Origin of the sequence: Acinetobacter portensis (assembly GCF_023158935.1) — a bacterium.
Classification (GTDB): domain Bacteria; phylum Pseudomonadota; class Gammaproteobacteria; order Pseudomonadales; family Moraxellaceae; genus Acinetobacter; species Acinetobacter faecalis.
On record NZ_CP096120.1, the window covers coordinates 1,208,615 to 1,323,957 of the forward strand.

The 115,343-nt window shown below is 35.4% G+C and carries 110 protein-coding genes and 1 riboswitch (2 of these 111 running past the window's edge); of the genes, 58 read left to right on the plus strand and 52 right to left on the minus strand.

The window, feature by feature from the left end; all coding sequences use genetic code 11:
• The 4 genes from MZO21_RS06025 to MZO21_RS06040 form a co-directional block, all read left to right on the plus strand.
• Positions 1-711, plus strand: the 3' portion of a protein-coding gene (locus MZO21_RS06025; RefSeq protein WP_248103695.1) for a phosphoglycerate kinase. The gene continues 477 nt to the left of window position 1, outside the view; only the last 711 of its 1,188 coding nucleotides appear in the window; its start codon lies off the left edge, out of view; its stop codon occupies positions 709-711.
• A 126-nt stretch (positions 712-837) separates the two neighbouring features.
• On the plus strand, positions 838-1,092 hold the full coding sequence (locus MZO21_RS06030; protein WP_248103698.1) for a hypothetical protein: 255 nt from the start codon (positions 838-840) through the stop codon (positions 1,090-1,092).
• 146 nt (positions 1,093-1,238) lie between these two features.
• Positions 1,239-2,276 carry a class II fructose-bisphosphate aldolase gene (gene fba / locus MZO21_RS06035; protein ID WP_248103700.1) on the plus strand — a complete coding sequence of 346 codons (1,038 nt, stop codon included), beginning with the start codon at positions 1,239-1,241 and terminating at the stop codon, positions 2,274-2,276.
• A 99-nt stretch (positions 2,277-2,375) separates the two neighbouring features.
• Complete coding sequence (locus tag MZO21_RS06040; RefSeq protein ID WP_248103702.1) at positions 2,376-3,227, plus strand: DMT family transporter; 852 nt, start codon at positions 2,376-2,378, stop codon at positions 3,225-3,227.
• 93 nt (positions 3,228-3,320) lie between these two features.
• Here the strand turns inward: MZO21_RS06040 and nfsB are convergent, their stop codons facing one another.
• The 3 genes from nfsB to MZO21_RS06055 form a co-directional block, all read right to left on the minus strand.
• Positions 3,321-3,974, minus strand: coding sequence for an oxygen-insensitive NAD(P)H nitroreductase (gene nfsB / locus MZO21_RS06045; RefSeq protein WP_248103704.1), 654 nt, complete (start codon positions 3,972-3,974; stop codon positions 3,321-3,323).
• A 213-nt stretch (positions 3,975-4,187) separates the two neighbouring features.
• Positions 4,188-4,904 carry a UDP-2,3-diacylglucosamine diphosphatase gene (locus MZO21_RS06050; protein WP_248103706.1) on the minus strand — a complete coding sequence of 239 codons (717 nt, stop codon included), beginning with the start codon at positions 4,902-4,904 and terminating at the stop codon, positions 4,188-4,190.
• Positions 4,905-5,018: 114 nt separating this feature from the next.
• Entirely contained in the window at positions 5,019-5,528 is a 510-nt protein-coding gene (locus MZO21_RS06055; protein WP_154773070.1) for a peptidylprolyl isomerase, read from the minus strand.
• Between the two features lie 166 nt (positions 5,529-5,694).
• On the opposite strand from MZO21_RS06055, the gene MZO21_RS06060 reads away from it, so the two are divergent.
• A complete protein-coding gene (locus MZO21_RS06060) occupies positions 5,695-7,422 on the plus strand; it encodes a glutamine--tRNA ligase/YqeY domain fusion protein (protein ID WP_248103708.1) in 1,728 nt (575 codons plus the stop codon).
• A 58-nt stretch (positions 7,423-7,480) separates the two neighbouring features.
• On the opposite strand, the gene MZO21_RS06065 is transcribed toward MZO21_RS06060, so the two are convergent.
• The 5 genes from MZO21_RS06065 to trmA all read right to left on the minus strand — a co-directional run bounded on the left by MZO21_RS06065 (position 7,481) and on the right by trmA (position 11,332).
• On the minus strand, positions 7,481-8,026 hold the full coding sequence (locus tag MZO21_RS06065; protein ID WP_154773068.1) for a lecithin retinol acyltransferase family protein: 546 nt from the start codon (positions 8,024-8,026) through the stop codon (positions 7,481-7,483).
• 683 nt (positions 8,027-8,709) lie between these two features.
• Positions 8,710-9,195: a transposase gene (locus MZO21_RS06070; RefSeq protein WP_227557093.1), complete on the minus strand. Its 486-nt coding sequence runs from the start codon at positions 9,193-9,195 to the stop codon at positions 8,710-8,712.
• A gap of 47 nt (positions 9,196-9,242) precedes the next feature.
• Positions 9,243-9,548, minus strand: coding sequence for an IS630 transposase-related protein (locus tag MZO21_RS06075; RefSeq protein WP_087547287.1), 306 nt, complete (start codon positions 9,546-9,548; stop codon positions 9,243-9,245).
• Positions 9,549-9,783: 235 nt separating this feature from the next.
• Complete coding sequence (locus tag MZO21_RS06080) at positions 9,784-10,008, minus strand: hypothetical protein (protein WP_154773066.1); 225 nt, start codon at positions 10,006-10,008, stop codon at positions 9,784-9,786.
• Between the two features lie 241 nt (positions 10,009-10,249).
• On the minus strand, positions 10,250-11,332 hold the full coding sequence (gene trmA / locus MZO21_RS06085) for a tRNA (uridine(54)-C5)-methyltransferase TrmA (RefSeq protein WP_248103495.1): 1,083 nt from the start codon (positions 11,330-11,332) through the stop codon (positions 10,250-10,252).
• Between the two features lie 220 nt (positions 11,333-11,552).
• Here trmA and MZO21_RS06090 point away from each other — a divergent pair, with 220 nt between their 5' ends.
• The 3 genes from MZO21_RS06090 to MZO21_RS15090 all read left to right on the plus strand — a co-directional run bounded on the left by MZO21_RS06090 (position 11,553) and on the right by MZO21_RS15090 (position 12,452).
• Entirely contained in the window at positions 11,553-11,798 is a 246-nt protein-coding gene (locus MZO21_RS06090; RefSeq protein WP_248103496.1) for a type II toxin-antitoxin system RelB/DinJ family antitoxin, read from the plus strand.
• Positions 11,788-12,084, plus strand: a complete 297-nt coding sequence (locus MZO21_RS06095; protein WP_248103499.1) for a type II toxin-antitoxin system RelE family toxin — start codon at positions 11,788-11,790, stop codon at positions 12,082-12,084. Before MZO21_RS06090 ends, MZO21_RS06095 begins: the two co-directional genes overlap by 11 nt.
• A gap of 233 nt (positions 12,085-12,317) precedes the next feature.
• Entirely contained in the window at positions 12,318-12,452 is a 135-nt protein-coding gene (locus MZO21_RS15090; RefSeq protein ID WP_282455579.1) for a hypothetical protein, read from the plus strand.
• A gap of 75 nt (positions 12,453-12,527) precedes the next feature.
• On the opposite strand, the gene putA is transcribed toward MZO21_RS15090, so the two are convergent.
• Positions 12,528-16,280 (minus strand): trifunctional transcriptional regulator/proline dehydrogenase/L-glutamate gamma-semialdehyde dehydrogenase, encoded by a 3,753-nt coding sequence (gene putA, locus MZO21_RS06100; RefSeq protein WP_248103502.1) that lies wholly within the window; start codon positions 16,278-16,280, stop codon positions 12,528-12,530.
• A gap of 116 nt (positions 16,281-16,396) precedes the next feature.
• Here putA and MZO21_RS06105 point away from each other — a divergent pair, with 116 nt between their 5' ends.
• Positions 16,397-16,894, plus strand: a complete 498-nt coding sequence (locus MZO21_RS06105; protein WP_154773063.1) for an Lrp/AsnC ligand binding domain-containing protein — start codon at positions 16,397-16,399, stop codon at positions 16,892-16,894.
• 76 nt (positions 16,895-16,970) lie between these two features.
• On the opposite strand, the gene putP is transcribed toward MZO21_RS06105, so the two are convergent.
• Entirely contained in the window at positions 16,971-18,488 is a 1,518-nt protein-coding gene (putP, locus tag MZO21_RS06110) for a sodium/proline symporter PutP (protein WP_248103519.1), read from the minus strand.
• 317 nt (positions 18,489-18,805) lie between these two features.
• Here putP and MZO21_RS06115 point away from each other — a divergent pair, with 317 nt between their 5' ends.
• Positions 18,806-19,336: a hypothetical protein gene (locus MZO21_RS06115; protein ID WP_248103505.1), complete on the plus strand. Its 531-nt coding sequence runs from the start codon at positions 18,806-18,808 to the stop codon at positions 19,334-19,336.
• Between the two features lie 47 nt (positions 19,337-19,383).
• On the opposite strand, the gene ilvA is transcribed toward MZO21_RS06115, so the two are convergent.
• A complete protein-coding gene (gene ilvA, locus MZO21_RS06120; protein ID WP_248103507.1) occupies positions 19,384-20,922 on the minus strand; it encodes a threonine ammonia-lyase, biosynthetic in 1,539 nt (512 codons plus the stop codon).
• Between the two features lie 106 nt (positions 20,923-21,028).
• On the opposite strand from ilvA, the gene rpiA reads away from it, so the two are divergent.
• Both rpiA and MZO21_RS06130 read left to right on the plus strand, forming a co-directional pair.
• On the plus strand, positions 21,029-21,700 hold the full coding sequence (rpiA, locus tag MZO21_RS06125; RefSeq protein WP_154773060.1) for a ribose-5-phosphate isomerase RpiA: 672 nt from the start codon (positions 21,029-21,031) through the stop codon (positions 21,698-21,700).
• Between the two features lie 109 nt (positions 21,701-21,809).
• Entirely contained in the window at positions 21,810-22,490 is a 681-nt protein-coding gene (locus tag MZO21_RS06130) for a M48 family metallopeptidase (RefSeq protein ID WP_154773059.1), read from the plus strand.
• On the opposite strand, the gene MZO21_RS06135 is transcribed toward MZO21_RS06130, so the two are convergent.
• The gene (locus MZO21_RS06135) at positions 22,452-24,281 is read right to left on the minus strand and encodes an EAL domain-containing protein (RefSeq protein WP_248103510.1); all 1,830 of its coding nucleotides are present in this window, start codon (positions 24,279-24,281) and stop codon (positions 22,452-22,454) included. The genes MZO21_RS06130 and MZO21_RS06135 overlap by 39 nt on opposite strands.
• Before the next feature lie 334 nt (positions 24,282-24,615).
• Between MZO21_RS06135 and argC the strand changes: the two genes are divergently transcribed.
• The 5 genes from argC (at position 24,616) to MZO21_RS06160 (ending at position 29,652) form a co-directional block, all read left to right on the plus strand.
• Positions 24,616-25,665 (plus strand): N-acetyl-gamma-glutamyl-phosphate reductase, encoded by a 1,050-nt coding sequence (gene argC / locus MZO21_RS06140; protein ID WP_248103513.1) that lies wholly within the window; start codon positions 24,616-24,618, stop codon positions 25,663-25,665.
• A gap of 78 nt (positions 25,666-25,743) precedes the next feature.
• On the plus strand, positions 25,744-26,490 hold the full coding sequence (locus MZO21_RS06145) for a DUF6776 family protein (protein WP_248103516.1): 747 nt from the start codon (positions 25,744-25,746) through the stop codon (positions 26,488-26,490).
• Between the two features lie 18 nt (positions 26,491-26,508).
• On the plus strand, positions 26,509-26,925 hold the full coding sequence (gene clpS, locus MZO21_RS06150; protein WP_154773056.1) for an ATP-dependent Clp protease adapter ClpS: 417 nt from the start codon (positions 26,509-26,511) through the stop codon (positions 26,923-26,925).
• 9 nt (positions 26,926-26,934) lie between these two features.
• Positions 26,935-29,211, plus strand: coding sequence for an ATP-dependent Clp protease ATP-binding subunit ClpA (gene clpA, locus MZO21_RS06155; RefSeq protein WP_154773055.1), 2,277 nt, complete (start codon positions 26,935-26,937; stop codon positions 29,209-29,211).
• A gap of 87 nt (positions 29,212-29,298) precedes the next feature.
• The gene (locus MZO21_RS06160; RefSeq protein WP_154773054.1) at positions 29,299-29,652 is read left to right on the plus strand and encodes a YnfA family protein; all 354 of its coding nucleotides are present in this window, start codon (positions 29,299-29,301) and stop codon (positions 29,650-29,652) included.
• 70 nt (positions 29,653-29,722) lie between these two features.
• Here the strand turns inward: MZO21_RS06160 and MZO21_RS06165 are convergent, their stop codons facing one another.
• Positions 29,723-30,181 (minus strand): lytic transglycosylase domain-containing protein, encoded by a 459-nt coding sequence (locus MZO21_RS06165; RefSeq protein ID WP_154773084.1) that lies wholly within the window; start codon positions 30,179-30,181, stop codon positions 29,723-29,725.
• A 303-nt stretch (positions 30,182-30,484) separates the two neighbouring features.
• Between MZO21_RS06165 and ybaK the strand changes: the two genes are divergently transcribed.
• Together ybaK and MZO21_RS06175 are read left to right on the plus strand one after the other, a co-directional pair.
• The gene (ybaK, locus tag MZO21_RS06170) at positions 30,485-30,952 is read left to right on the plus strand and encodes a Cys-tRNA(Pro) deacylase (protein ID WP_154773053.1); all 468 of its coding nucleotides are present in this window, start codon (positions 30,485-30,487) and stop codon (positions 30,950-30,952) included.
• Between the two features lie 575 nt (positions 30,953-31,527).
• Complete coding sequence (locus MZO21_RS06175) at positions 31,528-32,286, plus strand: alpha/beta fold hydrolase (protein WP_154773052.1); 759 nt, start codon at positions 31,528-31,530, stop codon at positions 32,284-32,286.
• 116 nt (positions 32,287-32,402) lie between these two features.
• On the opposite strand, the gene MZO21_RS06180 is transcribed toward MZO21_RS06175, so the two are convergent.
• Together MZO21_RS06180 and MZO21_RS06185 are read right to left on the minus strand one after the other, a co-directional pair.
• Positions 32,403-33,737: an ISNCY family transposase gene (locus MZO21_RS06180; RefSeq protein ID WP_071851543.1), complete on the minus strand. Its 1,335-nt coding sequence runs from the start codon at positions 33,735-33,737 to the stop codon at positions 32,403-32,405.
• 170 nt (positions 33,738-33,907) lie between these two features.
• Positions 33,908-35,233 carry an ISNCY family transposase gene (locus tag MZO21_RS06185; RefSeq protein WP_248129642.1) on the minus strand — a complete coding sequence of 442 codons (1,326 nt, stop codon included), beginning with the start codon at positions 35,231-35,233 and terminating at the stop codon, positions 33,908-33,910.
• Positions 35,234-35,575: 342 nt separating this feature from the next.
• Between MZO21_RS06185 and MZO21_RS06190 the strand changes: the two genes are divergently transcribed.
• A complete protein-coding gene (locus MZO21_RS06190) occupies positions 35,576-35,812 on the plus strand; it encodes a VF530 family DNA-binding protein (protein WP_248101002.1) in 237 nt (78 codons plus the stop codon).
• A 104-nt stretch (positions 35,813-35,916) separates the two neighbouring features.
• Here the strand turns inward: MZO21_RS06190 and MZO21_RS06195 are convergent, their stop codons facing one another.
• From MZO21_RS06195 to MZO21_RS06210, 4 genes are all read right to left on the minus strand, one after another.
• Entirely contained in the window at positions 35,917-36,876 is a 960-nt protein-coding gene (locus MZO21_RS06195; RefSeq protein WP_282441517.1) for a transketolase family protein, read from the minus strand.
• 59 nt (positions 36,877-36,935) lie between these two features.
• Positions 36,936-37,781: a transketolase gene (locus MZO21_RS06200; RefSeq protein WP_248101007.1), complete on the minus strand. Its 846-nt coding sequence runs from the start codon at positions 37,779-37,781 to the stop codon at positions 36,936-36,938.
• A 14-nt stretch (positions 37,782-37,795) separates the two neighbouring features.
• The gene (locus tag MZO21_RS06205; protein ID WP_248101010.1) at positions 37,796-39,094 is read right to left on the minus strand and encodes an MFS transporter; all 1,299 of its coding nucleotides are present in this window, start codon (positions 39,092-39,094) and stop codon (positions 37,796-37,798) included.
• 76 nt (positions 39,095-39,170) lie between these two features.
• On the minus strand, positions 39,171-39,920 hold the full coding sequence (locus MZO21_RS06210) for an SDR family NAD(P)-dependent oxidoreductase (protein ID WP_248101013.1): 750 nt from the start codon (positions 39,918-39,920) through the stop codon (positions 39,171-39,173).
• Positions 39,921-40,072: 152 nt separating this feature from the next.
• Between MZO21_RS06210 and MZO21_RS06215 the strand changes: the two genes are divergently transcribed.
• Entirely contained in the window at positions 40,073-40,987 is a 915-nt protein-coding gene (locus MZO21_RS06215; protein ID WP_248101016.1) for a LysR substrate-binding domain-containing protein, read from the plus strand.
• Between the two features lie 78 nt (positions 40,988-41,065).
• Here MZO21_RS06215 and exaC read toward each other — a convergent pair whose 3' ends face one another.
• Positions 41,066-42,577: an acetaldehyde dehydrogenase ExaC gene (gene exaC, locus MZO21_RS06220; protein ID WP_248101019.1), complete on the minus strand. Its 1,512-nt coding sequence runs from the start codon at positions 42,575-42,577 to the stop codon at positions 41,066-41,068.
• A 203-nt stretch (positions 42,578-42,780) separates the two neighbouring features.
• On the opposite strand from exaC, the gene MZO21_RS06225 reads away from it, so the two are divergent.
• Complete coding sequence (locus MZO21_RS06225; protein WP_248101023.1) at positions 42,781-43,959, plus strand: transcriptional regulator; 1,179 nt, start codon at positions 42,781-42,783, stop codon at positions 43,957-43,959.
• Between the two features lie 217 nt (positions 43,960-44,176).
• Here the strand turns inward: MZO21_RS06225 and mdh are convergent, their stop codons facing one another.
• Entirely contained in the window at positions 44,177-45,349 is a 1,173-nt protein-coding gene (mdh, locus tag MZO21_RS06230) for an iron-dependent methanol dehydrogenase (protein ID WP_248101026.1), read from the minus strand.
• Between the two features lie 188 nt (positions 45,350-45,537).
• On the opposite strand from mdh, the gene MZO21_RS06235 reads away from it, so the two are divergent.
• A complete protein-coding gene (locus MZO21_RS06235) occupies positions 45,538-46,236 on the plus strand; it encodes a DUF1826 domain-containing protein (protein WP_248101029.1) in 699 nt (232 codons plus the stop codon).
• A gap of 89 nt (positions 46,237-46,325) precedes the next feature.
• On the opposite strand, the gene MZO21_RS06240 is transcribed toward MZO21_RS06235, so the two are convergent.
• The 4 genes from MZO21_RS06240 to cysK form a co-directional block, all read right to left on the minus strand.
• A complete protein-coding gene (locus MZO21_RS06240) occupies positions 46,326-47,375 on the minus strand; it encodes an NAD(P)-dependent alcohol dehydrogenase (RefSeq protein ID WP_248101032.1) in 1,050 nt (349 codons plus the stop codon).
• A gap of 181 nt (positions 47,376-47,556) precedes the next feature.
• The gene (locus MZO21_RS06245) at positions 47,557-48,447 is read right to left on the minus strand and encodes a DMT family transporter (RefSeq protein ID WP_248101035.1); all 891 of its coding nucleotides are present in this window, start codon (positions 48,445-48,447) and stop codon (positions 47,557-47,559) included.
• A 79-nt stretch (positions 48,448-48,526) separates the two neighbouring features.
• Complete coding sequence (locus MZO21_RS06250) at positions 48,527-49,420, minus strand: LysR family transcriptional regulator (RefSeq protein WP_248101038.1); 894 nt, start codon at positions 49,418-49,420, stop codon at positions 48,527-48,529.
• A 172-nt stretch (positions 49,421-49,592) separates the two neighbouring features.
• A complete protein-coding gene (gene cysK, locus MZO21_RS06255; protein ID WP_248101041.1) occupies positions 49,593-50,588 on the minus strand; it encodes a cysteine synthase A in 996 nt (331 codons plus the stop codon).
• 260 nt (positions 50,589-50,848) lie between these two features.
• On the opposite strand from cysK, the gene plsB reads away from it, so the two are divergent.
• The 6 genes from plsB (at position 50,849) to MZO21_RS06285 (ending at position 58,307) form a co-directional block, all read left to right on the plus strand.
• A complete protein-coding gene (gene plsB / locus MZO21_RS06260; RefSeq protein ID WP_154771674.1) occupies positions 50,849-53,347 on the plus strand; it encodes a glycerol-3-phosphate 1-O-acyltransferase PlsB in 2,499 nt (832 codons plus the stop codon).
• A 162-nt stretch (positions 53,348-53,509) separates the two neighbouring features.
• Positions 53,510-53,815, plus strand: a complete 306-nt coding sequence (locus tag MZO21_RS06265) for an ArsR/SmtB family transcription factor (protein WP_154771673.1) — start codon at positions 53,510-53,512, stop codon at positions 53,813-53,815.
• A gap of 101 nt (positions 53,816-53,916) precedes the next feature.
• On the plus strand, positions 53,917-55,647 hold the full coding sequence (locus MZO21_RS06270; protein WP_248101044.1) for a SulP family inorganic anion transporter: 1,731 nt from the start codon (positions 53,917-53,919) through the stop codon (positions 55,645-55,647).
• A 210-nt stretch (positions 55,648-55,857) separates the two neighbouring features.
• Complete coding sequence (gene sstT, locus MZO21_RS06275; protein WP_248101047.1) at positions 55,858-57,051, plus strand: serine/threonine transporter SstT; 1,194 nt, start codon at positions 55,858-55,860, stop codon at positions 57,049-57,051.
• A 33-nt stretch (positions 57,052-57,084) separates the two neighbouring features.
• Positions 57,085-57,756: a YoaK family protein gene (locus tag MZO21_RS06280; RefSeq protein ID WP_154771670.1), complete on the plus strand. Its 672-nt coding sequence runs from the start codon at positions 57,085-57,087 to the stop codon at positions 57,754-57,756.
• Between the two features lie 14 nt (positions 57,757-57,770).
• On the plus strand, positions 57,771-58,307 hold the full coding sequence (locus MZO21_RS06285) for a DUF2058 domain-containing protein (protein ID WP_248101050.1): 537 nt from the start codon (positions 57,771-57,773) through the stop codon (positions 58,305-58,307).
• Between the two features lie 50 nt (positions 58,308-58,357).
• Here MZO21_RS06285 and MZO21_RS06290 read toward each other — a convergent pair whose 3' ends face one another.
• On the minus strand, positions 58,358-58,708 hold the full coding sequence (locus tag MZO21_RS06290) for a hypothetical protein (RefSeq protein ID WP_248101054.1): 351 nt from the start codon (positions 58,706-58,708) through the stop codon (positions 58,358-58,360).
• 375 nt (positions 58,709-59,083) lie between these two features.
• On the opposite strand from MZO21_RS06290, the gene MZO21_RS06295 reads away from it, so the two are divergent.
• From MZO21_RS06295 to gcvH, 3 genes are all read left to right on the plus strand, one after another.
• Positions 59,084-60,934 (plus strand): ABC transporter ATP-binding protein, encoded by a 1,851-nt coding sequence (locus tag MZO21_RS06295; protein WP_154771667.1) that lies wholly within the window; start codon positions 59,084-59,086, stop codon positions 60,932-60,934.
• Complete coding sequence (locus tag MZO21_RS06300) at positions 60,934-61,374, plus strand: MaoC family dehydratase (RefSeq protein WP_154771666.1); 441 nt, start codon at positions 60,934-60,936, stop codon at positions 61,372-61,374. The genes MZO21_RS06295 and MZO21_RS06300 overlap by 1 nt, the downstream gene beginning before the upstream one ends.
• Before the next feature lie 185 nt (positions 61,375-61,559).
• Positions 61,560-61,934 carry a glycine cleavage system protein GcvH gene (gene gcvH / locus MZO21_RS06305; RefSeq protein WP_154771665.1) on the plus strand — a complete coding sequence of 125 codons (375 nt, stop codon included), beginning with the start codon at positions 61,560-61,562 and terminating at the stop codon, positions 61,932-61,934.
• 76 nt (positions 61,935-62,010) lie between these two features.
• On the opposite strand, the gene MZO21_RS06310 is transcribed toward gcvH, so the two are convergent.
• From MZO21_RS06310 to MZO21_RS06320, 3 genes are all read right to left on the minus strand, one after another.
• Positions 62,011-63,174 (minus strand): PilT/PilU family type 4a pilus ATPase, encoded by a 1,164-nt coding sequence (locus tag MZO21_RS06310; RefSeq protein ID WP_154771664.1) that lies wholly within the window; start codon positions 63,172-63,174, stop codon positions 62,011-62,013.
• Positions 63,175-63,411: 237 nt separating this feature from the next.
• Positions 63,412-64,467: a 3-deoxy-7-phosphoheptulonate synthase gene (locus MZO21_RS06315; RefSeq protein WP_154771663.1), complete on the minus strand. Its 1,056-nt coding sequence runs from the start codon at positions 64,465-64,467 to the stop codon at positions 63,412-63,414.
• Between the two features lie 504 nt (positions 64,468-64,971).
• Positions 64,972-66,081: an S-(hydroxymethyl)glutathione dehydrogenase/class III alcohol dehydrogenase gene (locus MZO21_RS06320; protein WP_154771662.1), complete on the minus strand. Its 1,110-nt coding sequence runs from the start codon at positions 66,079-66,081 to the stop codon at positions 64,972-64,974.
• Between the two features lie 128 nt (positions 66,082-66,209).
• Here MZO21_RS06320 and MZO21_RS06325 point away from each other — a divergent pair, with 128 nt between their 5' ends.
• The 3 genes from MZO21_RS06325 to MZO21_RS06335 all read left to right on the plus strand — a co-directional run bounded on the left by MZO21_RS06325 (position 66,210) and on the right by MZO21_RS06335 (position 69,085).
• The gene (locus tag MZO21_RS06325) at positions 66,210-67,778 is read left to right on the plus strand and encodes a phospholipase D family protein (RefSeq protein WP_154771692.1); all 1,569 of its coding nucleotides are present in this window, start codon (positions 66,210-66,212) and stop codon (positions 67,776-67,778) included.
• Positions 67,779-67,909: 131 nt separating this feature from the next.
• Positions 67,910-68,347, plus strand: coding sequence for a hypothetical protein (locus MZO21_RS06330; protein ID WP_154771661.1), 438 nt, complete (start codon positions 67,910-67,912; stop codon positions 68,345-68,347).
• Between the two features lie 33 nt (positions 68,348-68,380).
• The gene (locus MZO21_RS06335) at positions 68,381-69,085 is read left to right on the plus strand and encodes a DMT family transporter (RefSeq protein ID WP_321104983.1); all 705 of its coding nucleotides are present in this window, start codon (positions 68,381-68,383) and stop codon (positions 69,083-69,085) included.
• Between the two features lie 19 nt (positions 69,086-69,104).
• On the opposite strand, the gene MZO21_RS06340 is transcribed toward MZO21_RS06335, so the two are convergent.
• The 3 genes from MZO21_RS06340 to MZO21_RS06350 form a co-directional block, all read right to left on the minus strand.
• Positions 69,105-69,704 (minus strand): uracil-DNA glycosylase family protein, encoded by a 600-nt coding sequence (locus MZO21_RS06340; RefSeq protein WP_248101057.1) that lies wholly within the window; start codon positions 69,702-69,704, stop codon positions 69,105-69,107.
• Positions 69,705-69,742: 38 nt separating this feature from the next.
• Complete coding sequence (locus MZO21_RS06345) at positions 69,743-70,453, minus strand: SGNH/GDSL hydrolase family protein (protein WP_248101059.1); 711 nt, start codon at positions 70,451-70,453, stop codon at positions 69,743-69,745.
• Positions 70,454-70,650: 197 nt separating this feature from the next.
• Complete coding sequence (locus tag MZO21_RS06350) at positions 70,651-71,697, minus strand: fatty acid desaturase (RefSeq protein WP_248101062.1); 1,047 nt, start codon at positions 71,695-71,697, stop codon at positions 70,651-70,653.
• Positions 71,698-71,971: 274 nt separating this feature from the next.
• On the opposite strand from MZO21_RS06350, the gene MZO21_RS06355 reads away from it, so the two are divergent.
• Positions 71,972-73,147 (plus strand): multidrug effflux MFS transporter, encoded by a 1,176-nt coding sequence (locus MZO21_RS06355; protein ID WP_248101065.1) that lies wholly within the window; start codon positions 71,972-71,974, stop codon positions 73,145-73,147.
• 54 nt (positions 73,148-73,201) lie between these two features.
• Here MZO21_RS06355 and MZO21_RS06360 read toward each other — a convergent pair whose 3' ends face one another.
• The 4 genes from MZO21_RS06360 to MZO21_RS06375 form a co-directional block, all read right to left on the minus strand.
• Positions 73,202-73,945, minus strand: coding sequence for an SDR family oxidoreductase (locus tag MZO21_RS06360; RefSeq protein ID WP_154771656.1), 744 nt, complete (start codon positions 73,943-73,945; stop codon positions 73,202-73,204).
• A gap of 26 nt (positions 73,946-73,971) precedes the next feature.
• Positions 73,972-74,667 carry a histidine phosphatase family protein gene (locus tag MZO21_RS06365; RefSeq protein WP_248101068.1) on the minus strand — a complete coding sequence of 232 codons (696 nt, stop codon included), beginning with the start codon at positions 74,665-74,667 and terminating at the stop codon, positions 73,972-73,974.
• A complete protein-coding gene (locus MZO21_RS06370; RefSeq protein WP_248101070.1) occupies positions 74,664-75,785 on the minus strand; it encodes a phosphotransferase family protein in 1,122 nt (373 codons plus the stop codon). Before MZO21_RS06370 ends, MZO21_RS06365 begins: the two co-directional genes overlap by 4 nt.
• Positions 75,786-75,893: 108 nt before the next feature.
• The gene (locus MZO21_RS06375) at positions 75,894-77,135 is read right to left on the minus strand and encodes an acyl-CoA dehydrogenase family protein (RefSeq protein ID WP_248101073.1); all 1,242 of its coding nucleotides are present in this window, start codon (positions 77,133-77,135) and stop codon (positions 75,894-75,896) included.
• A gap of 92 nt (positions 77,136-77,227) precedes the next feature.
• Here MZO21_RS06375 and MZO21_RS06380 point away from each other — a divergent pair, with 92 nt between their 5' ends.
• Positions 77,228-78,145, plus strand: a complete 918-nt coding sequence (locus MZO21_RS06380) for a LysR family transcriptional regulator (protein WP_248101076.1) — start codon at positions 77,228-77,230, stop codon at positions 78,143-78,145.
• Between the two features lie 103 nt (positions 78,146-78,248).
• Here the strand turns inward: MZO21_RS06380 and lpxB are convergent, their stop codons facing one another.
• Positions 78,249-79,418 (minus strand): lipid-A-disaccharide synthase, encoded by a 1,170-nt coding sequence (gene lpxB / locus MZO21_RS06385; RefSeq protein WP_248101079.1) that lies wholly within the window; start codon positions 79,416-79,418, stop codon positions 78,249-78,251.
• 327 nt (positions 79,419-79,745) lie between these two features.
• On the opposite strand from lpxB, the gene MZO21_RS06390 reads away from it, so the two are divergent.
• The 7 genes from MZO21_RS06390 (at position 79,746) to MZO21_RS06420 (ending at position 86,797) form a co-directional block, all read left to right on the plus strand.
• A complete protein-coding gene (locus tag MZO21_RS06390; RefSeq protein ID WP_248101082.1) occupies positions 79,746-81,749 on the plus strand; it encodes a TonB-dependent siderophore receptor in 2,004 nt (667 codons plus the stop codon).
• A 57-nt stretch (positions 81,750-81,806) separates the two neighbouring features.
• A complete protein-coding gene (locus tag MZO21_RS06395) occupies positions 81,807-82,091 on the plus strand; it encodes a hypothetical protein (RefSeq protein ID WP_154771649.1) in 285 nt (94 codons plus the stop codon).
• A gap of 3 nt (positions 82,092-82,094) precedes the next feature.
• Entirely contained in the window at positions 82,095-83,654 is a 1,560-nt protein-coding gene (locus MZO21_RS06400; protein ID WP_154771648.1) for a PepSY-associated TM helix domain-containing protein, read from the plus strand.
• A complete protein-coding gene (locus MZO21_RS06405; protein ID WP_248129626.1) occupies positions 83,651-83,965 on the plus strand; it encodes a hypothetical protein in 315 nt (104 codons plus the stop codon). The genes MZO21_RS06400 and MZO21_RS06405 overlap by 4 nt, the downstream gene beginning before the upstream one ends.
• A gap of 103 nt (positions 83,966-84,068) precedes the next feature.
• Positions 84,069-84,965, plus strand: coding sequence for a sulfite exporter TauE/SafE family protein (locus tag MZO21_RS06410; protein ID WP_248101085.1), 897 nt, complete (start codon positions 84,069-84,071; stop codon positions 84,963-84,965).
• Between the two features lie 127 nt (positions 84,966-85,092).
• Positions 85,093-86,184, plus strand: a complete 1,092-nt coding sequence (locus MZO21_RS06415) for a 3-deoxy-7-phosphoheptulonate synthase (protein ID WP_154771691.1) — start codon at positions 85,093-85,095, stop codon at positions 86,182-86,184.
• A gap of 88 nt (positions 86,185-86,272) precedes the next feature.
• Positions 86,273-86,797: a protein tyrosine phosphatase family protein gene (locus tag MZO21_RS06420; protein WP_154771646.1), complete on the plus strand. Its 525-nt coding sequence runs from the start codon at positions 86,273-86,275 to the stop codon at positions 86,795-86,797.
• Here the strand turns inward: MZO21_RS06420 and ispF are convergent.
• The gene (gene ispF / locus MZO21_RS06425; protein ID WP_171501157.1) at positions 86,785-87,273 is read right to left on the minus strand and encodes a 2-C-methyl-D-erythritol 2,4-cyclodiphosphate synthase; all 489 of its coding nucleotides are present in this window, start codon (positions 87,271-87,273) and stop codon (positions 86,785-86,787) included. The two genes, MZO21_RS06420 and ispF, sit on opposite strands and share 13 nt — an antisense overlap.
• Positions 87,274-87,368: 95 nt before the next feature.
• Here ispF and MZO21_RS06430 point away from each other — a divergent pair, with 95 nt between their 5' ends.
• A complete protein-coding gene (locus MZO21_RS06430; protein ID WP_154771644.1) occupies positions 87,369-88,019 on the plus strand; it encodes an A1S_1983 family putative colistin resistance protein in 651 nt (216 codons plus the stop codon).
• Positions 88,020-88,023: 4 nt separating this feature from the next.
• On the opposite strand, the gene MZO21_RS06435 is transcribed toward MZO21_RS06430, so the two are convergent.
• The 8 genes from MZO21_RS06435 to MZO21_RS06470 form a co-directional block, all read right to left on the minus strand.
• The gene (locus MZO21_RS06435; protein WP_248101088.1) at positions 88,024-88,932 is read right to left on the minus strand and encodes an AEC family transporter; all 909 of its coding nucleotides are present in this window, start codon (positions 88,930-88,932) and stop codon (positions 88,024-88,026) included.
• Between the two features lie 216 nt (positions 88,933-89,148).
• Positions 89,149-90,393, minus strand: coding sequence for a D-amino acid dehydrogenase (locus MZO21_RS06440; protein WP_154771642.1), 1,245 nt, complete (start codon positions 90,391-90,393; stop codon positions 89,149-89,151).
• Positions 90,394-90,531: 138 nt separating this feature from the next.
• Positions 90,532-90,621, minus strand: a riboswitch (glycine riboswitch).
• A gap of 222 nt (positions 90,622-90,843) precedes the next feature.
• Positions 90,844-91,980, minus strand: coding sequence for a rod shape-determining protein RodA (gene rodA, locus MZO21_RS06445; protein WP_154771641.1), 1,137 nt, complete (start codon positions 91,978-91,980; stop codon positions 90,844-90,846).
• A gap of 111 nt (positions 91,981-92,091) precedes the next feature.
• Complete coding sequence (gene ispD, locus MZO21_RS06450; protein ID WP_154771640.1) at positions 92,092-92,805, minus strand: 2-C-methyl-D-erythritol 4-phosphate cytidylyltransferase; 714 nt, start codon at positions 92,803-92,805, stop codon at positions 92,092-92,094.
• On the minus strand, positions 92,774-93,166 hold the full coding sequence (locus tag MZO21_RS06455; protein ID WP_154771639.1) for a septum formation initiator family protein: 393 nt from the start codon (positions 93,164-93,166) through the stop codon (positions 92,774-92,776). The genes ispD and MZO21_RS06455 overlap by 32 nt, the downstream gene beginning before the upstream one ends.
• A 7-nt stretch (positions 93,167-93,173) precedes the next feature.
• Entirely contained in the window at positions 93,174-94,463 is a 1,290-nt protein-coding gene (gene eno / locus MZO21_RS06460) for a phosphopyruvate hydratase (RefSeq protein WP_154771638.1), read from the minus strand.
• Between the two features lie 59 nt (positions 94,464-94,522).
• Positions 94,523-95,380 (minus strand): 3-deoxy-8-phosphooctulonate synthase, encoded by an 858-nt coding sequence (gene kdsA / locus MZO21_RS06465; protein ID WP_248101091.1) that lies wholly within the window; start codon positions 95,378-95,380, stop codon positions 94,523-94,525.
• A gap of 32 nt (positions 95,381-95,412) precedes the next feature.
• Positions 95,413-97,053 carry a CTP synthase gene (locus MZO21_RS06470; RefSeq protein ID WP_154771636.1) on the minus strand — a complete coding sequence of 547 codons (1,641 nt, stop codon included), beginning with the start codon at positions 97,051-97,053 and terminating at the stop codon, positions 95,413-95,415.
• 227 nt (positions 97,054-97,280) lie between these two features.
• Here MZO21_RS06470 and MZO21_RS06475 point away from each other — a divergent pair, with 227 nt between their 5' ends.
• A complete protein-coding gene (locus MZO21_RS06475) occupies positions 97,281-97,661 on the plus strand; it encodes an internalin (RefSeq protein ID WP_154771690.1) in 381 nt (126 codons plus the stop codon).
• 119 nt (positions 97,662-97,780) lie between these two features.
• Here the strand turns inward: MZO21_RS06475 and MZO21_RS06480 are convergent, their stop codons facing one another.
• Both MZO21_RS06480 and MZO21_RS06485 read right to left on the minus strand, forming a co-directional pair.
• Positions 97,781-98,182 carry a nuclear transport factor 2 family protein gene (locus MZO21_RS06480; RefSeq protein ID WP_154771635.1) on the minus strand — a complete coding sequence of 134 codons (402 nt, stop codon included), beginning with the start codon at positions 98,180-98,182 and terminating at the stop codon, positions 97,781-97,783.
• Positions 98,183-98,288: 106 nt separating this feature from the next.
• Positions 98,289-100,313 (minus strand): NADPH-dependent 2,4-dienoyl-CoA reductase, encoded by a 2,025-nt coding sequence (locus MZO21_RS06485; protein ID WP_154771634.1) that lies wholly within the window; start codon positions 100,311-100,313, stop codon positions 98,289-98,291.
• A 136-nt stretch (positions 100,314-100,449) separates the two neighbouring features.
• Between MZO21_RS06485 and MZO21_RS06490 the strand changes: the two genes are divergently transcribed.
• The 4 genes from MZO21_RS06490 to MZO21_RS06505 all read left to right on the plus strand — a co-directional run bounded on the left by MZO21_RS06490 (position 100,450) and on the right by MZO21_RS06505 (position 104,133).
• The gene (locus tag MZO21_RS06490; RefSeq protein WP_154771633.1) at positions 100,450-100,989 is read left to right on the plus strand and encodes a PadR family transcriptional regulator; all 540 of its coding nucleotides are present in this window, start codon (positions 100,450-100,452) and stop codon (positions 100,987-100,989) included.
• 57 nt (positions 100,990-101,046) lie between these two features.
• Positions 101,047-101,967, plus strand: coding sequence for an alpha/beta fold hydrolase (locus MZO21_RS06495; RefSeq protein ID WP_248101094.1), 921 nt, complete (start codon positions 101,047-101,049; stop codon positions 101,965-101,967).
• Between the two features lie 158 nt (positions 101,968-102,125).
• The gene (locus tag MZO21_RS06500; protein ID WP_248101097.1) at positions 102,126-102,782 is read left to right on the plus strand and encodes a potassium channel family protein; all 657 of its coding nucleotides are present in this window, start codon (positions 102,126-102,128) and stop codon (positions 102,780-102,782) included.
• A gap of 10 nt (positions 102,783-102,792) precedes the next feature.
• Positions 102,793-104,133: a TrkH family potassium uptake protein gene (locus tag MZO21_RS06505; RefSeq protein ID WP_248101100.1), complete on the plus strand. Its 1,341-nt coding sequence runs from the start codon at positions 102,793-102,795 to the stop codon at positions 104,131-104,133.
• Between the two features lie 76 nt (positions 104,134-104,209).
• Here the strand turns inward: MZO21_RS06505 and MZO21_RS06510 are convergent, their stop codons facing one another.
• From MZO21_RS06510 to MZO21_RS06520, 3 genes are all read right to left on the minus strand, one after another.
• Positions 104,210-105,271 (minus strand): phospholipase A, encoded by a 1,062-nt coding sequence (locus MZO21_RS06510; protein WP_407061180.1) that lies wholly within the window; start codon positions 105,269-105,271, stop codon positions 104,210-104,212.
• A gap of 91 nt (positions 105,272-105,362) precedes the next feature.
• The gene (locus MZO21_RS06515; protein ID WP_248101106.1) at positions 105,363-108,302 is read right to left on the minus strand and encodes an insulinase family protein; all 2,940 of its coding nucleotides are present in this window, start codon (positions 108,300-108,302) and stop codon (positions 105,363-105,365) included.
• Positions 108,303-108,523: 221 nt separating this feature from the next.
• Positions 108,524-108,973 carry a GNAT family N-acetyltransferase gene (locus MZO21_RS06520; protein ID WP_154771627.1) on the minus strand — a complete coding sequence of 150 codons (450 nt, stop codon included), beginning with the start codon at positions 108,971-108,973 and terminating at the stop codon, positions 108,524-108,526.
• A 133-nt stretch (positions 108,974-109,106) separates the two neighbouring features.
• Here MZO21_RS06520 and MZO21_RS06525 point away from each other — a divergent pair, with 133 nt between their 5' ends.
• From MZO21_RS06525 to MZO21_RS06560, 8 genes are all read left to right on the plus strand, one after another.
• On the plus strand, positions 109,107-110,111 hold the full coding sequence (locus tag MZO21_RS06525) for an adenosine kinase (protein ID WP_248101108.1): 1,005 nt from the start codon (positions 109,107-109,109) through the stop codon (positions 110,109-110,111).
• 15 nt (positions 110,112-110,126) lie between these two features.
• Complete coding sequence (locus MZO21_RS06530) at positions 110,127-110,438, plus strand: Rieske (2Fe-2S) protein (protein ID WP_171501162.1); 312 nt, start codon at positions 110,127-110,129, stop codon at positions 110,436-110,438.
• A 17-nt stretch (positions 110,439-110,455) separates the two neighbouring features.
• Complete coding sequence (locus MZO21_RS06535) at positions 110,456-111,058, plus strand: OB-fold-containig protein (protein ID WP_154771624.1); 603 nt, start codon at positions 110,456-110,458, stop codon at positions 111,056-111,058.
• A gap of 443 nt (positions 111,059-111,501) precedes the next feature.
• Entirely contained in the window at positions 111,502-111,693 is a 192-nt protein-coding gene (gene cydP, locus MZO21_RS06540; RefSeq protein WP_154771623.1) for a cytochrome oxidase putative small subunit CydP, read from the plus strand.
• Positions 111,693-113,279: a cytochrome ubiquinol oxidase subunit I gene (locus MZO21_RS06545; protein WP_154771622.1), complete on the plus strand. Its 1,587-nt coding sequence runs from the start codon at positions 111,693-111,695 to the stop codon at positions 113,277-113,279. The genes cydP and MZO21_RS06545 overlap by 1 nt, the downstream gene beginning before the upstream one ends.
• Entirely contained in the window at positions 113,276-114,421 is a 1,146-nt protein-coding gene (gene cydB / locus MZO21_RS06550; protein ID WP_154771621.1) for a cytochrome d ubiquinol oxidase subunit II, read from the plus strand. The genes MZO21_RS06545 and cydB overlap by 4 nt, the downstream gene beginning before the upstream one ends.
• Before the next feature lie 24 nt (positions 114,422-114,445).
• Entirely contained in the window at positions 114,446-114,547 is a 102-nt protein-coding gene (gene cydX, locus MZO21_RS06555) for a cytochrome bd-I oxidase subunit CydX (RefSeq protein ID WP_154771620.1), read from the plus strand.
• Between the two features lie 3 nt (positions 114,548-114,550).
• Complete coding sequence (locus tag MZO21_RS06560) at positions 114,551-114,853, plus strand: cyd operon YbgE family protein (protein WP_154771619.1); 303 nt, start codon at positions 114,551-114,553, stop codon at positions 114,851-114,853.
• A 170-nt stretch (positions 114,854-115,023) separates the two neighbouring features.
• On the opposite strand, the gene aroC is transcribed toward MZO21_RS06560, so the two are convergent.
• Positions 115,024-115,343, minus strand: the 3' end of a protein-coding gene (gene aroC, locus MZO21_RS06565) for a chorismate synthase (RefSeq protein ID WP_154771618.1). The gene runs 766 nt beyond the window's last position; 320 of the gene's 1,086 nt are visible here — the last part of the coding sequence; its start codon lies beyond the right edge, outside the window — the gene reads right to left on this strand; it ends in the stop codon at positions 115,024-115,026.

Genomic DNA, 115,343 nt, shown 5'->3' on the forward strand with positions numbered 1-115,343 from the left:
GTTGCAGCAGCAGGTCCTTTACTTGCAGCAGAATTAGATGCTTTAGGTCGCGCACTTAAAACACCTGAAAAGCCAATGGTTGCTATTGTTGCAGGTTCTAAAGTTTCAACTAAGTTAGATGTTTTAACTTCACTTTCAGATATTTGTGATCAAATTATTGTTGGTGGTGGTATTGCGAATACATTCTTAGCTGCTGCTGGCTTTAATGTGGGTAAATCACTTTGCGAAAATGACTTAATTGACACAGCTAAAGCAATTGCTGCAAAAGTATCTGTACCACTTCCTACAGACGTTGTTGTTGCAGATGCATCTGAAATTGATTTTGCTGATTTCTTAGGTTCATTGGCTGCGGCAAATGCAGTTGTGAAAAAAGTTGAAGATGTTGCAGATAACGACATGATTCTTGATGTTGGTCCTGAAACAGCAAAAGCTTTTGCAGAAATTATTAAAAACTCAAAAACAATTCTTTGGAATGGTCCAGTAGGCGTATTTGAAGTTGATCAATTTGGCGAAGGTACAAAAGCACTTTCTCTTGCAATTGCAGAATCAGCAGGTTTCTCTATTGCTGGTGGTGGCGATACTTTAGCTGCAATTGATAAATATGAAGTTGCAGACAAAATTGGTTATATCTCTACAGGTGGTGGTGCATTCCTTGAATTTGTAGAAGGTAAAACACTTCCTGCTGTAGCAGCACTTTTAGAACGCGCTTAATCGTTCGCTTAAAGTGAAAAAGGTTGGCTTCGGTCAACCTTTTTTGTTTATGAAATCGTCATAAAACTGAAACATCACTGTCATATTATGCCTTCAATGAATTAAATCATTCGAAAGGTACATGAAATGAAACAACAATTAGCATTGGCTGCATTATTGGCAACATCTTTAACTTTAACTGCATGTTCAAAACCAGAACAAGCACCAGCAACTGAAACTGATGCATCTGCTGTGGTAGAAGATTCGGCTCAAGTAACACCAGAACAACAAGCAGAAATTGATGCAATTGATAAACCTGTATTAGATGAAAAAAATACAGATGTACCTGCTGAAATTGCAAATGCACCTGCCGATGCTGCAACAGCTCATGAAGAAAACTAAGGTTAAATTGGGCTAAAAAGCTTAACTTAGCGTTATTTTTGTAAAAGTCCTCAAGATATGAGGACTTTTTTTTTAAAAGATACGAATTGTTGCTGAATTGAAACAGATCCCAATGTAGAATATGAGACATTACCTGGGAGGATATTATGGCTCTTATTTCATTGCGCCAGCTCTTGGATCACGCCGGCGAACATGCTTACGGCGTACCAGCATTTAACGTAAACAACTTAGAACAAATGCGTGCAATTATGTTAGCTGCTGATGCAACTAATTCACCTGTTATCGTACAAGCATCTGCGGGCGCTCGTAAGTATGCAGGCGCACCATTTTTACGTCACCTAATTTTGGCTGCAATTGAAGAATGGCCGCATATTCCAGTGGTTATGCACCAAGATCATGGTACAGACCCTGATGTATGTCAGCGTTCTATCCAATTGGGCTTCTCATCTGTAATGATGGATGGTTCTTTGGGTGCAGATGGTAAAACACCAACATCTTATGAATATAACGTAGACGTTACACGTCGTACGGTTCAAATGGCGCATGCTTGTGGTGTTTCAGTTGAAGGTGAAATTGGTTGCTTAGGTAGCCTTGAAACTGGTATGGCTGGTGAAGAAGATGGCGTAGGCGCTGAAGGCGTTCTTGATCATTCTCAACTTCTTACTTCTGTTGAAGAAGCACGTAGCTTTGTTGCAGATACAAATGTAGATGCTTTGGCGATTGCTGTTGGTACTTCACATGGTGCTTACAAGTTCACTCGTCCACCTACAGGCGATATCTTAGCAATTGACCGTATTAAAGAAATTCATGCTGCGTTACCAAATACGCATCTTGTAATGCACGGTTCAAGCTCTGTTCCTCAAGAATGGTTAGCTGTAATCAATGAATTTGGCGGCGACATCAAAGAAACTTATGGTGTTCCTGTTGAGCAATTGGTTGATGCAATCAAACACGGTGTTCGTAAAATCAACATCGATACAGATTTACGTTTAGCATCTACAGGTGCTATGCGCCGTATGATGGCTGAAAAACCAAGCGAATTTGACCCACGTAAATTCTTCTCTGCAACTGTTGATGCAATGAAAGATATTTGTATCGCACGTTATGAAGCGTTTGGTACTGCGGGCAATGCCGACAAGATTCGTCCAATTTCTTTAGAGAAAATGGTTGATCGTTATAAATAATTGCGAAAGTAATCGTTTATAAAAAATAAAAGCCCACAATTAGTGGGCTTTTATTTAACAAAAAGAATTCTATAAACAAAAACATAAGTAGATGAATATATGGAATTAATACTTGCTGCTGCCTTATGTAGCGTTTTCGTCTCAATTTTTCTAAAAATGATGAAAAATAGGGGATTTGAACCTATTCAAATGATTACTTGGAATTATGCAATTGCGAGTATTTTATGCTTTGTATGGTTTAAGCCAGATTTACAACATATTTCGATTATACATACGCCGTGGTTACTTATTATTGCTTTGGGTGTGCTTTTACCAAGTGTGTTCCTATTTTTGTCTAAGTCTTTACAAACAGCAGGTATTCTAAAAACTGAAATTGCTCAACGTTTATCTGTAGTTTTATCGCTATTAGCTGCATACGTTATATTTAATGAGCAATTTAATGACTTAAAAATTGCAGGAATAATTTTAGGAATATTCGCTGTATTACTCATTTTATTATCAAATAAATCGAAAGGTGGTGGTAGCAATCAAGGCATTGTGTATTTGGCTTTGGTTTGGGTAGGTTATGCCTTAATAGATGTATTATTAAAATATACAACGGGTTTAGGTTTGCAGTTTTCAGTTGCTTTGAACCTAATGTTTATTTGTGCATTTATTTTATCTTTAAGTTTTATTTATATTAAATATAACAATATTGGTCAGCTTAAAAATATAGGCGCGGGCGCTGTCCTTGGTTTATTAAATTTCGCCAATATTGCACTGTATGTAAAAGCTCATATATTGTTAAAAGATAGTCCAGCTGTGGTTTTCGCAGGCATGAATATATTAGTTGTTGTATTTGGTGTTTTAAGCGGTTTAGTTTTCTTTAAAGAAAGATTAAAAACAGCTTCAGTGATTGGTTTAGTTTTAGCAATTATAAGTGTTGCTTGTTTGGCTTATTCAATGCTTTAAAGTTTATGATGTTATATAGAAAAATTTAATATAAAAATCTATCAATATTTATAGAAAAAAATAGGGACGTTGAGTCCCTATTTTTGAATGTACTTAAAGTTTTGTGAAAATTTCTTCTGCGGTTAAACGTGATTTTGGTAATTTTGCATTGAAATCTTGTTCACTACGAAAGCCCAAAGTCATAATTACAGAAGGGATGAGTCCTTTTTCTGCCAATCCTAATTCTTCTGAAATAATTTGTTCATCGAATCCGCCAATAGGTGTGGCATCTAGATTTTCAATGCCTGCTGCAAGTAGCATTTGCCCAAGTGCAATAAAGGTTTGATTTTCTGCCCAGCGTTGAACGTCACCTCTTTCATTGCGGTAATAATCTACATAACCAGTACGAGCATTATTTTGAGCTTGTTTTGCAGCATCATCTTTAAAGCGACCACTTAAATCATCACGATTTAATAAGTTGCTTAGGTGTTCTTCTGTAATATCTGCTTTGGTACAGAATAAAATAGTGTGTGAAGATTCTAGTACTTTTGGTGCGTTATACGCATATTTTCCAACAAGTGCCTTTGCTATACGTTCTTTTGCAGCGATGTTGTCTGCAATAAAATAATGCCAAGGTTGAATATTAATAGAAGATGGGGCTAAACGTAAAATTTCAAGTAAACGTTCAAATTGTTCTTGCGGAATTTTTTTACTTGAATCGTATGCTTTGGTGGTATATCGAGTTTTTGAAACGTTTAACAAGTCCATCGTTTAGCTCCAAGAAAATTGCTGATTAATTTAGTATATATTTTTTAATGTTAAAGGTAATTGTTGATCTATTAAAGGTGATTTTATAAGTATTTAATTGTTTTAGTTATAAAATATTGCATACATTTTAGAGTTGCACATATTTTTCTGTTGTTTATTGTCAGCGTGACAATATTGTAATTATGAAAAAGTAATTTTCATCTAAATAATAAGTTAATAATTCCAAGTTTTAAGCTGAAAATCTTTTATATTGTTTTCATCAATTTCTAATATTTGAGCTTCATGTTCGCGCCAATCACCTAAAACAATACGCTTTTTACCATTCACATTATGAATTTTGGGGCGGTGTGTATGACCATGAATTAACATATCTACATGCGCTAAAGCATCATCTACAGCATGTTGATTTACATCCATAATGTCATAAGACTTGGTTTGCTTTGTTTCGGCACTTTTTTTACGAAAACCATTTGCTAATTTTTGTCTAAAGCGCAAAGGTGTACTTTTGAGAAGTCCTAGAATTAATGGATTGCGAATCACTTTACGAAATTTTTGATAAGAAACATCATCTGTGCAAAGTAAGTCGCCATGTTCTAAACGAATTTTTACATGGGAAATTTCTAAATAATCGACATCTTTTAATAAATGACCATTAAATTGATTTAAAAACTTTTGACCTAAAGCAAAATCTCTATTTCCAAATTGGAAGTAGACTTCATTTCCTGCAGTGCTAAATTGTTGTAAGGCTAAAACAATTTCATCTAACCATGGTGCGCTGTAATCATCGCCAATCCATGAGTTAAACCAATCTCCAAGAATATAAAGATGCGTTTTTTTATTTTGGTATTCTTTTAACAAGTCCAAAAACCCTCTAACAAGTAGAGGGTGATCGGGTGACAAATGTAAATCTGAGATAAACAAATAGGTCACGAATCTTTTCCTTTTAATCCCTCCCGACCTCCCTTTTCAAAAGGGAGGAGAAAACCACGTAACGCGAGTGGAAATTCCCTCCTTTATTAAAGGAGGGTTAGGGAGGATTCTAAATTATTCAGAAATGATTTTAGCAGATTCAATTACAACGTTTTCTAAAGGAACGTCAGCGTGGTAACCACGGTTGCCAGTACGAACGCCTTTAATTGCATTTACAACGTCTAGACCTTCAGTTACTTTACCAAATACTGCATAACCCCAACCTTGAGCTGTTTTGCCTGAATGGTTAAGGAATGCGTTGTTGCCAACGTTAATGAAGAATTGAGCAGATGCAGAATGAGGAGCTTGTGTACGCGCCATTGCAATTGTGCCCAAATCGTTTGTTAAGCCGTTGTCTGCTTCGTTTTCGATTGCATCACGTGTTGCTTTTTCTTTGAAGTTTTCATCCATGCCGCCGCCTTGGATCATGAAACCATCAATTACACGGTGGAAAATTACGCCATCATAGAAACCGTCACGAACATATTCTAAAAAGTTAGCAACTGTGATAGGTGCTTTTTCTGCGTTAAGCTCAAGAACAATACGGCCTTTATTGGTGTTTAATTCAACTTGAGGAAAACTCATTGTGTAATCTCCTTTACATGGACACGAAAGCCATGGGTTTTTTGGTTGTGAGAAGCATAAGCAAACTGTAAACTACAAGGCAAGTAAAAACGTTATTTTCTTTGTTAAAAATACAGAAAAGCGTTTTAATTATCCAAATTTTTATTTTAAAAGTGATTTTACTACTATGAAGCCAAATGATGTTGTTTCATCTCTGCCGAACAATCCGACACCAAGTAACAATGCCTCTGTCGAAGCTGTGCAGCAAGAACAACAGCCAGGCTTGGACTTTGTACGTCAAGTCATTACAGACGATTTAGAAGCTGGCCGTACACAACAAGTTGTAACACGTTTCCCGCCAGAACCAAATGGTTACTTGCATATTGGTCACGTGAAAGCAATTTGCTTAAACTTTGGTATTGCACAAGAATTTGATGGTTCATGTAATCTTCGTTTTGATGATACAAACCCAGATGCCGAAGAACAAGAATATGTTGATGGTATCGCAAACGATGTGAAATGGTTAGGCTTTGAATGGAATGGCGCACCGCGTTATGCATCGAGCTACTTCGACCAGCTTTATACATGGGCAGTTCAACTGATTAAGCAAGGCGATGCATATGTAGATTTACAGTCGCCTGAAGAAATTCGCTTAAACCGTGGTAACTTCCAAGAAGTGGGTAAAAACTCTCCGCAACGTGATGCAACTGTTGAAGAAAACTTAGCGCGTTTTGAACAAATGCGTAATGGTGAGTTGGGCGAAGGGCAAGCGGTTTTACGTGCTAAAATCGACATGTCAGCGCCTAACATTCATATGCGTGACCCAATTTTGTACCGCGTTCTGCATTCTGAACATCACCAAACAGGTGATAAGTGGAAAATGTACCCAATGTACGACTATGCGCATCCTTTATCAGATGCAATTGAAGGCATTACGCACTCACTTTGTACATTAGAGTTTGTAGATCATCGTCCATTCTATGATTGGATTGTTGAAAAAGTTCAATCTCCATCGGTTCCACGTCAGTACGAATCTAGCCGTTTAAATGTTGATTACACCATTACCTCTAAACGTAAGTTACGTCGTTTAGTAGATGGCGGTTTTGTTAATGGTTGGGATGATCCACGTATGCCTACAGTAGTTGGTATGCGTCGTCGTGGTTTCACGCCAGAAGGCTTGCGTGATTTCTGTAAGCGCGTTGGTGTAACGAAAGTTGATGGCAGTATTGTTGATGTTGCAATGCTTGAATACTGTATTCGTCAATCTTTAGAAAATACGGCTGCTCGCGGTATGGCTGTGTTAAATCCACTTAAAGTGACTTTAACCAATTTGCCAGAAGCAATGGATTTAATTCATTCACGTCATCCAAACGTAGATATGGGCGAACGTGTAATTCCTTTAACATCTGAAATTTACATTGATCGTAAAGACTTTGAAGAAGTGCCACCAAAAGGCTTTAAACGCTTAACAACAGATGGTGAAGTTCGTCTGCGCCATGCTTATGTGATTAAGTGCGATGAAGTAATTAAAGATGAAAATGGTGAAATTGTAGAACTTAAATGTTCAATTGACCCTGAAACTTTAGGTAAAAACCCTGAAGGTCGTAAGGTGAAAGGTGTTGTGCATTGGGTTTCAGCGACTAAAGGTATTCCTGCAGAAGTTCGTATTTACGATCGTTTATTTACAGAATCTGATCCTGAAGTGGGTGAAGACTTCCTTGATAACTTGAATCCTGAATCTTTAAAAGTAGTTCAAGCTGTTATTGAGCCTGCTTTGGCACAAGCTAAACCAGAAGATCGTTTCCAATTTGAACGTGAAGGTTACTTTGTGGCAGATCAACATGATCATACAACTGAAAAGCCTGTGTTTAACCGCATCTTAGATTTAAAAGATAGTTTTAAACCTGCAAAATAGTTCAGTTCAAATAAAAAACCGCCTTCAAGGCGGTTTTTTATTGAGTGTAATTTACATATTAGTGGTTTTTGTGATCTTGCTCATTGAGCTGAAAATAGGCAACAAGCTGTGCTTTCTGAGCTTTGGCTTTTTCACGGAGTTTCTTCTTAATGTATAGAACGATTGCAAAGCACGTTGTTGTCACTGTAAGCATCATACTGTTCATATAGCTCATGACAGAGCTTACATAACCAATGGTGGTCAATCTGTTCATCATCTTAATGACTTGAGGGCTGCTTTCAACGCCTGTAATTGCCCATGTGCACAAATGTTCACAGTTATTAATAATAAGATGGTAATTATTTTCGTGCATACGACTTCGCATACGGCGCACAACTTTACGACCTGAATATTTCGGTTGATCGTATTTTTGAACTTTTACAGGTTTGCCAAAGCTGAATTTTTCCATTGAAGTAATTTCAATAGGGTGCTTTTTAAAAATGTGAGCAAAGCCAGAGTAATGGATGACACGCCCACGACCAGCGTAAATACCATGATGGGTATAGCCAAAGTGGGTAACAATGAGATGAGACCCTAATGGAAATCGTTTTTTCTGCTGTTGCATTGACGTATTTACCAATAAAGTTACAAGTGTATTTTAATACAATATTTTACAGTGTTTGATTTCGGATTACGATAGTTCAAAGGCTGATGAAAACATAATGAAACAAATGCAAAAAACCACAATAAAAAATAGATTTCACAATAATGTATAAGCGTAATTCTAGCGACTTTCTCTGGTGTTGTACAAGCTGAGTAGAGTTTGGAATTTAGAGAGTACACATTACGTAAATAAATGTTGATGCTATTTTTCTAAAAAATAGCCTAAGCAATTTTACGAAGCTTAATTTTATAATGAATGCAGGCATGTATCATTCAAATTATAAATCTATAGGCTTGTATATGAAAAATACTAAACAAGATTTCAATTTTTTAAAATAGGCAATGTGTAGAGACAAATGAAAAGAGCATGTATTTTGTCATTACAAATCAGAAAATCAATTTTTATGACTTTAGCCCGTCAGCATTAAAACTAATTATTTTGCCATTTCTAAAATTGAATTTTGAGTAGAGCAAAGCTTTATCGCTTCTTTAGAATCCATTTGCTCAATATTTTCTTCAAATTCTTTTTACGTTTTTGAAGTTCTTCTTTTGGAACACCTAATTTTTTACCAAATTTTTCCATTTTGTTCCAAGACTCTTGGCATTCGCTCGGCATTTTACTGCATGCAGTTAATGAAGCTATAGCTAAATACTAAATAAATCATTACAGTAATCTTTAAATAATTTATCAATATCTTTAACTCTAAACTTATTTCGAATCGCCTTGACTCGCGACCACATATTTTCTATTGGATTTAAATCTGGACTATATCTAGGAAGCCACACAATGTAATGGCCCGCACAACGTACCAACTCCTGAAGTCTTTTCCCTTTGTGAAAGGTCGCATTGTCCATAATCAAAACACTGCTTTCTTTCAACTTAGGTAATAAATCCTGTTCAATCCAACATTCAAATACTTCTGTGTTCACTGAACAATTAAACACACCAACTGTCAGCAATCTATTTTCAATGATTGCACCGATCACATTACTGCAATTCTTCAACTGCCAGTTAAATTTACCTTCAGCACGTGTTCCTTGAAGGCTATAACTATGAGTTCTGGTACTTTCACTTTGAAAACCACTTTCATCTATGTAAATCAGAGGCAATTTCCCTTCTAAACACTCTATGAGATTTTGAAATTGCTGACGTTGATTTTGATCTGCTTTAGGATGCTTTAACGTCTTTTTTTACGCGATATTCCTGCGGCATGTAACGCATTAAATACCGCATGAGTGCTTACTCCTAAACGTTCAGCTCGCTCATACTGATAATCATCAGGATATTGTTCAACATCCTTCAATATTTGCTCTCTGCTAATTTTAGCTGGACGGCCAGGAATAGGTTTGTTTGTAGTGGACTTTTTCCAGTTCTGAATTGTCTGTATACAGATGTTAAAATGCTGTGCTGCTTTTCGCACAGACATTTCATCTCGAATCATAATTTCTATGACTTTGTCTTTAAAATCTTTTGAATATCCCATATCTCTATTGTTCTATAGTTTTTAGGATTTGGCTATAGTGTAATCCCAATACCTAATAAGAAAAATTTATTCATAATCATCCTTAAATTTTTTGTGTTTATTTTTTAATCTTTGTCATTAAATCATAGGGTGTAATTGTTTGTAAATTGACCAAATAAAATGAAACACGATGTTAAAGCAAATAAAAAAGGTATTTAGATTTACACCTAAATACCTTCTTCGCGATTCTTCACTACTATTGCAGTGGTAAATGCTGAAGTTCATTTAACTCTTTGCGGCTATAACCTCGAGAGGCTAAAACTTTCTTAATACCGATAATGACATCTTCATCTGTCGCTTTAGCTAAAGCTTCAATAAGCTGTTCATTTGTCTTACAAGAGCAATCATTTTCAACACAAGAAATTTGGTTCTTATGTTCGTTGTGTTGTTCATTAGAGAACAACTTTTGCCAAAAACTCATAGAGCCTTCATACGCAACCTAACATAGTTCGAAATATAGACATATTAAAAAATAATGCAAGTATTCTTCTGTGATGCTTTAGTCATTTGAATGAAATATTTTTGTAATTTTGGTATGGAAAAACAACAATTAAACTAAAGATAACTAAAAATAGAGTATAAATCATTCATTTTGAAGCATAAAAAAAGGAGATGTAATTTACACCTCCTTTATGATAATTTTATTTCATGAAACAAGTTGTTTAAATCTTTTCAAGTAGCACACCAGATTCAACATGATGCGTATATGGGAACTGATCGAACAACGCAAATTTTGTAATGCGGTGAGTTTGGCTTAATAGTCCAAGATTGTCATGTAACGTATCTGGGTTGCATGAGATATAAATAATACGTTCAAAGCGCTGTATAAGCTTTAAAGTATCATCATCGATACCTGCACGTGGTGGATCTACAAATACTGTATTGAAGTCATAGCTTGAAATATTAATTTCAGCTTCTTCTAAGCGTCTAAATTCACGCTCGCCATTATAAGCTTGGGTAAATTCTTCAGCAGACAAGCGTGCTACTTGAATATTGCCTATCGTATTTTTTTCGATATTCCACTGCGCTGCATATACAGAAGATTTAGCAAGTTCTGTTGCAAGTACGCGGTTAAACTTTAAAGAAAGCGGTAGGGTAAAGTTGCCGTTACCACAGTAAAGTTCAAGTAAATCTTTATCTGTTTTTTCAGCAGCATTACACGCCCATTCAAGCATTTTTTGGCATACTTGAGCATTGGGTTGAGTAAAGCTACTTTCAATTTGTTTATAAGCAAATTTACGATCAAAAACTTGAAGTTCTTCTACAACATAGTCATCAGTTAGAATGACTTTTTGACCACGGCTACGACCAAAAATTTTAATATTGAGTTGTTTTGATAATGCTTTTGCAGCGGTTTCCCATTCTGCTTCAAGTTTGCAGTGATAAATAAGCGTTACAAGCATTTCACCGCTGAGTGTTGCTAAAAAATCGACTTCAAATAAACGCTTCGACAAAATAGGTTCAGCTTTTATTGCTTCAAGTAGTTTTGGCATTAAAACGTTAATGCTTTTATCTGCAATTGGAAACTCGTCTATACGAACAACTGTTTTTTGGTTGTCTTCATCGCGCTCGAACATCGCATAGAACATGTCATCATCTGTATGCCAAATACGGAATTCTGCACGCATACGGAAGTTTTGTTCAGGAGATGCAAAAACTTCTAATGAGGGAGGATTAAATTCGGCAAATTGCGCTGAAATACGTTCAACTTTTGCTTCAAGTTGTTGCTGATAAGATGAAGTCATAATGCAGTAAAAATCACAAACATATTCAAAACAGGGATGGTAACAAAGTTTGCCTTTGAACACTAAAGGAATTGGATAATTTTACGAAAAAACTGTATGTGAAAAATTTGGAGCAGGACCTAAATTCGCTCCCTTTAAGTTTACAATGATCATACAAACTAGCATTGTAATGCATTGTGCGTTACAATTTTTTTATATGTTTAATAAAGTGAGAAGAGTAATGGCTACTGTTAATTTTAGGGTAGATGAAGCCCTTAAAGAAAAGTCGTATTCGGTCTTAAAAGAACAAGGTATTGCACCTACAGAGTTCTTTACAAATATTCTTGAATATATTGCTGAAACTGGGAAACTACCTGTACAAAAAGCTTTGCTTTCAGAAGACGATATAGAGTTATTGGCAGTTGTTCGTAAACGTATTCATGACTCTAAAGAAATGTATGAGGAAATTTCTCTAGATGACTTATAAACTTTTACGACATAAGGAATTTACAGCGGAATGGGAAAAGCTGCCAAGTGTAATTCGTGAGCAGTTTAAGAAAAAATTAGCTAAGATTATTAAACAACCACATGTTCCAAAGAGTCTGTTGAGAGGTAATCTTGCAGGTTGTTGCTATAAGATTAAATTATTAAAAGCAGGTTTTCGTCTTGTTTATCAGGTTAGAGATGATCAGGTCATTATTTTATTGGTTACAGTTGGAAAACGAGAAGATAATGTGGTTTATGTTGAGGCAAAAAAACGAATTGAAGAATAAGAATGGAGCTATAAGTCCTCATTCTTGTTTTACCTAGCTTAAATTATATTAATTTTAGAATTTTTAATAATATGATGAAAAAATACATTAAGTTATCACTCGAGTTTATGTGTTATCCCATTTGGATTGAGAGAGACAATATTTTTCAGCCTATAAATCACGACGAATTAAATATATCTGCGGAATTAAAACAAAAAATTAAAGATTGAGATAAGCAATATCAATCTATTTATGTGGATGATTATCCTCCTGATTCAAAATTTGAAACATTAATAGCTGAGAAAGAATTCATTGAAACAGGATATGAAATCAAAAAAGCACTACAGTATGAATTGGGAAATGGCTACGAAATATTATATAAACCTTAAATTAAAAAAATTTAAACGTAATAAAAAAGCCCATAACAATTAAGTTACAGGCTTTTCGCTTTTATATGAAATGAATTAGTTCATTGTCATTAAGCTAGCATTACCGCCTGCCGCAGCAGTGTTAATGCTAATGGCACGTTCAATGACAAAACGCTCAAGCGGAATGTTGTAGTCACCAGAATTTAAGTGAGTAATACCAACAATCGCACCTTTACGGCTCGCGATTTGCTTTTGCAATTCAAGTAATTCAGAAGCATTGTTATGATGCAATACTGCTTCAAAATCGCCAGTTACAACATCTTTAACCACTTTAATGTTGTCAATGACAGCTTTAGGCATACTAGATAAATGCTTAGCAATAAACGTATTTTCATTAAGAACTACAGCATGGCTACCAACAGCAAAAATAGCAAGTAACTGTTGAATTTGGTCACGTTCGTTATCTGCTAAAGACAATACACGTTCACGTGGAACAACAACATATTGGTTGCTTTCGCCTGTAGGACCTTGTAACTCGTAGCTGTTACCCACACAGAATGCTTGTGGCATTTTCAATTCATATTGTGGGAACGTTTTTTGTGCCCAAGTTTTGAATTGTTCCAATACCGTTGCATTGTCTGTTAAAGGTGTGATTTCGCCAGTTGCATAAGGTTTAGCTAACTTTTTACGGTCACAGTTTTCCATTAAGCGGTATAGGTAAATTGGACCACCAGCTTTAGGACCAGTACCAGATAAGCCTTCACCACCAAAAGGTTGTACGCCAACAACAGCACCAACAATGTTGCGGTTGATGTATAAGTTACCTACTTGAGCTTTAGCAACAACAGTTTGAATTGTTTCATCAATACGTGTGTGCAAGCCCATAGTTAAGCCATAACCTTTAGAGTTAATATGATCAAGCAATTGATCTAATTCACCATATTGGTAAGTTATGACGTGTAGAACAGGACCAAATACTTCACGCTCTAAGTCATCAAGGTTTGGAAGTTCAATTAACGTTGGTGGAACAAACGTACCATTTGTAAGATCATCATTATTTGCATTACGCATAAGTTGATGAACTTTATGACCTTTTGAAGTCATTTTTTCAATATGGTTACGAATAATTCCTTGTGCTTCAGCATCAATTACAGGACCAATGTCAGTTTTTAATAGACTTGGATTACCCACACGTAGTTGTTGCATTGCACCTTTAAGCATTGCAATTACGCTTTCAGCATTATCTTTTTGAACACATAAGATACGTAAAGCTGAACAACGCTGACCAGCACTGTCATAAGCAGAGTTCACAACATCTAAAATAACTTGTTCAGTTAAAGCAGATGAGTCAACGATCATGGCATTTTGACCACCAGTTTCCGCAATAAGAGGAATAGGTGTGCCATTTTTACTTAAGCGGTTAGCAACAGTTTTTTGCAAGATTTTTGCAACTTCTGTTGAACCAGTGAACATGATGCCTTTAATACGGTCATCTTGGCTAAGTTGTGAACCAACAGTTTCACCACGACCTGGTACAAGCTGTACAACAGATTGAGATACACCAGCCAACCATAAAATGCGAATTGCTTCGGCTGCAATTAACGGAGTTTGTTCAGCAGGTTTTGCAATTACAGTGTTACCTGCAACCAATGCTGCTGCAATTTGACCCGAGAAAATTGCAAGTGGGAAGTTCCAAGGACTAATACATAACACTGTGCCTAAAGCTTCAATGTTTGCATTTTTGTCTAAATCAACAATTTGAGAAGCGTAATAACGTAGGAAATCTACAGCTTCACGAACTTCTGCAATTGCATTGGCATAAGTCTTACCACTTTCACGGCTTAAAAGAACCATTAATTCTTGTAAACGTGATTCCATGATGTCAGCAGCACGAAGTAAACAGCCTGCACGTACATCTTTGTCAGTGTTAATCCAATCGCTTTGTGCATTTGCAGCAGTATTTAATGCAGCATCAACTTGTGCAGATGTTGCTTCAATTACTGTACCCACAACATCGTTATGATTTGCAGGGTTGATAATGTTTTCTGCTACAGCAGATGCATCTTCAACAATTTCTTTGCCAAGCGGAGCAGCATGCCATTGATGAGCCATCAATTTAGTTGCTGTTTCGTTTAATTGAAGCAAGTCTTTATCGTTAGCAAGGTCTAAACCTGAAGAATTTTTACGGTTAAAGCCGTATAAATCTATAGGGAATGGAATACTAAGATGTTTTTGACCTGTTTTACCTTCTTTACGCTGCGCTTCTTGAATCGTTTGGCGCGGATTTTCGATTAAATCTTCAACTTTAAGATTTTTATCTGCAATACGGTTTACGAATGATGTATTCGCACCATTTTCAAGTAAACGACGTACTAAGTAAGCCAATAAAGTTTCATGGTTACCAACAGGTGCATAAATACGGCAAGGTACGCCTAATTTATCTTCAACTTTTGGCCCTACAACTTGTTCGTATAATGGTTCACCCATACCGTGTAGGCATTGGAACTCATATTGACCAGGGTAGTATTTAGCAGGGTTTGCCATGTGATAAATTGTTGCCAAAGATTGCGCATTGTGTGTCGCAAACTGAGGGTAAATTTGATCTGGAGCAGCAAGTAATTTACGCGCACAAGCAATGTAAGACAAATCTGTATGCACTTTACGAGTGAAAACAGGGTAGTCAGACATACCTTCAATTTGCGCTTTTTTAATTTCGCTATCCCAGTAGGCACCTTTAACCAAACGAATCATTAAGCGTTTTTCGCTACGTTTCGCTAGATCAATAATATAATCTACAACGTAGAAACAACGTTTTTGATAAGCCTGAATGACGAAGCCAATACCTTTCCAGTCTTTAAGTTTTGGTTCGAAGCAAAGACGTTCTAATAATTCTAAAGAAATTTCTAAACGTTCAGTTTCTTCAGCATCAATGTTTAAACCAATGTTGTACTGTTTTGCCAATAATGCAAGGTTGTAAACTTTGCTGTAAAGCTCATCATGCACACGGTCAATTTGCGCACGTACATAGCGAGGGTGCAAAGCTGAAAGCTTAATTGAAATACCAGCGCCATCGTAAACGTCTTTATCGGCAGATGCTTTACCAATTGAATGAATTGCATTGGTATAGTCTTGGTAATAACGTTCTGCATCGTGATCTGTTAATGCAGCTTCACCAAGCATATCGTATGAATAGCGGAAACCTTTTGCTTCAAGTACTTCAGCATTTTGTAATGCTTCGCCAATAGTTTCGCCAGTAACAAACTGTTCGCCCATCATACGCATAGCAACGTCTACTGCTTTACGAATAATACCGCGGCTTGAACGTGCAAGAAGACCTGTTAAAACACTACTTAAACTTTTTTGTTTTGGTGTTTCCATCAACTTGCCTGTAAGCATTAAGCCCCAAGCAGCAGCGTTTACGAACATTAGGTTGCTATTACCTAAATGATCTTTCCAACTACCTTGGTTGATTTTGTCACGAATAAGTAAGTCGCGTGTTGCTGTATCTGGAATACGTAACAATGCTTCTGCAAGACACATTAATGCAATGCCTTCTTGAGAAGAAAGAGAGAATTCTTGAAGTAGACCTTGGACAATACCAGCTTTGCCATTTGAACCTTTACGTTCACGTAAAGCATGCGCAAGTTGGAAAGCTAAATCTTGAATGTTGCCATTAAGTTCGTCTGAAATTTCACTATGTGCAAGTAAGTTTTCTACACAATCACTTTCATCAATGCACCAAGCATCATTGATTTTTTGTTCGTACTCATTTTTTTCACGAAATTGGGAGATATATTCTAAATGAGGTTTTGAATTATCAGTTTGAAATTCGTTTTCAGTGATATTCATGTCAGCATCCTGTGACTACAAAAAATAATAGGTAAAAAACCAGATATAATTTATGATTACAGAAAATTTAACGAACAACTCACTATATTTTGTGTGTTTTTTAGAGAATTATTCGGATGACGACTCACACAACCACGCTAGACCGTATAGATATTAAGATTTTAGACATTCTTCAAAAAGATGGAAAAATTTCGAATATTAAATTGGCAGAAGCTGTAAATTTATCACCAACGGCTGCTTTAGCTCGTGTGCAAAAGCTAAATAAAGAAGGATACATATTAGGCTATGAAGCACGGCTGAATCCAGACAAATTGAATTGTGGTTTTGTAGTATTTGTAGAAATATTACTAGATAAAACTACGCCAAATGCTTTAGATGCTTTTTCAGATGCAGTTGTACATTATCCTGAAATTGTTGAATGCCACATGATTAGTGGTGGATTTGATTTTGTGGTGAAAATTCGCTGTACGAATATGGAAGAGTTTCGAAAAATTTCAGGTCAAATTTTGTGGCAATTACCAGGTGTGAAAGAAACCCGTAGTTATCCTGTTATGGAAGTGATTAAAGAATCGAGCCAAATTAAATTAAAAATGCCACCAAAGGCAGCAGTTTAATTATGCATTGCAATAAATTAGCAAAAGAAAAAGGGGCATTTAGCCCCTTTTTCTATTTCACTTTAAAGAAATAAGATTATTTCTTATCGTGTTTCATTTCTTCCATCGCTTGTGCGTAAAGTGTTTCAGCGCGTTCAAAACGCTCTTCAACTTCTTTAGAAGGTGCTTTGCCTAATAAACTTACAACAACAATTGAAATTGTAGAAAGAATGAAGCCAGGAACAATTTCGTATAGACCTGTATCTGCAAAGTAAGTTTTCCATGCAATTACAGTTACAGCACCAACAATCATACCTACAATTGCGCCATTCAACGTCATACGTTTCCAGAACAATGAAAGTAAAATTAATGGACCAAATGCAGCACCAAAACCAGCCCAAGCATAAGCAACTAAGCCTAAAACCTTACTTTCTGGGTTCATACCTAAGCAAATTGCAATAATTGCAATAAGAATTACCATTAAACGACCAACCCAAACCAATTCGTTTTGAGATGCATTTTTACGGAAAAAGCCTTTGTATAAATCTTCGGTTAAAGTTGTAGAGCATACAAGTAACTGACAGCTAAGCGTACTCATTACCGCAGCTAAAATTGCAGCTAAGATAATACCCGCAATCCAAGGATTGAATAGAACCTTAGTCACTTCCATGAATACGATTTCAGGGTTAGCATCGACCAATGCACCAAGTGCAGGGTTTGCATGGAAATAAGCAATACCGATATAACCAACAGCAACAGCACCACCTAAGCAAAGAATCATCCAAGTCATACCAATACGGCGAGCCGCAGGAATTACTTTTACAGAATCAGCAGCCATGAAGCGTACTAGAATGTGTGGTTGACCGAAGTAGCCTAAGCCCCAAGCCATTGATGATAAAATTGCAACAACACTCAAATCGCCAATTAAGCTATTTGCATGTGGACGTGCATTTTCAATAAGGACCGTAACGCTTTGCGCATGATCGCCAATTGCAAGGTAAGTTACGATAGGTGCTAGTAATAATGCAAAAATCATCAAACCAGCTTGGAATGTATCTGTCCAACTAATTGCAAGGAAACCACCAATACACACATAACTGATTGTTGCAATAGCGCCAATCCATAATGCAGTTGTGTAGTCCCAGCCAAATAGGCTTTCAAATAATCGCGCGCCTGCAACCATACCTGAAGCACAGTAAATCGCGAAGAAAATTAGAATAACGACAGCAGAAATTAAGCGTAAAACTTTTTTTGTATCGCCAAAACGACTAGTGAAATAGTCTGGGAGGGTTAAGGCGTTATTTTGAACCTCTGTATGTGTACGTAGACGTCCAGCAACAAGTAGCCAGTTGAGCCAAGCACCAATAACCAAACCAATAGCAATCCATGCTTCAGATAAACCTGAAAGATAAATTGCACCTGGTAAGCCCATCAATAGCCATCCGCTCATGTCGGATGCACCAGCAGATAAAGCGGTTACTACGCTACCTAAGCTTCGTCCACCTAAAATATAGTCATCAAAATTTGTAGTGGCTTTGTAGGCATATAGCCCAATACCAATCATAGCCACGATATAGAACATGAATGTTACTAATGTGGGATTCAGTTGGCTCATCATTTTGCCATCCTTTGTCAGTCCTAAAAGAATCATCTATCCAAGATGAATTTTTATGCATTTTTTGCAAGTTGCTGATTCAAGCACAATATTAAAATTACGCTCTGTAACAATTGAGTGGCTCTTGTACGATGTTTGTGCAACGGAATGTAATTTTGGTTACAAATGGAGATCTACATGGATTCTATAATGGCTTATTTATAATTTGATGTGAAATGATGGTGATTGATGAATAACGTTCTTATAATGTGAATATGGAATTAAAAAAATTAGTTGATCAAATATATTCATAAAATTTCGTGTAAGGGGTAACAACATTGAAAATTAAATTAATCTGCTTAACTGTTCTATTGCTAAGTGGGTGTCAGACAAAATATGAAAATTCACTTGCAAGCGCAAAACAAACAGTAAGTGAGTTTGATGGTTCTACTACTATTAATAGTCGGATTTCTCAATCATGGAGTAAAAGTAGTTGGATGAATGCAGGAGTTGGTTTTAATGGATTTGCAACTAAAGGAAATTATAATTTTATGGTTGCAGAAGTTACCTTTATAAACTCAATTACAAATCTTAGTAAGCTACATTTAAATATAGATGGTGTTTTTACTGAATATGAGCCTGTAAGTACACAAACCAAAGTTACATTTGGGGCAGCAACAAAAACTCCTATGAGTACTCGTGGATTTATTATTCCTGTTTCAACAGTTACTAAAATTAAAGAAGCAAAATCTATTCGTTATCGAGTGACAACTTTATCTGATGGTTCTCGGGAAGGTGAACTGGTGAGAGATGGAAAACTTTCACCTGCTGCTAAAAGTTTAATAAATGTAGCAGAAGCTATTAAGTAAATAAAAAAGCCTCTATATAGAGGCTTTTTTATTTAAAGGGAGAAAACTTATTTTAAGAAACGTTGATAACCTAAGTTATTTGTAATTTCGTCGTATGGATAACTGATGTTTTCTAATGTTTCAATTAAACCATCTGGGTTTTGTTGAGCATCTTCAGCTTCTAAACCAACCAATACACGACCTTCCGCAGCACCGTGGTTACGGTAATGGAAAAGGGTAATGTTGTGTGTTGGACCAAGGCGTTCTAAGAAAGTGAGTAAAGCACCCGGACGTTCAGGGAATTCTACACGGAATAAACGTTCATTTTCTAAATCTGCATGACCGCCAATTAAATAACGAATATGCAATTTAGCAACTTCATCATCAGACAAATCATCTACATCAAATTTAACTTTTAATGCTTCATAAATGTCTTGGCGTTCTTTTTCACCGGCTTTAAGACTAATACCCACAAAAACTTGTGCAGCAGATGCGTGACTTGCACGGTAGTTAAACTCGGTAATGTTACGGCCTTGCAATGCACGGCAGAAGTTAAGGAATGAACCTTTTTCTTCAGGAATTGTAACTGCAAAAATAGCTTCTTTACGTTCGCCCAGTTCTGTACGTTCTGCAATATAGCGTAAACGGTCAAAGTTCATGTTTGCACCGCAAACAATAGACACTAAATTTTTATTTTCAATACCATGTTCAGCCACGTATTTTTTAATACCTGCTAAAGCCATTGCACCTGATGGTTCTACAATACTTCGGCATTCGTCATAGGTATCTTTAATTGCAGCACAAATTTCATCTGTATTAACCAAAACAACATTTGGTTCAACAATTGGACCTGAATTATCAGATTTTTGTAGACGAATGACATCAAATGGTTTTTCGCCAATTTGTGCAACAGCCGTACCATCGGCAAATAAACCAACTGTAGGTAAAATTACACGCTCATTTGTTTCGAGTGCTGCTTTTAAACAAGCAGACTCATCATATTCAACAGGAATAACTTTTACATGTGGTGCAACATCACCTAAGTAAGCAGCAACACCTGCAATTAAACCGCCACCGCCAACAGCAACAAATACATAATCTACATCACGCCATTGACGTAAAATTTCATTACCAATTGTGCCTTGTCCAGCCATTACGAGTTCATCGTCATAGGGTGGAATAAATGTCATACCATCTTCAGCTGCACGTGCAATTGCGTATTTGTTAGCAACATCGAAAGAGTCACCATGTAATACAACTTCACCACCTAAGCGTTTAACAGCTTGCACTTTAATGTCTGGTGTTGTTTTTGGCATAACAATAATGGCGCGAATACCTAACTTTTGACCAGATAATGCCACGCCTTGAGCATGGTTACCTGCTGAAGCAGTAATAACGCCACGTTCCAACTGAGATTTCGGTAATTGACTAATACGGTTATAGGCACCGCGTAGTTTGAATGAAAAGACAGGTTGTAAATCTTCGCGTTTAAAGCGAATGTTATTTTTTAGCTTTTCACTAATTCGTGGCGCTGCTTCGAGTGGGGTTTCGATTGCAACATCGTACACAGTTGCTTGTAATATTTGTCGAACCAAACGAGACAGCATGTTAATTTTCCATCTAACAGTTTAAAATAGGCGCTTATTGTAACAAAACCCCATACATTTGGGCTGTAAAATCGGCATCAAATGTGAAAAATAGTTGAGTAATGTCATGAGTCTATATGCAACCCAAGATGAGAAAAAGCAAGCAGCAGCAAAAGCCGCTTTAAAACACTTACCAAAAGGGGGCATTTTAGGCGTTGGTACGGGAAGTACTGTTAATTTTTTAATTGATCTTTTACCTGAACTTCAATTAGAAGCTGCGGTTGCGAGTTCTGAAGCAACAGCACAACGTCTTAAAAAAATAGGTATTGAAGTTGTAGATATGAATAGCGTAGGTGGTTTAGATGCTTACGTAGATGGCGCAGATGAAATTGATCGTCATATGCATATGGTAAAAGGTGGCGGTGCTGCACTTACACGTGAAAAAATTGTGGCTTCTATTGCTAAAAAATTCGTGTGTATTGTAGATGACTCTAAATGGGTTGAACAATTAAGTCGTGAATTCCCACTTCCTGTAGAAGTGATTCCAATGGCGCGTTCTGCTGTTGCGCGTAAAATCGTATCTTTAGGTGGTGATCCTGTATATCGTGAAGGCTGTGTAACAGATAATGGCAACGTAATTTTAGATGTTTATAACCTAAACATTTTAAATGCATTAGAGCTTGAAAAGACGTTAAACGATATTCCGGGTGTTGTATGTAATGGTATTTTTGCTTTAAATAAAGCAGATGTAGCTGTTGTAGCAACTGATAACGGTATTGAAGAACGTACTGCGGTTTAATACTAATTTTTTGAAGCGATAATCTCCCTAAATCCCTCTTTATTAAGAGGGATTTGTTCCCTTCTTTTACAAAAGAGGGTTAGGGAGGATTAAAATAAGAAAAGATAAAATGACGCTCAACGACTTACCTGAAATTCAAATTACACGAAATATTCGATCTACACGGTTAAGACTGCGTGTAGAGCCAACACGTATACGTTTAACAGCACCAATTTTCTGCACAAAAAAACAAATTCAGAGTTTTATAGATCAGTCAGAAACGTGGTTGCTTAAAACATGGCAAGCACAACAAGATAAAATTATAAAAATAGATAGAACATTACCTACAGAAATTGGTTTATTTAATTTAGATTTTCCTGTGAGAATTGAATATTGCACTCAAAAAAACAATTTTGTGTTTGATGCTGAAAATTTAATTTTAAAAATCAGTGATCGTACACCTGAAAAGTATTTAAAAGCTTTTGTTGTGGAATATGCAAAAGAACAGTTACCGATATATTTACATGATGTAAGTCTAGATACAGGACTTAAATTTACTGAGTGTAGTATTCGACAACCAAAAACACGTTGGGGAAGTTGCTCTGCTCAACAGAAGATTATGCTGAATAGTGCATTGGTACTTTATAGCAAAGAAGTTGTGCGTTATGTATGTGTGCATGAGTTAGCGCATACAGTTCACTTTAACCATAGTGCGCAATTTTGGCAGTTAGTACATCAGCATGATATGAATTTTAAAACACACCAAAAACAATTAAAAACAACACCTGTGCCATATTGGTGGATTACTTAAGTACATACTATTTTCTAAGATGTTTTCTACTTCTTTTGCTGTTATAGCATCTTTGAATAAGAAGCCTTGTCCTTGAGAACATCCCATTTTAATAAGCATTTCAAGTTGTTCTTCATTTTCAATGCCTTCAGCAATAATATTCATATTTAACACAGGGCCGAGTTTCACAATACCTTCAACAATTGCGGCAATTGTTTTTTGCTCTGTTATTTTTTCAATAAAGCTGTAATCAATTTTAATGCTGTTTACAGGTAAATCTCTTAAATGAGTTAAAGAAGAATGACCTGTACCAAAATCATCGAGAGAAATTTTAATACCAGCATCTTGAAGTTTCTTTAATGCACGAATGACATATTCAACGCCACGATCTGAAAAAAAATGTTCCGTAATTTCAATTTCGATATGGTTAGGTGAAATATCTGCAGTTTGCATACGTTGTAGAAGTGTTTCTGCGTAGTTATCTCGTAAGAACTCAACAGGTGATGCATTAATGGCGATAGGAATTATTTTCTTACCTAAACTTTGCCATTTTTTAATATCTGCAAAAATTCTATTTTGCATTTCGGCACTAATTTTGCTGGAAAGCTCAAAATCATCAAAAGCTTCAGCAATAGTTTCAGGCGTAAACAAAGCTTGAGTTTTAGGAGATTTCCAACGAAGCAGTGCTTCAAATCCAATTACTTTTAATGTTGTTAGATCTACTTTGGGTTGGTAATACGGTGAAATTAATTTTTCACGAATAATGCGCCGTGCAGTTTCAATTTGAATGGCTTTGTTACGCGTGACATTAAACAAATTTTCATTGAAATATTGAATTCCGCCACGACCACGTGTTTTTAAGTCGCTTAATGCTGTATCTGCACATTGTAATAAATTAGAAAAGTTCTCTGCATCTTGTGGATAGACAGCACAACCAATACTCATGCTACTACTAAGTGTTTTACCATTGTAGTCATATGGCTCATGCATAAGATCTAGTATTTTTTTACCAATGGCATCTAAATCATCAATATTTTGCATATCGTAATAAACGACAGCAAATTCATCGCTCCCTAATCTAGAGATTAATGTTGAGTGATTGAATTCTTTTTTTAATCTTTTTGCGAAACTTTTCAGAATAAAATCACCAGAGGAATAGCCTTGAGTGTCATTAATATTTTTAAAGTGGTCTAATCCAATAAGGAATAGGCTTATATATTTATGATGGTTATTTGCTTTGAAAAACTGTTGAGCATTATTTTTTAAACCGTATCTATTTAATAATCCTGTTAGTTCATCTGTTTCATTAGAGATACGTAAGGCATTTTTAACCTTATTACTCATTTCTTTTTGAGTTTTGAGTTTAGTTAAAACATTTTGGTGAGATTGATAATGCTGTTCTACATCTACAAGACTAACAAACCATTCAATAGTGTTAGTGCTTGTTAAATTAGGTTTAGCCAGTACAAGAAACCAATGATATTCATCATTCATGTTATTGATAATTCTAAGTTGATGTTCAATATTATGTGGATCATCTATTGGAGTATTTAATAATTCTTTAAATTCTGTGATGTCATTTGGATGAATTGTATCGATAATATCTTGTAATTCTATATTTTGTGTTTGCAGGTTTAAGTATTGTTGAAAATCTTCATTGATATAAACGTTATTTGAGTGAAGTATAAAAGCAAAATTTGGAATTTGATTTAACAGTGCTTTATTTGTTTCTGAGAAAATGCTGTGTGTAAGGGCTACAGGTGCGCTGGAGTTATTTTGATCGCATTCTGAAGTTACAATTGGTGTACGCACTATTTTCGACCCTATTCGAATTCTTAGTGATAAAAAATCACTTATATGTTTGTATTTTTAGTCTTTAAAATTATGTTTAGAACATGAGTTTTCAACATGCTTATAAATTCACAAGATATTCTTCATTGTTTATGTGAACAAGAAATAATATACACAAATTTTATAATATTAGGTTTAATTTTTTTGTGAATCTTTGTTCATATTCATTAGGTGTAAATTTATTAAAAGTGTTAAAAAATCGACAAACTCTACTAAAAATGTTCAGAAAGTTTTTAAACCCTGCCATACTAAGCAATGAACATATCATTAATTTATTTAAATTGAGGTAACTAGCGTGATTTCTGTCGGGATTGTTGGTGGAACAGGTTATACAGGCGTTGAATTATTACGTCTTTTATTGCGTCATCCAAATGTGCAAGTTGCTGTTTTAACGTCTCGAACTGAAGCTGGTCGCCGTGTAAATGACATGTTCCCAAGTTTACGTGGGCAAACAGATCTAAAATATTCAGATTTAGACATTCAAGAATTAAAAAAATGTGATGTTGTGTTCTTCGCTACGCCTCATGGTGTTGCAATGAAACATGCTGAAGAATTAGTTGCAGCAAATACGAAGGTTGTTGATCTTGCAGCCGACTTTAGATTGCAAGATTTAGCGCAATTTGAAAAGTGGTATGGTTTAGAACATGCTTGTCCAGATGTATTAAAAGCATCTGCATATGGTTTGTCTGAATTAAACCGTGAAAAAATTAAACAAGCGAATGTGATTGGTAACCCAGGTTGTTATCCAACAACGGTTCAATTAGGTTTAGCGCCTGTATTAAAAGCTGCTGAAGCATTAGTGAAACCAGAAAGTATTATTATTGATGCAAAATCTGGTGTATCAGGTGCAGGACGTAAAGCAAGCTTGGGCATGATTTATTCTGAAAATGCAGATAACTTTAAAGCTTATGGCGTTGCAGGTCACCGTCATCATCCTGAAATTGTAGAAGCATTAGAAAATATTTCAGGTCAAAAAGGCGTGTTTGACCATATTTTATTTGTTCCGCACCTTGTTCCAATGATTCGCGGAATGTTTAGTACAATTTATATTGACTTAACAGAAGCAGGGCAAACTGCAGACTTACAAAGTTTGTATGAGCAGTTCTATGCAAATGAACAGTTTGTAGATGTAATGCCTGCGGGAAGTTCACCTGAAACTCGTTCTGTACGGGGTGCAAATCAGTTACGTATTGCGCTATATAAACCACAGCCACAAAAGCTTGTGATTTTGGTTGTACAAGATAACTTGGTAAAAGGTGCTGCAGGTCAAGCAGTTCAAAACATGAATTTAATGTTTAACTTTGCAGAAAATGCAGGTTTAGACGTTATCGGTTTATTACCATAAGTAACGCATTTCAACTACACAGATGGTATTTTTTCGAATTAAATCTGTGTTTTGAAAAAATATTTAAAAGAGATGGCGATGAGCAACATTGAATCTGAGACTAAAGAAAAACAAATAAAGTCAAAAAAGCTCTATTTACACGGCAATATGCCAATTGTAGTGGGTGCAGCTGTTCTGATTTTAGGTAGTGGTTTATTAGGTTATAGCGTTGGTCATCGTCAGGGTATAACAGTTGCTGGTTATGATGCTGATGCACAGCAGCTTGTAGAAGTTGTAGGTGTGCAGAAAGAACGTTTAGAAGCTTTAAATAAATCTCTAAACGCTGCAGTTCAAGAGCGTGATGTTGCAATTAGCAATTCAAATGATTTATTTGCCCAAGTTACACAAGCGAATGCAGATAAAATTCAAACTGACGGTATGTTAACTATTTACCGTGAAGTGCTTAGACAGCGTGGTGGATTAAGCCTAACTGTTCAAAACTTGGGTGTTAAGCCATTAGCCGATCGTTCTTATGAATATCAAATTGATTTGGTACAAGTAAGCCCAATTAGAACGAAAGCGTCAGGTGTTGTAGAACTTCGCTTAATTCAAGGTTCTGAAGTGCTTGTGTTGCCAATGGAAAGTTCAAGTTTTGATTTTCATGATTTTCAACGCTTAACAGGGCGATGGACTATGCCTAAAGGCTTCACGCCACAATTTATTGAAGTACGTGTTACAGGTTCATCTTCGATTGTAAAACGCTTTAGTTGGACTAAAGGAAAACCTGTAGATGCAGTTTCAACAAATGTTGCTGAAATTCCGCAAGTTAAAGCAACAGCTCAATAGTGTGTATTTGAATTAAATATGAGTAATTTAAAACGTCAAATTTGTTTGACTGAAATTAAAAATGGATTTTCTCAGTCGGGTTTTGTCGATTGGCATTTGAATATTCGTACGAATATGCAAGATGAGAACCATGAAGAAGAAGGCGATACAGTTGTACAGACTGCACCGCCCGAATTTAAACGTCCGCCAATGTATGTTGTTGTTCTTTTGAATGACGATTACACACCAATGGACTTTGTTATTGAAATTTTACAAGAAAAGTTTGCAATGAATCTTGACCAAGCTACTCAAGTAATGCTAACTGTACATTATGAAGGAAAGGGTATTGCTGGCGTATATCCACGAGATATTGCGGAAACTAAAGCGAACCAAGTCAATAATTACGCTCGAGCACAAGGTCATCCTTTACTTTGTCAGATAGAGCCTAAAAATTAAGGGGATCACATGCTAAGTCGACAACTAGAAGTATCATTACGTTTGGCTGTTAGCATGGCTCGTCAAAAGAGACATGAGTTTCTGACAGTTGAACATTTGTTATTGGCATTATTAGATAACGACTCTGCGGTTAATGCTTTAAAAGCATGTGGCGCAGATATTATTGGACTGCGTAAAGAATTAGAAGAATTTGCAGAACAAAATACACCTAAATTGCCTGAAGATAGCGATTTAGCACCACATCCTACAGAAAGTTTTGACCGTATTTTACAACGTGCAATTTTCCACGTTCAATCAAGTGGCGGAGATCGCACGGTTGAAGGTGCAGATGTTCTAGTTGCGATGTACTCAGAGCGAGATACATTTGCGGTATATTTATTAAAACGTCATCAAATTAATCGCCTTACATTAACGCAATATCTTTCTCATGGTGCACACAAGCAAGAAGAGCATACAGAGGAAGAAGTTGAAGATGTTGATGGTGAGCAACTATCATCTTCTAATGCAGGGCCTTTAGAGCTATATACACTTAACCTAAATGCTGAAGCACAGAAAGGTAAAACCGATCCTTTAATTGGCCGTGAAAAGGAAATTGAACGCGCAGCGCAAATTTTATGTCGTCGCCGTAAAAACAATCCTTTATTGGTAGGTGATCCTGGTGTTGGTAAAACATCAATTGCTGAAGGTTTGGCTTGGTTAATTGTGAATGGTAAAGCACCTAAGCCTTTAGCAAATGCTGAAGTTTATAGTTTAGATATTGGTGCATTGGTTGCAGGAACAAAATACCGTGGTGATTTTGAAAAGCGTTTAAAGCAACTTTTAAATGTTTTAAAGAAAAAACCAGAAGCAATTTTGTTTATTGATGAAATTCACATGATTATTGGGGCAGGCTCGAGTATGGGCAGCACAATGGATGCATCAAACTTAATTAAACCTGCGCTTTCAAATGGTACTTTACGTTGCATTGGATCTACAACGTTCCAAGAATATCGCCAAGTATTCGAAAAAGATCATGCATTATCACGTCGTTTCCAAAAGATTGATGTAAATGAACCTTCTATTTCAGAAACGATTGATATTTTACGTGGCTTGAAATCTAAGTTTGAAGAGTTTCATCATGTGAAATACGACGATAAAGCGATTGTTACAGCAGTAGAACTTTCAGCTAAATTCATTAATGATCGTTTCTTGCCAGATAAAGCAATTGATGTGATTGATGAAGCCGGTGCACAGCGCCGTTTAAAAGCAGAACAAGACGGCACATTAATTACAGTTGAAAACGTTGAAGATATTGTGTCTAAAATTGCACGAATTCCTGCAAAAACAGTATCTAAAGATGATAAGACTGTGCTTGCGAATCTTGAGCGTGATCTTAAACGTGTTGTATTTGGTCAAGATGATGCAATTGTCGCATTAGCTTCTGCAATTAAACTGTCGCGTGCAGGCTTAAAAGCACCAGATAAGCCTGTTGGTAGTTTTGTATTTGCAGGTCCGACAGGTGTTGGTAAAACCGAAGTGACTAAACAACTGGCTAAACAGCTAGGTGTAGAGCTTGTCCGTTTCGATATGTCGGAATACATGGAACGTCATGCAGTATCACGTTTAATTGGTGCGCCTCCTGGTTATGTAGGATTTGACCAGGGTGGTTTGCTGACTGATGCAATTCATAAAAATCCGCATTGTGTTTTATTGCTAGATGAAATTGAGAAAGCACATCCTGATGTGTTTAATCTGTTGTTGCAAATTATGGATCATGGCTCATTAACCGATAATAACGGTCGTAAGTCAGATTTCCGTAATGTGGTTATTGTTTTAACAACGAATATTGGTGCAGAAAGCATTTCACGTACTAATATTGGTTTCATGGAACAAGACAACAGCAATGACAATCAGGATGCAATGAAAAAAGCATTTTCGCCTGAATTCCGTAACCGTTTAGACAGTGTGATTCAATTTAAAGCCTTGCCAACGACTGTTATTGAAAATGTAGTTGATAAATTCCTAACAGAGCTTCAAGCGCAACTTGATGATAAAAAAGTGATTCTTGAAGTGGGTAAAGCAGCGCGTGCATGGCTTGCAGAAAATGGTTACGATCGTTTAATGGGTGCAAGACCAATGCAGCGTTTAATTCAAGAACATTTGAAAAAGCCCTTAGCTGAAATGATTTTGTTTGGTGAATTGGCTGAAAATGGCGGTAATGTTGCCGTAACTGTGAAAAAAGAAAAAGGTAAAGCTGTAGGCTTGAAACTCGCAGTTTTTGAAGATCAAACAGCTGAACCTGCTTAATACAGTTTTAAATTAAGAAAAATAACTCGTGCAAGCACGGGTTATTTTTATTGAACCCAATAAAAGTAAATGTTGTGAGGTATATGTATGGATTTTCAAATCACAAAAATAATCACGACATTCTTTTTGTTCTTTATTACGGCTATTGCAGAAATATTAGGATGTTATTTCCCGTATTTAATTTTAAATCAAGGAAAAAGCCATTGGTTGTGGATTCCTACTGCAATTAGTCTCGCCGTGTTTGTGTGGTTATTAACTTTACATCCTGCTGCATCTGGTCGTATTTATGCAGCTTATGGCGGAATCTATATTTTCACAGCATTAATATGGCTTAAATATGTCGATCATGTCAGTTTAAGCCGTTGGGATATTATGGGTGGTCTGGTTGTAATTACTGGCGCAGCTATTATTATTTTACAACCACAAGGTCTTATTCGTTAAAACTAATGAATTCACCATTAAAAAAAAGGATGCTTAAATGCATCCTTTTTTTGTTTAAAACGACACTAAATTAAAGTGCATGTTTTAAATCTTTTCTATGCTGTTTCACTTGTTTAGCGTAGCGTTTACCTTGTTTTTTCATTTTACGATTGGTGTTATAACCCGTTGGGCCAACGTTATAATAGGCCAAAGCTTTTGGCATGCTACCTGCAGATGCTTCATACTTTTTCAAAACATAGGTACCACAATTTACATTGGCAGCTTCATCAAATAAATCGCCAGGGCAAATATTTTGCCAATAACGTGGAATGACTTGTGTTAAGCCAACTGCTGTTGCATTTGAAACAACAGTTGGTCTATAAGATGATTCTTGGCGAATAAGTGCCGCAATAAGCAGGGGATCCATATCATAACGGTCAGCAGTTGCCACAATAATAGGTGAAACTCGATTTGCTGTGGTTGGATTTACAGAATACGCACGTTGAATTCCCGCAGATAATTTTGTAGCACGTTTTTCTACAGAACCCATTCCTAGTGATGAACATCCTGTAAAAGAAATTGCAGCTAAAGAAACCCCTACAATTTTTAAAACATCAGATTTTGTTATTTTACGAAAGAAATTAACGCTTTTAAAAGTAAACAAAATTCAAACCAACTCAGCCAAATATTGCGTACAAATATAAGTAAAGCTTATGTTTAGCGTCAAGCATATATTCGCAACGATTTTATAGAGTTTGTTTACAGGAATTGATTTAAATTAAGGCTTTAGAAATTAACAAGACTACTTAAAAAGCTTATAATTAATTCCTCATGATTTCTAATTGAAAGACCAATGACACCTGCATGTAAAATTTTAAAATCGAATAAAATTGAATACAGCATTCATGAATATGAACACGATACGAATGCCAAAAGTTTTGGTTTAGAAGCAGCTGAAAAGTTAGGTTTAGATGTTCATGTGGTGTTTAAAACATTAATGGTGACAGACGATAAAACCTATTTCGTTGCTATATTACCTGTGAATCATCAACTAAATTTAAAGAAAGTTGCGACTGCATTAGGTTGTAAAAAATTGCACATGGCAGACCCTAAAGATGCTGAACGTTTAACAGGATATTTAGTTGGTGGAATTAGTCCTATCGGTCAGAAAAAACGTCTTAAAACAGTTATTGATGTAACGGCAGAATCGTTGGATAAAGTGTATGTAAGTGGCGGTAAACGCGGCTTAGATATTGGATTAAACCCTCAGGATTTAGCAAAAGTATTAGGTGCAAGTTTTGCAGATATATTAGATGTTTAATTAATAATTCAGGAACAGTTTTTAATTAAAACGAGGCTTATTTTAAGGTTGAAAAATAAGCCTTATTTATTTGAAGTTTACAATAATTATGAAAGTTAAAAAATGTTCGGGGATATATACGCTATAAAATCAAAGTTCATTAAAATAGCTAAACAATAAAACGCTGTTAATATCTCTATTTCTCTAAATAGCCTAAGCAATTTTGATGGGATTTTAACAATTTCTTTGTTTGAAAGAGGGTGGCCTTAAAAGCATTTTTCAAAGATAAAACCATGTGTCATTAAACGTAAATAGATTAAATAAAGATTAATGAATCACTCAAAGTATTGCTAGTTAGGCACTAAAACTAGGCTTTGCATTTGCAAACATAGTTCTTTTTATTGCTACGAATTCTGAAAATATGCTTTTATAACTGTTTGAATGGTAATGAACATTCACAATAAAGCGTTAGTAAGGTTTGATTGAAAAGTCTAAAAAATAATATAATAAAATAGCCTAAGCAAAATTTTATTTTCTTCAAAATTTAAATATCACCTATAATAAATAATCTCAAAAATCAAAGACCAAATACTTATATGATTCTTCATCATGAATTCAATAAAAACCCAAATTTTAGTGATGCCCAAACCATTGTATTTATACATGGTTTATTTGGTAGTTTAAGTAATTTAGGTATGCTGGCAAGGGCATTTACCCAAACGCATCATGTTGTTCAAATTGATGTTCGTAATCATGGAAAATCTGAACATTCTAGTGAAATTAACTATCCTTTAATGGCGCAAGATGTACTAGAAACATTAGATCATTTAAATATTCAAAACTTTATTGTAGTTGGTCACTCAATGGGTGGAAAAATTTCCATGAAATTGGCTGAGATTGCACAGAATCGTTTAGAAAAGCTTATTGTGCTTGATATGGCGCCTTATGCTGCTACACAGCGTAATCATGATAAAATTTTTGAAGCATTATTTGCTGTAGAAAACGCTCAGATTGAATCTCGCCAAGAAGCATTAGCTATTATGCGTAATCATTTAAAAGAAGAAATGGTCATTCAATTTTTAATGAAATCATTTAGTAAAGGTCATTGGTTGTTTAACGTAAAAGCGCTTTATGATAATTACTCAAATATTTTAGCTTGGGATACTGTACGTAGCGAAGTTCCTGCAATTTTCATTCGTGGTGGCGTTTCACCATATTTAGCGCAAGAAGCACAGCAACAAGCTGTCTATTCACAATTTCCAAATGCAACTATTGTTACGGTAAATGGTGCTGGTCATTGGTTACATGCTGAAAAAACAAATGAAGTGTTAGAACACATTCAAAGTTTTATTTAATCTATTCATTTATAAATGCATCTAGAGCTACATATATAGGTGCATTTTTTAAAGCATTAAACTGTTATTCACCAATTAAAATGTCTATGCGATAAACCATTTTAAATGTCCTGTTTTTAACCACAAGAGTCAAGCACAGGATTTAAATTTCTTTGTCCAATAACAGCTTTCTGAGCTTTACGGCTCGGCATACTTTTCTTGGCACGGGAACGTTTATTCTGCTTCTCCAATTCTTCATGTTGTTGCTGGATATGCGCCAGGACTGAACCTAACCGTTTATTCTCAACAATCTCATTTTGCTGCAGCCCAGCCAATTTATTGAAGATGCTGTAGTTGAGCTTTCGTCCTTCATGCATGAGGGCCACAGTGCCATCCGGATACTCCAGAAATGAAACGTATTGCCCAGCAAGCTTATGATTCAGCTCTGTCGGTTCAAGCAGATAAATACATTTGTCATAGGTAATCGTCAGGTTCTTGGTGACCTTACGCGGTTCCTGCCAGGTAAAAATATCATCCAGTTCAAGATCAGATTCGGTTAATGGTCGATGCAGGTTCTTTGAGTTTCGCGCACATTTGGCGAACTTCTGATTGAACTGCTCAATAAAGCAGGGCAACCAGGCATTTGCTTCTGCAATCGAACAGATGCCTTCCAGGCGCATCTCCTTGATCAAACGGTCCTGAAGGGTTCTATTCGCTCGCTCTACGCGACCTTTGGCCTGGGGTGAATTGGCGAAGATAATATCAATGTTTAACTCATTCAGAATCCGCCCAAATTGCGTGATCTGGCTGTCTTGCCTGGATTTCTGGTTGACTCTAAATACCGAGTGTTTATCGCTATAAAAGGCCAAGGGCTTGCCGTATTGCTCAATGTAGGCTCGGGTTGAAAGCATATAGTCAAAGGTCGTTTCAGCCTCACAAAAGCGTAGATGCAACAGCTTGCCGGTAGCATCATCGATATAAACCAGCAAACAGCATTTGGTGGCTCTTCCTTCAAACCAGTCATGATATGAGCCATCAATCTGGATCAGCTCACCGAAGCAATCACGGTTATAGCGTGGCTGGTATGGGCGTTTTAGACGTTTGGATCGCGGAATCCAAAGGTCATTTGCAGTCATCCAGCGCCGAACCGTTTCTACCGGGATATTCAGGTCAAACATGCTGCTGAGCTTCTCATGCGCCAAGGTAGGTCCAAAGCCCAGCAGATGTTCAGAAATAATGGAAAGACATTGCGATTTTAATAAATCGTCATGGCGATGATGGCCCGGTTGACCACGACTGGCATGCGTCATGCCTGAAACACCATCTTGATTGAGCTTCTGCAATAACCGGGTAATTTGACGGGTGGAAAGATTCAGGATTTCAGCAGCACGGACTTGGGTAATACGATGATCTCGAACGTCTTGCAGAACTGCAAGACGTTGAATTTCTTTGTCAGACATAGTGATCAGCATCTATATTTTATATCCAGTCCATGGTGATAAAAACCATCATAAACCAGACATTTTTATTGGTGAGAATATAGACACTTTAAATGGGTTCTAACAAAAACATTAAATGGGTTCTAACAAAAACTGTTATTCCCAAGTAGAAATGTCCTACCTAATAACCAAATAGAAATGTCCTATACAGGACTTTCCAAGTCAAGCACAGGATTCAGATTTCGTTCTTTGATTGCTGTTTTCTGTGCACGTCTACGTGGCATCTTTTGAGAACGATTACGTTTGTTTTGCTGTTCCAATTCTTCATGCTGTTGCTGGATATGAGCCAAGACTGAACCCAAACGTTTATTCTCAACGATCTCTCGCTGGTTGAGCTGACTTAACTTATCGAAGATGCTGTAATTGATCTTCCGACCTTGATGCTCAATCGCTACCGTACCATCAGGGTATTCCAGAAATTCAAGATATTTACCGATTAGCCTCTGATTTTCCTCTGTATTCTCCAGGAGATATACGCATTTATCATAAGTAATGGTCAAGCTATTCGTGACTCTACGGGGTTCACGCCAGGTAAAAACATCATCTAATTCCTCAGCTGTTTCAGTGACAGTCCGGTGTAGATCCTTGGGATTAAAAGCCATCTTGGCAAATTTACGATTAAACTGCTCGATAAAGTAGGGTAACCACTTATTCGCATCTGCAATCGAATTGATACCCTCCAGGCGCATTTCCTTGATCAGACGGTCCTGAAGGGTTCTGTTGGCACGTTCTACGCGACCTTTGGCCTGGGGTGAGTTAGCGAAGATGATATCGATATTGAGGGTACTGAGTACGCGTCCAAACTGGGTAATCTTGCTGTCTTTCTTGCTGCTTTGATTCACCCTAAAGACTGAATGTTTGTCGCTGTAAAACGCTAAAGGCTTACCATGCTGTTCAACATACAAGCGTGTCGAAATCATATAGTCAAAGGCTGATTCTGATTCACAGAAGCGTAAATGCTGCAATTTGCCTGTGGCATCATCGATAAAGACTAGCAGACAGCATTTAGCGGCTCTTCCTTCAAACCAGTCATGGTGTGAGCCATCGATTTGTACCAGTTCACCATAACAATCTCGGTTATATCGAGGCTGATATGGGCGTTTCAGGCGCTTGGAGCGAGGAATCCATAAATCGGCTGCAATCATCCAGCAACGCAGGGTTTCCACTGAAAGATCGAATCCATGAACGGTAGTGAGCTTTTCATGCGCTAAAGTGGGTCCGAAACCATGGAGTTGATCCGAAACAATATTGAGGCACTTGAGTCTGAGTTCTTCAGGAAGTTTGCAGTTGCTGGTTTGGCCACGACCAGCATGGGCTAATGCAGCTGGGCCTTGAGCTTTGTATTTCTGCAGTAAGCGTCTGATCTGACGTTCTGAAATATGAAGTAGCTGAGCAGCCTGGGATTGAGTTATGCGTTGATCGCAGATTTCCTGCAAGACCGACAATCGTTTAAGTTCTTTATCCGACATAGACACCAACATATCAAACCGTCCGCTTCAATAATCGCAAAAGTGCATATTCTAAAAGCGGACATTTTTACTTTGGAGAAACCGGACATTTCTATTTTGGGCTTACAAAAACATTTCGTATAATGTATATTATGTTAAATTGAATATTATGTAAATTGCCTATTCACATACTATTTATAATGATCACCTAATTATTAGAATTTAACGAATAGATATTTATAAAAAATGTTAGCCAAAAGATAATCTGTTATTTTCCATCTTAATTACGTTTAAACTTTAACGCTCTCGTATTTCAGTTCGCTCAGGTTATAATGATGACCTCCCTGAAAATGTTGATCTGTTATGAACTCTTCCAATGACCCGTTACACGGCAAAAAGCTTGCTGATATTTTGGATGAATTGCTGGATTACTACGGAGGTTTTGAAGGTTTAAGTCATAAAATTGAAATTAGATGTTTTTGTATAGATCCAAGTGTTAAATCATCATTGCGATTCTTGCGCACTACACCATGGGCACGTGAAAAAGTAGAAAACTTATATTTGTATGTTTTACGCCAAAAAGCCAAACAGAAATCTTAACAATCAAAATTTAGCAGCTATATTGAACTTAAATAAAATGGCTATTTGTGTAAAATTAAGCATAATGTTAATAACATTATGCTTAATTTAGCGATGAACTAATTTTAAGATTTTAAGTGTTTCTTAATTTTATCCTTGACTGCTTCTGTTGAAATTCCATATCGATCATGCAATGTTGGTAAAGCACCCGCATCCAAAAATGCATCAGGTAAACCAATCATATCAAACTGTGGATGTAAGCCATTTCTTAAAAGAAGCGTTCCAACAGCTTCTCCTAAACCACCAATTACAGAGTGATTTTCAGCGCTAAGAACTGGTCGTCCACCTTTAGAAACCTCATTTAAAATTGTTTTCTCATCTAAAGGTTTTATTGTTGGTACATGCAAAACTGAAACTTCAATGCCTTCTTTTTCAAGTTCCTCCGCAGCCTCTAGAGCTCGCATAGTTAACAATCCTGTCGAGATAATTAAAATATCCTTGCCTGGTTTAATAACTTGAGCTTTACCAAGTTTAAACTGGTAATTATATTTATCTAACACGAGTGGAACTTGACCTCGTAAAAGACGCATATAAACTGGCCCTTGATGAGCCGCAATCTGAGGTATCACCTGTTCAATCTCTAATGCATCACATGGATCAATAATCATAAGATTTGGCATTGCTCTGAAAATTGCAATATCGTCTGTAGCTTGATGACTTGGACCATATCCTGTAGTCAAGCCTGGAAGAGCCGCTACAATTTTGACATTAAGGTTATCTTCTGCAATTGCCATACAGATAAAGTCATAAGCACGACGAGATGCAAATACGGCATAAGTTGTTGCAAAAGGAATAAATCCTTCTCGTGCCAATCCAGCTGCTGCACTCATTAAAAGCTGTTCAGCCATACCCATTTGGAAAAATTTATTTGGATTTTCTTTTGCAAAGATATGTAAATCCGTATATTTAGATAAATCTGCAGATAAACCAACCACACTAGAATTCTCTTTTGCTAAAGCATTTAATGCATGTCCAAACGGTGCAGATTTTGTGGGTTGTCCTTCATTAGCAATTGACGCAATCATTGCTGAAGTTGTAAGTTTTTTCTTAGGTAAATTTTCTACTGTACTCACTTGTGCTCTCCTTATTTACCATAGTGGGTTAGAATATTTAAAGCTTCATCCCATTCATGTTCATCTACACGAATGAAATGTGTTTTTTCACGGCTTTCTAAAAATGAAACGCCTTTCCCCATTTTGGTGTCACAAATAATTACTCTTGGGTTCTTTCCTTTGTGATTTCTTGCATTATCAAATGCTTCTAGCAAATCCTCAACCTCATTACCATCAACTCTTTGGGTATACCAACCGAATGATTCCCAACGATCTACAATTGGTTCAAAAGCAAGAATGTCGCTAGAATGTCCATCTGCTTGTTGATTATTAACATCAATAATCGCAATTAAATTATCTAACTTCCAATGTGATGCAGACATCACTGCTTCCCATGTAGATCCTTCATTTAACTCACCATCTGACAATAAATTATAAACAAAGGCATTTGAGTTTTTCTGTTTTAAACCCAAACATGCTCCAACTGCAATTCCTAAACCATGACCTAAAGATCCACCTGTAATTTCCATACCAGGTGTATATGACGCCATTCCTGACATTGGTAATCGACTGTCGTCAGATCCGTATGTTTCTAACTCTTCCAAAGGAATAACGTTTGCTTCAATGAGGGCTGCATATAATGCAATCGCATAATGACCAATAGAAAGATAAAATCGGTCACGCCCTTCCCACTCTGGGTTTTCTGGCTGATATTTCATTGCATGGAAATAAGAAACGGCAAGTAAATCTGCTGCACCTAGCGCTTGGCCTACGTACCCTTGGCCTTGTACTTGCCCCATACGTAAAGCATGTTGACGAATATTGTAAGCACGTTGTTTTAACTCGGTAATTTGATGCAATCTATTAATTTTTAACATGATATTTTCTCTTATTAGCGATTAACAAGTTTTGCCGGAACACGTAGCACTAAGGTCGCACCGATCAGTAAAACTGCTGTAATTAAGAACATTCCAATAGCATTTGAGCCTGTATTTGTTGTAATCCAACCAATTAAGAATGGTGAACAAAATCCTGCGAGGTTAGCAAAACTATTAATACCTGCAATGCCTGCTGCGGCAGAAACACCACCTAAAAAATTAGTTGGTAACATCCAAAATAATGAAGATGCAGCAAGAACACCTGAAGCAGCTATGCATAAGAAGATGAGTGATAACGTTAAATTTGAGGCAAATAATGTTGCTAAAGTAAGTGCAGCAGCACCAGCACACATGGGTATAACTAAGTGCCAACGACGCTCTCTAAAATGATCTCCGCTGCGACCGGCCAATAGCATTACAACAATTGCACACATATAAGGTAAGCTTGTTAATAAGCCAATATGCCAATTATCACTAATACCTGAGTTTCGAACTAAAGTTGGAAGCCAGAACGTTATCGCGTATTGCCCCATTACGACACAGAAATAAATACATGCTAATAACCATAAGCGCTTATCTCGGATGAAATCTTTAATTCCGTTATGCCCTTCTTTTTGCTCATTATCTTGTGCAATTTCACGCTGAACTAAATTTTTCTCAGCACTTGTTAACCAATGTGCATCTTGAACAGAATCTTTTAATACAGCCAATACAAAGAAACCAACTATGACTGTAGGTAATGCCTCAAGTACAAACATCCATTGCCAACCATGCCATCCTTGAACATTATTCATTTGATCCATGATTAAACCTGATAATGGACCACCAATCATTCCTGAAATTGGAATTGCGATGAACCACAATACAGTCATACGAGCACGACGATAAGATGGAAACCAATATGTAAGATAAAGCAGTAAACCAGGCGCTAAACCAGCCTCAGCAACACCTAGTAAAAAACGTAAAGTATAAAATTGCCATTCTGTTTCTACAAAAGCGAAACAACCTGACAAAATACCCCATGTAATCATAATTCGAGCAATCCAACGGCGAGCTCCAACCTTATGAAGAACAATATTGCTAGGTACTTCAAATAAAAAATATCCTAAAAAGAAGATGCCGGCACCTAAACCATATACAGCTTCACTAAACTGTAAATCACTCATCATTTGAAGCTTGGCAAAACCAACATTTACTCGGTCTAAGTAAGCACAGAAATAACAAAGCATTAAAAATGGCATTAGCCTAAATGCAATTTTCCGATATGCAGATTTACGAATAGTATCTGTATCAGATGAAAGTATAGTATCCATTTAATGAGTCCCTTTATCTAAGACTACAATATCCTCTTGTAGTCTTAATTCTATTTATTATTCAATAATATAGTTTTTAATGAATAAGCATTCCGCCATTTACATCTAGTGTTACGCCGGTTAGATATGTTGATAAGTCACTCGCTAGAAATAATGCAGCATTTGCAACATCTTGAGCTTGACCTAAGCGACCTAATGGGATTCCTGCAAGAATGTCATGACGTCTATCATCATTCATTAATCCACTCGTAATATCTGTTTGAATAAGCCCCGGAGTAAGAGAATTCACACGAATATTATCGGAACCAAATTCTCGTGCCATAGCTTTCGCTAATCCCAAAACACCTGCTTTTGCAGCACTATAGTGTGGACCACCAAAAATACCGCCACCACGTTGTGCTGAAACTGAAGATAAGCAAACAATACTTCCTCCTCCACGTTCCTTCATTGATGGGATAACTGCTTGAGACATTATGAGCGTGCCACGTAGACTTACATCTAAAATTCGGTCATAGTCATTTCTTTTAATATCAAGTGTTTTTACAGGCTGAGTTATACCTGCATTATTTACTAAGATATCAATTTTTCCATATTGCTGAAGAGCTTGATCAACTGCTGCATGTGCTTGCTCTTCATTTGCAACATTTGCAGCTAAGCCCAAATGCCCTTCACCTAGAGCTTTTGCAGCTTTTTGGCTTTGGATAATATCCAAATCGACAATAATAATTTTTGCACCTTGCTTCGCAAAAGTCTCGGCTGTTGCTCGACCAATACCGCGCTCTGATGCTGCACCTGTAATTAACGCTACCTTCCCTTGTAGTAACATTTTTAACTTCCCCTAGAGTTACTTTATTTAGTTCATATCTAGAGTCTCTTTTTATAAGACTTGGAGCAATAAAGTTGAATTCAACAAGACATGAATTTTATTCATGTCTATGATATTTTGAATACAAATTTAATAGAAATATGGATATTTTTATGATTAATGCTGAAAAAAATTACAATCAAGTCCCTTCAGTTAAAACATTACAAGCATTTGAACAAACAGCTCGTTTGGGTAATGTGGCAAAAGCTGCGGAAATTTTGAATCTTACGCCATCGGCTGTTAGCCATCAGATTGCGAAATTAGAACAATTAATTGGGCAAAATCTGTTTATTCGTGGAGCGAGAGGCGTCACATTAACAACTTCTGGTGAGCGATATTTTCAAGATATTACTAATATTTTGCATAGTCTTACATTAGCTACAGAAAAAGCTGCCGAGAAAAGTCCAAAAGATAGTTTATATATTCATTCTTCTCCAAGTTTTGGATTACTTTGGCTACTCCCACGACTGGAATCATTTAAAGAGAAATTTCCACAAATTCAAGTAAACTTATCTTGCTCTTATGAAACCCTTCATTTTACAAGAGATAAAATAGATATCGATATACGCCATGGAACTCCTAACTGGACAGGCGTTGAAATTAGAACCATTAGAAGTGAAAAATTAGAAGTTCTTGCCTCACCAAAACTACTTAAACGCAGTCCAGCAATTACACCAAAAGATTTATTGAAAAGTGAGTTAATTTTATCTAGATCAACATTAATAACTTGGCCTCAATGGTTTGCTCATCAAGGATTGAGTATTCCTGAGATACCTTATGCTTTTAGCTTTGATCGTTCTTATATGTCATTAGAAGCAGCAACAAATGGATTAGGTTTTGTTCTTGAAAGTAATCTTCTTACACAAAATTATTTAGAAACTGGCAAGTTAGTAAAAGTATTTCCAGACGATTTATCTATCCCTATATCCGCACATCATTTAGTTTATCCTCGCACGCATGAGAATATTAATAAAATGAATCATTTTTTACACTGGATTAATGATGAAATTAATAAACAGAGTGAATGAATAACTTCTACGGCCCATAACTCCTCGTCATTAAAAAAGCGAACCGAAGTTCGCTTTAAATTACATCAATTATTCAGATTAGAAGAAACCCATCGGCTTAGTAGAGTAACTTACTAATAGGTTTTTAGTTTGTTGATAATGATCGAGCATCATCTTATGGTTTTCACGACCAATACCTGATTTTTTATAGCCACCGAAAGCAGCATGCGCAGGATAAAGATGGTAACAGTTTGTCCATACTCGACCAGCTTCAATTGCACGACCCGCACGGTAAGACGTATGTGCAGAACGTGACCACACTCCTGCTCCTAAACCATAAATCGTATCATTGGCAATTTTAATTGCATCATCAAAGTCTTTAAACGTTGTTACCGCAAGTACTGGACCAAAAATTTCTTCTTGGAAAGTACGCATGTTATTTGTACCTTTTAAAATTGTTGGCTCAATATAGAAACCTTGACCAACATCATGTCGCTCATTACCACCTGTTAATAATTGTGCGCCTTCAGAACGTCCTGTCGCAATACAACCCAAAATTTTGTCTTGTTGTTCTTGCGATGCCTGTGCACCAATCATTGTTGTAGTATCTAATGGATGACCTGTTTTAATACGTTTAACACGCTCAACAGCCAATTCTAAGAACTGATCTGCAATGCTCTCTTGTACTAATGCACGAGATGGACAAGTACAAATTTCACCTTGGTTAAGGGCAAACATTGTAAAGCCTTCAAGCGCTTTTTCTAGGTAATCATCTTGTTGCGCCATTACATCTTCAAAGAAAATATTTGGTGATTTTCCACCTAATTCAAGTGTTACTGGAATAATATTTTCTGTCGCATATTGCATGATCTGCTGACCTACAGCAGTTGAACCTGTAAAGGCAACTTTTGCAATACGAGGGCTTGTTGCTAATGGACGACCAACTTCAACGCCATAACCATTTACAATGTTTAGAACCCCTTCAGGTAATAAATCTTGAATAAGTTCGACTAAAACTAAAATACTAACAGGCGTTTGTTCTGCGGGTTTAAGTACAATACAGTTACCTGCTGCAAGTGCTGGAGCAAGCTTCCAAGTCGCCATTAGAATTGGGAAATTCCATGGAATAATTTGCCCAACAACACCTAAAGGCTCATGGAAATGGTACGCAATGGTATCTTCATCAATTTCAGAAATTCCACCTTCTTGCGCACGAATACAGCCTGCAAAATAGCGGAAATGATCAATTGCCAATGGAATATCGGCAGCAAGCGTTTCACGAATTGGCTTACCGTTGTCCCAAGTTTCAGCAACAGCAAGTAATTCTAAGTTTTCTTCTAAACGGTCTGCAATTTTTAAAAGTAAATTAGAACGAGTGGTTGGAGAAGATTTATTCCATTGAGCTTTAGCTTTATGTGCCGCATCAAGTGCGAGTTCAATATCTTCAACACTAGAACGTGGTACTTTAGTAAACACTTTTCCATCTACTGGAGAAATATTATCAAAATATTCTCCTTTTACAGGAGCTCGCCATTGTCCACCAATAAAGTTCTCATATTGGCTTTTAAAATTAACTTTTGAACCAGGTTGATTAGGGTCGATGTAGCGCATATGTATTTCCTTTACTTATTTACTATTATTAAGCCACTTCTACAGCTTTGGTATAAGGTACACTTTTACCTTATTTAATTAAGATAACATAGATAAGGTTGGAAAAAGGTTGGAGCTTTAAGCTCTATAAATTTTGTAATATCTACATAAAAATAATCATGAGAGTGGATGCGAATTAGAATTTTTTATGAGAACAAGGACAGATGACCAAACAAGAGTTAATACAAAAAAGACATAATATTGATCGATTAAGAGAAAACAATAGTTTATCTCCTAATCATGCTGAGCAACTGGAAGAAAGTATATTAAGTTCTTGGCAACGCTCATCTCATGCAAAAATCCCCAAAGATCGTTTGGCTGCACCACTAAAAGATGAAAAAACTGATACATCTTCCTTAACCTTAACTCGTGCTTTGGAACATTGTGCTGAAAATTTAAAGCATATTGCCGAACAGTCTTCAATGGTTTTAGCTGTTGGCGATATTGGAAGTACCATTATTTGGTCTGCTTCTAGCCCACAAATGAGAAGTGCTGCCGAAAGTGTGCATTTTATTGAAGGTGGACAATGGCGTGAAGAATTAGTGGGTACAAATGCTTTAGCACTTAGTCTTAAAACACAACAATCGAGCTGTGTATTTTCTAGCGAACACTATATGCCTTCAATTCATGATTGGGTGTGTTATGCAGCCCCAATTATTGATCCCTATTCAAAACAAATTTTAGGTGTTATTGACCTTTCTACAACATGGCAAAAACATAATAGTTTAGCCCTACTAGCTGCTGAACGTTGTGCCACAATTATTCAATCAGCTTTATTGGAATATCAAAAACAAACTTTATTTATTCGCGCTTTTTCAGTTCCGCAGGTTCTTTTTAATGGTCGAGTTTTAGTTTTAACGCCACGTCAAATTGAAATTTTAACAATTTTAGCTTTATGTCCTCAAGGTCTAAGTTTAGATACTTTACATCAAGCATTATACGGCGAACGTAAAGTAAGTATGGGAACGTTAAAAGCTGAAATGTCTCAATTACGTGATGTACTCGGAGGTATGTTGGGTTCTAGACCCTATCGCCTATTGGCGCATGTAGAAGCAGATTTCTTACTTACAGAACAGTCTTTAGATGCAGGCTATGTCGATTCCGCTTTGAAGCTTTGTACAGGCGTGTTTCTTGCTAAAACCGAAAGCCCATTTTTGTGTGCTTGGCGAGATTGTTTAGAATCACGTTTAAGCGATGCAATTTTTAAAGCCAATGAAACTGATGTACTTTTAAAGCATGTCGCACATTTCCCAGAAGCAATTGATGCTGTAGAGCGTTTAATTGAATTAATACCCAAAACACATCCTATTCATCATAAATATCTAAAATATAAAAATATTTAGAATATTGAAAATTCAGTATTTATTGTTTTTAGTTAAATGAATGAAAAAATGTAATTACTCAATTAAAGATGATATGTGCTCATAAATATTATATCGCTTTAATGCAAAAGCCCTGCTTTACTCCAATCATCACAGAAATAATCTTCTTTATGACAATGAAATAAAACAGGACAAATGAAATATAAATTAAATACTAAGCAATTTCTTAATTAAAAAATCACATTGCATTTCTGAATATATCAACAACTTGTGCATGATTTGCTTTACGTGGATTTGTTAACATACACGCATCTTTTTGAGCATTTTCAGCCATAACAGCTAAATCTTCTTCTTTAACATTTAACTCTGCTAAACCTGACGGAATGCCAATTGAAGATGAAAGCTGACGAATTGCACCAATTGCTTCATAAGCCGCTTCAGTTACAGTTAATCCTTCTGTGTTCACACCCATCAATTGAGCAATTTTCGCATAACGATCTGGGCAAGCAATTAAGTTAAATTCACAAACGTGCGGTAATAAAATGGCATTACAAACACCGTGCGGCAAATTGTAGAATCCACCAAGTTGATGTGCCATTGCATGAACATAACCTAAAGATGCATTATTAAATGCCATACCTGCAAGATATTGTGCATAGCTCATTGCATCACGTGCTTCAAGGTTATCGCCATTTGCTACTGCTGGACTAAGCCATTCGCTAATCATGGTAATTGCTTTTTCTGCACAAGCATCGGTAATTGGGTTTGCTGCGGTAGATACATAAGCTTCAATTGCATGGGTTAAAGCATCCATTCCTGTTGCAGCAGTTAAACCTGCAGGTTTAGCAAGCATTAGTTTAGGATCATCAATTGCAATGAGTGGTGTACAGCGCCAATCTACAATTGCCATTTTCACATGCGTGTCTGTATTGGTAATAATACAAAAGCGTGTCATTTCAGATGCTGTACCTGCTGTAGTGTTTACAGCAATAAGTGGTGTCATTGGTACTTTACTTTTATCAATACCCTCATAGTCACGAATATGACCACCACCCGCTGTTACTAAGCCAATACCTTTAGCGCAGTCATGCGATGAACCACCACCTAAAGATACAATGAAATCACAACCATTTTGGTTATAAGCATCAACGCCTTTATGAACGTTAGTATCTGTTGGGTTAGGCTCTGCACCTGGGAAAATATGGCTTTCTACATTCGCTTCTGTTAAGTAGCCTGCAATAATATCTGCAACACCAAATTTAAATAAACCTGCATCAGTTACAATCAAAGCTTTCTTCGCACCTAAATCTTGAGCTTTGCGACCAATTTCTTTCGCACAACCAGGACCAAAAAGTGAAATACATGGAATGTAAAATCCATTCGTTTGATCTGCAATATTTTTAAAAGCCATGGTTCGATTCCTTCTACCATTAATTATATTATCGGTGACCCTCACCGTAATTAGAGTATTCAATGAAGTAAAAGATAATCCTACCTACTAAAAACCTACCTTCTCTTAATCCATGTTTCTCAAGCATGCATCATTTCTAGAAAACTGCCTGTATGATGTGAACTATTCAGAATCATCTCGTTTTTAGCATGCACACTACATTTTCAGAAAATCCACAAATTAGAGTCGTAAATAGCTTCCTTGAACTTGTTAATACAAAATTTCAGGGCTTGAACAATGCAATGTGTTGGCAGCGAGATTTATCAGGTGATTTTAAAGAAATTGCTACAAAGCTTTCTTTAGAAGAAAACATTACAGAAATTTCAATTGAAGATTTAATGGCTTTGAATCTTTCTGAAAATGGAAATTTGGCTCGAAAAACAATTTTAAACGATATAGCGCTATTAACAGAATTTGGCGCTTCGCCTTCTTTGAATTTGCTTAAATGTTATGAACGTGATGATGAACTCGATTTTATTTCAACAGATGTTTATTCATTTCATGTAGATCGTTCGCCTATAGAAACAGATACTTTTTTATGTACATATCACGGCGCTGCAAGTGACATTGTATCTAATGATCAGGTTGAACAAAAAATTCTAATTCCTGAGATCAGAGAAAAATTAAAAGCGTTGCATGATGGCTCTGAAGCTGAATTTGATCAGTTTTTAGAAGAGTATTTTTTTGATTTACATTATGAGCCAAAACCTAATGCAAAACCTGTAAATTTAGGTTTAGGACATTTATGGCGTTTAGCGGTTGATCATCCAACACAAAGTGTTTTACCTTGCGTACATAGAGCGCCTAAAGAAAACGATGGTGAATATCGCTTGTTACTTATTTGCTAATTGAATATAAAACTGAGCAAATATTAGCGACTATTTATAAAGTAATAAAAAGCCCAAACTAAAATTTGGGCTTTTTATTAGAAAGATATTTATGCTTGAAAGTTTTTCACATCAATCACAAATCTATATTTCACATCACTTTTTAACATACGTTCATATGCATCATTAATACTATGCATATCAATCATCTCGATGTCTGAAACAATATTATGCTTTCCGCAGAAATCAAGTAGTTCTTGAGTTTCTGCAATCCCACCAATTAAAGAACCTGCAACAGATTTACGCCCCATAATTAATGGAACTGTATTGGTGCTAATTTCGCCTAAATATCCCACCAAAACAATTGTTCCATTTAAAGATAGCGTTGGAATATAAGGTTTTAAATCGTGGTTATAAGGTACGGTATCAATAATTAAATCAAATTGATTACGTACAGCTTTCATTTGGTTTTTATCTGTAGATAGCACAACATGATGCGCACCTAATATTTTAGCGTCTTTCTCTTTATCTGTAGAGCGCGTAAATAAAGTCACTTCGGCACCTAATGCATGTGCCAATTTAATTGCCATATGTCCTAAGCCACCTAAACCAACAACAGCAACTTTAGAGCCAGAGCCAATATTCCAATGACGTAATGGTGACCAAGTTGTAATACCTGCACATAATAATGGCGGAACAGCTTTCGTATCTAAATTTTCAGGAACTTTTAAAACAAACGCTTCGCTACATACAATTGTTTTTGAATAACCACCATACGTTGTACGACCATCATGTCGATCTACACTTGCATAAGTTCCTGTATTACCTTCTTCGCAATATTGTTCTAAACCCGCATCACAAGATGAACAAGTACGGCAAGAATCGACCATACAGCCAATTCCAACTAAATCACCAACTTTAAATTTAGTGGCTTTTGCACCAACTTGTGTCACTCGACCTACAATTTCATGTCCAGGAACTATTGGGAACGTACTAAAACCCCAATCATTACGCGCTTGATGCAAATCTGAATGACAAACACCACAATACTCAATATCTATAACAACATCATCTTCACGTGGATCACGGCGTTCAAATGTATATGGTGCTAAAGGGCTAGAAGATGTTTGTGCTGCGTATCCTAATACTTGAATTGGCATAGTTAATCTCGGCAATATTGAATGTTATAAATTTGATGTAAATTATGAATGCTTTGCTTATATCAATATCACATGAAATGCGTATTTTGTTAGTTTATTGGTTAATAAAAATTTCAAGTGATATTTAAAGGAAAAATCCTTCTATCTTTCAAGTTTTTATAATTGGCTTATTTACGTTTGATTAAGCCCAAATTACAAGCATTGCAGCAAGTACAATTCCAAATAATCCCCAATGGTCTGTAGATTTTAATTTTTCTTTAAATAAATATACTGAAATAAGCAGACTAAATAGAATTTCAATTTGCCCCAGTGTTTTCACAAGTGCAACTGATTGCATACTCATGGCTGTAAACCATCCTAAAGAAGCAATGCAGCTACACAAACTGATTTTTAATACGAGTCCTACCCGCTCCCACATTGCCCATAAGGTTTTAGGTTTAAATATGACTAAGAAAAAAAGTAACACAGCACATTGAATACCAATTACCGTAAATAAAACCCAAGCTGCGCGGTGTAAAACAGGCAACATATCGAGTTCTAAACTAGCTTCTCTTACCAATAAGGATGTAATGGCAAAACACAAACCACTTCCTGTACCAATAAGTAATGTATTCCAAGAAAATTTAGTTCCTTGAATACCGCCTTTACTTAACAAAAAGATGGCGAATGCACCTAAAAACACACCCAACCAAGCAAATAAACTTAGATATTCCCCAAATAAAGTCACACCAATAATTGCTGCAAGAATAGCTTCACTTTTTGCTAAACCAACACCAATGGCATAATTCTTTTGGCGAAACAATTGCACCATTAAAATAGTTGCCAATATTTGGCTGATTGCGGCAATAAAAACATAAATCCAAAAATTTGTATGAAAACTAACATGAGTGGTAATAGGCTGTTGTACGTATAAGAATTTTAGATATAAACCAGCTAAAGGAAATGCAAAAATAAAACGTGCAAGTGTTACACCATAGCTATCTACAGTTGTACTGAGCTGCTTTTGAAAAGCATTACGCCATGCCTGCATAAATGCAGCCATTAAGGTGAAAAGTATCCAACTTATAGCCATAAAAGATGTAAATTTCCTATTGAGTTGGAATATAAATAAACACGCAATTTGTCTAAATTTAATTCAAAAATAATGGTACTTATTTCACTAAAATATCGTGAAGCATTTTACGTAACCATTGATGACTGGTTTTATGATGACACGACATATGCCAATACTGTTTTACAGCATAGGTTGGAAATGAAATGGGTGCATTGAAAATTTGCAAATTACCACGTGACAACAATACTTCACTTAAATAATAAGGCACTGTCGCAATTGCATCGGTTTCTTGTACCACCAACCCTACACCTAAGTAACTTGGTAAACGCATTAAAATATTACGTTTTAAATCTAAGTTTAATAGCTCATTTTCAATATGGTAATGACCAATTCCTGCATCAATATCAATATGAGACTCTTTTAAATATTGCTCTGTTGTAATGTTTACATCGTTTAGTCTTGGATGGTTTTTTGAAGCGATCACCACATAATATTGTTCAAAGAGTTTTTGCTGATAAAAACCATTTTCCAAATGTGGTAAAAAACCAAGTGCCAAATCAATTTCACCATTCGCCATTTGATAGATTGTTTCAGTGGTAATTTGACGTACATTCAAGCGAATATTAGGTGCATGTGTTTTTAAATATTGAGAGATTTTAGGTAACAAAACTAAATGCGATACATCGGTCATTGCCAAAGTAAATTGCTGTTGAGATGTTGCTTGATCAAATGCGACGTTAAAATTATTAATGGTTTCAACTTTGTTCAGCGCTTCACTAATGAGTGGAAATAATTGCTTCGAAAGTTCTGTTGGCACCATTTCATTGCCAATACGTAAAAATAAAGGATCGTTATAGTGTTGACGCACACGGTTTAAGATATTACTTACCGTAGGTTGATTCATACCTAAATGCTCGGCTGCAACAGATACACTCTTATACTTATAAATATATAAAAATACATTGAGTACTTTGCAATCGAGTTCGAACACTTAACTTATTTCCTTTTTATGTAAATACAGCTTTCTATCATCTGCTTTTAAGTGAGATTTTCAATATTAAAAATCTACAAATTAATTTTTATTTTAAACTTATGCATATAAAAAAGTAAGAACCTATACCTGATAAGTTCTTACTTAGAGTTAAAACTACTTATTTATACAATTAATCGGCTGAAATATCTTCAAAAAGTACAGATGATAAATAACGCTCACCTGCATCTGGAAGTACAACGACAATTGTTTTTCCTGCATTTTCAGGGCGCGCTGCAAGTTTTGAAGCTGCTGCTAAAGCTGCACCACTTGAAATACCGACAAACAAACCTTCTTGTGTTGCAGATTTACGCGCAAACTCAATTGCTTCGGCACTTTCAATCGCAATAACTTCATCAACCAAATCTAAATCTAGGTTTTTAGGAATGAAGTTTGCACCAATACCCTGAATTTTGTGTGGACCAGGTGTTAAATCTTGTCCTTTTTTCGCTTGACCAATAATTGGCGATTCAGCAGGCTCAACAGCAACTGAATAAATTGCCTGACCTCTTACTTTTTCAAAGTAGCGTGAAATACCTGTAATTGTTCCGCCCGTACCTACGCCTGCAACAAGAATGTCAACTTTACCTTGTGTTGCAGCCCAAATTTCAGGACCTGTTGTATCTTCATGAATTTGCGGGTTTGCTGGGTTAGCAAACTGTTGAGGCAAGAAATAAAGTTCAGGGTTTTCAGCAACAAGACGCTCCGCTTCTTCTACAGCGCCTTTCATACCTTTAGCAGGCTCAGTTAAAACTAAGTTTGCACCTAAAGCTTTTAATACTTTACGGCGCTCAATACTCATACTTGCAGGCATTGTAAGTGTAATATCATAGCCTTTAGCAGCAGCAACAAAAGCTAAAGCAATACCTGTATTACCACTTGTAGGTTCTACAATATGCATACCTGCTTTTAGTACACCACGTTTTTCAGCATCTGCAATAAGCGCAGCACCAATACGGTCTTTTACCGAAAATGCAGGATTACGACTTTCTACTTTTGCTAAAACTGTTGCGCCATTTGTTAAGCGATTAATACGAATTAAAGGCGTATTACCAATTGCTTCTGCGTTATTGCTATAAACTGCAATTCCAAGATTTTCTGGAGTTTTGAATGCTGTATCAGTTGTCATTTCAATTCCTATATCATTATTCAATCTATAATATGAAATTATCATACATCTTTATGAATATAGAAGCGCAAAATTTATTTCATATCTGTTACAAGAAAATGTGATTAACTATCAACTAAATATGAATAAGAATTCAGTTTTTTATGCGATTAAAATTGAAAAATAGCTGTAAAAACCTAATATAAGGTTTAACTTATGTCGTTATATCTAGATGATAATTCAATAAGCATCTTCGACAGCAATCATATTTAGGGAAAAGCATGTCTAATACTCGCTATAGCAAGATTTATCGTAATCTAACCAAGAAAATTTTAGATAAAATTGTGACGCCTCAAGTATTAGGTAATACAGCAGAACTTGAGCAGAATTTTGCTCAAAATTTAGATAAAACAAAAATCTGTTATGTCATTGAAGATCCATCTGTAAGTAATACGGTACTCATAGATAAAGAAGCTTTAGAGCGTGGTTTGCCTTCTGTATATACCAATTTGAATATTGCTCATTTAAATGAAGTAGATTCTTTATTGGCTTTAAATGAAGTAGAACAAAAAAATGAAAGTTATCATTATTCTTCAAAACTTATACGCTTAATTGAAACATTAGAAAAAAATACAGAATACGATATTCAGCTTGTGCCCGTGACTGTGTTATGGGGACGTGCTCCAGAGTATGAAAACTCATGGTTTAAAGCACTTTTTGCAGATGCTTGGGCCAAACCCAATAAACTCAAACAAACAATTAATATCTCTTTATATGGTCGTGACAATTATATTGAGTTTCATAAGCCACTTTCTTTACGTGAGCTTATTGAAAGAGCTAAAACAGAACATCCAAACTTTTCACCTGCCCATTTAATTGTTCAAGAGCTAGATGCCAGTTTTCATAAGCATAAAGAAGCAATTTTAGGTCCCGATTTATCTGACCGTCGAAACTTAATTAATAAGTTAATGAAAACTGAAGCTGTTCAAACCGCTATTCGTAAAGAAAGTATCGACAAAAAAGTGAGTATGTTTGAAGCAGAAAATCGTGCTAAAGGTTATTTAACCGAAATTGTTTCAGATTTTTCCTATTCAACTTTGCGTTTTGCCGAACTTGCTTTAACAAAACTTTGGACACAACTTTACGATGGTATTGAAGTTCATAATTTTGATACGGTACGAGAACTCGCAAAAGATTATGAAATTGTCTATACACCATGTCACCGTAGTCATATCGACTATTTATTACTGTCTTATGTGATATTTAATCGTGGACTCATGGTTCCGCATATCGCTGCGGGAATTAATTTGAATTTACCTATTGTTGGTCAAATCATGCGTGGCGCAGGTGCATATTTTATTCGCCGTACTTTTAGCGGTAATGCCCTTTATTCTTCAGTGTTTAAAGAGTATTTGCATAGCCTTTTATTAAGAAATACGCCACTAGAATACTTTATTGAAGGTGGACGCTCACGTACAGGCTTATTGCTCCCACCTAAAAAAGGGATGTTGGCGATGACGATTGAAAGTCATTTACGTGGTTCAATAAAGCCTATTGCTTTTATTCCAACTTATTTTGGTTATGAAAAGCTCATGGAAGGCACATCTTATTTAAATGAGTTGAATGGTAAACCTAAAGAAGCCGAATCTTTGTGGGGGATTTTAAACTCCGCACGTAAAATTGAAAAAGTTTTTGGTCAAGTGTATGTAAACTTTGGCGAGCCAATCTTTTTAAATAATGTGTTAAAGGACAATCGCGCAGAAAATATAAGCTTAAAACTGAATGATGAATTACCTGAAGCTGTCACCAAAACAGTCGATCAAACAGCAAATGAAATTTTAGAGAATATTAATAAGGCTGTAGTGATTAACCCGATTTCTATTATTTCGCTCATTTTATTGAATACTAAAAATCACACGCTTCCTCAAGAAAATTTAATTCAACAAATTCGTGTTTTCAAAGATTTACTAAAATCGTTGAAATATGATGAACGTATGATTGTTACAGATTTATCTGATCTCGAAATTATTGAATATGCGCATAAATTGAAGCAAGTTGAACTTTATACAGAAAATGAAGAATTATTTGTTCGTGTAGTAGAAAGTCAGAAAGTACTATTGAGTTATTTTAGTAATAATATTCTGCACTGTTTTATTCTGCCATCAATTATTTGCTCTCTCATACAATCTAATGCTGCAACTTCAATTACGGCGTTAAAACAGCGTGTGAATCAGCTTTATCCTTTCTTTAAAGAAGAATTCTTTCTGAAGTGGAATACAGATGAATTAGATACTGAAATTGATAAAATACTGAATGAATTATCAATATTAAGTGCGATCAATATTCAAAATAATAAAATTTATCTTAATGAGAGCGATAGTCATAATACTGTAATGACATTGACAGTACTATCAGAGTTAAGCTTAAATAATATGGTGCTTATTTCTCAGCTTATTCCAAGATTTAGTTCAAAAATAGAGCTTGATTTTAAAACTTTGGAAAAACTTGCAAAAGCAACGCTTAAAAATCTTTCTGTGCAAGAAGGTTTTCGTTCAGGATATTACTTTGACAGTGCTACTTTACGAAGTTTTATAACAGCATTAACGCAAAATGAGCTTCTTGCTTCAAGTCATCCTGTTATTCACCCTATTTCCAATTTTGAAATGCAAATTTTAGATTATTTTTCTTGGTATAAACCACAGTTAATTGAGCTTATTTATGCCTCTAGTCAGTTCACTGAAAAAGAGTTAAAACAATTTAAAGATGCAAGTAAAAAATAGTTTTTCATATATTATTTAGTTAAGTTAAATTAATTTATCATATATGCTTATAAATAAAATTGGTAAGCATATAATAATGACCCATGAATAATACGACTAAATGCGCATGAATAAAGGGTTCTAGCATCATATACTAAGGCTCTTTTCTCATGGGGAGTAGTAATGAACAGCGGCTTTCAGATTCATTCTATACAGAATTCTTCCGAGCGTTTAGTTGGTGTTTTAAAATCAATTGCGAATACGGATCGACTTCTAATTTTATGTCATGTTGCAAAAGCAGAACTCAATGTTTCTCAAATTGAAAATCTGACGAAAATTAGCCAGCCCACACTTTCTCAACAGCTTATGGTGTTGAGAAAAAGTAATATGGTGCAAACACGTAGAGATGGAAAGCAAATTTTTTACAGTATCAAAGATCCTAAAATCTTAGAGGTTCTTCGAGTCTTACAAACCTTATATTGTTCTTAAGTTGTTCATACTATTAAATTAAAAAAAGCTAAGATAATCTCACAAGATTTCTTAGCTTTTTTTATGCATAATATATATCAAATTATGATTTAAAGATTTTTATGCCAAATAGCAAGTCAACGCTTCTTGAGAAAATTCCAGCTTGGTCATGGCTACGTCATTACAATCAAGATGCGTTTAAGTCTGATTTGTTGTCTTCCTTTATTGTAATTGCAATGTTAGTACCTCAGGGAATGGCATACGCTATGGTTGCTGGTTTACCACCAGTTATGGGGCTATATGCGAGTATTGTCCCTATGATCATTTATGCAATGGTCGGTAGTAGCCCAACTCTCTCTATAGGACCTGTGGCAATTATCTCAATGATGACTTTTGCCACCCTCAATCCGCTATTTGAAATTGGTTCACCGGTTTATATTCAAGCAGCTTGCTTACTTGCACTGCTTGTTGGCATTATTTCTTTGTTCTTAGGAATATTCAAATTTGGCTTTTTAATCCAGCTGATTAGCCATCCTGTTATTAAAAGTTTCATTATTGCATCAGCACTTTTAATTGCTTTGGGACAACTCAAATTTTTATTTAATGTTCCTTTAAATGCCAATAATGTTCCTGAATTTCTAAAGAGCCTATTTGAATATTTTTCTTATATTCATATGCAAAGTCTTTTCTTTGGGCTAAGTGCAATTTTATTCTTAATTTCTGTTCCTAAAATTTTTAGTCATCCAACTGTTCGTGGCTTACTCAATGCATCCGTTTTCTTATCTCGTGCAGTTCCACTATTTTTAGTGGTTGTATCCATTGCTTTGGTTTATTTTTTAAATCTACAAAATTATGGCATTAAAACCGTCGGTATTATTCCATCGGGCTTTCCCCCATTAAGTATGCCTTTTTGGACTTGGGAATTAGCGATTCAACTACTTCCTGGTGCAGCTATGATTGCAATGATTAGTTTTGTTGAATCTTTATCTATTGCTCAAGCTACAGCATTACAACAACGTAGCCAATTGAATAGTAACCAAGAACTCATTGCATTAGGTTTAGCGAATATTGGTGCAGGAGTAACTTCTGCATTTCCTGTAACAGGCAGTTTATCTCGTACAGTCGTTAATGCAGATGCAGGAGCGAAAACACCACTTGCAGGAGTTTTCTCTTCATTATTCATTGTGGTTGTTAGTTTATATTTCACAGGATTTTTTAGCGATTTACCTTTAGCTGTACTTGCTGCAACAATTATTGTATCTATTTGGAAGCTTGTAGAATTCAAACCATTTTTTGAAACGTGGCAATATTCAAAAGCCGATGGTATTGCAATGTGGGTCACTTTCTTTGGTGTGGTCTGTATTGATATTTCTACAGGGTTAATTATTGGTATTGTTTCAACATTTATTCTAATGCTTTGGCGTATTAGTCGCCCTCACATTGCTGTCATTGGCTTAATTGAAGGCACGCATCATTTTCGTAATATTCAAAGATACGATGTAGTGACCAATCCTCACATTTTATCTATTCGTGTAGATGAAAATCTGACCTTCTTAAATGCAAATGCATTAAAAGGCTTTCTCATTAACGAAGTGAGTCAAAATCATAATCTAAAGCATGTTGTTTTAAATTGCTCAAGTATTAGTGGTATCGACTTAAGTTCTTTAGAAATGCTTGAAGATTTAAATTTAGAATTGGCTAAACTCAACATCTGTTTAAACCTATCCGAAATCAAAGGACCTGTTATGGATAATTTGCAAAATTCAAAATTATTAGCACATTTAAAAGGACGAGTTTTTCTTACTCACTACGAAGCCACACAAGTGCTTTCCAAAGATGTGAATATCGAGTAGATTATTGCTCACAAAAACCACTAAATTAATGGATTTAGTACAAATACTGGTGTTATATTTTTTAAAATATAATGTAAAACAATAAAATTTGACTGTAAAAATAATGGCTTATTTTTATATTGAAATTATTTTTTTAGCTATATCAATTTTCAGTATAAAATATGCAACTAATTTTATATATGTCCTCGTAGTTTCTGACAAGGCTCTCCTATGTTTTCTGCTTTTACGCGATTAAGTTTAGTCCAACGAATTATTATTGCCATCATTCTTGGTGTTGCAGTTGCCATCATTTTCCCTAACGCAGCTCCTTATTTAAGTCTACTTGGTGATTTATTCATTAAAGCGCTTAAGTCTGTTGCACCTATTCTAGTTTTCGTTTTAGTTTTAGCTTCTATTGCTAATTTTAAAATTGGAAGTAGTAATGCTTACATCAAACCAATTATCGTGATGTATGCGGTAGGCATGTTCTTAGCAGCTTTAAGTGCTGTTATCGTAAGTATGGTTTTCCCAAGTGAACTATTCTTAAAAGTTGCACAAACAGACATGACACCTCCGGGTAGCCTGGCTGAAATTTTAAAGAATTTACTTTTAAGCTTTGTTGCAAACCCTGTAACAGCAATTAGTGAAGCCAACTTTATTGGTATTTTAGCTTGGGCTGTCGCACTTGGTATTGCATTTAGACATGCATCAGACACAACTAAATCATTCCTTACAGATGCAGCTGATGCGGTAAACCGTGTTATTCGTTTAGTGATTGCATTTGCACCTGTAGGTATTTTCGGTTTGGTTGCTGTTACCTTTGCAGATTCTGGCTTAAAAACACTCGCAAGCTATGCACACCTTCTTACTGTATTAATAGGCACAATGTTCTTTGTAGCATTAGTTATTAACCCTATTATGGTTGCAGTAATGACACGCTCTAATCCATATCCATTGGTTTTCCAATGTTTACGTGAAAGTGGTATTACAGCCTTCTTTACGCGTAGCTCTGCAGCAAACATTCCTGTGAACTTAGATTTGGCAAAACGTTTAGGTGTACCAGAATCTACTGCAAGTGTTGCAATTCCACTTGGTGCTGCAATTAACATGGCTGGTGCTTCTGTAACGATTACAGTTTTAACGCTAGCAACTGTTCATACATTAGGTATTCATGTTGATTTCACTACAATGTTAATTTTATCTGTAGTAGCAACGGTTTCTGCATGTGGTGCTTCGGGCGTTGCAGGTGGATCTTTACTGCTTATTCCAGTTGCTTGTGGCTTATTTGGTATTAGTTCAGATATCGCGATGCAAGTTGTAGCTGTAGGTATGGTCATTAGTGTTTTACAAGACTCAACAGAAACAGCATTAAACTCTTCGACTGACGTATTATTTACAGCGGCCGTTGATCGTGGTTTAAGATAAGTTATTAAAATTATTAACTTAGTATAGAAAGCTATGCCACTTCAAACTTTGCCATATTGGCTTCAATTTGGGACTTTTTTTCTTGCGATAAATGCAGGAATTGTGAATGTACTTGGTCTTGTGACCGTACTTCATCAATCTGTTTCACATATGACGGGAAATGTCAGTGTATTTGCACTGGCATTACTCGATTGGAATTTGGCACAGCTTCTCTATTTATTTCTTATTGTGGTCTGTTATGTAATAGGCTCATTCTATAGTGGGTTTATTCTAGGAAATAGTCACTTTAGCTTAGGTCGCCGTTATGGTTTCCCTTTAAGCTTAGTGGCTTTTTTTATTTTTTTCTGTTGGGCATTTTTACCCTATTTCCCTCGCTATGCATTACTTTGGGCAAGTGCTGCAATGGGTGTACAAAATGCAATGATCAGCCACTATAAAGGCACAATCATTCGTACAACGCATTTATCTGGTGTACTTACAGATTTAGGTTTAGCATTGGGTTACTGCTTACGCGGCTTAGATGTAGATAAAAAGCGCGTAGTTTTACATTTACTCATATTAATTGGTTTTTTAATTGGCGGGATTATTGCGGCAGCTCTTTATCCGCGATTACAATTAGACTCTTTCCTTGTACCTGCAAGTTTAAGTTTAATATTAAGCTTCATTTACTGGGGCGTTTATTTCCGTTATCGATACAAAGTATAGGTTCTTAATTTCTCATGGTTAAAAATGCACTCCAAGCTCAGTTACTTAAAGCGGGTTTAGTCGATAATAAAAAAGCGAAAAAACTATCTAAACAAGCCGTACATGAAAAACGCACTGGCGATAGTAACGATACTGAAATTAAAGCTAAAATTGAGCAAGATAAACAAGCAAAACTTGCTAAAGATCAAGCAATTGAACTAGAGAAAAAAGCGATCTTACAAGAAAAAGAATTAAACGCTGCAATTGTGCAAATGATTAGTCAGCATAAAATTCACGATACTGATGGTGATGTGTCTTATCAATTTATTGATGAAACTAAAATTAAAAAAGTTTATATCAATCAACAAATTTATAATGCCTTGGTTGCTGGTAGCTTAGTAATAGCAAAAGATGGTGAAAGCTATGCATTCTTACCAAAAGCACTTGCAGATCGTATTAACAGCAAATTAGAAGGTTTTATTATTGTTAATAATTCTGAAAAAAATGAAGCAACAACAGATGAAGAAGATCCGTATGCTGCTTATGTTATTCCAGATGATTTAATGTGGTAATGCTCCGAAATTAAAAAGTAAAAAGCCCCTATTTGTAGGGGCTTTTTTTATTATTCAAATGGAATTGAGAAACCTACCGAACCTGGTTTTTTAGATTGATCGTGCATTTTCAAGATATTAATTTCTTTTTGATATTGTTTATTACTCATTTTTCCATCATCACGAGCTTTTTTAAGGGCATCAACTCTTTGAGCATTCACATGATTATTTAAACCTGAATAATTGCGTTGGTTGAATAAATACTGTGATTTTTCATGTTCACTCATATTTACCGTAGCAGAAGAATCCCATTTTGTAGATGAATCCCAATCTAATGTAGGTTTGGCAGGTTGTGGTTCATTCTTTTTTGCTAATTCAAAAAAATCAACGTTGTGTTGACCATTCGTAGCGTCACTATTCATTTCTTGAGCATCTTGCTGAAGAAAAGTTTACTTTTTACATTGGTATTCGCATATACAGAAAATGGAAAAATAAATGATATTGCCATTAAAAATGGAACATACGTTTTCATAAAATTCTCAAATTAATTATAAAACACAATTTTTATTGTGGATTATTTTAATGAAACGCGGCGGTAACATTGTTGTATTTATATTGTTTCACAAGAAACATCATGCATTTTAAAATGCATTAATCTTTACTAAATCTGAGTAACAAAGTTCAACTCCCCTTTAACAGCATCATTTCATGATAAACTTTAGCCGAATAAATAAGTTTAAATTATTTTAATAAAGTAAATGGTTTAAGTTTTTGTATAGTTAAAAGTGAGTATAAATATGTTGAAGTGGTTTGAAAAACTATTAAATCCTTATCCTAATGAAGGGCTTAATGAACCACTTCCAACGAAATTTTTCCCATTTGTTTGGCAAGCTTCTAAAGGTGTACGTCCTTATTTACTAATATTAGTGCTTTGTACTGCGGGTGCTGCTAGTTTTGAAGCATTATTTTATGCAAAAATTGGGGACTTAGTGAATTGGCTCAGTAAAAGCCAACCTGAAACATTTCTTGCAGATCATAAAACCAATTTAACTATTTTAACTTTCATTTTATTTGCGAATATTTTCTTTGCAAATTTTCAATCTATTATTAAACATCAAATTCTTTATAGTACTTTTCCAATGCGCCTTCGTTGGAAATTTCATAATTTACTTTTACAACAAAGTTTAGATTTTTTTCATAACGATTTTGCTGGACGTTTATCTTCAAAAGTCATGCAAACAGCATTAGCTGTTCGAGAGTTTTGGGTCATTTTAGGCGATATGCTTGCCTATGTATTTATCTACTTTTTCACCATGATTTTGGTTTTAGGTTCAATTTCTCCTATTCTAATTATTCCACTTTTAGTGTGGTTTACACTGTTTATTTGCGCTTCACTTTATTTTATTCCACGTTTAAGTAAGGTTTCGCATTCACAAGCAGATGCGCGTGCTGTAATGACAGGTCGTGTAACGGATGCTTATACCAATATTCAAACGGTAAAGCTTTTCGCACATGCAGGACGTGAAAGTCAGTATGCCAAAGCCTCTATGAAAGAATTCATGGTGACGGTTTATCAGCAAATGCGCTTAGGCACAATGTATGAAGTTTGCATTAATTTACTCAGCATTGTTCTATACGTAGGTGTATTAGGTACGGCAATTTGGCTTTGGACAAATGGTAAAGCCGAACTAGGTGTAATTGCTGCAGCAACTGCAATGATTTTAAAATTGAATAGTATTGCTGAATTTATTATGTGGCAAACCTCTGCATTATTTGAAAATGTAGGGACAATTCAAGATGGTATGAAAACATTAGGACGCCCTATTACCATTCAAGATAAAGAAAATGCCGAAGAATTAAAGGTCAATAAAGGCGAAATTACATTTGAAAATGTGAATTTTGCATACAACGATAAGAATGTGATTGATCAACTGAATTTAACTATTAAACCAGGTGAAAAAATTGGTATTGTTGGACGTTCAGGTGCTGGTAAATCAACATTAATTCAATTACTTCTACGTTTTTATACTTTAAACCAAGGTCGAATTCTTATCGATGGGCAAAATATTGAAGATGTAACTCAAGATACGCTTAGAAAGAATATTGCACTCGTTACGCAAGATACATCGTTATTGCATCGCACCGTTTCTGAAAATATTAAATATGGTCGTCCAAATGCGACAGATGAAGAAATGTTTGAAGCTGTCCGCAAAGCAAAAGCTGAAGAATTTATTCCGAATTTAACAGACTTACGTGGTAAAAAAGGCTACGAAGCTTATGTTGGCGAACGTGGTGTGAAACTTTCAGGCGGTCAGCGTCAACGTATTGCAATTGCACGAGTTTTCTTAAAAGATGCCCCTATTCTTATTTTAGATGAGGCAACAAGTGCATTAGATTCTGAAGTTGAAGCTGCAATTCAAAGCAGTTTAGATGAATTAATGAAAGGTAAAACAGTCATTGCTATTGCACACCGCCTTTCAACAATTGCACAAATGGATCGCTTAATTGTGCTCGATCAAGGTCATATTGTTGAACAAGGCACACACGATGAATTGGTTGCTAAAAATGGAATTTATGCGCAGCTTTGGCAACGTCAAACAGGCGGATTTTTAATAGAACAACACGTAGAATCAAAGGATAATGAATAATGTGGTACCTAGAAGATTTAAACATTGGTGATAAATTTCGAAGCCGAAATTATGAAGTTACACTAGAAGAAATTATAGAATTTGCGACGAAATATGATCCGCAAGTTTTTCATTTAGATGAAGAAAAAGCCAAAGATCATCCAATATTTCAAGGCATTGCTGCAAGTGGATGGCATACATCTTCCATTGTAATGCGCTTATGGACAGAATGTTTTCCTATTGCAGACGGTTTAATTGGCTTGGAAGGAAGTATGCGTTGGCCAAAACCAACTCGACCAGGTGATATTTTACATGTTGAGGTTGAGCTTACGGATATTATTCCATCGAAGTCGAAACCAGATCGAGGTATTGTGGTTTATAGCACACAAGCTTTAAATCAACATGGTGATGTATTACTTAATTCATCCACTAAAATTTTGGTTTTTAGAAAACCTCAGTAAATTTTAGATCTATATACAAGTAAGATATTCGCTACATCTTCAACTAATTTTTATTTAAATATGAAAGTGGTTGAAGTCTAAGCATCTGATCTATATATCTTTGCCAATTCAGCTTTTGTTTTGCTGTAAAAACATGTATAAATCATTACCAAAGTTATTTGCCGTTATTTTTAGGAGTTACCACAATGAATCATCCTGCTGAATTGAAGTATGCGTCTACGCATGAATGGGTTCGTATTGAAGGTGATCTTGTTGTTACAGGTATCTCTGATCATGCACAAGATGCATTGGGCGATTTAGTTTATGTTGAAGCACCAAACGTTGGTCAGCATATTACTGCGGGCGATCAAGCAGGTGTTGTAGAGTCTGTAAAAACAGCTTCTGACATTCATGCGCCAGTTTCAGGTACAGTTGTAGAAGTAAATCCAGATTTAGAAGATGATCCTGACTTTGTAAATGATGCGCCGTATAGCAAAGGTTGGATTTATAAAATTAAGCCAGACAATATTGCAGATGTTGAACAGCTACTTTCAGCTGAACAATATGAAGCAGGTTTATAATTTATATATTTAGTGAAAACTAAATAAAAAGGCATCTATTTAAGATGCCTTTTTATTTAAATACTACTTTAAAATATTAAGCATCATCAGACGTATGATTCATACTAAATGAAGATGATTCAGCAGGAATATTTGAATCTTGGCGGGTAGATTTTAACTTAATTTGTAAGCGTAATTCATTAAGTGAATCTGCATTACGTAATGCTTCTTCATATGAAATTTCGCCGTAGTTGTATAAATCAAATAATGCTTGGTCAAAAGTTTGCATACCCAATTCACGTGAACGTGACATCACTTCTTTTAATTCATGGAAATTACCTTTATGAATTAAATCGGAAATTAAAGGCGTATTTAGCATAATTTCAACAGCAGCACGACGCCCTTTGCCATCTTGAGTACGAATTAAACGCTGAGAAATAATGCCTTTTAAGTTACTCGATAAATCCATAAGTAACTGATTACGGCGTTCTTCTGGGAAGAAGTTAATAATACGGTCAAGCGTTTGGTTCGCGTTGTTTGAGTGAAGCGTACCTAAACATAAATGTCCTGTTTCGGCAAAAGCAATTGCGTGCTCCATGGTTTCTGTATCACGAATCTCACCAATTAAAATAACGTCAGGTGCCTGGCGTAGTGTGTTTTTCAAAGCATTGTGCCAAGAATGACAATCTACACCTACTTCACGATGCGTAATCATAGATTTCTTATGTTTATGCACATATTCCACAGGGTCTTCCACGGTAATAATATGCCCTGCCGAATTTTCATTTCGATAGTCAATCATTGCTGCTAAAGACGTAGATTTACCAGAACCAGTACCACCTACAACTAAAACTAAGCCACGTTTTTCCATAATCACACTTTTGAGTGTTTCTGGAAGTTTTAGTTTTTCAAAATTCGGGATCTCCGCCGTAATGGTACGAATCACCATACCTACGTTTAATTGCTGTTGGAATACATTGACACGGAAACGCGAAACATTTGGAATGCTAATTGCAAAGTTACATTCTAGCTCTGTTTCAAATTCTGCTCTTTGACGCTCATTCATTAAGCTATAGGCAAATAGCTTGGTTTTTTCCGATGTTAATTCTTGCTGACCAAATGCCTTCATTAAACCTTGATGTTTAATACTAGGCGGAAAATCTGCAGTAATAAATAAGTCCGATCCCCCATACTCAACAACTTTAGTGAGCATATGAAACATAAATTTACGCGCTTCATCGAGCAATTCTGTGGTGTACATTAAACGACTTCACTTTAAACAATATGGCATATCTAAAATATTATTTTAATAAACAATATTTTAGTTTTTATTAAAAGTCATATTCGTACACTTTACACAATGTTACAAGATCCAATAAATTGAAGTGCTTAACGATTTTGTATTTAAGTGATAATTCATCGAAATTAAAGCTGGATTTTCATCTAAAACTTTAAAAAAACCTCTAAAAAATAGAGGTTTTTTTCAACAAATAGAAATTTAGGCGCTTAACTTAATTTCACTGCATCTTAAAGTAGATGCAATATCATTTAAAAGCTGTTCTGTTTTTTCCCAGCCTAAACAACCATCTGTAACAGATTGCCCATAAGTCATGTCACAAGAGATTTTTTGATTACCATCTACCAAATGACTTTCAAGCATTACACCGCGAACATTTGTTTTTAAGCGTTCCGCAACTATTGTTTTTAACACGTCTGGTTGATTAAGTGGATCTTTCGCACTATTACCGTGACTGCAATCAATGACTAATGCAGGTAACTCGCCTTTAACTTTTTGCTTAATTTTATCAATTTCAGCAATTGAGAAGTTTGCGCCTGTATTTGAACCACGCAAAATTAAATGTGCGTGTGGATTTCCCTCAGATTCAATAATTGAAGGTAAGCCAGATTGGCTTAAACCTAAAAATTGATGCGAGTTTGATGCAGATTGAATGGCATCTAAAGCGATTTGAATTGAACCATCTGTACCATTTTTGAAGCCAATGCTGAAAGGCATGTGACTTGAAATTTCACGGTGAATTTGAGATTCACTCGTTCTTGCACCAATTGCACCCCAAGCAAGTAAATCATCGAAATATGCTGTTGCCATTGGGCTTAATATTTCAGATGCAAGCGGTAAGCCCATTTCAATAAGTTGTAAGTATAATTGGCGTGATTTTTCTAAGCCTAATTGCATATTTGCAGATCCATCTAAATTTGGATCGTATAAAAAGCCTTTCCAGCCGACAGTTGTACGTGGCTTTTCGATATATGCACGCATAACAAGGAATATTTGGTCAGATACTTGCGCTTGTAGTTCTATTAATTTTTCAGCGTATTCAAGTACTGCAACAGGATCATGAATTGAACATGGTCCTGTAATCACCATCAAACGTTTATCTGTACCATTTAAAATATTTTGAACCGTTTGACGATGTTGTGAAATTTGCTGCGCTAATTTTGCAGATAATGGTAAAGCAGCCTTTAACTGTATTGGTAGGCTTAAAGTCGTTTCTTTGTTCGTTGTTTTTTCTAATGTATTTACTAAAGCGTTCATTCTTTATTCCTTTGGACTGTGTTTTCCAGTCCGATCATTTATTTAAGCATATTGGGTCTGGTGGATTGCGTCATAAGTTGACTAAAGTAAAACCAATAAGAGTTGCTAAAATATGACAAAGTAAATGTTTTCATTAAAATTCTCCAAAATATGAATCAAAAGACATAAAAAAACCCGATCAGGTTGCCCCGATCAGGTATAAACTTGTGGGCAACCTATTTGCTTGCCCAAACGCATTCAGGCAATTATCTAAACTGCCAGAAATAATAAGTTGCGTTTGAGATCACAGGTTGCTTTAACATCTTTTATCATCAAATAAAAATAAGTTCTAAAAACAACATACCTGTAGTTAGTTACTTTGACAAGATATTTTTTGTGTAATATTCAAATTAACTGAAATATTTTATGCAATATTTCATCTGCTAAGGATGAATCTAAGGCTTTCATCCTAAAATAAAAAGCCTAATAAATTAGGCTTTTTTTAAATGCTATAAATTTACAAACTTAGAAATGCACAACTGAGCGAATTGATTTACCTTCGTGCATTAAATCGAATGCTTCGTTAATTTTATCTAACCCCATTGTGTGGGTAACAAAAGGTTCAAGTTGAATATCACCTTTCATTGCTTCTTCAACCATAGCAGGAAGCTGTGAACGACCTTTTACGCCACCAAATGCAGTACCTTTCCAAGTACGACCTGTAACAAGTTGGAATGGGCGTGTTGAAATTTCTTGACCAGAACCAGCTACACCAATAATTACAGATTGTCCCCAACCACGGTGAGCACATTCAAGTGCAGAACGCATAACATTGACATTACCAATACATTCAAATGAGTGGTCTACACCCCAACCTGTCATTTCAACAATCACTTCTTGAACAGGTTTGTCAAAGTCTTTTGGATTAACAAAATCTGTTGCGCCAAACTCTTCCGCAAGTTTGAATTTTTCAGGATTTGTATCTACTGCAATAATTTTGCTTGCTTTGGCTTTTTTAGCACCTTGCACTACAGCAAGACCAATACCGCCTAAACCAAATACTGCAACAGTATCGCCTTCTTGAACGTTTGCAGTGTTCTTAACAGCACCTAAACCTGTAGTTACGCCACAACCTAATAAGCAAACATGCTCTGGATTTGCATCAGGATTAATTTTTGCCAAAGATACTTCAGCAACAACAGTATATTCAGAGAATGTCGAACAACCCATATAGTGATAAATTGGCTCACCATTATAAGAGAAACGTGTTGTTCCATCTGGCATTACGCCTTTACCTTGGGTCGCTCGTACAGAAGTACATAAATTGGTTTTACCAGACTTACAGAATAAACATTCACCGCATTCTGCTGTGTAAAGTGGAATCACATGATCACCAGGTTGAACGCTTGTAACGCCTTCACCGACTTCTACAACAATACCTGCACCTTCATGACCTAATACTGCAGGAAAAACACCTTCAGGATCATCGCCAGATAAAGTGAACGCATCTGTATGACATACGCCTGTATGTGTAATTTTTACCAGTACTTCACCTGCTTTAGGTGGAGCAACATCAATTTCAACAATTTGTAGTGGTTGACCTGGACCAAATGCGACAGCTGCACGAGATTTCATTTAAGCCATTCCTTTAATTAATTACGAACTTACAGATAATAATTTACAGTATCGTTATTTTATTCACAGTTTCAACCTTTAACATACGTTATATTAAAAAGAAATTAGATTTAATCATTCACATGACCATGCTTTTAATGCAAAGTAAAAAGATTCTTAAAATTACAACATTAGTAATTTTACTTACAGGATGCAGTTTGCCTATGAATGAAGCGAAAAAACAAGAACAAGTTCAACCCGCCGATCTTAAAACAAGTAGTGAATACTGGCTGCATGGCAAAAACTTTGATAATCAACTTGAACAAAATTTGACTGCATATTTAGCTTTAGATGATGCTTTTTTAAGTATTGCATCACGCCTGCATATTATTAATAAAGCCAAGCACAGCATAGATTTGCAATATTATATTTGGGAAAATGATTCGATTGGACAACTCCTACTTTCTGAGTTACTTAAAGCCGCAGATCGCGGTGTAAAAGTACGACTTTTAATTGATGATCAAAATGGTACAAATCTCGATTCAACATTAAAACAGTTGGCGCAGCATCCTAATTTTGAAATTAAGCTATTTAATCCCTATAAGTTTAGAAAATTTCGTGCAATCGATTATTTATTCAGATTAAAAAATGTAAATCATCGTATGCACAATAAACTCATTATTGGCGATGGTGTAATTGCCGTAACTGGTGGTCGTAACATTAGCCGTGAATATTTTGATGCAAGCGATCAGTTTCAATTTACAGATTTAGATATTCTGTTTTATGGCGAACCAACATTACAAGCTAATCAAGTTTTTAATACCTTTTGGAATGATAATTTAAGCTATTCGGTACAACAGTTATTAGGTGAAAGTTCACCTGAAGATTTAAAAGAATTACGCCGTCAATACGAGTTAGATGATTTAAGAAAAACTCAGCAAGAACAGAAAATTTATAATGCAGAAAAAATGATTCGTGACACTTTAGAAAGTAGCAGTATTCATTGGGCAAAAGCACATTTTATTGCAGACTCTCCGAATAAAATTAGAGGACAAGCGAAAAATCAGGAACTTATTTATAAACAAATGTTTGGCATTATGGGGCAACCTAAAAAACATATGGATTTAGTTTCTGCATACTTTGTTCCGCAACAAAGTGGCTTAGAATATTTAAAAAATCTTCAGAAATCGAACGTAGAGACACGCGTTTTAACAAACTCTTATTTGGCAAATGATGTGCCTGTTGTACATGCTTTTTATCAAAAATATCGTACAGATTTACTTCAATCTGGCGTAAAAATTTATGAGTTTAAACCTTATATAGAGCGTACAAAACGTACATGGTATGAAGTTGCTACAGGAAACGTCATTCCTGCTAAAAATAAAAATGCATCTCGCTTACATGCAAAATTCTTTGATATTGATGGCATGGTATTTATCGGATCCTTTAATTTTGACCCAAGGTCTGCACATTTAAATACCGAAGTAGGATTGGTTATTGAATCTGAAGGTTTACAACAAGAAATTAGAAATACCTTAGATGAATACTTACCTCAAATTGCATATGAACTTAAATTAAATGAAAAAGGTGATTTAATTTGGTTAGATCATCAACCGAATGGCTCGACAATTATTCATAAGACCGAGCCTGAAACCACAAAGTTCCAGCGTTTTGCATTTAAAGCAGTCTCTTACTTGCCAATTGAATGGATGATGTAATGACAAACCAATTACCATATTTTTAACAAACTTAAAATAAGGGGGATTTAAGCTCATATTGAACTTTGTGTTTCATTGAATTTGTATTTAATTTAATATTCACGCTTTATTTATCTCCCTATTATTTTGTAATGCAATTCTTTGATTTAAGCCAACAGTTCAATTTAAGTAATATTTTAACGCCCTTTCAAACCTTAGAAGATTTAAGTCAGCAAGAATGGTTTTTATCAAAAGTTCGAGTAGATCATGATTGTGAGACTGATAATGAAATACTTGAAGGACAAGCCGTTTTAAAATCGAATCATAATATTCAAATTGAGTTGGAATGGTTAATTCAAGATACAGGTCATGAATTACAAGTGCTTTTCAAAGGCATAGAAACACCCGCAAATCATGAAACATTATTGATTGTTAAGGGCGCACAATTGGTTGATGACAACCAAGAAAAGCTTTCAACACAAGCTCTAATTCTTTGGATTGATGGCACACTTTTAGCCATGATTTCCAATTTACGTAAAGACATTAAATCTCGACTAAACCTTTGGGATTATGTTGAATACGATCATTAATTTTAAGCTAAATTTTCTTGTTGTAACTGCTTAATTGCGACAAAACAAATCAAGCCTAATTATCGTCAATTTAAATCTTTACTTATTATTGCTTCAGGTGTTGTGATTGGTTTTCCATTACTTACGGCATTTGCCTTACAAACCATTACCGCAGCTAGAGCAATTGTATTTGTTGGAATGTTACCGCTTTCTACAGCATTATTTGCAGTTATTTGTGCCAAAGAAAAACCTAAATTTATGTTTTGGCTGTTTGCTATTTTCGGCAGTGCATTCGTTGCAGGATTTATGCTATTTAATGACCAAAAACAGATGTTTGCTATTGGCGATTTATATATGATTGCTGCCATTTTAATTTGTGGTTTGGGTTATGCAGAAGGTGGAAAACTTTCACGTGAATTGGGTGGCTGGCAAGTGATTTGCTGGGCTTTAACAATCATGTTACCTATCATGTTTATTCTTTCATTTGTTTATGCACCTAGTAATTATTCAACAATTCAAATTGCACCTATTTTAGGTCTTATTTATGTTGCTTTATTTAGTACACTTATTGGATTTTTCTTTTGGTACAAAGGCTTAGCAATTGGTGGAATTGCAAAAGTTGGTCAAACTCAATTAATGCAACCCTTTATAGGTATGATTTTATCTGCGGTAATTCTGCATGAACATATAGATCTCTCTATGATTATCGTAAGTATAGCAGTTGTTATATGTGTCGGTTTAGCTAAGAAATATGCTTAAACTTTCATAACAAACAGGCTTATAAAACTAAGCCTGTTTGTTTAAATAACTCATAGTAAGCTTCTGACTTTTTTTCTAATGCTAAGGGATAGGCTCTAGATGAAGATGGCATACGATATAATGTTAAAGCTCTACTATTAAAAACACAGGTTGATGATTTGCCAATTAGCGGTTTCAACGTGTCTTCAGGCATAGATAGCATTAAAGTATCTGTTGCTTTATCACCTGTAGTGACAATAGAAAAACAATTTGGCATTTCACTTAATAAAGAATGAATATCTGTTGCCGTTTCAATGTGTAAGAATTTATCGGCGGCATTGGCTTTTAAACGTTTTACTTGATACGCCGTATCAAAAATACCTATTCCTTTATCATTTAGAAATTCTATTATTTTATCTAAATGAAAATTCTTATTGGGTAAATCTAAAAAATAATCTTTATCTTGAAAGAAACAAACTCCAAAAATACGCCACATATCATTTTGATAATTCGGATAATAGAAATCCATTTTCCAACGTGTTTTTGGTGGAGGAAAACTGCCTAACATAAGCAGTTTCCCATTTTTTGGCAAAAATGGCGCTAAAGGATGCGTTTCAATTTCAAAATCAATATTCTGCATTTTATGAAATTATTGTCTTAAATAAGCTTAGCCCTATATTAAAAACTTTTACGAACTTTATCTGCGACTTCTTTTGCCCAAATTTGATAAATTTCTTTACTTGGATGAAAGCCATCATATGCCATGGGCAAGTTTAGATGTTGATATCTAACAATATCGTATTCAATCCAGTCTAAATTAGATGTTTTTTCTACAAATTTTGAAAGCGCTTCATTCATTTTTTTTGAATATTGACCAAATAACCAGCCTAGTGGATTAGGTAAAGCTGGAAATAAGTTCATTGGCGGCACACCTGCTGCAATTATTAAACTTGGTTGAAATTTATTTTGAATAAGTTTGTATAATTTTTCTTGTTTTTTAATCCACACATCAGCAGACATTAACTTAGTCACATCATTCACACCTACAGATGTCAGCACAATATCATATTGTTGATTTGGTAATTCTTCTGTTGCACGAATAATTTGTGATGTTCCATCGCCCGATTTTGCATGAAGTTTCCATGTAATTTCATAATCATTTTGAAGCTCGGACAGTACTCCACCAAGTAAAGCATCTTCTTGAACTTCAACGCCAACACCTGCCGCAGCAGAATCTCCTAAAATTAGAATAGAAAGCTTCTTACCTTGACCTTTAGTTCCATCACGCAAACCTTCAGGCTCAGGTAATCTAGGTGTGTTTTTCTTTACTTTTTTACCTTGAATAATAAGAGCAGGAATTAAAGCAATAGTCGCAGCTTTTAAAAACATAATGAGATCTTTGCCTAAGTTTTTATAGCTAAAATTGTATGCTGAAATGAAATTTTCAACATTGACTAAACTGCCAATATCTTAGAATAAATAATTGATTATTCTTATGCATTTTTGAAAAATTGTATGATTTAAAAATTAAAAACCCCGCTATAAAGCAGGATTTTTACTTGATAAATACTGTTATTTTATAAATTTTAGTTCCAACGATTCACACGCTTAAAAGTGCCAATATCATTAAAGCGCACACCAACTTCTCTCATCACTTTATGTGCTGTTTTAGATGTCATTTGACGCACATAAAACGGTTCTTTTACAACAAAATGGTGAATTGCATGCGTAGAACCAAAATTGCAGCAAAATAATTGAAATGGCATTAACCACCAAGGGTTCAACACTTGAGTTTGCTTAATGACATCACGCGGGTCAATATCGCCATAATAATGCATATTTGAACTAATAAATTGCAGACTAAATGAGCGAATAAAATTTGGAATAACCCAAACAACAGCCAAGAAGTTAATAACAGGCATTGCTTTAACTAAACCTGTAGACCATGTAATAGATTGACCTAAAAGTGGTGCAATGCCATTAGCTACGTGATAAATCACAAAAATATACCACAAGCCATAATAAATAAAGCTTAAAGGGAAAAATCCTGTTAGCTGAGAAATTAATGCAGATTTACGTTCATTTTCAGGTTGTTTTTCAATAAACAACTTAATCATTTTATACATTTGAAATGGACGCAAATAAACAGTCATTAATTGGTCACTAATAACTAAAATACGTTTAATCCCCCATGGCATGCCATTACTAATGCCACGTTCTTCTAAGTCGTACTCTGAACCTGAATATTTATGATGATTCAAATGTAAAATTCTACGTGCCCACGGACTAATTGTATTTGGGCGTGCAAGCCATACCAAAGCCAACATTAAATGATGTGCCCATGGCTTTTTCTTAAAATACATATAATGAATTAAATCATGTTCTAATTCATGTGTTAAAGATGCGAAAATTGCGATTAAAGGAATACATGCCCATACAGGTAAAATATCGTAAGCATATCCAAGAGCACATAAAATCATACCTGTAAGCGCAACAAATAAGATGCTTGCACCAATAAAATTTTGATGTTTAAGAATAGGAAAACGCTGACGTAAATCGTCTCCTGCTTGAGTCACAACAGATCGGACTTTTGAAATTTTTTGTTGATCTGTCATTTCTGAAGAAAAAGACATATGGGTGAACCTTAAATTAATGAACAATTGTACATTAAAGTATTTTAATAAAAATGGAACTTCTTTTAATCAAAACAGCATTCATTTGATTATCTTTTCATCATATTGATTTTAAATTAGTTTATTTACTCTAAATTTTAATTTTTAGTAAATTTAAATCTTTTAGTTGTGAGTTCTTGTGTGAATTGTGATGCAAATAATTTCAATAACTGTAATACATTTTCAATAGAGCCTAAAATTTATATAAATGAAAAAATTGGTATAAAGGCACAATATGACATATAAAAAAAATGTCCCTCTCTGGTTTTTAGCAATATTAACGCTGAGTGGTACATTAGCAATGCATATTTTTGTGCCTGTTTTACCCTTAGTTGGTCAATATTTTCATGCAGATCTTCATCAAGTACAGCTCACTTTAAGTATTTATATTTTAGGTCTTGCACTCGGGCAACTTATTTATGGGCCTGTAGCAGACACAATTGGTCGTAGACCTGTCCTTATTTTTGGCATGATTTTATATACCTTAGCGAGTTTAGGTGCAATTTTTGCCACCAACTTATATATGCTTATTATTATGCGTTTTTTACAAGCATTAGGTGGATGCACAGGACTTCTATTGGGTAGAACAATTGTTAGAGATACATCTACAGGTATAGAAACCACAAAACGTTTATCTTTAATGAATATGATGGTGATGTTTGGTCCAGGTTTAGCACCAATTTTAGGTGGATTTCTTGCATCTATTTTAGGTTGGAAAAGTATTTTTGTGCTTTTATCTATACTTGGCTTAGTAAATTTAATTTTAGTTTGTATTTTTGTTCAGGACACACCACAGAAAAATAGCAATAAATCCTCTATTAGAAAGGTCTTTATTGATTATCGTAAACTAGTTATTTCCCCTAAATTTTTAGGTTATACCTTAGGTGGAAGTTTAGCGACTACAGCTTTTTACGGTTTTTTAGGTGTATCTTCGTATATTGTTTTGCACCAGTTACATGGCACTATTCATGATGTAGGTGTGTATTTAGCATTGATTATGGTTGGTATTTGGTTAGGTACTTTCACCTCAACTCGGCTCGTTTCACGCATTACTTTAAATAAAATGATTTTTTTAGGAAGTAGTTTTAGTCTATTTTTTGCTTTTTTATTATTTATTTTTACATTTGTAGATTACTTAACGCCGTATAGCATTATGGTTCCAGTTATTGGTTTTTGTTTTGGTGTGGGTTTAACTTCTACCGCAGCGCTAACAAATGCTTTAAATGTAAACCCTCAAATTGCAGGTTCAGCATCGGGTTTATATGGCTTTACACAAATGGCAGTTGGTGCAATTTGTACTTCTTTAAGTGCTATCGGTAATAATCCTGCATTTTCAGCAGCGTTAATTTTACTTATAGCTAGTATTATTTCTACAATTTGTTTTTTAATTTCCAAATATACGGAAGCTTAAAAAGAGGCTTTCGCCCCTTTTATCTCATATTTAAAATTTTCAACTGATTAAAATTTAACTTAATTTATTCACTAGCTTTAATGGTAATACTTTCATTGCCAGCCCAATAGGCAACCATGGCCATTTCGGAACATATGCTTTAATGGGTTCTTTTTCTATTTCTAAGGCAAGTAAACGTGAACCTGTTTTTTCATCCACTTCAAAAGGCAACTTTTTAGCACCTTCATTAATTTCTGTTCGAATATAACCAGGGAAAATAGTCGTCACTTTAATAGCTGTATTTAAAAATTCTGCGCGAATGCCTTCTGCTAGAGCAGCTATCCCTGCTTTACTCGCCCCATAAGCTGTTAAATGTTTTGGCATTCCACGAATTGCACTCATAGATGAAATAACAACTAAATGCCCAGTTTTTTGTGCACGGAAAATTTCAATAGCAGCTTCACATTGTGCAAGTGCAGAAATAAAATTGGTTTCAACAGTCGCACGGTTAATGTCAAAATGACCTTTACCAATCCTACGACCATCTCCAATACCCGCATTTACAATAACACGATCAATATGTCCAAGTTCTTGTTTAAAAGCCTGGAACACTTCAAAAACTTGATCATAATTCGTCACATCTAAAACTTTCGTTGCAACTTGAATGCCAAATTGAGTTTCTAATTCTTGTTTTAATGCATCTAAACGCTCTAAACGTCGTGCACAAATGGCTAAGTTATATCCTTTTTTTGCAAATTCGCGTGCCATTCCTGCACCAATTCCTGAACTTGCGCCTGTTATTAAAATTGTTTTTGTCATGGCAATCTTTTATCCCTCTATCTTTATTACACCCAAGTGAGTAGTTGAGCATCTACAGTTTTTAAATATTGATGTTCATTTAAACTTAAAAGTTGGGGTTCATTACCAACCAAACGTAGCGTTGTAATGCTTGTATTCGCAATTGCCCATGTGAGCGCAAACGTTTTTTCTACAGATAATCCCAATAAATTGCCGATTAAAGTAGAAATAACGCCACCTGAAGTATAAACCACAGCATATCTTGGCTTTTGTTCCATTAATTCATTGCATAGTTGTTGAAATGCACCACCCACTCTATTTTGAAACTCAATCCAAGATTCATCATAATCGTGATGTTCATTTCCCGTCCAACGCTTCACGGCATGACCAAAAACTTCAGATAAAAATTTATGAGAATCTCCCGAAGTTGCAAAACTCTGTTTTAAAACTTCAGGATTTGAAAAATTTGCATCATATTTTTCAAAAACTTGCTGATGATTAAACTCATTCCATGCACTATTTATTTCAATATCTGCTGCTGAAAAGTATTCATCTAAAGAAATTCTTGCAGTTTGTAGGTGTCTTTGCATCGAACCAGAAACCACATAAGGCTCTTCTTTAAGTATTTTATCTAAATATTGACCCAGCACTTTTGCTTGCATTTCTCCATTTGGAGAAAGTTTGTCGTAGTTTTCTGTACCAAAAGAGGCTTGCCCGTGGCGAATAAGGTAAATTGTCGTCATTTAGGCATCAACTCTTTAAATTTAGCGATATATTTTTGTGCAATATCATTGGCTTCAATTTTCTGTAAACCAATCAGTTTTAATGCGCGAATATGTAAGGCATGAATAACAATCCAAAAATCTTTAAATGCAGGATTGTTGGTTTGCTTATGGTAATAGCGATAATAAATTTGTTGTGCAATCACAGCTAAGCGGAATATCCCGAACACTTCATAAAATGTCCAATTATCAGTTTTTAAACCTGTTTTATTTAAATAATATTCAACAACCTCAGTGCGTGTGAACATCCCTTTTAAATGCGTTGGCTGTCTGCGTGTTGCTTTAAAAATCGCATTGTCAGATTCTTCAACCCAATATGCCAAAGATGAGCCTAAATCCATCAGTGGATCGCCCAACGTTGCCATTTCCCAGTCTAAAACACCAATAATCTTTGATGGATTTTTAGGATCTAAAATAACATTATCAAAACGCCAATCGTTATGAATCACACAAGTTTTTGAATCACTTGGAACATGATCCTTCAACCATTGGCGAACATATTTAAACGATGGAACATTTAATGTTTTGGCTTTTTCATAGCGACTATCCCAACCATCAACTTGACGTTGGCAATATCCATCACCTTTACCTAATTTTTCAAAGTCTGTTCCTTCATAAGGAACTTGGTGCAATTCAATTAATTTGTCGATGAAATTAGTGCAAAGTTCTCGAGTTTGTTGCTCATTAAAATTAATTTCTTTGGGTAAATTTGCACGAGGAATAATGCCTTCAATGCGTTTCATAACATAAAAGTCGCAATCTATGACAGATTCATCCTGACAAAGTAAAACCATTTCGGGTACGACAGGATAATATTCTGCAAGCGCGCGCTGTACATGATATTCACGTGACATATCATGTGCTGATTTTGCCTTAGTTCCTTTCGGTGGTCGACGTAGAATTAAATCGGCATTTTCATATTTTAGGCGATATGTCCAATTGGAAGCACCACCTGAATATTGAGTAACTTCTACCGGACCTGAAATATCCTCACCATGTTCAATTAACCAATTACCTACTGCGCGAATATCTAACTCTTCACCAGTACGTACATGTCCAGCCACATCAATTACCGACATCTTTAATTCCCAATACCCTAAAAATTAAATTCTTTTAATCTTACTACGCTTTGTTATAGCATGATTTTTACTTGAAAGTCCGTCTCAAAATATACTATTTATCACGTATTATTTTTTAGAACGTGTGCTATATCCGCGCTTTGCGAGTTCAAGTTTTGAAATCATGCCTTTGTGCACTTCATCTGGACCATCGGCTAAACGTAAAGATCTGGCTTGAGCAAAAAAACCTGTAAGAGGCGTATCTTGCGAAACCCCCATACCGCCGTGAATTTGCATTGCCATATCGACAACTTTTTCTAAAACACTTGGTGCAACCACTTTAATGGCTGAAATTTCAGTAAGTGCAGCCATATTGCCTAAAGTATCCATTTTATAAGCAGCATATAAAGTTAAAAGACGCGCTTGATCAATAGCAACACGGGCTTCAGCAACACGTTCTAAGTTACCACCAAGTTTTAAAATTTCTTTGCCAAAAGCTGTGCGATTCATTCCTCGATCAATCATCAATTCAAGTGATTTTTCAGCAGCACCAATACAACGCATACAATGATGAATACGACCAGGTCCTAAACGTCCTTGAGCAATTTCAAAGCCTTGTCCTGCACCACCAATAAAGTTTTCTATAGGCACACGCACATGATCAAAACTCACTTCGCCGTGCCCATGCGGTGCATCATAATCTCCAAAAACAGGAAGCATACGTTCAATAGTTACACCTTTCGTATTGATAGGAACTAAAACCATTGAATGTTGATGATGGCGGTCTTTGCTTGTATCTGGTGTATGCGCCATGAAAATAATAACTTTTGCATTGGGATCTCCTAAACCTGAAGACCACCATTTGCGACCATTCAATACAATTTCATTGCCTTCAATAACAGCCGTTGCTTGCATATTTGTTGCATCACTTGAAGCAACAGCAGGTTCTGTCATACAAAACACAGAACGAATTTCACCTGCCAAAAGTGGTTTTAACCATTGTTCTTTTTGTGTTTCTGAACCATAACGCCAAAGCACTTCCATATTTCCACTATCTGGCGCATTACAATTAAATACGATTGGTGCAAGTAAACTGCGACCCGAAATTTCGGCAATATGTGCATACTCTTGAACAGATAAACCTTGTCCTAATTCTGCGCAAGGTAAAAACATATTCCATAAATTTTGTTGTTTGGCTTTATTTTTTAACGTTTCGAGTTGTGCTGGCCATTGCCATTTTGTCCAATCCCCACCTAAATTTTGGCTATGAACTTCACGCCAAAACTCGGTTTCAATCGGTTCAATTTCATCTTTTATAAATTTTTTTGTTCTTTCTAAATAGTCTTTTGCGCGTGCCGAAAGTTCAAACATTGCAGCATCCTTTTAAATATGTAATTTAAATCCTTTACATACATTAGCGTGAAAATTACTATGAATAAAATGATTTGATTAAATACAACACTATGAATATTACGCATAATAAAAATATTATTGATTTATCACTCTTTCATAAAATAGATATCAATTTATATCCGCTATTTATTGCTATTTATGAACATAAAAATATTTCTAAAGCAGCTCAAATGTTGTGTATTAGCCAATCTGCCGCAAGTCATGCTTTGCAACGATTAAGACAACAACTCAATGATGATTTATTTGTACGAATAAGCAGTCAAATGCTTCCAACGCCGTTTGCAGAGCAAATTTATCCAGCAATAAAAAATGCCCTTTCAGCAATTCAAAATATATCTGCTCAGAAAAAAGAGTTTGAACCACACATGGTTCAAAGCTTAAAAATTGCGATACATGATGAAATTGAACCGATGATTTTTCCAAAATTGGTTCAGCACTTTCAAAAACATAATTTAGATATTCAATTTTTAAGTAGTAAGTTAGATCGTAAAACTGTTCTAGCCGATCTTGCATCTCAGCAAATTGATTTTGTTATAGATTTAGAACGACATTTTGATGAAAAAATTCAATTCACACCTTTAATGTCTGATCAATTTATTGCATGTTCACAACTCAACTTTATAGATCAAGATATTTATTTGAAGTCCCCTCATATTGGAGTTTCTTCACGACGTACAGGTATGTTAGTTGAAGATATTTATCTATCTAAAAAGCAATTTTCTAGACAAATTTTCTTGCGCTGTCAAAACTATTCAACTGCATTACAAATTTTAGAACAATATCCACATGCTATTTTAACGATTCCTAAGAATGTACTCGCAAATTTACAGGTTTCTAAAAAGCTTAATATTTTTGATGTACCTGTTTACATGCCTAAATTGGTTGTGGGAATGTATTGGCATAAAGATTTAATTGAAAATAATAGACATAAATTTTTAAGAAAAGAGATAAAATTCATTTTTACTTAGGCTATTTATATTAAATAAAATATGCTTAGGCTATTTTTAAATATTTAAATTGCATATAAAAAAAATCGAGCACTTAGGCTCGATTTTTCAAACAATTAATAACTTAAAGTAAATCTAGAATTACTTTTACTGGATCTTCACTATTTCCAGATAAAAGCTTTTTATGCATCGTAATATTTTGCATGACTTGAATTTGAGCTGTTTCTTCATTCATTAGCTTTTCAATTTCATCTGCTAATTTTTCAGGCGTTGCATCATCTTGAATTAACTCCTTAATAATTCTCTTTCCTGCAATAATATTTGGCAGAGAATAATATGGAATTTTAATTAACATTTTTGCAATAACATAAGTCAGCCAGTTCAATTTATAGAACGTCACCATGGGTCTATGTAATAGCATCGCCTCTAATGTCGCTGTACCTGAAGCTAAGGCAATGATATTTGAGGCATTCATCACCTGCCGACCAATTTTAGATTCTTTGTGAGTATTCTCTAAAAGTTTCACATGATCTGTAAAATTGGTTGGATATTTTTCTAACAAAGCTTCAATTTGCTGTTTTCGTGCATCATTAATTGCTGGAATAAGAAATGTATATTCAGGATGCTTTTGATTCACAATTTGAGCTGCATCTAAAACCAACGGTCCAAGACGTTCAATTTCACCACGGCGGCTTCCTGGTAAAAGTGCGATATGCTTTTGGCTAATATCTAAATCAAGTTCTTCTTTTGCAAGATTTAAAGGATTTTCTAAAGGCAATTGGCTTGCTAAAGGATGCCCCACAAAAGCGGCAGGAACATCAAATTTTTGATAAAAACCTTTTTCAAATGGAAATAAACAAAGAACTAAATCAATTGATTTTTTTATGCCATGTACACGCCCTTGACGCCAAGCCCATACAGATGGACTAACATATTGAACGGTTTTAATCGGTAAATTCTTTTGCTTTATTGTTTTAGATAAACGCAAATTAAAGTCAGGCGCATCAATACCAATAAAAATATCGACAGGATTTTTGGTCCATTTTTCTACTAAACCATCACGTACAGCAAATAATTTTTTAATATCTTTCAGGACTTCCACAATCCCCATAACAGATAAAATATCCATTGGGTAATCACTTTTGAAACCTTCTGCAATCATTTGTGGACCACCAATGCCCTCAAATTCCGCATCTATTCCCTGCTCACGAAAACTACGAATCAATTTAGCACCAAGCGTATCACCAGACACTTCTCCTACCACGATTCCAATTTTTAGCTTTCGATTTTGCAATTCTAATCCCTTTAAGTAACACGATTATTTTCTTAATTTTAGCATAAGCAGTTTCATTTGATGAATTAAGTCATAAATTCATCTTTTGATAATTAGTATTAATTGCAAACAATTATCATTAACATTGTTTTACATATTAACAATCTTTTTTTACAAACTCTAAATTTTACAATCATATTATAACGAGAATCATTATCGATAAGCTTTATTATGAATAAGCCCTTTCATACCCCTTTCAAATTATCAGTAATTTGTTTAGCTATATTCTCTGTGCAATCAAGCTTTGCCCTTGAAGATGTACAATTAAAAATAATAAAACTTCAAGCTATGAATGATCAATCTGACCTTAATTCAGAAGCGTCTAAAAAATATATTATCAATAAATCGAAAAGTGCTTCCAAATTAAATTTATCTATCAAAGAAACACCTCAAACTGTAAATACAGTGACACAACAACAAATTAAAGATTTTAATCTGACAAATTCACGCGACATCTTAGCATCTGCACCTGGCGTAAATGTCGCCAGCCAAGAAACAAACCGCACAACTTATCGAGCACGTGGTTTTGACATTAGTAATTTTCAAATTGATGGCAGTAACATGCCTCTCACAGGCTCTGATTATCAAAATGGTGATGTAGATGCTTTACTTTATGACCGCATTGATGTTGTGAAAGGCGCAAATGGGTTAACGTCATCTACAGGGAATCCATCTGCAACAGTGAACTACATTCGTAAACGCCCTACTGCTGAATTCCAAGCAAACGGTGCTCTAAGTTATGGTTCTTGGGACAATGTACGCGCAGAAGCAGATGTTTCTGGCAGTTTAGATGAAAATCAGCAGGTTCGTGCTCGAGTAATGGCTGCACAAGAAGCTGGCAACTCATATTTGGACAATTATGAAAAAGAAAAAACCATTGCTGGGGTGATTCTAGAAGCAGACCTGACAGATAAAACTTTATTAACATTAGGTTATAACTACCAAAAAGACCGACCTAATGGTAATAACTGGGGCGCATTGCCCATGCTCGATAAAGATGGGCAAATGTTGAGTTATCCTCGAAGTTACAATCCAATGCCTGACTGGGTGCATTGGGATGTTGAACGTCAAAATACTTTTGTTGAGTTAAAACATAACTTTAATGATGATTGGTCATTACAAACAAGCTACAACTATAATCAACAAAAAGAAAATGGTGCCCTACTTTATTTTACTGGCGTGCCTGATGCAGATGGTAAAGGTGTAAGTGAATATCCATCTTTATTTGAAGAAACCAATAAAAATCATAATATTGATCTAAGTTTGCAGGGTAAATATCCTTTATTCGGACAAACACATGAGTTAATGCTAGGTGCAAACTGGACTCAAAACAAAGTTTCACAACAATCTTTTTATGTTGCAGGAAAAAGTACACCAATTGACAATTGGAATGACTATCAAAATAGCTCATACCCTGATTTTATTTTTGATTATGATACTCCTGCTAATAAAGCGAATTATACACAAGAACAAAAACGAGCTTATGCTGCTACTCGTTTACACTTTGGTGAAAAGTTAAAAGTGCTTTTAGGAGGAAACTACACTAAAGCAACTTCAAAGGGTCAAAATTACGGTAATTCGACTGATTTTGATAATTCAAAATTTTTACCTTATGCAGGTATTACTTATGAATTCAACCCAACTTACACTGCCTATGCAAGTTACAGCACTATTTATAAACCAACAGCGTTATTAGGCTTAGATAAGAAAACGCTTGATCCTATGGATGGTAAATCTTATGAAATTGGTGTGAAAGGTTCATGGTTTGATGATCAACTCATCGTATCGAGTGCGATCTTCCGCAATGAGTTCAATAAATTCCCTATTTATGCCAAATGGGATCAAGCAAGCTTATACGATCAACAAGATATCAAATCTATTGGTTATGAATTTAATATTGCAGGTCAAGTCACAGATCATCTGAACATTTCTGCAGGTTATGTACAACAAAATATGAAAGATAAGGCAACGAATCAAGATACTCGTACATTCGTTCCTGAACGCACGTTTAACATCATGACAGCCTATTCCATTCCGCAAACTCCTCAACTTAAAGTCGGTGCAAATTTATCTTGGCAAGATAAGACAACACAAACTAGTAACAGTAATTTAAAACAAGATAGTTATGCACTATTAGATTTAATGGCGAGCTATGACATTAATAATAATGTGAGTATTCAAGCAAATGTTAAAAATGTGACCAATGAAAAATACTTGAATACGCTAGAATACGGTCAAGCATATTACGGTGCGCCAACAAATTACAATTTGGCTGTTCGCTTTAAATATTAATCACTCTATAAAAGCTGAGTCGTTCAACTCAGCTTTTTTATGCTTAGGAAAATTCTGATGATGCAACAAAAGTACGGGTACGCTTTAAGTATTTTATATCGTTTTTTCTTGGCTTTTATCGTGGGTTATTTATGCGCAAACTACTTTGCTTTAAATCTTAGCTTACTATTTCAATTTACTATGGCGAATGCTGAAGCCATTTATTTAGCAGCATTTATTTCAATCTTCTTTTTTATAGCATTTGTTATTTATAGTTTTATTATTCAATCACTTAAAAATCTCACAACTTTAAGCTTTATCACCTTTTCTTCGTTATTTGTGTTGAGCAAAATTTTAGGATAAACCATGAAAAATTCTGCTCGTCAATCAATGGCATGGTTACATTCTTGGGTCGGTCTTTTACTTGGCTGGTTTTTATTTAGTATTTTTTTAACAGGTTCTTTAACCTATTACCGCCATGAAATTAATTTATGGAGTCAGCCAGAACTTGCCAACATTCAAGTCAAACAAGAAACCGCTATTAATAGCGCCCTAAACTATTTTGAAAAACATGCATCAAATGCTAAAAGCTGGTATTTACAAGTTGCCAATGAAAATAGTCCTGTAAATAAAATCTATTGGCAAACAAAAGAAGGAGAATTTAACAGTAAAGTTCTTGAGCCAAATACAGCAAAAGAACTAGAAATTTCAAACAACCAAGCTGGTGAGTTTCTATATTTATTTCATTTTCAACTGTATGGTATGCCTATATTAACTGCTCGATTCATTGTAAGCATTGCTGCATTTATCATGCTGATTTGTTTAATTTCAGGAATTATTACGCATAAAAAAATATTTACAGATTTCTTTACGCTTCGCACATTCAAAGGTCAAAGATCCTATTTAGATTTTCATAATGTAAGCGGTGTAATTGCATTACCCTTTTTTCTAACTATTACTTTTACGGGACTGGCAATTTTATTTTATTTATATTTTCCAATGGGTATACAAAAAACATATCCCTCTAATAATTTTCAGTTTTTTGAAGAAATACGAAATGTTCAAACTATAGAAACCACAAATATTCAAAATGCTAAAATGATGAATTCTGTACAAATGCAAAAACTTGTACAAAGCCATATGGGCAATATTCCTATAAATATTATAACGATTAAAAACCCAAACACATCACAAGCTATTGCGGCATTTAATGCTTTAGAAGACCATACCATTACCCAAAATGTGGCTCAAACAACTTTCAATGCAACAACTAGTGAAATTTTACCATCCACGAAAAATCAAAGTGCTGTAGCAAAATTGAGTGCTGGTGTTTATGGCATTCACATGATGACTTTCGCTCAGCCCTTTTTACGCATTGCTTTATTTTTTTCAGGAATTTTAGGTTGTGCAATGATTGCTTCAGGGCTTTTACTTTGGAGCTTAAAACGCCAACTACAAAAGTCAAAAAAACAGTTCCATTTCGGACACTATTTGGTCGATAGATTAAATATGACTGCACTCTTAGGTTTAAGTATTTCAATTCTTAGCTTTTTAAGTGCTTACAGAATTAATCCGATGTGGAATTTAAACATTTCGGAAAGCTTTTTATTTTTTAGTACATGGTGCTTATGTTTATTCATTTCATTTTTTATACCTAAACAACTTCTATGGAAATCATTTTTAAAAGTATTTATTACATTCGGATTTTCTTTAATTATTCTAGATCTAGTATATCTGTATCACTACTTAATTATCACACCATATTTTAACGATTGGAAAATCCTAAGATTAGACCTTTTTGTTTTAATTTTTACATTTTTAGCCATTTTCTTACATCAAAAGTTAGAACCAATTCAAACTAAAGCACACGAAAAGTTAAAGAATAAAATATCGAAAAGTAAAATAGATATAGGATATTCAGAATGACGTATATTTTATTGTTTTTAAGTGTATTTTTTATTTCATTATCTGCTCTTGGCTTTTTCTATTCAAGTGAAAAAGCCCGTAAGGAAACTTTAAAAAACAATCTTAAATTATTGGCTATTTACCCTAAAACGACAAAATTTTTTTCTAGCCTATTCATCATTTTTTCGTTTTCACTATTATCATATATGTATGGTTATTCAATTGCCTTTCTTAGCATTTGGATTCTTTGTACCCCAGTTTTCTTATTCGTTATATTTCTAAAGAATAATTTAAATCCTCAACCACATAAACATAAAAGCAAAAACAATTAAACTCTTTAGCAATTTTTTGCATAAGTAAATCTATAATCAAGACAACAGCTTATCTTTGAAAGTCATAAGATATGCACGTTTTTTCATAATTGGCATTTTTTTCATGGCTGGTCCAATAGAGTTTATTTTAGCGGGTGTTTTAGTTGGTTTCTGCGTAGGCGTAACTGGTGTAGGTGGTGGTTCTCTCATGACACCTATTCTAATTAGCTTATTTCGCATTGAACCTCATATTGCAATTGGTACAGACCTTCTTTATGCCGCTATTTCTAAATTTTGTGGCTCATTCGTTCATGCTAAAAAAATGAATATTGTATGGCCAATTGTCATTTGGCTAGCTGTCGGTAGTATTCCCGCATCATTTGCAACACATTGGATTCTAGATAACTATTTAAGCCAATCGACACACTATAAAGCCGTACTTACCATGGTCTTAGGCTTTATGTTGACGTTGACTGGTATTTCAATTGTATTCCGTACAAAAATTGAAGCCTTTTTCAATCGCTATCGCAAAGATGAACAAGAAGACCATAGTGCAGATTTATCACGTTCGAATATTGCATTACAGGCCAAAAATAAACGTGCGCTTATTGTAATTATGGGTGTGGTACTTGGTGTATTTGTTACCCTATCTTCAGTTGGTGCAGGTGCTTTCGGTATTATGGCTTTAGTCCTCATGTTTCCGAATTTACCAATGATTCGCATTATTGGTTCAGACGTTGTACATGCAGTATTACTGACACTTGTTGCTGGTTTAGGCTATATGAGCTCAGGTAATGTCGACTTTAATTTATTAATGTGGCTACTTGTAGGTTCAATTCCAGCAATTGTAGTCGGTACTTTGCTTAGTTCACGTTTACCAGAAAAAATTATTCGTAAAGTGTTAGGTTTAACGCTTATGGTGATTGGTATTAACTTTATGCTCAATCCTGTAAAAGCAAAACCTGTTGAAAAACCAACATCTGTAATGGTTATGAATGTTGAAAAAAATCAACTTGGTTAATTTAAATTACGGATTCATCACTTTTTTTTCAAATGAGTATTCGTCTTTTTTATAACAAAGATGCATAGCATTCATGTTATATTCAGACTATTAAACAATCTTTTGTATGACCAAACCAGTGACGGCAATGAATACACTACAGTCAAATCCTATTACACAGCCAGATATCGACGACGTGAATATTGAAAGTTTTCAACCACTCGTAACTCCAGCACAATTAAAAACAGAATTACCTTTGACTGAAACTGCTTATCAAACAGTACTTCATGGTCGTGAGACAATTCGTAATATTTTAGATGGTCAAGACAAACGACTATTTGTCGTTATTGGTCCTTGTTCTATTCATGACCCTGTTGCTGCGCATGAATATGCAGATCGTTTAAAAGTTTTAAGTGAAAAAGTAAAAGATACTTTATATATTGTTATGCGTGTTTATTTTGAAAAACCACGTACAACTGTAGGTTGGAAAGGTCTAATCAATGACCCAGATATGAACGACTCTTTCAACATTGAAAAAGGTCTTCGTTTAGGTCGTAAACTACTTGTTGAATTAAACGAAAAAGGTTTACCTTGTGCAACTGAAGCACTCGATCCAAACTCACCACAGTATTATCAAGATCTAATTTCTTGGTCTGCAATTGGCGCACGTACAACGGAAAGCCAAACACACCGTGAAATGTCTTCAGGCTTATCTTCACCTGTTGGCTTTAAAAATGGTACAGATGGTGGTTTAACTGTTGCAACAAATGCAATGCAATCTGTTAAGCATAGCCATAGCTTCCTTGGCTTAAATGAACACGGTCAAGTTTCTGTGATTCGCACAAGCGGCAACCCTTATGCACACGTTGTTTTACGTGGTGGTAATGGAAAACCTAACTACGATGCTGGCTCTGTAGCAGATGCTGAAGCAGCTTTAGCGAAAGCAAAAGTAAGCAACAAAATTATGATTGATGCTAGCCATGCTAACTCAAACAAAGACCCGTACTTACAACCTCTTGTTCTTAAAAATTTAACAGAACAAATCTTAGATGGTAACAAATCTATTGTAGGTATTATGGTTGAAAGCCACTTGAAAGGCGGTCGTCAAGACATTCCAGAAAATCTATGTGACCTAGAATATGGCAAGTCTGTTACAGATGGCTGTATCGATTGGGAAACTACAGAAAATACACTATTAGAGATGGATGCGGCATTAAAAGCTGTTTTACCAAATCGCTAATTTGTAGAAATGTAAAAAAACGCCATCATTATGATGGCGTTTTACTTTATAGTATGGCGTATAAATCACCATATAGAAGCAAGAAAGTATGAATGATATTGAAAATAAATTATGTGAAATTTCAAATTTTCAGTTTATTCATGATCACTTATTTAGTTCTGGTCAACCATCAAAAGAACAACTTCAAGCCATTAAAGAATATGGCATTACATCTGTTATCAATTTAGCTTTAACAGATGCAGATCCTCATTTAGATCAAGAAGATCGTATTTGCTTAGAATTGGGCTTAAATTATTTTCATATTCCCTTACTTTGGGATACACCTTCAGACGATCAGTGTCTTTTTATTTTAGATTTAATTGATCATCTTGTTCAAAAACAAATGGTTTGGATTCACTGTGCTAAAAACTATCGTGTTGCTAGCCTGATGTATTTATATCGTCAATATTATATGAATATTGACATGCCAACGGCTCAGGAAGAATTTCACAAAATTTGGGAACCGAATGAAACCTGGACAGGTCTCATTCATGCAGTTGCCCTACAACTGCAAGGTCGTAAAGCAACGCAAGATTTACAACAAGAACTTGCTCATTCAGATCATTTAGAATGAGTAATTAACACAGTTGCTGTAGATAAAATTCCTTCTTGACGCCCTGTAAACCCGAGTGTTTCTGTTGTTGTTGCTTTAATACTAATTTGAGTAACATCAACATTTAAAACATTAGCAATACTTTGACGCATTTCTAAATTATGTTTTGCCAACTTTGGACGTTCACATGCAACGGTAATATCTGCATTATTTAGGGTATATCCTTTATCTAAAACCAATTGATATACATGCTTTAAAAGTACTTTACTATCCGCACCTTTAAAATTTGGATCTGTATCGGGAAAATGCTGACCAATATCCCCCAAAGCCAAAGCACCCAATAAAGCATCACATAATGCATGCAACACAACATCACCGTCTGAATGTGCTTTTAAGCCATGTGTATGAGGAATTTGAATGCCTGCAAGGGTAACAAAGTCACCTGCTTCAAATGCGTGGACATCTAGTCCTTGTCCAATTCGAATCTGTGCGACCACATCCAGCTCCTTAATAAATAAATCATCGAAATCTTGTATTCATGCTTTCTATTTCGATATAGTAAGCATATAAGTGAATTAAAGTATAAGCGATCATGCTGTCGAAAACAGACATTAATCTTTTAAAATATTTAGGCTCAGTATTTGTTTTGGGATGTATTTATTCATCCTCTGTATTTGCACAAGGTTTAAATTGCACAAATAATAATGATCCAGCTTTAAAAACAATATGTTCTGCAAAATTTTCTAAAGAACTAAATTTATTTAAAGAAAGTACATTAACCACAAATTTAGTTACAGATGCACCTTTACGCTTAATTCAAGATACGGAAAAACTTTGGCTTCAGCAGTTAAAGCAATGCAAAAGTTTTAATTGTTATAAACAGCAATTTGATTCTCGTATTGAGCAATTGAATTTTTATACTTCAATGAATCAGAGTTTAACGCAGCATTATTTAAAATATGAAAATGGCGATATTTCTTCAGCACCTGTTCATTTACAAATTCATCAATTAAATAAAGATAATATTAAAGTTGAAGGTATTGCCTATCACAACCCGAATAATAAGCTAGATAAACAAACTATTCCTTTTTTAGCTTATTCTACAACCGAAACTAAAACTGAAATTATTAATAATGAAAGTGACTGTAAATACGAGTTTAATTATACCAAAGCTTATTTAATGGTAAAAACTGAACAAAAAAACTGCGATAGATTCTCTGGTGTTTATCGCCTTTATGATTAAGTTATTAAAAAATAAAAAATAAAATAATTGGCAAACTTAAAGCTGCAACAACAGTTTGAATACTAATAATGCTCGCCATTAAACGACTATCACCACCTAATACTTTTGTTAATATATAAGCAGATGATGCTGTAGGTAATGCAAAAAATAAAACAATAATTTGAGTTTCTAACTTTGGAATATTAAACATATAACATAATGTGAATGCTAAACTCGGCATAATAAACATACGCGCCAAAGTATTTAATGTAATTGGAAATAAATCACGGCTTAAACCTTTAAACTGTAATGCCGCGCCTACACACATTAAACCTAACGGTAAACTACATAATGCCAACTGCTTTAAAAAGCCTTCAAAACCAATCCAAAGCGTTAAGCCTGAAACATTAAATAAACCACCAACTATACACCCCATAATTAATGGATTTTTAAATAATGAAATAACAACATTTAAAGGTTTCATTTGATCTGCACTAGTTAAAGCCAATACAGAAAAAACATTCACCATAGGAATACAAAATACTAAAATAATTGCAAAAAGTGTCATCCCTTTTTGCTGAAATAGCGATGCGACAACAGCTAAACCAATATATGTATTAAAACGTAAAATACTTTGTACATAAACGCCAAAACGTTCAGGTGATGTTTTATTGAATGCTTTAATTGAATAAAGAACAGTTAATGCAATCGCAAATGCAGCGCCAACAACAAGCATAATTTGATGGATTGCATTCGCATTAATTTCTGCAAATGCTAAATTTAAAAATAACATTGCAGGGAAAAAAATGTAGTAATTTACTTTTTCTGCACCTTTCCAAAATGACTCTTCTACAAATATTTTTTTCTTGAGTACATACCCCATTGCAATAAGCGCAATGAGTGGGAATAAAGATACAAAAATAAGTAAAGACATAAAATTCAATGCTTTTTCATTCTATTAAGATGAAAGTGTATATCAAAAATTACTTAATTTATCTAATTATGATTTTTTAATCATATAAAAATATTCAACATAAAATTGCATATTTACTGAATTTTATAATAAAAATAAAGCCCATGTTAGCAAGAACACAAGCTTTTATTGATATTGCTTTAGAAGTCTTGAAAGACCAATAAAGCACTTCATATTTTATACTGGATGTTTAGCAGCAATAATTTGGCTTACCATTGCTGCTGTTACCGCAGATAATGTCCAACCTAAATGTCCATGACCAGTGTTATAGAACACACGCTCACGTTTGCCTTCACGTACTACAGGCATCATATTTGGCATCATTGGACGTAAACCCGACCAAGGTACGGCATGTTCTGTAGATACATCAAAGTTACGATTTACCCAATCTACCAAAGGCTGAATTCGGTCTGCGCGAATATCACGGTTATATCCATTATATTCCGCAGTTCCTGCAATACGGAAACGATCTTCACCTAAACGAGAAGTCACAATTTTTGCACTTTCATCTAATAAGCTTACCCAAGGTGCATTTTCTACACTCTTAGCATCGTTTAAATTTACCGTAATTGAGTAGCCTTTTACTGGATAAATATTGACACGATCACCCAACATATCTGCAAGTTGATAACTACCAACACCACCACAAACCAATACTGCATCAGCATTTAAAGAAACAGATTCTAAATCCTCATCGTTCATATTTTCATCACTTTTACTATAAATGACTTCAACACGATCTGCATGATGTTTTACATCTATTACATTGGTACCAAATAAATATTTAACACCATTTCGTTCCGTAACTTTTGCTAAACCTGTTGTGAATCTATGAATATCACCTGTCGCATCACCTGGACAGTAGAAACCGCCGTAGTAATCACCTTTTAATGTCGGCTCAATTTCCTTAATCTCTTGATTCGTTACACCGTGACGTTCCAAACCTGCTTTACACAGCATATCATTTACTTTAATCGCGACATCATAATCATATTTATTATGATAGAAATGCAAAATTCCGCGTTTTTCTAAATTGAAATCGATTTTTTCTTCATCTGCAATTTCAAATAAACGCTTACGTGCAAGCAAAGCCAAACGTACTGTTTCATGCGTATTCGCTTCATAATGAGGAATATTAGCCATGAATTCGAATAGCCAACTGTATTTATGTAAGCTAAAAGATGGATTGAGCAAAAGTGGAGCCGATTTTTGCGACATCCATTTTATGCCTTTTAAAATGGTAGATTTCTGATTCCAAACTTCAGCATTACACGCTGAAAGCTGACCACCATTTGCAAATGACGTTTCCATTGCAGGATATAAATGTCGATCTAAAACAGTAACTTGATAACCAAGTTGTGAAAGTTCATAGGCCGATGTAACACCCGTAATACCAGCACCAATTACAATAATATGTGGCATAAGCACTCCTTTGGACGCTCTGTTCCTTGTGTATGCCCCATCTGTCATTTGTACCTGAGAGCTTCGATTCAGCATTTAAATAAATGATAAACCTTCCCCTTCGGTGAGTGCCTTTATATGCACTTCTCTCCAGATTTTTTGATTATTACAGTCCTTTTGCCTGAGAGTTTCCTGGGGTGTTGCTCCTTCGGCGAGCACGTCAATGTGCTTCTCTCCTGCAATAATCTATTATGTTATTTACGAGCAATTCTTATACCAATTTAAAATTTAAATTATTTTAATTTCTAAGATGTCTAATTTACGCTCAAACCAAGCTTATAGATTAAACAATACAAATTCAATAGCCCACTATTGAACTATTGTTACAACTTAAGTCGATAGTTTAAGACGTTTAATGTATTTTATAGATACAAAAAAAGCCCTGTTATGGGGCTTTTAGTTTCAGTTCTTTTATTTATGCGTATGAATAGACATCACAATTCCCATACTTGCAAGCAAGCTTACAACCGCTGTACCACCATAACTTAGTAGCGGCAATGGATCACCTGTTACAGGTAAAATTCCACTCACCATTCCAGAATTTAAAAACACAAAGAAAAAGAATGTTAGACCTATTGCACCCGCCATCAATCTTCCAAAATTATCGTAGCTATTCATACTGATATATAAACAACGGAAAATAATTGCTGCGTACAAACTTAATAGTAAAAACACACCAATAAAACCAAATTCTTCTGAATAGGTCGATAGAATAAAGTCTGTATGATGTTCTGGTAAATAACCTAAATGTGACTGAGTTCCTTCAAGAAAACCTTTTCCTAACAAGCCACCCGATCCAATTGCAATTTTAGATTGAATAATATTCCAACCTGCGCCTAATGCATCTGCTTCAGGATCAAAAAGCGTCACAATACGTTTCTTTTGATATTCTTGAAGCACAAACATCCAAATTAAAGGCATTGTCACTGCAAATGCCGTGATTGCTCCACCAATTAATCGCCATGACATTCCACTTAAAAATAGGACAAAAATACCCGGGATAATTAATCCAATATTTAAATCTGGCTGTAATAGCACCAAAACAAATGGTACTAACATAATAATAAGAGCGATAACAATATGTATAAATTTGGGTGGGAACGAGCGCTTTGCAAAATACCAAGCCATCATTAGTGGCATTGCAAATTTCATAACCTCACTGGGTTGCATACTTCCAATGCCGGGCAAAGTAATCCAACGTTTTGCACCTAAACGAGTTTCACCAATCACAAATATCAGTAACAGCATAAATATACCAAACAGATATAAATATGGACTTACAGCTTGGTAAACTTTTGGCGGAACTTGGGCACACAAAAACATAATAATGAAGCCACTACCAAAGCTAATTGCTTGTCTGAGTAGCATTCCAGAATCTGCGGCTGTTGCACTATAAACAACCATTAAACCCAAAGCAGCATTTAAAATTAAGAAGCACAATAACCACGGATCTAAATGTAATTTAGTCCATCTTGATGATTTTTCATTTATGCTTCTGCCGTCACGTAAAGCATGACGTAAAAAACGATACTGTTGCGATGGTATCATTGATATGCAATTATTTTAAAACTGAATGAACTGATTATATGGGCAATACGGATTGCTGTGAATCAGTATTAACAATCTAATGATTAATTATTGTTTTCATTATTCTATTTTTTAACTTTGTGACTGCAAAATCAGCGAAGCAAGCAGTAAATCATCAGGATATGTGATTTTGATATTGTCTGCACGCCCTTGCACAACCTGTACTTCATGACCTGCGTATTCCAAAGCACTCGCTTCATCTGTAATAACAATGTTATCTGCTAATGCTTTTTCAATCGCACTCTTTAGCATTCCCAGACGTGCAATTTGTGGGGTTTGAGCTTGCCATAAATAATCACGACTTACAGTTTTTTCAATTTTAGGCTGATCAGCGACATATTTAAGCGTATCACGAACCTGTATCGCTAAAATTGCGCTCGTATTTTTTAAGATTGCTGTTTCAACCAATTGAATTAAAGATGACTCACTTACACATGGACGAGCAGCATCATGCACAAAAACCCAATCGTCTTCAGAAGCAATTTCAAGTAAATATTGAAGCGCATTTAATACGGAATGAACGCGCTCTTGACCACCTAAACAAAAATGTGCTTTTTCTTTATTACTAAGCGGTAAATTTTTCGCAATATTATCTTGCTGACCAATTGCCAATACATAACCTGTTAAAGGCAATATATTTAAGCGTGCAATAGTATGCTCAAGAACAGTTTTATCTAATATGGTTTGATATTGCTTTAATTCTGTTTTAGAAAAACGACTGCCTGAACCTGCGGCAGGAATAATAGCCCATAGCTTATTCGGTTGGAGGCAATTCATCTGATTCATTAGTTTTTAAATCTGAATTTTGGTATGGATTTACATACAAAGGCTTATATTGCGTACTAATTGTACTCATTTGAATAAACGTTTCATGAGGTTTAATTAAACCTAAATCTAAACGTGCATGCTCTTCAATGGCTTCAACACCATTTTTCAAGTCATAAACTTCAGCAGCTAAAATTCGATTTCGTTCTTTTAGTTCAGCATTTATTTCGCGTTGTTGTTCTATTTTTTGCGTTAATTTCTGATGGTCTAATGCACCACCTTCACTAAAATAGTATGCATACTGAAACCCCGCAATCAAAATGATTGCGAGGCCCAATAACACTTTACTCGAAATTGAGTCGAATAAACGTAGTATTAACATAGAGTGCTTAGTTTAAACCTTTAAACTCAGCTTTACCGCGATACGCAGCGTTAGTCAACTCTTCAATACGAAGTAATTGGTTATATTTCGCTACACGGTCAGAACGGCAAAGTGAACCAGTCTTGATTTGACCAGCACCTGTACCTACTGCTAAATCAGCAATAGTTGAATCTTCAGTTTCACCTGAACGGTGTGAAATAACTGTAGAGTAACCATTTTCTTTAGCAAGGTAGATCGCATCTAAAGTTTCAGTCAACGTACCAATTTGATTGTATTTGATTAAGATAGAGTTACCTACTTTCTCATTAATACCACGTTGTAAAATCTTAGGATTTGTAACGAATAAATCATCACCAACCAATTGAATTTTGTCGCCAAGGATTGAAGTTAGGTAAGACCAACCTTCCCAATCAGACTCGTCCAAACCATCTTCAATAGAGATAATTGGGTATTGGTTTACAAGACCAGCAAGGTAATCAGAGAATTGGTTGCTTGTGAATGCTTTGTTGCCTTCACCTGCAAGAATGTACTGACCATCTTTGTAGAATTCTGAAGATGCACAGTCAAGCGCAAGCATAATGTCAGAACCAGCTTTGTAGCCAGTTTGACCAATTGCTTCAAGAATTACAGTAATTGCTTCTTCGTTAGAACGAAGGTTTGGTGCGAAACCACCTTCATCACCAACCGCAGTGTTTAAACCTTTTTTGTTTAAAACTGATTTTAAAGAATGGAAGATTTCAGCGCCTGCGCGTAAAGCTTCAGAGAATGAGTTAAAGCCAACTGGCTCAATCATAAACTCTTGAATATCAACGTTATTATCTGCATGTGAACCACCATTGATGATGTTCATCATTGGTACAGGCATAGTCAAAATTGAGTTATTGCGAAGGTTAGCAATATATTGGAACAAAGGAATTTTTTGTTCTTCAGCAGCAGCACGTGCAGCAGCTAAAGAAACTGCTAAAGTCGCGTTAGCACCTAATTTTTCTTTGTTTTCAGTACCGTCTAAAGCAATCATCGTGTTATCGATGTCTTTTTGCTCAAATACAGACTTACCAACTAAAGCATCACGAATTAAAGTGTTTACGTTGTTAACCGCAGTTTTAACACCTTTACCTAAGTAACGCGCTTTATCGCCATCACGAAGTTCTAAAGCTTCACGAGAACCAGTTGAAGCACCAGATGGTGCACATGCACGGCCAACCACGCCAGATGCTAAGATTACGTCAGCTTCGATGGTTGGGTTACCACGAGAGTCCAAAATTTCACGTGCACGAATATCAACGATTTGACTCATGAACAATTCCTCTGTTGATTAATAACAAGATGCTTTAGAAGGCATCATTATGTAGCTAATTAATGAGTATCTAGCTTTTTAAAGCCTTTTACCAAGGTATCTAATTCTTTAAGCTGAGCTAAGAATGGTTCAAGTTGCGACATACGTAACGCACATGGACCATCACACTTCGCTTTTTCAGGATCTGGATGAGCTTCTAAGAACAAACCTGCTAAACCTGTTGCCATACCCGCACGCGCAAGCGTAGTAATTTGAGCACGACGACCACCCGCAGAATCTTCACGACCACCCGGAGTTTGAAGTGCATGTGTTACATCAAAGAACACAGGTACATTCATCTCTTTCATATGATCGAAGCCAAGCATATCTACAACAAGGTTGTTATAACCAAATGCCGAACCACGTTCACATAAAATTAGTTTGTCATTACCAGCTTCTAAACATTTATTTAGAATATGGCGCATTTCATGAGGTGCTAAAAACTGAGCTTTCTTAATGTTAATGATCGCTTGAGTTTTTGCCATCGCTTCAACCAAATCGGTTTGGCGACTAAGGAATGCAGGAAGTTGGATAATATCGGCAACTTCCGCAACAGGTGCAGCTTGGTAGGGTTCATGTACATCTGTAATGATAGGTACATTGAAGTGTTTTTTAATGTCAGCTAACCACTCGATGCCTTTTTCTAAGCCTGGGCCACGAAAAGAGTTCAAGCTTGAACGATTGGCTTTATCAAAGCTTGCTTTGAACACGTAAGGAATACCTAATCGTGTACAAATATCGACATAAGTCTCAGCAATTTCAAAAGCTAAGTCTTTAGACTCAAGTACGTTCATTCCACCAAATAATACAAATGGTAAATGGTTCGCCATTTGAATATCGCCAAGACTTACAATTTCTTGTGGTTTTAATACTGACATTTAAACTTCCCTAGTCTGATCCTAAAATCCAATTATTTTGCTTTTTTGTATTGCTGTTTAGCAGCATCAATAAAGCTTGCAAATAATGGATGTCCATCACGTGGCGAACTTGTAAATTCCGGGTGGAATTGTACAGCGATAAACCAAGGATGTGCAGGAATTTCAACAGTTTCTACTAAACGTTGGATTGGTGAATAACCAGAAATCTTCATACCCTTTTCTTCAAGCGCAGGAATAAAACGGTTGTTCATTTCGTAACGGTGACGATGACGCTCTACAATTTCTTCAGAACCGTAAACTTCAGCAGTTTTCGTACCCGCAACCAATTCAGATTTTTGAGCACCAAGACGCATTGTACCGCCAAGATCAGAATCTGCGCTACGTTGCTGAACTTCACCACGTTCATCTAACCATTCTGTAATTAAGCCAATTAATGGTGACTTAGTAGAACGGTTAAATTCTGTAGAAGTTGCATCTGTAATACCTGCAACATTACGTGCATATTCAATTACAGCCAATTGCATACCTAAACAAATACCTAAGAACGGTACTTTGTTTTCGCGAGCGAATTGGATTGCTTTCATTTTTCCTTCAGTACCGCGCTCACCAAAGCCGCCAGGTACTAAAATTGCATCAGCATCTTTCAATACTTCAGCAACATCTTGGCTTTCTAATTCTTCAGCATTTACGTAGTCAATTTGAACTTTAACGCGGTTTTTAACGCCAGCATGTAAAAGTGCTTCGTTCACAGATTTATAAGCATCTGGAAGTTCTACATATTTACCAACCATTGCAACACGCACTGTGTATTCAGGGTTAAGTAGCGCTTCTACAACGTTATCCCAATCTGAAAGATCAGCTTCAGGTAAATCGTTATAGCCAAAACGTTCGCAAATTAAATCATCAACATTTTGTTCGTAGAACGTACGTGGAATTTGATAAATTGAGCGAGCATCTTTACAAACAACTACTGCACGTGCTTCTACGTTAGTAAATAGTGCAATTTTACGTGTTGTATCAGCATCAACATCATATTCTGTACGGCAGATTAAGATGTCTGGCTGAATACCAATAGAAAGCAATTCTTTAACAGAATGCTGAGTTGGTTTTGTTTTAAGTTCTGCTGCAGATTTAATGTATGGAAGCAATGTTAAGTGCATTAACATCGTACGCTTGTGACCAAGCTCAACCATTAATTGACGTACAGACTCCATAAATGGAAGTGATTCGATATCACCTACTGTTCCGCCAATTTCTACAATTGCAACGTCGTAACCTTCGCCAGCGCGAAGTACACGTTCTTTAATATTATCCGTAATATGTGGAATAACTTGAACTGTTCCACCTAGGTAATCGCCACGGCGTTCTTTGTTCAATACGTCTTGATATACACGACCAGATGTAAAGTTGTTTAACTTTGTCATCTTCGCACGACGTAAGAAACGCTCGTAATAACCCAAGTCTAAATCAGTTTCAGCACCATCCTCTGTGACAAAAACTTCACCATGTTGGAATGGGCTCATTGTCCCTGGATCGACATTAATGTATGGATCCATTTTGACCATGGTTACTTTTAAACCACGAGCTTCTAAAAGTGCAGCAACTGAAGCAGCTGAAATACCTTTACCTAGTGATGATACAACACCACCAGTAACGAAAATAAAATGGGTCATTGGATTTCTCATACAAACGAGCCTAAATCGGCTTACAATGTTGCATGATTTTACTTTACCTTGTACCCATAAAGCAAAGTCATTCCGCATCTATTCTTCGATCACTCGACAATTGATCAATTTATAATCGTTTTTAAGATTATGTCATTCCAATCATTTATAGGATTTTCATATTTTAATTTACTGTTATAATAATGAAATCCATTCAAGCTACTATTTTTACTATTATGAATAAAAAACTTTTAATTTGTGCGGCAATTGCTACAGGCTTATTATTAACTGCGTGTGTAAAAAAAGAAGCACCGAAAGATGAAGAGCAAAATGATGTTGCAACATCTGAGCCAGTAAATCTTCAACCGCTTGAAAAGCCTGATCAAGAAACATCTCAAGCTGTTTCAGAACCTGTTCAAATTGAACGTATTGAAACAGAAAACACAACAACTGAAATTCGTCGTTCTGTTCAAGATGCTGAGCAAACTCTAGCTACAGAAACTGAAACGCCAAAAGTTGAAGCTCAACCAAAAGCAAACCGTAGCGCAAACTCTGAATCTGAAGATGAAGCAGTTCAAGCTGCAATTGCAGCCGCAATGCCTGCTCTAGAGAACTAAGTTGTAATTTTGTAATACATACTTACTTCATAATAAAAAACCAGCATATGCTGGTTTTTTATTATCTTAATGAAATTAAGCTATTCAATATAGATAGAAATTTCTTGCTTAAAACGAAGTTATTTCATGCTTTGCATACGTTTTCCCATAAGTTCAGCCAAAGCTTCCAAACCACTTTTTGGACGAATCATTACTTCAAAATCAACAATTTTTCCATGTTCATTAAACTGAATCATGTCAATGCCCTTTAATTTTTTATCGCCAATATTTGCTGAAAACTCAAGTACGATATTCGCTCCATCTTCACTTAAAAACTCTCGATGATAAGTAAAATTTTCAAACACTTGAATCACGTTACTCAAAATAAAAAATACAACCTGTTTACCTGAATATGGACTGTAAGCTACAGGTGATCTAAACACGACATCGTCACCTAGTAATTCATTTAAAATAGACATATCACGTGTTTCTAGCATTTCATGCCAACGCATAATTGATGTTTTTGTCATTTGAATTGTCATATAAATTCCTTTTTTATTATGAACTTTAATATCGAAATTTTGGAGGGATTCCATTACAGATAAACCCCTCCTTTTTTAAATAGAGATAAATGCTCTTTTCTTACATTTAAATTTTTGCAGCTAGTTCAGCACCTTGACGAATTGCGCGTTTTGCATCTAACTCGCCAGCTTCTTTAGCACCACCAATTAAATGAACATTCTTACCTAAACTTTCAAGTTGTTCATACATTGCCGTATAAGATTCTTGCCCCGCACAAATCACGATATTATCCACCTCTAAAAAAGTTGGATGATCATTCACAGTAATATGTAATCCACGTTCATCAATTTTGTTGTAACTTACACCCGCAATCATTTTCACATTACGATGTTTTAGTCCTGTACGATGAATCCAACCTGTGGTTTTTCCTAAGCCACCACCAACAGAACTTGCTTTACGTTGTAATAAATATATTTCACGTGGTGATTCTTCTACTTTCGCTGGTTTTAAACCACCTACATTTGAATAAGTCGTATCAATTCCCCATTCATCATAAAATTTTTCAGGGTTTAAACTACCACTATCACCTTCATGTGAAAGATATTCTGCTGTATCGAAACCAATACCTCCGGCACCAATAACAGCCACGCGCTTACCTACTTCTTTTTTATTTTTCAAAACATCTATATACGAAAGTACTTTAGGACTTTCTATACCTTCAATATCAAGCTTACGTGGTGTTACTCCTGTAGCAACAACTATTTCATCATAATTTGAGTTTGCAAGTTCATTAAAAGTCGCAGAATGATGAAGCTTTAGAGTGATGTTTGGTTGCAATTCAATTTTACGTTTGAAATAACGTAATGTTTCATAGAATTCTTCTTTACCCGGAATAGTCTTAGCAATATTAAATTGACCACCAATTTGGTTCGATGCTTCTAATATTGTCACCTTATGACCACGATCGGCTGCATAAGTTGCAAAACTTAAACCCGCAGGCCCCGCACCAACCACTGCAATATTTTTAGCTTGGCTAACATCTTTAAAAATAAGTTCAGTTTCAAAACACGCTCTTGGATTTACCAAACAAGAAGCAACTTTCATTGAAAAAATATGATCTAAACACGCTTGGTTACAGCCAATACAGGTATTAATTTCATCACTTCTACCTTGTTTTGCTTTCTCCATAAAAAATGGATCTGCAAGCATAGGACGTGCCATTGAAATCATATCTGCATGACCTGAAGCTAAAACATACTCTGCCATTTCAGGCGTATTAATACGATTTGAGGTAATAAGCGGAACTTTAACTTCACCTTTAAGTTTTTCTGTTACCCAAGTAAAAGCTGCACGCGGAACTTTCGTTGCAATAGTTGGAATTCGAGCTTCATGCCAACCAATACCTGTGTTAATAATGGTTGCACCTGCTTTTTCTATTTGTTTTGCAAGATATACAACTTCTTCAAATGTTGAACCACCTTCCACTAAATCCAACATAGAAAGACGATAAATAATAATAAAATTTTCACCTACTTCTTCACGTGTCCGTTTTACAATTTCAATAGGAAAACGAATGCGATTTTTATAGCTACCGCCCCATTCATCATCTCTGTGATTTGTACGAGCGGCAATAAACTCATTAATTAAATAACCTTCTGAGCCCATAATTTCTACGCCATCGTAACCTGCGTATTGTGCTAATTTGGCACAATTCACAAAGTCTGCAATGGTTTGATTTACTTCCGCAGATGTTAAAGCATGAGGCTTTGTAGGATTAATAGGTGCTTGAATTGCAGATGGTGCGACATTATCTGCCTGATATGAATATCGACCTGTATGTAATATTTGCATGGCAATTTTACCGCCAGCCTCATGAACGGCTGTCGTAATAACTTTATGCTTTTCTGCTTCCGCAGTTGTATCTAATTTTGAGCCACCCGCAAATGTAACACCTGCATCGTTAGGTGAAATTCCGCCAGTTACAATTAAAGCCACGCCACCTTTTGCACGTTCTGCGTAAAATGCAGCCATACGGTCAAATCCACCAGGTGCTTCTTCCAATCCTACATGCATAGAACCCATTAATACTCGGTTTTTAAGCGTTGTAAAACCCAAATTTAAGGGTGCTAAAATATTTGGAAAGTTTGACATATATACTCCTTGGCGAGCTTCATGCTGGCTATTTTTATGTTTAATGCAACTTGTTGCATACTCTTATATTCGAGATTTGATTTTTATGCAACATGTTGCATAATAAAACACATGAAAAATTACGCGTTGTAAACTTATGTCTTTAGCACATGTTTTACTCACTAGCTTATTAGAAAAACCAAGTACGGGCATTGAACTTGCTCGACGCTTTGACCGTTCTATGGGTTTCTTTTGGAATGCAACGCATCAACAAATATACCGTGAATTAAATGCAATGCTCAAAAAAGGTTGGATTTCTACACTTGAAGATTCTGACTATATGGGGCGCAGTAAAACCTATCAAGTAGAATTATTAGGTCGAACCGAACTTGCTGACTGGATGCTTAAACATAGCGAGCCTGCACAATTACGTGAAGAACTGATGGTTCGTTTGCGCGCAGAAGCACAATTGGGTGGAAATACTGTATTACCAGAGCTTGAACAGCACTTATTTATACATAAAGAAAAATTAAAAACCTACCAACAAATTTTTGCTAAAGATTTTGCTCATACAAACAATGAAAGTCGCACCTTATATATACATAAAATGATTTTACAATTGGGCATAGACTTAGAGATTGGTTGGATAAAATGGCTTGAAGAAGTAATTCCTGAGCTTAAAAAATTTAATGACTAATTTTATTTAGCAGTTTTCATAATGCTCTAAAGCTGTTTCCAATAAAAGGATGATGTGATGCCTTATTACACTATGCAAGATAATGAAAAATTATATGTTCGTGAATTTGGGCAAGGTCAACCTGTATTGGTTTTATCTGGTTTAGGCATGCAAAGTTGGCAATGGTTGCCCTTTTTATACAATTTAAAAAATAAATATCACTTTATTATTCCAGATTGGCGCGGTTTTGGTCGTTCAAAAAATTGTGCTATTCCAAAGATTGATGCTATTTCAAGTCATTGGCAAGATTTAAGTACACTTATAGAAACTAAACAGCTTAAGCAATTTAAAGTTATCGGATATTCCATGGGTGCAACAACTGCCATGCAGGGCATGAAATATGGCAACTTATCTCAACATTTACAAAGTTATTTACACATTGACCAAACACCCAAAATTTCTATAGATGAAACGTGGCAATATGGTTTGTACGGACAAAAGCAGCCTGAATTTAAAAGATTATTAAAGCAAATTTCTTCTTTTTTGAATGATCATTCCAATTTACAGACCTTTGAAAGTTTAAGTTTGGAAAAACGTCAAATGTTGTTAAAACTATGGTCAGAATTTATTGCTTTTCAATCGAGTAGTAACATCAGCCCTTTTTTATTTAAACTTGCGCTTAATAAACCTAAACTTCAAAAATATGTTTTACCTATTCATCGTTTAGATTATTTAGCTTGGTATATAAATAACTACTTGTATCACAATGAAGATTATCGTCATGAAATTGCAAGCTTGAGCTGCTCGACTACATTTTTCAGTGGTGAGCAATCGACTTTATATCCTGTAGAAGGTCAAACTTTAATTGCACAAAGTTTAGAAAATTCACAGCAAATTATCTTCAAAAAATCAGGTCACACACCACTTATAAGTGAACCTATAAAATTCACTCAAGAAGTCCATCAATTTTTAAAAGCAGATATTAGTCTTAAACTTTAAAAATAACTACTAAGATCTACATTAATTCGCTATATTTTTAATCTAAGTACATATAAAACAACATACTTTATTAACATGTTTCCCCTATAGTGAATGGTATGAATACGCTAAAATTCACAACAATTTCACCTTTGCACAATATAAATTAAGGAAGAACTATGGCACAGTTTGCTGTCATTGGATTAGGCAGTTTTGGCGCAACAGTTGCAACAGAACTTGTTGGTTTAAAACATGATGTTATTGGCATTGATATTGAAAAAAAATATGTAGAAAGCATTTCCGATGTGCTTACACACTCCGCTATTGCCGATGCAACCGATGAGCATGTTTTAGATGAACTCAATATTACCCAATGTGATGCTGTAGTGGTTGCAATTGGTGAAGACATTGAAGCCAGTATTTTATGTGTGTTACATCTTAAAAATTTAGGTGTAGAAAAAATTTGGGTAAAAGCAAAATCTAAAGCACATCACATGATTTTGACTCACTTAGGTATTTGTAAAATTATTCATCCTGAAGAAGATATGGGTGTTCGTGTAGCGCAAAGCCTGAGCTATCCAATGGTAAGCCGTTATATGGCGCTCAATGATGACCATTATTTGGTTAAAGTTGAAATTACAGAAAACTTAGCAGGTACACGCTTTCATAGCGTAATGGATCATGTTCCTGAAGTTCGTGCAATTTTGCATAAACGTGAACAAGAAATTATTTATAGCATTGACCCAAATTTAATTTTACAAGATGGCGATGTATTGGTTATTGAAGGCTCTATAGAACCTTTGCGTCGTTTATCTAAACACTTTACTGCAAAATAGGAATATTCCTATGAAGCAATTTCGTAATAAACAAAATAATACAGTTAATTTAAGCCCACCAAGTTTATTGGCGCTAGGATTTCTAAGCTTTATTATTTTGGGAACTTTTCTATTAAAGCTTCCTTTTGCAAATCACGGTGATTTATCTTGGTTTAATGCCTTATTTACCGCAACTTCGGCAGTCACCATTACAGGACTTTCTGTAGTAAATGTAGGTGAAACTTATACCGTTTTTGGAAAAGTGATTATTATGATGCTTATTCAATGTGGCGGTTTAGGTTTTATGACCTTTGCCATATTGGCAGCGTTAAGTTTGTCTCCAAAAATTGGCTTAAAACAACAAGTTATGGCGCAAGACACTATTGGGCAAACCAGTTTATCTAAAGTGTCATTTACCATTAAAGGTGTACTGCTTTATTCATTATTTTTTGAAGCCATTGGCACGGTTATTTTAACCATCGCATGGATGGAAGATTACGACTTTGCTAAAGCTTTTTTCTACGCCGCATTTTATAGTGTTTCAGCTTTTAATAATGGTGGATTCTCTTTATTTCCCAATAGCTTAATGAGCTTCCACGACAAGTACTTTATTACCTTTACCATTAGTATGTTGTACATTATTGGCGGTATTGGCTTTGTAGTACTCATGGATATTAAACGTGCCAAACGTTGGAAAAAATTGTCTGCAAATAGCAAACTCATTATTTCAACTATTGCAGGTTTGAACTTAGTTGCATTTATTCTTTTATGGGCAATTGAAGCAAATAATCCATTAACTTTAGCACCAATGAGTATGGGCGATCAGGCTCTAAATGCTTGGTTCCATGCCACAGTTCCCCGCTCTTCAGGTTTTAACAGTTTAGAACTAAGCAATATGAGCGGTGCTTCCACTCTTATCACCATGATTTTAATGTTCATTGGTGGTGGCTCTTTAAGTACCGCGGGTGGTATTAAAGTTGGAACATTTATCATTGTTGTTTTAAGTGTAATTACCTTTTTAAGACGCTCTGAAGAACTACGTATTTTTAATCACTCTGTAGCAAAAGCAACATCATTTAAAGCACTTGCTGTGGTTTCAATTACGGCAATTTTAATTTTTATGGGGCTATTTAGCTTATTGCTTTTAGAACCTAATCATCACTTTTTAGACTTACTTTTTGAAGCTGTTTCTGCTGCTTGTACGGTAGGTTTATCACGCGGGATTACAGGTGAATTACAACCTGCAAGTTTATTTATTTTAATGTTGCTCATGTTTGCAGGCAGATTAGGGCCTTTAACCCTGGCATATTTAATTGCAACACCTAAGAAAAGTCGTATTAAGCATCCACAAACAGATATTCAAATTGGTTAATGTTTGCTTGTTGTCCTTTTCATAAGCCAGTAAAAAGCCACTTCTAAAAGTGGCTTTTTTACATCTAAATTTTTAATTAATACCAATCGAGCAAAGACACACCTAAACCAACATAAGTTGCTTTGTGGTTATAGTCGATTAAGCTTTCACCATAACCATGAAACAATTGAAATTTACCACGCAAACGCCCGCTAATTGGGAAGTTCCAATCGAACTGAGCCGCACCACGTGAATCATCACCGCCTTTTAAGCTATGACGTAGCATCAAACTAAAATCTTGATCTTTATAACGATAAAATGCGGTTAAATCACCACGACCAATATAATTTTCAATATCTGGATTATTGTCATCTTCGGCATTTTCAGAAATTCTGAACCAAGGGCGAACAATCATTGCAAAGTTTTCTCGTTCAAAACCAACATTCACAATGACACGATTCCAACTACGTGACCAAGGATCTGAACGACCATTCGATTGATGGTTAAAAGTTAATCCCAATAAACGACCATTTAAACCAAACATTTCGTAATTTGTACGGAACATTAAACTCGCTTCAGGTTCGTAATTGGTTTCACGAAATGGACGAGATTCATCGCTGTTATACATTTGCCAACGAGATGATTGCGTATAACCCACCCATAAATCACCGTTATTGCCAAAAATACTTTCAAATGCTTTGGTTTTTAATGAAAGTTGATATTTCATTTCCGTTGAATCTAAAGGCATAGCTTCATCGGGACTAATTACATTTTGTGAATTACCGCTTGTAGGCTGTTCATGCTTCTTAGATGTCCAAAATGCGGGAAGAACATATACAGGCTGATATGCGCGAACTTGCCATGTACCAAGTTTACTTTCAGGTGAAAGCTCCCAACGGCTATCTAACAAAGATGTATTTGGAGTAAATGTTGCCGCTTCTACAGCAACAACATTGTTCTTAATTTTATCTGCGAAGCTATCTGTTTCAGAACTTAGTGAAAGTGCTGCTTCACGCTCTGAAACCAATGGCTGAACATCTGTAGTTGGAACTTTAAATAGCGCATCATAACAAGCGAGTCGATCTGCATTCGATTGTAATGCCACACATGCATCTGCACTTGCAGGCGAAATTTCACCTGCTGCATGAAGTTGCATCATAGAAGCAGATCCAAGTAAAACTGTACTTAAACCCAATACAACTGGCTTATTTTGAAATGGCATTTAAAGCTCCTCTTATAATTTTATTGGCTTAATTAACTTGCTTAATTTCAAAACCAAGTTCTTGCAATAATTCACGTTTTGCAATTGGCGCAACAACTGACTTAGAAGGCTTTTGCTGACGTAAATATACATCTGCAACACGTTTTAAGTCATCTAAATTCACAGCCAATAAACGTTCACGTAATTGCGCTCTAAATGCAGGTGTACGCGCATGTAATAATGAATAACATGCTGTAATTGCTTCGCCCGCAGGAGAACCTGGTTTATCCATGCTTGCAATTAAGCCCAAAATCGCTTCTTCAAGCTGATGCGGTTGTTGTTCTGCATTAAACAACCAATCTACACTTGCTTCAAAGTCTTGGAATGTTTCAGCTAAACGTGGGTCACGGTAGCTATAGAAGCGGAATGAACATGCATTACCGTCATAGCTTGCACCACCACCATAAGCACCGCCTTTTTCACGAATAGCACTATGTAAGAAACCATTACGTAAATACGCAGCAAGCACCATCAATGGTGCAGCATCAGGATGTGACACTTCTACCGCAGCATAAGCAGATGAACAGAATTGAACATTCGCTTGAATCAACCATGCTTCATCATTCTCGCTATTTTCAAAATTCACTTGAGTAAGTTCAGCATCAATTTGATCAATGGCTAACTTATCCCAAACATTTTGGATTTCTTCAATTAAACGATCAGATTGATGTTCTTCACAAACCAATAAGAATTGTTTTGGTGCTTTCAATAAACGGTTATGAATCACTTTTAATTCTTGAATAAGGTGATTATAAGCAGCTTCATCATTTTCGATTTTGCTTACTAATTCGCCCAACCAATTTAATGCGCCTAAACCTGTTGTATTGTAATCACGTAGCGCTAAAGCACTGTGGTTACGCCCTGCAATTTGCATTGCATAGCTATGACCCGAACCAGATAAGCGTGAAGACCAACGTGTTTTACGTTGCTGTAAAAGCTCAATAATGCGATCTTTTTCATCGAAACGTAATTGTTCAAAAGCAACTTTCAATAAGCGAATTGCTTCTAAGTTATTCACTAAAGATTTCGTTGTTAGCGTCAACCAAGCTGTAATTTTACCTTTATCGTCCACTTTAGAACGTAAAGATGCACCCATACCAATGCCACCGCTTACCGCAGTTTGCAATTGTTGTAGTTCTAAATAACCATATTCACCTGCGCCAACTTCGCCCATTAAAATAGACATTAAGTTGAAGTATGGAGATTTTACAATTTCATCCGGAATTTGAATAAGCACTTGATTGTAATAAATACCATTTGTACCTGCATGATATAAATTCAACGGCGTATCTAAACGATTCGAAATAATTTCACGTAATTGACCTTGAACAATATGCATTTGTGCGGGCACATCTTCTAAGCCAACTTTTGGCAATAAGTTCAAATCATCAGGTGTATCTTGACGAATTTTTAAAGCCTCAGTTTGTGCAATAATTTCAGCTTTATCTGCTTCTGTTAGTTTTGCACCAATTTCAGCTAAACGTGCTTTTTCTTCTTCGGCTTCTTTTGCAGATTTTGTTGCATCGGGCACTAAAGTCATTTGCACACGATGTGGATTATCAATTAAATGTTCTTTAATTAAGTTAGACAACCACATTGGGTCTTTTAACTCTTCTTTTACATTGGCAATTGCTGTATCTACATCCCATACATCTACAGGATCTGAATGGTGAATTGCGCTGCTTAAGCCATTTAAAATTAGGCTTAAACCATACGGCATACCATCGCCATTAATTTCACGTTGATGCAATTCAATTTGATGCAAAATCGCATCAACCATTTGTGAATCTACAGGTTTAGATGCAACATCTTCTAGAACTTTAAATACACCATTTTTAAATTCTTCAGCATGTTCAGGATTTGAACCTTGTACGCCACAATAGAATGTCATTTCATAGTTAGAATCATCTACGCCCATAATTGGACCTGTAGATTGTGCGTATCCACAAGTTTCTAAGTAATGACGCAATGGTGATGCAGAATCTTCAAGTAAAATACCTTCGACAAGACGCATGCCTAAACGAATTTTAATGTCGCTTGCCTGTGGCAATAACCAAGAAATAATGTGATAAGTCTTGTCTTTTAAGTCTTCAGCATCTACAGCATAGGTTTCTGTTACTGCAATTGGCGCTGCTAAACGTGTTTCAGGCTTAGAATGAAGCGTTTCACCTTTATCGAATTTAGACAAAGCCAAAGTTTCAAATTGCTCTTGAAGCTTATGTGCAGGTTCATTACCAAAAGTCATAAACACCGCATTACTTGGATGGTAATGCGATTTATAGAAACCTACTAACTCATCGTAAGTTAAGTCAGGAATATCTTTAGGATCACCACCTGAATTGTAGTGATACGTTGTTTCAGGGAATAAATGATGTGCCAATTGATGATACAACTGATCTGAAGGTGAACTCATTGCACCTTTCATTTCATTAAATACTACGCCTTTATATACAGGCTCACCATTTTCTAGCTCAATACGAATACCTTCTTGCGCAAAATCTAAAGGATTTAAATTTGCTGCAAAAGTTGCATCTAAATAAACTGAAAGTAGGTTTTGAAAGTCTTTTTTGTTTTGCGTTGCAAATGGATACGCTGTCCAGTCTGCCGATGTAAACGCATTCATAAAGGTATTTAATGAACGACGAATCATTAAAAAGAATGGGTCACGTACAGGGAATTTTTCAGAACCGCAAAGTGCGGTATGTTCAAGAATATGCGCTTCGCCTTTTGAATCCATAGGTTGCGTGCGAAATGCAACTAAAAACACGTTTTCGTCATGATTCGTTGCTAAGTGATAATGCACCGCACCTGTCACTTTATGTTTATATTCGCACACTAATATGTCTAAGGCTTCAACATGGTGTTGACGTACCAACTGAAACGCTGGATGAACAGTTTGAGTAATAGTTTCAGTGACATCTACAGTCATGTGATCTCCAAATTTAATGCTTTTTTAAGTGTGGCGATTATACCTTAAAAATGCCTTTAAAATGTCACAATCTCTGTATTCCTAGTTTTTTACTGTGTATTTGAAATTTGATTTTTTAGAGAGATGAAATGAATACATTTATTGAATGAATGATTTTTTTAATAAGATAAAAAACGAAAACAGCATTACGAGCACTTCACCCGCAATGCTGTTTTATACAACTAAATTAAATATTTGAAATAGTTATAATTTGGATGATTTTCTACAAAAACATAGTTCATTTTTTGATAAAAATTAGCAGCAGATTTTATCTCTGTGTTTAAACAAAGTGCCGAAAAATTCGCAATTGCTTTTTTCTCTAAATATTGAAGTAGCTGTTTACCTACGCCATGCTTTCGATATTTAGGCAAAACATAAAAACGACGCACACGCCCAATACGTGTTTCAATATCTTGTTCATTCCATTGCAAATTTAAGCCGCCACATGCAATCAACTGACCATTATCATAAGCCATTAATAAAAACTCATTCGGTTTATCAAACCTGTTTTTACCACTTTCAAATTCTTCAATCATGCGCGTAACAAACTCAAGCCCCTCTTTATTGGCTTGTTGCGCAAGCTTTGAAATTGCTTCTGGTAATTCTTTCACTTCTTGAATTTCTATCTTCATATTATTTCCAAAAACCATCCTATGAATAATTAGACCAATACTTCCATTAAATGTTGAATTTTATTCATGAATCTATTGCTATCTTGAGCATTGGTGTAAACTCACCATTTTAAATATTTACGTGATTAAAAACATGGCAACTGTTGATCTTTTTGCAATTGGTAACGCATTAATTGACCAAGAATTTAAAGTCTCGGATGACTTCCTTATTCAACAAAACTTGCAAAAAGGCACCATGCAACTAACCGATGGTGAAACACAAGCAAATTTATACAACAACTTACTCAAAACTCAAAGCTATAAAGGTCAAGCTTCGGGTGGTTCTGCTGCAAATACGACTGTTGCTTTCAGCGCATTAGGCGGTTCAGCTTTTTATGCTTGCCGTGTAGGTAATGATGAACTCGGTTCAATTTACTTAAATGGCTTAAACGATGCAGGTATCACAACATCTACTAAATCTATTAGTGAAGGTGTTACAGGTACTTGCATGGTATTAGTGAGCGAAGATTCCGAACGTACAATGCACACATACTTAGGTATTACTGCTGAACTTACAGATGAACAAATCGACTTTACACCATTAAATACAGCAAAATGGTTATATATTGAAGGTTATTTATCTACAAGTGATACTGCACGTTTAGCGGTAAAACAAGCACGTGAAATTGCAAAAGCAAATGGTGTAAAAATTGCGTTAACATTATCAGATCCAGCAATGGTTCAATATGCACGTCAAGGCTTAAACGAGCTACTAGACGATGGTGTAGATTTGTTATTCTGTAATGAACAAGAAGCTTTAATGTATACAGAAACAGACAATATTGATGCAGCTTTGGCTAAATTAAAATTACTTAGTCAGTCTGTTGTCATTACATTAAGCTCAAAAGGCGCTTTAATTTCAAATAGCCAAAACACATTTACAGTTGCAGGTCGTGAAGTTGTTGCCGTAGATACTAATGGTGCTGGTGATGCATTTGCAGGTTCATTCCTTTATGCTTTAAATGCAGGCTTAAACGAAAAAGCTGCTGCTGAAATTGCTGTTTTAATTTCAAGCCAAGTGGTTGCACAATTTGGTCCACGCCTTGCTGTTCATCAATATGCCGAACTTCTTAATACTTTTAATCAGGAAGCTGTTTAAATGAATCGAATTTGCATGATGGAGGATGTTCCAGAACGTGAAGCACGTTCATTTGAAACATCCGACGGAGATAATATTTTTGTGACGCAACGTGATGGTGCATTTTATGCTTATCAAAACTTGTGCCCACATTTACAAGTTGAACTTGAATATCTTGAAAATCAGTTTTTAGACCGTGAACAAGAATATATTGAGTGTTCTACACATGGTGCTTTATTTCTTGTAGAAACAGGTGAATGTATTTCTGGCCCATGCCAAGGACAATCACTTGAAAAAGTAGATATAACAGTACATTCTGATGGTGGAATTTACTTAACCGAAGAATAATTTTAAAGGTTTTCGCCATGTATAATTTTTTAACAGATGTAAACTTACTTCCTTTCCATTTAAGTTTATTGATTTTAATAATTCTAAGCATGGCGGAAACTGTTGGTTATTACATTAATCTAAAGCCAAGTAATGTATTTTCCCAAATTTTCCCAAAACAACTGACTGAATCCCCCCTCGTCAATGTAAAATTTTCAAAACTACTCATTTTTATATTTTTACTGCTCAACTTTAGTGTTGCAGGCTATTTCATCCAATTTGCAATCTTTGCAAAGCAACATGCTTTTGTTGCTTCATATTACATTATTATTCCTGCACTAATCATTGCTGTTTTCTTTACCGTTTTTATGATTCATTGCTTAGACCAAGTCATTAAACCTAAAACAGCCAAACAAAATATCAGCCTTATTGGTCGTTTAGCAACAATTTCAAGCGGTCATGCACGACCAGGTTTTTCTGCTCAAGCACGTATAAGAGATCAGTTTGGGCGACTTCATTACATACAAGTAGAGCCTGAATTTGGCGAACTCGAATTTCAAACTCAAATCATTATTGTTCGAAAAAAGAAATCTCACTACATTGCCAAGAAAATTGCTAAATCAACAGATCTATTTATTTAGCATATCGCTCTTATTGCGCACCTAATACAGCTAAAACTCTCTAAATTATACCCACACTATTCCTTAATAGCGTGTAACTACGTACATCTTCCATAAAAAACTACACTTTTCACTTAAGAAAAAAATTAATTATTTTAAATCTAATACAACATAACCCACCAAAACACTTGGTTTATTTTGCAAACAAAAACACGATTAAAATAAATAAGAATCATTTTAATAAAAATATCAGACCATATTAGTTGGTTTAAGTAATATTATATAAGCTTTTTAGTCGGATTTATTTAATAAAATAATCTAGTTTAATAAAAAAACAGTTGGATCATAAGCCACTGTTTTAACTAAATTAATTAAAATATTTATATTTATACTGATCGGTCTATTTATTTTATATAACAAATGTTTAATAATATAAATATTGTTTATTTTTAAGACTTAGTAATATGAGCTTAGTCCCTAAGAATCTGAATAAAAGAGTCACCCGAGAAATAGCGATCATTTTAATTATTAAGGTTGCTATTTTACTCGTCATAAAAAATATTTGGTTTGACGCCCCAACTATTCCCAAAAATTTTGACAATCAAGTTGCCGAGCGTATTGCTGGCAGCACATCCCAAACTAAGGAGACACGTTGATGATTACTGAAAGCGTGGTCGATTTATCGCGGTTCCAGTTTGCAATGACTGCGATGTATCACTTTATTTTTGTACCGCTGACTTTAGGTCTTGCATTTATTCTTGCCATTATGGAAACCACTTATGTGATTTCTGGTAAAGAAATTTATAAGGACATGACCAAATTCTGGGGCAAATTATTCGGTATTAACTTCGCGCTTGGGGTAACTACTGGTTTAACAATGGAGTTCCAGTTCGGTACTAACTGGGCATATTACTCACATTATGTAGGTGATATTTTCGGTGCTCCATTGGCTATTGAAGGCTTAATGGCCTTCTTCTTGGAATCTACATTCATTGGCTTGTTCTTCTTTGGATGGGATCGTCTATCTAAAGTGCAACATTTGGCAGTAACTTGGTTAGTCGCTTTCGGCTCTAACATGTCTGCTTTATGGATTTTGGTTGCCAATGGTTGGATGCAAAACCCAGTCGGCTCAGCATTCAACTATGAAACCATGCGTATGGAGTTAGTGGACTTCGGTGCCTTAATATTTAACCCCGTTGCTCAGGTTAAATTTGTACATACTGTATCTGCAGGTTATGTAACAGGCGCAATTTTCGTACTGGCTATTTCTAGTTACTACTTATTGAAAAAACGCGACTTACCATTTGCTCGTCGTTCTTTCGCTATTGCTGCAATCTTTGGTTTAGCATCTACACTTTCAGTTATTTTACTGGGTGATGAATCTGGTTATGAACTAGGTGATGTGCAAAAAACTAAGTTAGCTGCAATTGAGGCAGAATGGGATACTCACCCTGCACCTGCTGCATTTACTTTATTTGGTATTCCAAATGAAGAAACGCAAACAACAGATTACGCAGTTAAAATCCCTTATGTGATGGGTTTAATTGCAACTCGCTCTACGACTGAAGAAGTAACAGGGATTAAAGACCTAATTGCGAATCATGAACTTCGTATTCGTAACGGTATGGTTGCTTATTCTCAACTTGAGCAATTACGTGCTGGTGATGAATCTGAAACACTTAAAGCAGCGTTCGCAGACTCTCAAAAAGACTTAGGCTACGGTTTACTTCTTAAGAAATACACACCAAATGTTGTAGATGCATCTGATGAGCAAATTAAAGCGGCTGCTCAAGACACTATTCCACATGTACCAAGCTTATTCTGGTCATTCCGTGCAATGGTTGCTTCAGGCTTCTTAATGCTTGTATTGTTTGCTTTCGCTACATTTGCTGTTGCAAAACGCAATGCTGAAAACAAACCTTGGTTATTAAAGTTCGCCCTATTCTCTCTACCACTTCCTTGGATTGCTGCGCAAACTGGTTGGTACGTTGCAGAAGTTGGTCGTCAACCTTGGACAATTGGTGAAGTACTTCCTACACACTTATCTGCATCTTCATTGAGCACTGGTGATGTATGGGGTTCAATCATCGCATTAGCATCGTTCTACACAGTATTACTTATCATTGAAATGTACTTAATGATTAAATTCTCTCGCCTAGGTCCAAGTTCTCTTCACACTGGTAAATACCATTTTGAAAAACTTGAAGCTGCACAAAAGGCAAATGAGGAGTCTCAAGCATGATCGAATATGAACTACTCAAAATAATCTGGTGGGTACTTGTAGGTGTTCTACTTATTGGTTTCGCATTAACAGATGGTTTCGATATGGGCTCAATGGCAATTATGCCATTCGTAGGTAAAACAGATGACGAACGTCGTGCGGCAATCAATACGATTGCCCCACACTGGGACGGTAACCAAGTTTGGTTCATTACTGCAGGTGGTGCATTATTTGCTGCATGGCCAATGGTTTATGCAACAGCATTCTCTGGTATGTACTGGGCGCTGTTACTCGTACTCTTTGCCCTGTTCTTACGGCCTGTAGGTTTCGACTACCGATCTAAACTTGAAAACACTCAATGGCGCACGTCTTGGGATTGGGGTTTAGCTGTAGGCGGTGCAGTTCCAGCATTAGTATTTGGTGTTGCTTTTGGTAATATGTTCTTAGGCGTACCGTTCACATTAGATGAAACTGTACGTTCTACATATACTGGTAGCTTCTTTGCTTTACTTAATCCATTTGCACTTGTGTGTGGTATTGTAAGCTTATCAATGCTTTGCGCTCATGGTGGTGCTTGGTTAATGCTTCGTACAGATGGTGACTTACGTGCTCGTTCTGCTAAAGCAACTCAAATTATGGGTATTGTATTCCTAGTTTGTTTCTTAGGCGCTGGTGCATGGTTATACTTCGGTAATATCCAAGGTTACACACTTGTTCAACCTTTCGATACAAATGGTGTTGCTAACCCTCTTGCGAAAGAAGTACTTACAAATGCCAACCCAGGTTGGATGAATAACTACAGCACCTATCCAATTACAATCATTGCTCCTGTACTTGCTATTTTAGGTGCATTAATTGTGATTCCTGCTGCTGGTAAAGCAAAAGCTGGTTTAAGCTTCTTAGGTACAAGTCTTGCTGTTATTGGTGCAATCTTAACTGCTGGTTTTGCCTTGTTCCCATTCTTAATGCCATCAAGCCTTAACCCAACAGTAAGCTTAACCATGTGGGATGCAGTTTCAAGTAAAAATACACTTGTAGTAATGACTGTTGCAGCATGTATTTTCGTACCATTGATTCTGATTTACACAACTTGGTGCTACTACAAAATGTGGGGCGTTATTACTAACAAACATGTTCAGGACAATACGCATAGCCTTTACTAAGGTCTATGCTTAGGAGAATAAATTATGTGGTATTTTGCTTGGATTCTCGGTGTATTGATGGCATGTTTCGCTGGTGTGTTAAGTGCCCTTTACATTGAACACAATCACGATTTAGACGAGGAATAAGTCATGAGCGATGTTGTAATGGAAAATCAAAATGTAGATCCAAAACCTAATAAGTTTGCAATGATCATTTCTTGCCTTTTGGCTTTCCCACTTGCAGCCGTCTTATTACTTCATCCTGCAGCTATGTTGGATGCAAACGGTGAATACAGCCATCGTGCCATGATGCTTATTATGATTGGTATTTCTGGTGGCTTTGTTCACGGTGTTGGTTTTACACCAAGATTTTGGTTCTGGAAATGGATTTTTAGCCCTTTCCTTTCATGGCCTTTAATGCTGTGGGGCTATTACACTTGGTTCTTAACCTAACCAATCCTTATCTATAAAAAGAGCGCTATATGCGCTCTTTTTATTTATCTAAATAAGTCAGATTTTTACGCTATAAAAATATATTTCATCTCATTCTTTTAGATCGATTATTCATTATCTAAAGCCAATAAAAAAACCAGACATAAAGTCTGGTTTTAATTTACAACAATTTAAATCGGTTCAAATGGTGCAACCACATCAGCATTTTGTGCACGATGACGCATGAAATGATCCATCAACACAATTGCAAGCATTGCTTCTGCAATTGGCGTTGCACGAACACCTACGCAAGGATCATGACGACCTTTAGTCAACACATCGGCATTTTCACGTTCAATAGTAATTGTTTTACCTGGTGTTGTAATAGATGCTGTTGGTTTCAAGGCAATCGCAACACGAATGTCTTGCCCACTTGAAATACCACCTAAAATACCACCTGCATGATTTGCCAAGAAACCATCTGTGGTTAATTCATCACGTGTTTCATGAC

Coding starts and splice junctions, on each gene's coding strand:
- MZO21_RS06030 (WP_248103698.1), top strand. CDS start 838: ATGAAACAACAATTAGCATTGGCTGCATTATTGGCAACATCTTTAACT.
- fba (WP_248103700.1), top strand. CDS start 1,239: ATGGCTCTTATTTCATTGCGCCAGCTCTTGGATCACGCCGGCGAACAT.
- MZO21_RS06040 (WP_248103702.1), top strand. CDS start 2,376: ATGGAATTAATACTTGCTGCTGCCTTATGTAGCGTTTTCGTCTCAATT.
- nfsB (WP_248103704.1), bottom strand. CDS start 3,974: ATGGACTTGTTAAACGTTTCAAAAACTCGATATACCACCAAAGCATAC.
- MZO21_RS06055 (WP_154773070.1), bottom strand. CDS start 5,528: ATGAGTTTTCCTCAAGTTGAATTAAACACCAATAAAGGCCGTATTGTT.
- MZO21_RS06060 (WP_248103708.1), top strand. CDS start 5,695: ATGAAGCCAAATGATGTTGTTTCATCTCTGCCGAACAATCCGACACCA.
- MZO21_RS06065 (WP_154773068.1), bottom strand. CDS start 8,026: ATGCAACAGCAGAAAAAACGATTTCCATTAGGGTCTCATCTCATTGTT.
- MZO21_RS06075 (WP_087547287.1), bottom strand. CDS start 9,548: ATGGGATATTCAAAAGATTTTAAAGACAAAGTCATAGAAATTATGATT.
- MZO21_RS06080 (WP_154773066.1), bottom strand. CDS start 10,008: ATGAGTTTTTGGCAAAAGTTGTTCTCTAATGAACAACACAACGAACAT.
- trmA (WP_248103495.1), bottom strand. CDS start 11,332: ATGACTTCATCTTATCAGCAACAACTTGAAGCAAAAGTTGAACGTATT.
- MZO21_RS06090 (WP_248103496.1), top strand. CDS start 11,553: ATGGCTACTGTTAATTTTAGGGTAGATGAAGCCCTTAAAGAAAAGTCG.
- MZO21_RS06095 (WP_248103499.1), top strand. CDS start 11,788: ATGACTTATAAACTTTTACGACATAAGGAATTTACAGCGGAATGGGAA.
- putA (WP_248103502.1), bottom strand. CDS start 16,280: ATGAATATCACTGAAAACGAATTTCAAACTGATAATTCAAAACCTCAT.
- MZO21_RS06105 (WP_154773063.1), top strand. CDS start 16,397: ATGACGACTCACACAACCACGCTAGACCGTATAGATATTAAGATTTTA.
- putP (WP_248103519.1), bottom strand. CDS start 18,488: ATGAGCCAACTGAATCCCACATTAGTAACATTCATGTTCTATATCGTG.
- ilvA (WP_248103507.1), bottom strand. CDS start 20,922: ATGCTGTCTCGTTTGGTTCGACAAATATTACAAGCAACTGTGTACGAT.
- rpiA (WP_154773060.1), top strand. CDS start 21,029: ATGAGTCTATATGCAACCCAAGATGAGAAAAAGCAAGCAGCAGCAAAA.
- MZO21_RS06130 (WP_154773059.1), top strand. CDS start 21,810: ATGACGCTCAACGACTTACCTGAAATTCAAATTACACGAAATATTCGA.
- MZO21_RS06145 (WP_248103516.1), top strand. CDS start 25,744: ATGAGCAACATTGAATCTGAGACTAAAGAAAAACAAATAAAGTCAAAA.
- clpS (WP_154773056.1), top strand. CDS start 26,509: ATGAGTAATTTAAAACGTCAAATTTGTTTGACTGAAATTAAAAATGGA.
- clpA (WP_154773055.1), top strand. CDS start 26,935: ATGCTAAGTCGACAACTAGAAGTATCATTACGTTTGGCTGTTAGCATG.
- MZO21_RS06160 (WP_154773054.1), top strand. CDS start 29,299: ATGGATTTTCAAATCACAAAAATAATCACGACATTCTTTTTGTTCTTT.
- MZO21_RS06165 (WP_154773084.1), bottom strand. CDS start 30,181: ATGGGTTCTGTAGAAAAACGTGCTACAAAATTATCTGCGGGAATTCAA.
- ybaK (WP_154773053.1), top strand. CDS start 30,485: ATGACACCTGCATGTAAAATTTTAAAATCGAATAAAATTGAATACAGC.
- MZO21_RS06175 (WP_154773052.1), top strand. CDS start 31,528: ATGATTCTTCATCATGAATTCAATAAAAACCCAAATTTTAGTGATGCC.
- MZO21_RS06180 (WP_071851543.1), bottom strand. CDS start 33,737: ATGCTGATCACTATGTCTGACAAAGAAATTCAACGTCTTGCAGTTCTG.
- MZO21_RS06185 (WP_248129642.1), bottom strand. CDS start 35,233: ATGTCGGATAAAGAACTTAAACGATTGTCGGTCTTGCAGGAAATCTGC.
- MZO21_RS06190 (WP_248101002.1), top strand. CDS start 35,576: ATGAACTCTTCCAATGACCCGTTACACGGCAAAAAGCTTGCTGATATT.
- MZO21_RS06195 (WP_282441517.1), bottom strand. CDS start 36,876: ATGATTGCGTCAATTGCTAATGAAGGACAACCCACAAAATCTGCACCG.
- MZO21_RS06200 (WP_248101007.1), bottom strand. CDS start 37,781: ATGTTAAAAATTAATAGATTGCATCAAATTACCGAGTTAAAACAACGT.
- MZO21_RS06205 (WP_248101010.1), bottom strand. CDS start 39,094: ATGGATACTATACTTTCATCTGATACAGATACTATTCGTAAATCTGCA.
- MZO21_RS06210 (WP_248101013.1), bottom strand. CDS start 39,920: ATGTTACTACAAGGGAAGGTAGCGTTAATTACAGGTGCAGCATCAGAG.
- MZO21_RS06215 (WP_248101016.1), top strand. CDS start 40,073: ATGATTAATGCTGAAAAAAATTACAATCAAGTCCCTTCAGTTAAAACA.
- exaC (WP_248101019.1), bottom strand. CDS start 42,577: ATGCGCTACATCGACCCTAATCAACCTGGTTCAAAAGTTAATTTTAAA.
- MZO21_RS06225 (WP_248101023.1), top strand. CDS start 42,781: ATGACCAAACAAGAGTTAATACAAAAAAGACATAATATTGATCGATTA.
- mdh (WP_248101026.1), bottom strand. CDS start 45,349: ATGGCTTTTAAAAATATTGCAGATCAAACGAATGGATTTTACATTCCA.
- MZO21_RS06235 (WP_248101029.1), top strand. CDS start 45,538: ATGCACACTACATTTTCAGAAAATCCACAAATTAGAGTCGTAAATAGC.
- MZO21_RS06240 (WP_248101032.1), bottom strand. CDS start 47,375: ATGCCAATTCAAGTATTAGGATACGCAGCACAAACATCTTCTAGCCCT.
- MZO21_RS06245 (WP_248101035.1), bottom strand. CDS start 48,447: ATGGCTATAAGTTGGATACTTTTCACCTTAATGGCTGCATTTATGCAG.
- cysK (WP_248101041.1), bottom strand. CDS start 50,588: ATGACAACTGATACAGCATTCAAAACTCCAGAAAATCTTGGAATTGCA.
- plsB (WP_154771674.1), top strand. CDS start 50,849: ATGTCTAATACTCGCTATAGCAAGATTTATCGTAATCTAACCAAGAAA.
- MZO21_RS06265 (WP_154771673.1), top strand. CDS start 53,510: ATGAACAGCGGCTTTCAGATTCATTCTATACAGAATTCTTCCGAGCGT.
- MZO21_RS06270 (WP_248101044.1), top strand. CDS start 53,917: ATGCCAAATAGCAAGTCAACGCTTCTTGAGAAAATTCCAGCTTGGTCA.
- sstT (WP_248101047.1), top strand. CDS start 55,858: ATGTTTTCTGCTTTTACGCGATTAAGTTTAGTCCAACGAATTATTATT.
- MZO21_RS06280 (WP_154771670.1), top strand. CDS start 57,085: ATGCCACTTCAAACTTTGCCATATTGGCTTCAATTTGGGACTTTTTTT.
- MZO21_RS06285 (WP_248101050.1), top strand. CDS start 57,771: ATGGTTAAAAATGCACTCCAAGCTCAGTTACTTAAAGCGGGTTTAGTC.
- MZO21_RS06290 (WP_248101054.1), bottom strand. CDS start 58,708: ATGAATAGTGACGCTACGAATGGTCAACACAACGTTGATTTTTTTGAA.
- MZO21_RS06295 (WP_154771667.1), top strand. CDS start 59,084: ATGTTGAAGTGGTTTGAAAAACTATTAAATCCTTATCCTAATGAAGGG.
- MZO21_RS06300 (WP_154771666.1), top strand. CDS start 60,934: ATGTGGTACCTAGAAGATTTAAACATTGGTGATAAATTTCGAAGCCGA.
- gcvH (WP_154771665.1), top strand. CDS start 61,560: ATGAATCATCCTGCTGAATTGAAGTATGCGTCTACGCATGAATGGGTT.
- MZO21_RS06310 (WP_154771664.1), bottom strand. CDS start 63,174: ATGTACACCACAGAATTGCTCGATGAAGCGCGTAAATTTATGTTTCAT.
- MZO21_RS06315 (WP_154771663.1), bottom strand. CDS start 64,467: ATGAACGCTTTAGTAAATACATTAGAAAAAACAACGAACAAAGAAACG.
- MZO21_RS06320 (WP_154771662.1), bottom strand. CDS start 66,081: ATGAAATCTCGTGCAGCTGTCGCATTTGGTCCAGGTCAACCACTACAA.
- MZO21_RS06325 (WP_154771692.1), top strand. CDS start 66,210: ATGCTTTTAATGCAAAGTAAAAAGATTCTTAAAATTACAACATTAGTA.
- MZO21_RS06330 (WP_154771661.1), top strand. CDS start 67,910: ATGCAATTCTTTGATTTAAGCCAACAGTTCAATTTAAGTAATATTTTA.
- MZO21_RS06340 (WP_248101057.1), bottom strand. CDS start 69,704: ATGCAGAATATTGATTTTGAAATTGAAACGCATCCTTTAGCGCCATTT.
- MZO21_RS06345 (WP_248101059.1), bottom strand. CDS start 70,453: ATGTTTTTAAAAGCTGCGACTATTGCTTTAATTCCTGCTCTTATTATT.
- MZO21_RS06350 (WP_248101062.1), bottom strand. CDS start 71,697: ATGTCTTTTTCTTCAGAAATGACAGATCAACAAAAAATTTCAAAAGTC.
- MZO21_RS06355 (WP_248101065.1), top strand. CDS start 71,972: ATGACATATAAAAAAAATGTCCCTCTCTGGTTTTTAGCAATATTAACG.
- MZO21_RS06360 (WP_154771656.1), bottom strand. CDS start 73,945: ATGACAAAAACAATTTTAATAACAGGCGCAAGTTCAGGAATTGGTGCA.
- MZO21_RS06365 (WP_248101068.1), bottom strand. CDS start 74,667: ATGACGACAATTTACCTTATTCGCCACGGGCAAGCCTCTTTTGGTACA.
- MZO21_RS06370 (WP_248101070.1), bottom strand. CDS start 75,785: ATGTCGGTAATTGATGTGGCTGGACATGTACGTACTGGTGAAGAGTTA.
- MZO21_RS06375 (WP_248101073.1), bottom strand. CDS start 77,135: ATGTTTGAACTTTCGGCACGCGCAAAAGACTATTTAGAAAGAACAAAA.
- MZO21_RS06380 (WP_248101076.1), top strand. CDS start 77,228: ATGAATATTACGCATAATAAAAATATTATTGATTTATCACTCTTTCAT.
- MZO21_RS06390 (WP_248101082.1), top strand. CDS start 79,746: ATGAATGATCAATCTGACCTTAATTCAGAAGCGTCTAAAAAATATATT.
- MZO21_RS06395 (WP_154771649.1), top strand. CDS start 81,807: ATGATGCAACAAAAGTACGGGTACGCTTTAAGTATTTTATATCGTTTT.
- MZO21_RS06400 (WP_154771648.1), top strand. CDS start 82,095: ATGAAAAATTCTGCTCGTCAATCAATGGCATGGTTACATTCTTGGGTC.
- MZO21_RS06405 (WP_248129626.1), top strand. CDS start 83,651: ATGACGTATATTTTATTGTTTTTAAGTGTATTTTTTATTTCATTATCT.
- MZO21_RS06410 (WP_248101085.1), top strand. CDS start 84,069: ATGGCTGGTCCAATAGAGTTTATTTTAGCGGGTGTTTTAGTTGGTTTC.
- MZO21_RS06415 (WP_154771691.1), top strand. CDS start 85,093: ATGAATACACTACAGTCAAATCCTATTACACAGCCAGATATCGACGAC.
- MZO21_RS06420 (WP_154771646.1), top strand. CDS start 86,273: ATGAATGATATTGAAAATAAATTATGTGAAATTTCAAATTTTCAGTTT.
- MZO21_RS06430 (WP_154771644.1), top strand. CDS start 87,369: ATGCTGTCGAAAACAGACATTAATCTTTTAAAATATTTAGGCTCAGTA.
- MZO21_RS06435 (WP_248101088.1), bottom strand. CDS start 88,932: ATGTCTTTACTTATTTTTGTATCTTTATTCCCACTCATTGCGCTTATT.
- MZO21_RS06440 (WP_154771642.1), bottom strand. CDS start 90,393: ATGCCACATATTATTGTAATTGGTGCTGGTATTACGGGTGTTACATCG.
- rodA (WP_154771641.1), bottom strand. CDS start 91,980: ATGATACCATCGCAACAGTATCGTTTTTTACGTCATGCTTTACGTGAC.
- ispD (WP_154771640.1), bottom strand. CDS start 92,805: ATGAATCAGATGAATTGCCTCCAACCGAATAAGCTATGGGCTATTATT.
- MZO21_RS06455 (WP_154771639.1), bottom strand. CDS start 93,166: ATGTTAATACTACGTTTATTCGACTCAATTTCGAGTAAAGTGTTATTG.
- eno (WP_154771638.1), bottom strand. CDS start 94,463: ATGAGTCAAATCGTTGATATTCGTGCACGTGAAATTTTGGACTCTCGT.
- kdsA (WP_248101091.1), bottom strand. CDS start 95,380: ATGTCAGTATTAAAACCACAAGAAATTGTAAGTCTTGGCGATATTCAA.
- MZO21_RS06470 (WP_154771636.1), bottom strand. CDS start 97,053: ATGACCCATTTTATTTTCGTTACTGGTGGTGTTGTATCATCACTAGGT.
- MZO21_RS06475 (WP_154771690.1), top strand. CDS start 97,281: ATGAATAAAAAACTTTTAATTTGTGCGGCAATTGCTACAGGCTTATTA.
- MZO21_RS06480 (WP_154771635.1), bottom strand. CDS start 98,182: ATGACAATTCAAATGACAAAAACATCAATTATGCGTTGGCATGAAATG.
- MZO21_RS06485 (WP_154771634.1), bottom strand. CDS start 100,313: ATGTCAAACTTTCCAAATATTTTAGCACCCTTAAATTTGGGTTTTACA.
- MZO21_RS06490 (WP_154771633.1), top strand. CDS start 100,450: ATGTCTTTAGCACATGTTTTACTCACTAGCTTATTAGAAAAACCAAGT.
- MZO21_RS06495 (WP_248101094.1), top strand. CDS start 101,047: ATGCCTTATTACACTATGCAAGATAATGAAAAATTATATGTTCGTGAA.
- MZO21_RS06500 (WP_248101097.1), top strand. CDS start 102,126: ATGGCACAGTTTGCTGTCATTGGATTAGGCAGTTTTGGCGCAACAGTT.
- MZO21_RS06505 (WP_248101100.1), top strand. CDS start 102,793: ATGAAGCAATTTCGTAATAAACAAAATAATACAGTTAATTTAAGCCCA.
- MZO21_RS06510 (WP_407061180.1), bottom strand. CDS start 105,271: ATGATGCAACTTCATGCAGCAGGTGAAATTTCGCCTGCAAGTGCAGAT.
- MZO21_RS06515 (WP_248101106.1), bottom strand. CDS start 108,302: ATGACTGTAGATGTCACTGAAACTATTACTCAAACTGTTCATCCAGCG.
- MZO21_RS06520 (WP_154771627.1), bottom strand. CDS start 108,973: ATGAAGATAGAAATTCAAGAAGTGAAAGAATTACCAGAAGCAATTTCA.
- MZO21_RS06525 (WP_248101108.1), top strand. CDS start 109,107: ATGGCAACTGTTGATCTTTTTGCAATTGGTAACGCATTAATTGACCAA.
- MZO21_RS06530 (WP_171501162.1), top strand. CDS start 110,127: ATGATGGAGGATGTTCCAGAACGTGAAGCACGTTCATTTGAAACATCC.
- MZO21_RS06535 (WP_154771624.1), top strand. CDS start 110,456: ATGTATAATTTTTTAACAGATGTAAACTTACTTCCTTTCCATTTAAGT.
- cydP (WP_154771623.1), top strand. CDS start 111,502: ATGAGCTTAGTCCCTAAGAATCTGAATAAAAGAGTCACCCGAGAAATA.
- MZO21_RS06545 (WP_154771622.1), top strand. CDS start 111,693: ATGATTACTGAAAGCGTGGTCGATTTATCGCGGTTCCAGTTTGCAATG.
- cydB (WP_154771621.1), top strand. CDS start 113,276: ATGATCGAATATGAACTACTCAAAATAATCTGGTGGGTACTTGTAGGT.
- cydX (WP_154771620.1), top strand. CDS start 114,446: ATGTGGTATTTTGCTTGGATTCTCGGTGTATTGATGGCATGTTTCGCT.
- MZO21_RS06560 (WP_154771619.1), top strand. CDS start 114,551: ATGAGCGATGTTGTAATGGAAAATCAAAATGTAGATCCAAAACCTAAT.